This is a genomic window from Cellulomonas xylanilytica, from assembly GCF_007989805.1.
Lineage (GTDB): Bacteria > Actinomycetota > Actinomycetes > Actinomycetales > Cellulomonadaceae > Cellulomonas > Cellulomonas xylanilytica.
Map to the genome: position 1 here is coordinate 57672 of NZ_BJUB01000006.1, position 115343 is coordinate 173014.

102 protein-coding genes, 3 tRNA genes and 1 pseudogene (1 of these 106 only partly in view) are annotated in these 115343 nt (G+C 74.0%); 42 read left to right on the forward strand and 64 right to left on the reverse strand.

Going from position 1 to position 115343, the window contains the following annotated elements; translation table 11 throughout:
- The 4 genes and pseudogenes from CXY01_RS10345 to CXY01_RS10360 form a co-directional block, all read right to left on the reverse strand.
- Positions 1-878, reverse strand: partial view of an FAD-dependent monooxygenase gene (locus tag CXY01_RS10345; protein WP_146927356.1) — the 5' portion only. It extends 283 nt beyond the left edge of the window; the window shows 878 of its 1161 coding nt (coding positions 1-878); its start codon is at positions 876-878; its stop codon lies off the left edge, out of view.
- A gap of 68 nt (positions 879-946) precedes the next feature.
- Positions 947-1042, reverse strand: a pseudogene (locus CXY01_RS10350) (dihydrofolate reductase); the annotation flags it as partial.
- A 197-nt stretch (positions 1043-1239) separates the two neighbouring features.
- Positions 1240-1470, reverse strand: coding sequence for a hypothetical protein (locus CXY01_RS10355; protein ID WP_146927357.1), 231 nt, complete (start codon positions 1468-1470; stop codon positions 1240-1242).
- Positions 1471-1520: 50 nt separating this feature from the next.
- The gene (locus CXY01_RS10360) at positions 1521-1916 is read right to left on the reverse strand and encodes an iron chaperone (protein WP_307724392.1); all 396 of its coding nucleotides are present in this window, start codon (positions 1914-1916) and stop codon (positions 1521-1523) included.
- 198 nt (positions 1917-2114) lie between these two features.
- On the opposite strand from CXY01_RS10360, the gene CXY01_RS10365 reads away from it, so the two are divergent.
- Complete coding sequence (locus tag CXY01_RS10365; protein WP_146927358.1) at positions 2115-2705, forward strand: TetR/AcrR family transcriptional regulator; 591 nt, start codon at positions 2115-2117, stop codon at positions 2703-2705.
- 354 nt (positions 2706-3059) lie between these two features.
- Here CXY01_RS10365 and CXY01_RS10370 read toward each other — a convergent pair.
- The 12 genes from CXY01_RS10370 to CXY01_RS10420 form a co-directional block, all read right to left on the reverse strand.
- Positions 3060-3132 (reverse strand) — tRNA-Ala (locus tag CXY01_RS10370).
- A 71-nt stretch (positions 3133-3203) separates the two neighbouring features.
- On the reverse strand, positions 3204-3902 hold the full coding sequence (locus tag CXY01_RS10375; RefSeq protein ID WP_146927359.1) for a histidine phosphatase family protein: 699 nt from the start codon (positions 3900-3902) through the stop codon (positions 3204-3206).
- Positions 3899-4288, reverse strand: a complete 390-nt coding sequence (rsfS, locus tag CXY01_RS10380) for a ribosome silencing factor (protein ID WP_146927360.1) — start codon at positions 4286-4288, stop codon at positions 3899-3901. The genes CXY01_RS10375 and rsfS overlap by 4 nt, the downstream gene beginning before the upstream one ends.
- 27 nt (positions 4289-4315) lie before the next feature.
- Positions 4316-5647, reverse strand: a complete 1332-nt coding sequence (locus tag CXY01_RS10385; RefSeq protein WP_146927361.1) for a hypothetical protein — start codon at positions 5645-5647, stop codon at positions 4316-4318.
- Positions 5644-6249: a nicotinate-nucleotide adenylyltransferase gene (gene nadD, locus CXY01_RS10390; protein ID WP_146927362.1), complete on the reverse strand. Its 606-nt coding sequence runs from the start codon at positions 6247-6249 to the stop codon at positions 5644-5646. Before nadD ends, CXY01_RS10385 begins: the two co-directional genes overlap by 4 nt.
- Before the next feature lie 26 nt (positions 6250-6275).
- Positions 6276-6428, reverse strand: a complete 153-nt coding sequence (locus tag CXY01_RS20840) for a hypothetical protein (protein ID WP_186813369.1) — start codon at positions 6426-6428, stop codon at positions 6276-6278.
- 56 nt (positions 6429-6484) lie between these two features.
- A complete protein-coding gene (locus CXY01_RS10395; protein ID WP_146927363.1) occupies positions 6485-7792 on the reverse strand; it encodes a glutamate-5-semialdehyde dehydrogenase in 1308 nt (435 codons plus the stop codon).
- 80 nt (positions 7793-7872) lie between these two features.
- Complete coding sequence (gene proB / locus CXY01_RS10400) at positions 7873-9021, reverse strand: glutamate 5-kinase (RefSeq protein ID WP_146927364.1); 1149 nt, start codon at positions 9019-9021, stop codon at positions 7873-7875.
- Positions 9022-9069: 48 nt separating this feature from the next.
- Positions 9070-10593 (reverse strand): GTPase ObgE, encoded by a 1524-nt coding sequence (obgE, locus tag CXY01_RS10405; protein ID WP_146927365.1) that lies wholly within the window; start codon positions 10591-10593, stop codon positions 9070-9072.
- A gap of 209 nt (positions 10594-10802) precedes the next feature.
- Entirely contained in the window at positions 10803-11063 is a 261-nt protein-coding gene (gene rpmA / locus CXY01_RS10410) for a 50S ribosomal protein L27 (RefSeq protein ID WP_055913072.1), read from the reverse strand.
- A gap of 70 nt (positions 11064-11133) precedes the next feature.
- Positions 11134-11442 carry a 50S ribosomal protein L21 gene (rplU, locus tag CXY01_RS10415; protein WP_186813379.1) on the reverse strand — a complete coding sequence of 103 codons (309 nt, stop codon included), beginning with the start codon at positions 11440-11442 and terminating at the stop codon, positions 11134-11136.
- Between the two features lie 330 nt (positions 11443-11772).
- Complete coding sequence (locus CXY01_RS10420) at positions 11773-14865, reverse strand: Rne/Rng family ribonuclease (RefSeq protein WP_146927367.1); 3093 nt, start codon at positions 14863-14865, stop codon at positions 11773-11775.
- Between the two features lie 480 nt (positions 14866-15345).
- Between CXY01_RS10420 and CXY01_RS10425 the strand changes: the two genes are divergently transcribed.
- The 5 genes from CXY01_RS10425 (at position 15346) to CXY01_RS10445 (ending at position 22301) form a co-directional block, all read left to right on the forward strand.
- Positions 15346-16848, forward strand: a complete 1503-nt coding sequence (locus tag CXY01_RS10425; protein ID WP_146927368.1) for a cytochrome ubiquinol oxidase subunit I — start codon at positions 15346-15348, stop codon at positions 16846-16848.
- Between the two features lie 15 nt (positions 16849-16863).
- Entirely contained in the window at positions 16864-17931 is a 1068-nt protein-coding gene (cydB, locus tag CXY01_RS10430; RefSeq protein ID WP_146927369.1) for a cytochrome d ubiquinol oxidase subunit II, read from the forward strand.
- On the forward strand, positions 17928-19565 hold the full coding sequence (cydD, locus tag CXY01_RS10435) for a thiol reductant ABC exporter subunit CydD (protein ID WP_146927370.1): 1638 nt from the start codon (positions 17928-17930) through the stop codon (positions 19563-19565). Before cydB ends, cydD begins: the two co-directional genes overlap by 4 nt.
- Positions 19562-21280 carry a thiol reductant ABC exporter subunit CydC gene (gene cydC, locus CXY01_RS10440; RefSeq protein WP_146927371.1) on the forward strand — a complete coding sequence of 573 codons (1719 nt, stop codon included), beginning with the start codon at positions 19562-19564 and terminating at the stop codon, positions 21278-21280. Before cydD ends, cydC begins: the two co-directional genes overlap by 4 nt.
- Positions 21281-21383: 103 nt before the next feature.
- Positions 21384-22301: an NAD(P)-dependent oxidoreductase gene (locus tag CXY01_RS10445; RefSeq protein ID WP_146927536.1), complete on the forward strand. Its 918-nt coding sequence runs from the start codon at positions 21384-21386 to the stop codon at positions 22299-22301.
- Here the strand turns inward: CXY01_RS10445 and mutM are convergent.
- From mutM to coaD, 6 genes are all read right to left on the reverse strand, one after another.
- Positions 22298-23200, reverse strand: a complete 903-nt coding sequence (mutM, locus tag CXY01_RS10450) for a bifunctional DNA-formamidopyrimidine glycosylase/DNA-(apurinic or apyrimidinic site) lyase (protein ID WP_146927372.1) — start codon at positions 23198-23200, stop codon at positions 22298-22300. The two genes, CXY01_RS10445 and mutM, sit on opposite strands and share 4 nt — an antisense overlap.
- Before the next feature lies 1 nt (position 23201).
- Positions 23202-23894 (reverse strand): ribonuclease III, encoded by a 693-nt coding sequence (gene rnc, locus CXY01_RS10455; RefSeq protein WP_146927373.1) that lies wholly within the window; start codon positions 23892-23894, stop codon positions 23202-23204.
- A 46-nt stretch (positions 23895-23940) separates the two neighbouring features.
- Positions 23941-24138 carry a 50S ribosomal protein L32 gene (gene rpmF, locus CXY01_RS10460; protein WP_055913037.1) on the reverse strand — a complete coding sequence of 66 codons (198 nt, stop codon included), beginning with the start codon at positions 24136-24138 and terminating at the stop codon, positions 23941-23943.
- A 2-nt stretch (positions 24139-24140) separates the two neighbouring features.
- Entirely contained in the window at positions 24141-24722 is a 582-nt protein-coding gene (locus CXY01_RS10465; protein WP_146927374.1) for a YceD family protein, read from the reverse strand.
- A 110-nt stretch (positions 24723-24832) separates the two neighbouring features.
- Positions 24833-25324 (reverse strand): hypothetical protein, encoded by a 492-nt coding sequence (locus CXY01_RS10470; protein ID WP_146927375.1) that lies wholly within the window; start codon positions 25322-25324, stop codon positions 24833-24835.
- Positions 25321-25809 (reverse strand): pantetheine-phosphate adenylyltransferase, encoded by a 489-nt coding sequence (coaD, locus tag CXY01_RS10475; protein WP_146927376.1) that lies wholly within the window; start codon positions 25807-25809, stop codon positions 25321-25323. Before coaD ends, CXY01_RS10470 begins: the two co-directional genes overlap by 4 nt.
- A gap of 62 nt (positions 25810-25871) precedes the next feature.
- On the opposite strand from coaD, the gene CXY01_RS10480 reads away from it, so the two are divergent.
- Positions 25872-26516: a GNAT family N-acetyltransferase gene (locus CXY01_RS10480; RefSeq protein WP_146927377.1), complete on the forward strand. Its 645-nt coding sequence runs from the start codon at positions 25872-25874 to the stop codon at positions 26514-26516.
- On the opposite strand, the gene rsmD is transcribed toward CXY01_RS10480, so the two are convergent.
- Genes rsmD through CXY01_RS10505 form a run of 5 tightly spaced genes read right to left on the reverse strand, consistent with a single transcriptional unit; the run spans position 26471 to position 33179 of the window.
- On the reverse strand, positions 26471-27028 hold the full coding sequence (gene rsmD, locus CXY01_RS10485; protein ID WP_146927378.1) for a 16S rRNA (guanine(966)-N(2))-methyltransferase RsmD: 558 nt from the start codon (positions 27026-27028) through the stop codon (positions 26471-26473). The genes CXY01_RS10480 and rsmD overlap by 46 nt on opposite strands.
- Complete coding sequence (locus CXY01_RS10490; protein WP_146927379.1) at positions 27025-28638, reverse strand: DUF6297 family protein; 1614 nt, start codon at positions 28636-28638, stop codon at positions 27025-27027. The genes rsmD and CXY01_RS10490 overlap by 4 nt, the downstream gene beginning before the upstream one ends.
- Positions 28635-29327 (reverse strand): ABC transporter ATP-binding protein, encoded by a 693-nt coding sequence (locus tag CXY01_RS10495; protein WP_146927380.1) that lies wholly within the window; start codon positions 29325-29327, stop codon positions 28635-28637. Before CXY01_RS10495 ends, CXY01_RS10490 begins: the two co-directional genes overlap by 4 nt.
- Positions 29328-29379: 52 nt before the next feature.
- Positions 29380-31620 (reverse strand): ATP-dependent DNA helicase RecG, encoded by a 2241-nt coding sequence (locus CXY01_RS10500; protein ID WP_146927381.1) that lies wholly within the window; start codon positions 31618-31620, stop codon positions 29380-29382.
- 35 nt (positions 31621-31655) lie between these two features.
- A complete protein-coding gene (locus CXY01_RS10505) occupies positions 31656-33179 on the reverse strand; it encodes a DAK2 domain-containing protein (protein WP_186813370.1) in 1524 nt (507 codons plus the stop codon).
- Positions 33180-33455: 276 nt separating this feature from the next.
- Between CXY01_RS10505 and rpmB the strand changes: the two genes are divergently transcribed.
- The gene (rpmB, locus tag CXY01_RS10510; RefSeq protein WP_029289091.1) at positions 33456-33647 is read left to right on the forward strand and encodes a 50S ribosomal protein L28; all 192 of its coding nucleotides are present in this window, start codon (positions 33456-33458) and stop codon (positions 33645-33647) included.
- A gap of 84 nt (positions 33648-33731) precedes the next feature.
- On the forward strand, positions 33732-34256 hold the full coding sequence (locus CXY01_RS10515; RefSeq protein ID WP_146927383.1) for a GNAT family N-acetyltransferase: 525 nt from the start codon (positions 33732-33734) through the stop codon (positions 34254-34256).
- Between the two features lie 3 nt (positions 34257-34259).
- On the opposite strand, the gene CXY01_RS10520 is transcribed toward CXY01_RS10515, so the two are convergent.
- Entirely contained in the window at positions 34260-35240 is a 981-nt protein-coding gene (locus CXY01_RS10520) for a thiamine-phosphate kinase (protein WP_146927384.1), read from the reverse strand.
- A gap of 47 nt (positions 35241-35287) precedes the next feature.
- On the opposite strand from CXY01_RS10520, the gene CXY01_RS10525 reads away from it, so the two are divergent.
- Positions 35288-35764: a DUF3515 family protein gene (locus CXY01_RS10525; RefSeq protein WP_307724394.1), complete on the forward strand. Its 477-nt coding sequence runs from the start codon at positions 35288-35290 to the stop codon at positions 35762-35764.
- A 4-nt stretch (positions 35765-35768) separates the two neighbouring features.
- On the opposite strand, the gene CXY01_RS10530 is transcribed toward CXY01_RS10525, so the two are convergent.
- Positions 35769-36854: a fatty acid desaturase family protein gene (locus CXY01_RS10530; protein WP_146927385.1), complete on the reverse strand. Its 1086-nt coding sequence runs from the start codon at positions 36852-36854 to the stop codon at positions 35769-35771.
- A gap of 261 nt (positions 36855-37115) precedes the next feature.
- Positions 37116-38285 carry a D-alanine--D-alanine ligase family protein gene (locus CXY01_RS10535; protein WP_281285308.1) on the reverse strand — a complete coding sequence of 390 codons (1170 nt, stop codon included), beginning with the start codon at positions 38283-38285 and terminating at the stop codon, positions 37116-37118.
- A gap of 73 nt (positions 38286-38358) precedes the next feature.
- Between CXY01_RS10535 and CXY01_RS10540 the strand changes: the two genes are divergently transcribed.
- Positions 38359-39510 carry a trans-sulfuration enzyme family protein gene (locus CXY01_RS10540; RefSeq protein ID WP_146927386.1) on the forward strand — a complete coding sequence of 384 codons (1152 nt, stop codon included), beginning with the start codon at positions 38359-38361 and terminating at the stop codon, positions 39508-39510.
- On the opposite strand, the gene CXY01_RS10545 is transcribed toward CXY01_RS10540, so the two are convergent.
- From CXY01_RS10545 to leuC, 6 genes are all read right to left on the reverse strand, one after another.
- Positions 39507-40559, reverse strand: a complete 1053-nt coding sequence (locus CXY01_RS10545; protein WP_371862766.1) for an NAD(P)H-dependent glycerol-3-phosphate dehydrogenase — start codon at positions 40557-40559, stop codon at positions 39507-39509. The genes CXY01_RS10540 and CXY01_RS10545 overlap by 4 nt on opposite strands.
- The gene (locus tag CXY01_RS10550; RefSeq protein ID WP_146927387.1) at positions 40556-41320 is read right to left on the reverse strand and encodes a lysophospholipid acyltransferase family protein; all 765 of its coding nucleotides are present in this window, start codon (positions 41318-41320) and stop codon (positions 40556-40558) included. The genes CXY01_RS10545 and CXY01_RS10550 overlap by 4 nt, the downstream gene beginning before the upstream one ends.
- Before the next feature lie 18 nt (positions 41321-41338).
- The gene (gene murA / locus CXY01_RS10555) at positions 41339-42655 is read right to left on the reverse strand and encodes a UDP-N-acetylglucosamine 1-carboxyvinyltransferase (protein WP_146927388.1); all 1317 of its coding nucleotides are present in this window, start codon (positions 42653-42655) and stop codon (positions 41339-41341) included.
- A 94-nt stretch (positions 42656-42749) separates the two neighbouring features.
- On the reverse strand, positions 42750-43340 hold the full coding sequence (locus CXY01_RS10560) for an HU family DNA-binding protein (RefSeq protein WP_146927389.1): 591 nt from the start codon (positions 43338-43340) through the stop codon (positions 42750-42752).
- 105 nt (positions 43341-43445) lie between these two features.
- Positions 43446-44111 (reverse strand): 3-isopropylmalate dehydratase small subunit, encoded by a 666-nt coding sequence (leuD, locus tag CXY01_RS10565; RefSeq protein ID WP_146927390.1) that lies wholly within the window; start codon positions 44109-44111, stop codon positions 43446-43448.
- Positions 44112-44133: 22 nt separating this feature from the next.
- Positions 44134-45588: a 3-isopropylmalate dehydratase large subunit gene (gene leuC, locus CXY01_RS10570; RefSeq protein ID WP_146927391.1), complete on the reverse strand. Its 1455-nt coding sequence runs from the start codon at positions 45586-45588 to the stop codon at positions 44134-44136.
- Between the two features lie 106 nt (positions 45589-45694).
- Here leuC and CXY01_RS10575 point away from each other — a divergent pair, with 106 nt between their 5' ends.
- Positions 45695-46414, forward strand: a complete 720-nt coding sequence (locus CXY01_RS10575; RefSeq protein ID WP_146927392.1) for an IclR family transcriptional regulator — start codon at positions 45695-45697, stop codon at positions 46412-46414.
- Between the two features lies 1 nt (position 46415).
- The gene (locus CXY01_RS10580) at positions 46416-46646 is read left to right on the forward strand and encodes a hypothetical protein (RefSeq protein WP_146927393.1); all 231 of its coding nucleotides are present in this window, start codon (positions 46416-46418) and stop codon (positions 46644-46646) included.
- 80 nt (positions 46647-46726) lie between these two features.
- On the opposite strand, the gene CXY01_RS10585 is transcribed toward CXY01_RS10580, so the two are convergent.
- From CXY01_RS10585 to CXY01_RS10605, 5 genes are all read right to left on the reverse strand, one after another.
- Positions 46727-46799: transfer RNA gene (locus CXY01_RS10585), tRNA-Glu, on the reverse strand.
- Positions 46800-46923: 124 nt separating this feature from the next.
- Positions 46924-46995: transfer RNA gene (locus CXY01_RS10590), tRNA-Gln, on the reverse strand.
- A gap of 164 nt (positions 46996-47159) precedes the next feature.
- Positions 47160-47615, reverse strand: a complete 456-nt coding sequence (locus tag CXY01_RS10595) for a DUF6912 family protein (RefSeq protein ID WP_146927394.1) — start codon at positions 47613-47615, stop codon at positions 47160-47162.
- A gap of 48 nt (positions 47616-47663) precedes the next feature.
- Complete coding sequence (locus tag CXY01_RS10600; protein ID WP_146927395.1) at positions 47664-48944, reverse strand: CpaE/TadZ family protein; 1281 nt, start codon at positions 48942-48944, stop codon at positions 47664-47666.
- Between the two features lies 1 nt (position 48945).
- Positions 48946-49608, reverse strand: a complete 663-nt coding sequence (locus CXY01_RS10605; RefSeq protein WP_146927396.1) for a CpaB family protein — start codon at positions 49606-49608, stop codon at positions 48946-48948.
- 118 nt (positions 49609-49726) lie between these two features.
- Between CXY01_RS10605 and CXY01_RS10610 the strand changes: the two genes are divergently transcribed.
- The gene (locus CXY01_RS10610) at positions 49727-49957 is read left to right on the forward strand and encodes a helix-turn-helix domain-containing protein (protein ID WP_146927397.1); all 231 of its coding nucleotides are present in this window, start codon (positions 49727-49729) and stop codon (positions 49955-49957) included.
- 7 nt (positions 49958-49964) lie between these two features.
- On the opposite strand, the gene CXY01_RS10615 is transcribed toward CXY01_RS10610, so the two are convergent.
- Both CXY01_RS10615 and CXY01_RS10620 read right to left on the reverse strand, forming a co-directional pair.
- A complete protein-coding gene (locus tag CXY01_RS10615) occupies positions 49965-50486 on the reverse strand; it encodes a hypothetical protein (protein WP_146927398.1) in 522 nt (173 codons plus the stop codon).
- Positions 50487-50570: 84 nt separating this feature from the next.
- Positions 50571-51878: an APC family permease gene (locus CXY01_RS10620; RefSeq protein ID WP_146927399.1), complete on the reverse strand. Its 1308-nt coding sequence runs from the start codon at positions 51876-51878 to the stop codon at positions 50571-50573.
- 206 nt (positions 51879-52084) lie between these two features.
- On the opposite strand from CXY01_RS10620, the gene CXY01_RS10625 reads away from it, so the two are divergent.
- Positions 52085-53062: a LysM peptidoglycan-binding domain-containing protein gene (locus tag CXY01_RS10625; protein ID WP_146927400.1), complete on the forward strand. Its 978-nt coding sequence runs from the start codon at positions 52085-52087 to the stop codon at positions 53060-53062.
- Entirely contained in the window at positions 53059-53700 is a 642-nt protein-coding gene (locus CXY01_RS10630; protein ID WP_146927401.1) for an Rv3235 family protein, read from the forward strand. The genes CXY01_RS10625 and CXY01_RS10630 overlap by 4 nt, the downstream gene beginning before the upstream one ends.
- Positions 53701-53752: 52 nt before the next feature.
- On the opposite strand, the gene secA is transcribed toward CXY01_RS10630, so the two are convergent.
- From secA to mtrA, 8 genes are all read right to left on the reverse strand, one after another.
- Complete coding sequence (gene secA / locus CXY01_RS10635) at positions 53753-56560, reverse strand: preprotein translocase subunit SecA (protein ID WP_146927402.1); 2808 nt, start codon at positions 56558-56560, stop codon at positions 53753-53755.
- Complete coding sequence (locus CXY01_RS10640) at positions 56523-57545, reverse strand: DMT family transporter (protein WP_146927403.1); 1023 nt, start codon at positions 57543-57545, stop codon at positions 56523-56525. The genes secA and CXY01_RS10640 overlap by 38 nt, the downstream gene beginning before the upstream one ends.
- A complete protein-coding gene (locus CXY01_RS10645; protein ID WP_146927404.1) occupies positions 57542-58807 on the reverse strand; it encodes a winged helix-turn-helix domain-containing protein in 1266 nt (421 codons plus the stop codon). The genes CXY01_RS10640 and CXY01_RS10645 overlap by 4 nt, the downstream gene beginning before the upstream one ends.
- 84 nt (positions 58808-58891) lie before the next feature.
- Positions 58892-59521, reverse strand: a complete 630-nt coding sequence (hpf, locus tag CXY01_RS10650; protein ID WP_146927405.1) for a ribosome hibernation-promoting factor, HPF/YfiA family — start codon at positions 59519-59521, stop codon at positions 58892-58894.
- A gap of 204 nt (positions 59522-59725) precedes the next feature.
- Positions 59726-60463, reverse strand: coding sequence for a ComF family protein (locus CXY01_RS10655; protein ID WP_146927406.1), 738 nt, complete (start codon positions 60461-60463; stop codon positions 59726-59728).
- An 81-nt stretch (positions 60464-60544) separates the two neighbouring features.
- Positions 60545-62197: an LpqB family beta-propeller domain-containing protein gene (locus CXY01_RS10660; RefSeq protein ID WP_146927407.1), complete on the reverse strand. Its 1653-nt coding sequence runs from the start codon at positions 62195-62197 to the stop codon at positions 60545-60547.
- Positions 62194-63900, reverse strand: a complete 1707-nt coding sequence (gene mtrB, locus CXY01_RS10665) for an MtrAB system histidine kinase MtrB (protein WP_246125237.1) — start codon at positions 63898-63900, stop codon at positions 62194-62196. The genes CXY01_RS10660 and mtrB overlap by 4 nt, the downstream gene beginning before the upstream one ends.
- 22 nt (positions 63901-63922) lie before the next feature.
- Positions 63923-64606: an MtrAB system response regulator MtrA gene (mtrA, locus tag CXY01_RS10670; RefSeq protein WP_055912929.1), complete on the reverse strand. Its 684-nt coding sequence runs from the start codon at positions 64604-64606 to the stop codon at positions 63923-63925.
- A 188-nt stretch (positions 64607-64794) separates the two neighbouring features.
- Between mtrA and CXY01_RS10675 the strand changes: the two genes are divergently transcribed.
- From CXY01_RS10675 to CXY01_RS10700, 6 genes are read left to right on the forward strand one after another with little or no spacing between them, the layout of a single operon-like run.
- Entirely contained in the window at positions 64795-65934 is a 1140-nt protein-coding gene (locus CXY01_RS10675) for a glycerophosphoryl diester phosphodiesterase membrane domain-containing protein (RefSeq protein WP_146927408.1), read from the forward strand.
- Positions 65931-66599: a DUF4129 domain-containing protein gene (locus CXY01_RS10680; protein WP_146927409.1), complete on the forward strand. Its 669-nt coding sequence runs from the start codon at positions 65931-65933 to the stop codon at positions 66597-66599. The genes CXY01_RS10675 and CXY01_RS10680 overlap by 4 nt, the downstream gene beginning before the upstream one ends.
- Complete coding sequence (locus tag CXY01_RS10685) at positions 66596-67798, forward strand: DUF4350 domain-containing protein (RefSeq protein ID WP_146927410.1); 1203 nt, start codon at positions 66596-66598, stop codon at positions 67796-67798. Before CXY01_RS10680 ends, CXY01_RS10685 begins: the two co-directional genes overlap by 4 nt.
- Positions 67795-68805, forward strand: a complete 1011-nt coding sequence (locus tag CXY01_RS10690; RefSeq protein WP_146927411.1) for an AAA family ATPase — start codon at positions 67795-67797, stop codon at positions 68803-68805. The genes CXY01_RS10685 and CXY01_RS10690 overlap by 4 nt, the downstream gene beginning before the upstream one ends.
- Before the next feature lies 1 nt (position 68806).
- Positions 68807-70099, forward strand: a complete 1293-nt coding sequence (locus CXY01_RS10695) for a DUF58 domain-containing protein (RefSeq protein WP_146927412.1) — start codon at positions 68807-68809, stop codon at positions 70097-70099.
- 31 nt (positions 70100-70130) lie between these two features.
- Positions 70131-71294 carry a winged helix DNA-binding domain-containing protein gene (locus tag CXY01_RS10700; protein ID WP_146927413.1) on the forward strand — a complete coding sequence of 388 codons (1164 nt, stop codon included), beginning with the start codon at positions 70131-70133 and terminating at the stop codon, positions 71292-71294.
- On the opposite strand, the gene CXY01_RS10705 is transcribed toward CXY01_RS10700, so the two are convergent.
- On the reverse strand, positions 71295-72284 hold the full coding sequence (locus CXY01_RS10705) for a stage II sporulation protein M (RefSeq protein ID WP_146927414.1): 990 nt from the start codon (positions 72282-72284) through the stop codon (positions 71295-71297). It abuts the gene before it with no gap.
- Positions 72285-72334: 50 nt separating this feature from the next.
- Between CXY01_RS10705 and CXY01_RS10710 the strand changes: the two genes are divergently transcribed.
- Positions 72335-73150, forward strand: a complete 816-nt coding sequence (locus CXY01_RS10710) for an RDD family protein (RefSeq protein WP_146927415.1) — start codon at positions 72335-72337, stop codon at positions 73148-73150.
- A 6-nt stretch (positions 73151-73156) separates the two neighbouring features.
- Here the strand turns inward: CXY01_RS10710 and ahcY are convergent, their stop codons facing one another.
- From ahcY to CXY01_RS10735, 5 genes are all read right to left on the reverse strand, one after another.
- Positions 73157-74656 carry an adenosylhomocysteinase gene (gene ahcY, locus CXY01_RS10715; protein WP_146927416.1) on the reverse strand — a complete coding sequence of 500 codons (1500 nt, stop codon included), beginning with the start codon at positions 74654-74656 and terminating at the stop codon, positions 73157-73159.
- 153 nt (positions 74657-74809) lie between these two features.
- Positions 74810-75022 carry a Trm112 family protein gene (locus tag CXY01_RS10720; RefSeq protein ID WP_146927417.1) on the reverse strand — a complete coding sequence of 71 codons (213 nt, stop codon included), beginning with the start codon at positions 75020-75022 and terminating at the stop codon, positions 74810-74812.
- Entirely contained in the window at positions 75022-76485 is a 1464-nt protein-coding gene (locus tag CXY01_RS10725) for a phosphomannomutase/phosphoglucomutase (RefSeq protein WP_146927418.1), read from the reverse strand. Before CXY01_RS10725 ends, CXY01_RS10720 begins: the two co-directional genes overlap by 1 nt.
- Positions 76486-76543: 58 nt before the next feature.
- Positions 76544-76819, reverse strand: coding sequence for a hypothetical protein (locus tag CXY01_RS10730; RefSeq protein WP_146927419.1), 276 nt, complete (start codon positions 76817-76819; stop codon positions 76544-76546).
- Between the two features lies 1 nt (position 76820).
- Positions 76821-77192, reverse strand: coding sequence for a DUF3499 domain-containing protein (locus CXY01_RS10735; protein ID WP_146927420.1), 372 nt, complete (start codon positions 77190-77192; stop codon positions 76821-76823).
- Between the two features lie 75 nt (positions 77193-77267).
- On the opposite strand from CXY01_RS10735, the gene CXY01_RS10740 reads away from it, so the two are divergent.
- Both CXY01_RS10740 and CXY01_RS10745 read left to right on the forward strand, forming a co-directional pair.
- Positions 77268-77765, forward strand: coding sequence for a metallopeptidase family protein (locus CXY01_RS10740; RefSeq protein ID WP_246125239.1), 498 nt, complete (start codon positions 77268-77270; stop codon positions 77763-77765).
- Between the two features lie 21 nt (positions 77766-77786).
- Entirely contained in the window at positions 77787-78662 is an 876-nt protein-coding gene (locus tag CXY01_RS10745; RefSeq protein WP_146927421.1) for a glycosyltransferase family 2 protein, read from the forward strand.
- Between the two features lies 1 nt (position 78663).
- On the opposite strand, the gene CXY01_RS10750 is transcribed toward CXY01_RS10745, so the two are convergent.
- From CXY01_RS10750 to CXY01_RS10760, 3 genes are all read right to left on the reverse strand, one after another.
- On the reverse strand, positions 78664-80310 hold the full coding sequence (locus tag CXY01_RS10750; protein WP_146927422.1) for a DUF5719 family protein: 1647 nt from the start codon (positions 80308-80310) through the stop codon (positions 78664-78666).
- On the reverse strand, positions 80307-83849 hold the full coding sequence (locus CXY01_RS10755; RefSeq protein ID WP_146927423.1) for a glycosyltransferase: 3543 nt from the start codon (positions 83847-83849) through the stop codon (positions 80307-80309). The genes CXY01_RS10750 and CXY01_RS10755 overlap by 4 nt, the downstream gene beginning before the upstream one ends.
- 66 nt (positions 83850-83915) lie before the next feature.
- Positions 83916-84245 carry a WhiB family transcriptional regulator gene (locus tag CXY01_RS10760; protein ID WP_055912877.1) on the reverse strand — a complete coding sequence of 110 codons (330 nt, stop codon included), beginning with the start codon at positions 84243-84245 and terminating at the stop codon, positions 83916-83918.
- A 221-nt stretch (positions 84246-84466) separates the two neighbouring features.
- Here CXY01_RS10760 and CXY01_RS10765 point away from each other — a divergent pair, with 221 nt between their 5' ends.
- From CXY01_RS10765 to rfbA, 4 genes are all read left to right on the forward strand, one after another.
- A complete protein-coding gene (locus CXY01_RS10765; RefSeq protein ID WP_246125240.1) occupies positions 84467-85180 on the forward strand; it encodes a TIGR03089 family protein in 714 nt (237 codons plus the stop codon).
- 131 nt (positions 85181-85311) lie between these two features.
- Positions 85312-88284 (forward strand): N-acetylmuramoyl-L-alanine amidase, encoded by a 2973-nt coding sequence (locus CXY01_RS10770; protein WP_146927424.1) that lies wholly within the window; start codon positions 85312-85314, stop codon positions 88282-88284.
- A gap of 115 nt (positions 88285-88399) precedes the next feature.
- On the forward strand, positions 88400-89626 hold the full coding sequence (locus CXY01_RS10775) for an acyltransferase family protein (protein WP_222594530.1): 1227 nt from the start codon (positions 88400-88402) through the stop codon (positions 89624-89626).
- A 71-nt stretch (positions 89627-89697) separates the two neighbouring features.
- Positions 89698-90567: a glucose-1-phosphate thymidylyltransferase RfbA gene (rfbA, locus tag CXY01_RS10780; protein ID WP_146927425.1), complete on the forward strand. Its 870-nt coding sequence runs from the start codon at positions 89698-89700 to the stop codon at positions 90565-90567.
- Positions 90568-90579: 12 nt separating this feature from the next.
- On the opposite strand, the gene CXY01_RS10785 is transcribed toward rfbA, so the two are convergent.
- Complete coding sequence (locus tag CXY01_RS10785) at positions 90580-91596, reverse strand: glycosyltransferase family 2 protein (protein WP_146927426.1); 1017 nt, start codon at positions 91594-91596, stop codon at positions 90580-90582.
- 242 nt (positions 91597-91838) lie between these two features.
- Between CXY01_RS10785 and CXY01_RS10790 the strand changes: the two genes are divergently transcribed.
- The 9 genes from CXY01_RS10790 (at position 91839) to CXY01_RS10820 (ending at position 107926) form a co-directional block, all read left to right on the forward strand.
- Positions 91839-92873, forward strand: a complete 1035-nt coding sequence (locus CXY01_RS10790; protein ID WP_146927427.1) for a hypothetical protein — start codon at positions 91839-91841, stop codon at positions 92871-92873.
- Positions 92860-94155, forward strand: a complete 1296-nt coding sequence (locus CXY01_RS10795; RefSeq protein WP_146927428.1) for a glycosyltransferase — start codon at positions 92860-92862, stop codon at positions 94153-94155. The genes CXY01_RS10790 and CXY01_RS10795 overlap by 14 nt, the downstream gene beginning before the upstream one ends.
- On the forward strand, positions 94152-95153 hold the full coding sequence (locus CXY01_RS10800) for a lysylphosphatidylglycerol synthase domain-containing protein (protein WP_146927429.1): 1002 nt from the start codon (positions 94152-94154) through the stop codon (positions 95151-95153). Before CXY01_RS10795 ends, CXY01_RS10800 begins: the two co-directional genes overlap by 4 nt.
- A complete protein-coding gene (locus tag CXY01_RS10805) occupies positions 95150-96928 on the forward strand; it encodes an ArnT family glycosyltransferase (protein WP_146927430.1) in 1779 nt (592 codons plus the stop codon). Before CXY01_RS10800 ends, CXY01_RS10805 begins: the two co-directional genes overlap by 4 nt.
- Entirely contained in the window at positions 96918-99776 is a 2859-nt protein-coding gene (locus CXY01_RS10810) for a DUF6044 family protein (RefSeq protein WP_146927431.1), read from the forward strand. The genes CXY01_RS10805 and CXY01_RS10810 overlap by 11 nt, the downstream gene beginning before the upstream one ends.
- 143 nt (positions 99777-99919) lie before the next feature.
- Positions 99920-100849 carry an NAD-dependent epimerase/dehydratase family protein gene (locus CXY01_RS21190; RefSeq protein WP_186813371.1) on the forward strand — a complete coding sequence of 310 codons (930 nt, stop codon included), beginning with the start codon at positions 99920-99922 and terminating at the stop codon, positions 100847-100849.
- Positions 100846-105468: a rhamnan synthesis F family protein gene (locus tag CXY01_RS10815; protein WP_186813372.1), complete on the forward strand. Its 4623-nt coding sequence runs from the start codon at positions 100846-100848 to the stop codon at positions 105466-105468. Before CXY01_RS21190 ends, CXY01_RS10815 begins: the two co-directional genes overlap by 4 nt.
- Before the next feature lie 162 nt (positions 105469-105630).
- The gene (locus CXY01_RS20850; RefSeq protein WP_186813373.1) at positions 105631-106698 is read left to right on the forward strand and encodes a hypothetical protein; all 1068 of its coding nucleotides are present in this window, start codon (positions 105631-105633) and stop codon (positions 106696-106698) included.
- 154 nt (positions 106699-106852) lie between these two features.
- Positions 106853-107926 carry an acyltransferase family protein gene (locus CXY01_RS10820; protein ID WP_186813374.1) on the forward strand — a complete coding sequence of 358 codons (1074 nt, stop codon included), beginning with the start codon at positions 106853-106855 and terminating at the stop codon, positions 107924-107926.
- 12 nt (positions 107927-107938) lie between these two features.
- Here the strand turns inward: CXY01_RS10820 and CXY01_RS10825 are convergent, their stop codons facing one another.
- On the reverse strand, positions 107939-108838 hold the full coding sequence (locus tag CXY01_RS10825; protein WP_146927434.1) for a glycosyltransferase: 900 nt from the start codon (positions 108836-108838) through the stop codon (positions 107939-107941).
- Positions 108839-108960: 122 nt separating this feature from the next.
- Between CXY01_RS10825 and CXY01_RS10830 the strand changes: the two genes are divergently transcribed.
- Genes CXY01_RS10830 through CXY01_RS10845 form a run of 4 tightly spaced genes read left to right on the forward strand, consistent with a single transcriptional unit; the run spans position 108961 to position 112460 of the window.
- Complete coding sequence (locus tag CXY01_RS10830) at positions 108961-110055, forward strand: glycosyltransferase family 4 protein (protein ID WP_146927435.1); 1095 nt, start codon at positions 108961-108963, stop codon at positions 110053-110055.
- On the forward strand, positions 110052-111317 hold the full coding sequence (locus CXY01_RS10835) for a polysaccharide biosynthesis protein (RefSeq protein ID WP_146927436.1): 1266 nt from the start codon (positions 110052-110054) through the stop codon (positions 111315-111317). The genes CXY01_RS10830 and CXY01_RS10835 overlap by 4 nt, the downstream gene beginning before the upstream one ends.
- Positions 111318-111327: 10 nt before the next feature.
- Positions 111328-112071 carry a glycosyltransferase family 2 protein gene (locus CXY01_RS10840; RefSeq protein WP_146927437.1) on the forward strand — a complete coding sequence of 248 codons (744 nt, stop codon included), beginning with the start codon at positions 111328-111330 and terminating at the stop codon, positions 112069-112071.
- The gene (locus CXY01_RS10845) at positions 112068-112460 is read left to right on the forward strand and encodes a DUF2304 domain-containing protein (protein WP_146927438.1); all 393 of its coding nucleotides are present in this window, start codon (positions 112068-112070) and stop codon (positions 112458-112460) included. Before CXY01_RS10840 ends, CXY01_RS10845 begins: the two co-directional genes overlap by 4 nt.
- On the opposite strand, the gene CXY01_RS10850 is transcribed toward CXY01_RS10845, so the two are convergent.
- Complete coding sequence (locus tag CXY01_RS10850) at positions 112433-114415, reverse strand: DUF7657 domain-containing protein (protein ID WP_146927439.1); 1983 nt, start codon at positions 114413-114415, stop codon at positions 112433-112435. The genes CXY01_RS10845 and CXY01_RS10850 overlap by 28 nt on opposite strands.
- Positions 114412-115287, reverse strand: a complete 876-nt coding sequence (locus CXY01_RS10855; protein WP_146927440.1) for an NAD-dependent epimerase/dehydratase family protein — start codon at positions 115285-115287, stop codon at positions 114412-114414. The genes CXY01_RS10850 and CXY01_RS10855 overlap by 4 nt, the downstream gene beginning before the upstream one ends.
- Positions 115288-115343: the final 56 nt, after the last annotated feature.

The window sequence follows — 115343 nt, forward strand, 5'->3', positions numbered from 1 at the left end:
TTGGGCGGCATCGCGTGGGCCGCGTCGCCGAGGAGGGCGACGCGGCCGACGTCGAACCGAGGCAGGGGCGTCGCGAGCCACCGCAGGTCGTGGTGCAGCACCGCGGCCGGGTCCAGGTCCGCGAGCAGGTCCGGGAGCGGCGCGTGCCAGCCGCCGAACCGGCGCCGCAGCTCATCGGGCTCGTCGTCGAACCGGGTGCCCTCGGGCAGCACGGCCGTCAGGTAGCAGTAGACCCGGCCGTCCGCGAGCGGCGTCAGGCCGACGATCGACCCGCGGCCCCACGTCTCCGCCGGCGCGACACCACCCGGCGGTGCGTCCGCGACGAACCTCCAGGCCGTCACCCCCGTGTACGTCGGCGCGGGGTGGGCGGGGAACAGAGCCCGGCGGGTGGGCGAGTCGATGCCGTCGGCGGCCACGACGAGGTCGGCGGTCAGCTCCTCAGCGAGCCCGGCCACCGTGACCACCGCGCTCGCGCCGCCCGGCGCACCCGGTGAGACCGACGTGACGTCCGCCCCGAGCCGGAGCGCCCCCGCGGGCAGGGCGGCGGCGAGCAGGTCGACGAGCTGCGCGCGGTGCAGCACGACAGCGGTGTCTCCGAGCCGCTCCCCCGTCGCGGTGACGTCGGCCCGCACCAGCCAGTGCCCGTCGGGCGTGCGCAGTCCCACCTCGCCCCCCAGCCGCGCCATCCCCCGCACGGCGTCCCCGACCCCGAGCGCGTCCAGCGCCCGGAGCGCATTCGGTGCGAGCGCGATCCCGGCCCCGACCGGCTCGAGCGACGAGGCGCGTTCGAGCACCGTCACCGACCAGCCACGCCCCGCGAGGGCCACCCCCGCCGCGAGGCCTCCGATCCCAGCACCGAGCACCGCGGCCGACGTCATGCAGCACAGTGTGCCGCGGGCCCTCGGCCCCGTCGCTCCTCAGGCCGGCCAGGGCTCCCGGGCGGTGGTCACGGACGGCGCACCCGATAGCGCAGGTGCAGCACCCGGTGGCCCTGCACGACGACGTCCGGGCCCTCCAGCAGGTGCTGGGCGTCGACCGAGCCACAGCCTCGATGCCGTGGACGACGGGCGCTGCTCCTCGATGTCGTCGTGACGCGCGGGCACCAAGATGTCCGAGGCGACGTCTCCTCTCCAGTCAGGACGTCGAAGGCCGGTGAGTTCAGACCGGCCCGGCCGCGCCGGCTGGTTCGGTTCGTCGTCATGGTGTGCCTCGTGGCGGCTGGGCACGCTCCAGGAGGTGTCACGAGAGTTCTGCGAAGGCCGTCTTGGTGGAGCGATACCAGGCCATCGCCTTCACGGGCCTTCTCCACCGCGCTCTCATCTCCTCGTGCGCGGGAACGTGGTCTGCGTCGCCGCCGCGGGCTGCCTCACGCAGATGACGGTCCTGTGCCTTGATGATCTCGTCGGCGGTCTCTCCGTGCAGCGAGAGCTGGCACGGGCCTCCGAGCTGCTGGCAGGTCATGCTCTTCATCGGGGTCCTCCTCGTCGGGGTTCGGCTCGCGTCTCGTGCGCTGCGGGAAGTCAGCCGACGGCCTTCGTCACCAGGTGCTCGATCCGCCTCTCCACGTCGGCCGACACCTCGGTGATGGCAAAACCCGCGGCCCACATCGCGCCGTCGTCGAGCCTTGCCTGGTCACTGAAACCCAGGGTCGCGTACCGCGCCTTGAACTTCGCTGCGCTCTGGAAGAAGCAGACGACCGTGCCGTCGAGCGCGTAGGCGGGCATCCCGTACCAGAGTCGCGGCTCGAGCCTCGGTGCGCTGGCCGTGATGACGGCGTGCACCCGCTCCGCGATAGCCCGGTCCGCCTCGTTCATCTCAGCGATCTTCTCGAGCACTCCTCGCTCGGCCTCGGCGGCCTTCTGCACCGTCGAACCGCGCCGGGTGGCCGCCTGCACCTCTTTCGCGCGCTCCTTCACGGCGGCGCGCTCCTCGGCCGTGAACGAGCCCTGCGCTGGTGTCGTCGTCGTGCCCATGTCGATGTTTCCTCTCGGGTCCGTGGGGCGAAGGGGGTGCCCCAACCAGTTGCATCGACACGGTGCGTGCCGATGCCGGGAATCCTGCACCGCCGCCACCGCTCCTGTCAACGGCACGCTGCGTGCCGGTAGGGTGGGGGTATGGATGGTGAGTCGACCGCACCCCGGCGTCGCGGTGCAGAGCGCACGAGAGAGCTGCTCGACGTGATCCTCGCGCTGGCCGAGGAATCCGGATACAAGGGCATGACCATCGAAGCCGTCGCGCGTCGTGCCGGCGTGGGGAAGCACACCATCTACCGGCGCTGGTCGAGCATCGCCGAGCTGCTGCTCGACGCGCTCAGTCATGTCTGGGTCAGCGACCTGGACTATCGCTCTGATGGGCCGGTTCGCGAGGACCTGCGCGAACAGTTCCTGCGGTCCAGTCGGGCGCTGTCCACCCCGCCGATCGGCCCGGTCTACCGGGCGGTCATCGCCGAGGCGCAGTCGGATCCGGCGGTGCGAGATGCGCTCTACAACCGATTCCTGGTCACCGTCGAGCAGAGAACGCTCGAACGGGTCCAGCGGGCGCAGCGCACCGGTGAGCTGGACGCCGAGGCGGACCTGCAGTTCGCCGCGGAGATGCTGAGTGGGACCTTGTACTACCGCGCCCTGCTGACGCCGCGCCCCGTCGACGACGCCGCCATCGACGGTCTTCTTGACATGTTCATGGCCGCCTACGCGACAGAGCCGTGACCTGCCGACCGGGTGTGTGAACGACAGGCTGACGATCCTGGCCGTGGACGCCTGGCTGAACGAGATCGACATCGACCCCCGGGCGGCGGCCCTGGGAGCGCAGGTCGTCCAGCGCCTGGCTGACGGACAGGTAGGCGGCGAGCTCGGACAGGGTCATCGCCGGCTCGGTGGCCGACGTCACGTTGGACCCCCATGCCAGCGGGTGTGCGGCGTTCGGCCCACCACGCGGCAGGAAACCCGAGATCCGATCCACCGGGGTCGAGTCTGGACCGACACGTGTCCATGAGATGTCCAGAGGCCACGTCAGGCTCCTGGGTTCAGGATCCCGGCGTGGCCTCTGACCAGCACGTTCGGTGGAGCTGAGGGGATTCGAACCCCTGACCCCCTGCATGCCATGCAGGTGCGCTACCAGCTGCGCCACAGCCCCGCGGCCCCCCGAGGGGAACCACTTACGCCCGTAGGCGCTCGGAGAGTCTAGGACGAACGCACGCCCAAATGCTAATCGGGGTCCCGGGTCTCGGCGTCGGCGTCCGAGTCGCGCGCGGTGTCGGGTCCGGCGTTCCAGTCCGTCGACGCGTCCGTGGGGCCCAGGTTGTACCCGACCATGCGCCAGGACGGCGAGAAGTCGCCGCGGGTGGCCACGAGCTCCGTCCAGTGCGCGTTCAGCATGCCGGCGAAGCCGTGCCAGTCGGTGGGCATGCCGAGCAGGTCGCCGACGGCGCAGCTGATGGCGGAACCGTGCGAGACCACCACCAGGGTGTCGTCGGGACCGAGCGCCGACGCGTGCTCGAGGACGCCCTCCCGCACGCGCTGGGCGACCTCGGCGCGGGTCTCCGCGCCGACGCCCTCGGGCTGCCCGCCTGCTCGCCAGACGGCGAACTCCTCGGGCCAGTCGCGGCGCAGCTCGTCACCGGTCAGCCCTTCCCACCGGCCGAACGCCCGCTCGCGCAGCCGGGCGTCCACGGTGAGGTCGAGGCCTGCCGCCATGGCGAGGAAGCGTGCCGTCTCGTGGGCGCGGCTGAGGTCGGAGACGACGATCGCCGTCGGTTCGTGCCGGGTCAGCAGCCGGGCGGCCGCCGTGCGGGCCTGCCAGCGGCCGACCGCGTCGAGCGGGATGTCGACCTGGCCCTGGAGACGCGCCTCGGAGTTGTACGCGGTCCGGCCGTGCCGGACCAGGAGCAGACGCCCTGCCGTCACGCGTCGGCGCCCTCGTCGGTCCCCCGCGCGTCAGCGGGGAGCTCGATCAGAGGGCAGTCCTTCCACAGCCGCTCGAGGGCGTAGTACACCCGGTCCTCCGCGTGCTGCACGTGCACCACGACGTCCCCGAAGTCGACGAGGACCCACCGACCCGCGGCCTTGCCCTCGCGACGGATGGGCTTGGCACCGAGCTTGAACAGGGCCTCCTCGACGGCGTCGACGATGGCGCCGACCTGCCGCTCGTTGGAGCCCGAGGCGATGAGGAAGACGTCCGTGAGGACCAGCTGCTCGCTGACGTCGAGAGCGATGATCTCCTCGGCCTTGATGTCGGAGGCGGCGCGAGCGGCCGCCACGGCCAGCTCGATCGCTCGTTCGGTCGCAGCCACAGGTCTCCTTGGTTCGGGTGAGGAAGGTCAGGCAGGTCCGGCCGGCAGGCCGGTCACGAGATGCGCAGCGGCCGGCGCCGCGGCGGTGGAGCCGGGGTCCTCGTCCGAGCCGTTGCTCAGCAGCAGGACGATGAGGAAGCCGAGCACGAACGCGACGAGAGCGAGCACGATCAGGTGCAGCCACGTGTACGGGTGGCGCGGGCGCTCGTCGTCGTCATCGTCGTCGTCGTCGTCGAAGTCGTCGACCTCGTCGTGGGCGCCGAAGCCGACGCGGTCCGGGCGACCGGTGGCGGCGGACGCGGCGAACGCCGGCGCCGCGGGCTCCCCGCCGTCGCGAGGGGCGGGCACGGTGCCCGACGGCGAGAGCCCGGTCGGCGCCCACGCGGCGGGCGCTGACGCTGCCTCGGCCGCCGGGGCCGTCGGCGCCTGTGTCCCGGACCAGCCGGGCTGGCCGGTGGGCTGGGCGGCGGGGCGGCTCGTCGCCGGTGCCGTGGGTGCACGGGCGGCCGACGGGGTCGGCTGCCAGGCGGCCGGCGGGGCGGCGGGAGCGGGAGCCGACGCGGGCTGCTGCTGCTGCCACGGAGCCTGCTGCGGCGCGGGAGCCTGCGGCGCGGCCGGCGGCTGCGTCGCCCACGACCCCGCGGTCCCTGCTGCCGCACCGGCACCGGCGGCGGTCCAGCCGGAGCTCTCACGACGGACGGGCGCCGCGGCGGTGCCGCCCTGCGCGGGGTTCGGGGTGCGCGACGGTGCCTGTGCGGACGACCAGCCGGCGCCGGGTGCGCCCGGAGCGGCGGACGTGGCACCGCGCTGACCCCACTGCGCCGGAGCGTCCGCGGCGGGCGCCGGGCGCGAGGTCGGGGGACCTGCCGGGGCGGCGGAGGCAGGTCGGGACGTCGGAGGGGACGTCGGCGCTGCCGGTCGCGACGTGGCCGGGGGCGCCGCGGCGGCGGGGCGCTGGGCGGCCGGCGGGCGGGAGATCGCCGGAGACGTGCTGGCGGGGGCCGGGCGGGGCGCCGACGCCGGGGGTGCGGTCGGGCGGCTGGGCGGCGCGGCAGCGGGCGCCGGCGCGGACCACGTCGGGGTGCCGGAGCCCGGCTGGGCGGGGCGCGAGCTCGTCGGGTCCAGCGACGTGTCACGGATGGACCGGCGGGACCGGCCGGAGTCCCCTGCGGTGCCGCGCGCAGGAGTGTCCTCGCCGCTCGGCCCACGCATCGCACGACGGGAGACCGGGGCGTCCGGCCGCGGCGGGGCGGGGGGCGCTGCCGCGGACCCGGGGTCGGGTGCGACGCCCTGGACGTCACCCGTCTCGGGGTTGCGATGGAGCTCGCGACGACGGCGCCGCTCTCCCGGTTCACTCATGACTGACCTCGATACAACCTGTGCTTGGCGATGTACTGGACCACCCCGTCGGGGACGAGATACCAGACTGGCTGCCCGGCGTGTGCCCGTGCGCGGACGTCGGTCGAGGAGATCGCCAGGGCGGGGACCTCCAGGACGTGCACACGATCACCGGGGAGCCCGTCGACCGACAGCGCGTGCCCGGGGCGGGTGACCGCCACGAACTGCGCCATCGAGAAGAGCTCGTCGGCATCCTTCCACGTCAGGATCTGTGCGATGGCGTCCGCACCCGTGATGAAGAGGAGTTCGGCGTCGGGGCGCGCGGTCTTGAGGTCGCGGAGGGTATCCACGGTGTATGTCACACCGGAACGGTCCACGTCGACGCGGCTCACGGTGAACCGCGGGTTCGACGCGGTGGCGATCACCGTCATCAGGTAGCGGTGCTCGGCGGCGGTGACGTCCTGGTCGAGCTTGAACGTCGGCTGGCCCGTCGGGACGAAGACGACCTCGTCGAGGTCGAACCGTGCGGCGACCTCGCTGGCGGCGACCAGGTGACCGTGGTGGACGGGGTCGAACGTGCCACCCATCACCCCCAGACGCGTCCTGCGCGGCCGCTCCGTCATCTGTTCGGTGCCCTCCGGTCGGTCGGTCAGTGGCGCGTCCCGACGCTCCGGAAGGCGAAGGTGATGAGCAGCATGGCGACGAGACCGATGAACGCGCCGATGCCGAACACGACCGGCGGGAACGGCAGCTCGTTGGTGTGCTCGGCGGCCTCGGCAGCGGCGATCAGGGCAGCGTGCACGTCAATCCTCCAAGGTGGGCGTGAGAGCCCTCAGTGTCGCACGACCGGCTGTGCGATCACGGCCGGACGTGCCCGTCGCCGTGCACGATCCACTTGGTCGTCGTGAGCTCGCCCAGGCCCATCGGCCCCCGGGCGTGCAGCTTCTGCGTGGAGATGCCGATCTCGGCGCCCAGGCCCAGCTGGCCCCCGTCCGTGAACCGGGTCGACGCGTTGACCATGACCGCGGCGGAGTCCACCTCGGCGACGAACCGCTCGGACGCGGCCAGGTCGCGCGTGACGATGGCCTCCGTGTGCCCCGAGCTCCACGCGCGGATGTGGTCCAGCGCCTCGTCGAGCGAGTCCACGACGCGGACGGCGAGGTCGAGCGAGAGGTACTCGCGTGCCCAGTCGTCGTCCGTGGCCGCCACGCACGCGACCTCGTCGGGGGCGAGCGCGAGGGTCGTCTCGTCGCCGTGGATCGTCACACCCGCGTCGGCCAGCATCGCGAGGGCGACCGGGAGGAACTCGTCGGCGACCGCCTCGTGCACCAGCAGCGTCTCGGCGGCGTTGCACACGCCGACGCGCTGTGTCTTGGAGTTCAGGAGGATCGGGATCGCGACCGCGAGGTCGGCCGTCTCGTCGACGTACACGTGCACGTTGCCGACGCCGGTCTCCACCACGGGCACCGTCGACTCCCGCACGACCGTCTGGATGAGGTCCGCACCGCCGCGCGGGACGAGCACGTCCACCAGGCCGCGGGCGTGCATGAGCGCCACGGCGCCCTCCCGGCCCCACGCGTCGATCGACTGCACCAGGTCACCGGGCAGGCGCTGCGAGACGAGCGCCTGCGACAGCACGCCGACGATGACCTCGTTGCTCGCCGCCGCGGCCGAGCCGCCACGCAGGATCACGGCGTTCCCGCTCTTCAGCGCCAGCCCGGCGGCGTCGACGGTGACGTTCGGGCGTGCCTCGTAGATCATGCCGACGACGCCCATCGGCACCCGCACCTGGCGCATCCGCAGACCGTTCGGCAGGGTCTGGCCGCGCACCACCTCCCCCACCGGGTCCGGCAGGACGGCGAGCTCGCGCAGGGCGTCCGCGATGGCCACGATGCGCTCGGGTGTCAGGGCGAGGCGGTCCAGCAGCCCCGCGGACGTGCCGTTGTCCCGACCGCGCTCCAGGTCCACCGCGTTGGCGGCGACGATCTGCGGGGTAGCCTCGACGAGCGCGTCCGCCATCGCCCGCAGCGCCGCGTCCTTGGTCGCACGGTTCGCGGTGGCGAGCCTCCGGGACGCGACCTTGGCGCGCTGCGCGACCGCGCGGACCTGCGCGGCCACGTCCGTCCCGGCGGTCGTGTGCACCTGCTGCTCGAGCGACGTGGTCATCGCACCAGGGTAGTCCGGGCGGCCGGCCCCCCGCGGCGGGCTGTCGACGGCACCTCGGCGTCGTCCCACGCCGGGCGGCGTCAGCGCCGCTTGCGAACCAGGACGAGGTCGTCGCGGTGGACCAGCTCGCGGTCGTAGCCGGGGCCCAGCGACGCGCGCAGCTCGGACGTGGAACGACCCAGCAGGGCCGGCACCTCGTCGGCGTCGTAGGAGACCAGCCCCCGCGCCACCAGGTGACCGTCGGGCCCGACGAGCTCGACGGGGTCACCGGCCTCGAACGTGCCCTCGACCCCGGTCACCCCGGCGGGCAGCAACGAGGTCCCCCGCTCCCGGACCGCGCGGACCGCGCCGTCGTCGAGCACGAGCCGGCCGCGGGTGTTCGCGGCGTGCGCGAGCCACAGCCGACGGATCGACGTGCGCCGCCCGGTCGCGGTGAACCACGTGCCGACGTCGTGCCCGGCCAGCGCCTGCGCCGCCTGGGCCGCCGAGGTCAGGACGACCGGGACCCCCGACTGCGTCGCGATCGCGACGGACTCGAGCTTGGTCACCATCCCGCCGGTGCCGACGGCGCTCCCCCGCGACGCGATGTCGATGCCCTCGAGGTCCTGCGCGTGGACGACGGACGCGATCCGCCGGGACCCGTCGCGCGACGGCGGACCCGTGTAGAGCGAGTCGACGTCGCTCAGCAGCAGGAGGGCGTCGGCGTGCACCAGGTGCGAGACGAGGGCGGCCAGGCGGTCGTTGTCCCCGAACCGGATCTCGTCGGTGGCCACCGCGTCGTTCTCGTTGATCACGGGCACGATGCCGAGGTCGAGCAGCCGGGTCAGCGCCCGGTGGGCGTTGCGGTAGTGCACGCGCCGGACCGTGTCGTCGGCGGTCAGCAGCACCTGCCCGACCTGCAGGCCGAACCGCGCGAACGCCGCGGTGTAGTGCGCGACGAGGAGCCCCTGCCCGACGGACGCGGCGGCCTGCTGCGTCGCCAGGTCCCTCGGACGGGTGGCGAGGCCGAGCGGACCGAGGCCCGCGGCGATCGCGCCCGAGGACACCAGCACCACCTGCCCGCCGGCCGCTCGACGCGCGGCGAGCACGTCCACCAGCGCGTTCAGCCGCTCGGGGGCGAGCCGGCCGTCCGGTCCGGTCAGCGACGACGAGCCGATCTTGACGACCACGCGGGACGCCGTGACCAGCTGCTGGCGGTCCTGCAGGGCGTCGACGGTCACGCGCCGCATTCTGCCGCGCGCCGGCCGCGGGTCACACGCTTATCCGGGGACCGGACGTCACTTGTCGGCCGCGTCGGTCCAGACACCGGCCTCGCGCTCGGTCCAGAGCTCCTCGCGCGCCTCGGTCTTGGCGTCCATGCGCTCCTTGTACTCCTGGCGCTTCTCGCCACGCGTGGGGCGCGAGTGGTCCTCGAGCCGGAGGTCGACGCCGCGCGGACCACCGAGGAACTCGGAGCCGGTCATGAGCGTCGGCTCCCAGTCGAACACCACGGCGTTGTGCTCGGGCCCGATGCGCACCTCGTCGCCCGCGACCGCGCCGGCGGCGAACAGCTTCTCCTCGACGCCCAGGCGGGCCAGCCGGTCCGCCAGGTAGCCCACGGCCTCGTCGTTGGAGAAGTCGGTCTGGCGCACCCAGCGCTCGGGCTTCTCGCCGCGCACCCAGAAGTACACGCCCTGGCCGTCGACCTCGCGACGCGTCACCGTGAAGCCCGCGTCGTCGACCGCCTTCGGACGCAGCACCACCCGGGTGTTCTCCGGCGCCGGCGCGTCGCGACGCGCCTTCTCGACGATCTCCCCGAGCGCGAACGTCAACGGGCGCAGACCCTCGTGGCTGGCGGTCGACACGTCGAAGACGCGGAACCCGCGGGCCTCCAGGTCCGGCCGGACCAGCTCGGCGAGCTCGCGCGCCTCGGGGACGTCGATCTTGTTGAGCACGACGATCTGGGGACGCTCCAGCAGCGGCACGCGACCACCCTCGATGCTCAGGTCCCCCGCGTAGGTGCGCAGCTCGGCCTCGATGTCCTCCAGGTCCGACATCGGGTCCCGGTCGGGCTCGAGCGTCGCGCAGTCGAGCACGTGCACGATGACCGCGCACCGCTCGATGTGCCGCAGGAACTCCAGGCCCAGCCCGCGCCCCTCGGACGCGCCGGGGATGAGCCCGGGGACGTCGGCGACGGTGTACCGCGCACCGCCCGCCTGCACCACGCCCAGGTTGGGCACGAGCGTCGTGAACGGGTAGTCCGCGATCTTCGGCCGCGCGGCCGAGATGGCGGCCACGAGGCTGGACTTGCCGGCGCTCGGGTAGCCGACGAGCGCGACGTCGGCGATCGTCTTGAGCTCCAGGACGATGTCCTGCTCCGTGCCGGGCTCGCCGAGCAGCGCGAAGCCGGGGGCCTTGCGCCGCTGCGAGGCGAGGGCGGCGTTCCCGAGCCCCCCGCGACCGCCCGCGGCGGCGACGTACTGCGCGCCGACACCGACGAGGTCCGCGAGGACGGTGCCGTCGGGGGCCTTGACCACGGTGCCGTCGGGGACGCCGAGCACCAGGTCGGCGCCCGTCGAGCCGGAGCGGTGGTCGCCCATGCCCTGCGTGCCCGACGGAGCGTGCCGGTGCGGCGAGTGGTGGTAGTCGAGCAGCGTGGTGACCTGCGGGTCGACCTCGATGACCACCGAGCCGCCGTTGCCGCCGTTGCCCCCGTCAGGGCCGGCGAGCGGCTTGAACTTCTCCCGGTGGATGGACGCACAACCGTGCCCACCGTCACCGCCGGTCGCGTGCAGCACGACCCGGTCGACGAATGTCACCACGGCTGGACCTCCCTTGCATTGCTACTTCTCGATACTCACACGCAGAAGGGGCGCACCGCACCGGTGCGCCCCTTCCACGAAAGACCCGACGCGGACCGATGCCGCGTCGTCATGACGAACTCAGACCGCTGATCCACGGTCGGTCATCGCCTTCGTTCCACGTCCGGCGCGTGCCGCTCCGCGACCCGCACCGTCCGTTGCACTACGTCTCAGACCTCGGCCGCCACGACGATGTCGATGACCTTGCGGCCACGGCGCGTCCCGAAGGTCACGGCGCCGGGGGCGAGGGCGAACAGCGTGTCGTCGCCACCACGGCCGACGTTCACGCCGGGGTGGAAGTGCGTGCCGCGCTGGCGGACGATGATCTCGCCGGCCTTGACGACCTGGCCACCGAAGCGCTTGACGCCCAGGCGCTGGGCGTTGGAGTCGCGACCGTTGCGCGAGGAGCTCGCGCCCTTCTTGTGTGCCATGACGAACCTGCTTTCGTGCTCAGAGAATGGGGGCTGCGCGTGCCGGTGGCCGAAGGCCGACGGCGCGGGATCAGGAGATGCCGGTGACCTTGAGGCGGGTCAGCTTCTGGCGGTGACCCTGGCGCTTGCGGTAGCCGGTCTTGTTCTTGTACTTGAGGATGTCGATCTTGGGACCCTTCTCGTCCCGCACGACCTCCGCCGTCACCTTCACCTTGGCCAGGGCCTTCGCGTCGGTGGTGACCTGCTCACCGTCGACGAGCAGCAGGGCGGTCAGCTCGATGGTCGACCCGGCCTGCGCGGCGAGGCGGTCGACGACGACGACGTCGCCCACCGCGACCTTCTCCTGGCGGCCGCCAGCCTTCACGATCGCGTACACCACGTTGCTGCTCATCTCTGCTCGTCGAACTGCTTGTCAACTGCTCGGTGAAACCTCGGGGCGTGCCCTGCCTGCGCCCGCGCACATCCCGCTGCCACCGGTTCTCGCCGGTTCCCGTGGGGGTTCGCGTCAGCGCCGCTACGGCGGCACACCTGACCAGCGCGCACACGACGCGCCGACGTTCTAGGGTACGGACCCCTGGCCGCAGGGTCAAACCTGACCGACCCCGGCCGGCCCGACGTGACGGATCGCACGTCGAGCCGGGTGCCGGTCAGGAGACCTCGACCACCGCTCGGCGCTCGTGCCGGTCGGCTGACCGGCACGAGCCCGTCGTCAGTCCTGCCGGGTGGTGTCCGCGTCGGCGGCGTCGTCGGCGGGCTCGTCGTCCGCCTCGAACACGTCCGCCGGGACCGCCGTGAGCTCCAGCTCCTCGACCGGCCCGTCGGACTCCGGCTCCGTGGACCTCGCACCGGCGAACTCGGCGAGCACGTCGAGGGCGGGAGCGCTCGGCGCCGCGGCCTCGGTCGGCTCGGCCACCTCGGCCGGTGCGTGGTGCTCGTGGTCGTGCTCGTGCGCGTGCGCCGCGGCCGCGGCGATCGTCGCCAGGGTCGCCTTGACGGCCTCGCGGGCCTCCGGCAGGACCGGCACACCCGCGTGCGGGAGGTGCGCGACCGGCTCCTTGGCACCGCCGCGCTTGCGGCGCGACCGCTTCGCCTCGCCGTCGACGGTCGCGGCGGGCTGCTGCTGGGCACCGGCGTCGGGACGCTGGTTGTTCTTCTCGATCGGGTCCTCGTGCACGATGAAGCCGCGCCCGTGGCAGTGCTCGCACGTCTCGCTGAACGCCTCGACCAGGCCCTGACCGACCCGCTTGCGCGTCATCTGCACCAGGCCGAGCGAGGTGACCTCGGCGACCTGGTGCTTGGTCCGGTCGCGGCCGAGGCACTCCACCAGGCGGCGCAGCACCAGGTCGCGGTTGGACTCGAGCACCATGTCGATGAAGTCGATGACGATGATGCCGCCGATGTCGCGCAGCCGGAGCTGGCGGACGATCTCCTCGGCGGCCTCGAGGTTGTTGCGCGTCACCGTCTCCTCGAGCGTGCCGCCCGAACCCGTGAACTTGCCGGTGTTGACGTCGACCACCGTCATGGCCTCGGTGCGGTCGATGACCAGCGAGCCACCCGACGGCAGCCAGACCTTGCGGTCCATGCCCTTGGCCAGCTGCTCGTCGATGCGGTGCTCCGCGAACACGTCAGCGTCGGACTCCCAGCGGGAGACCTTCTGCGCGAGGTCGGGGGCGAGCTCGTCGATGTACGACGAGATCGTCGACCAGGCGTCGGCACCCTCGACCACGAGCGAGGAGAAGTCGTCGTTGAAGATGTCGCGGACCACGCGGATCGCCATGTCCGGCTCACCCTGGAGCAGGGCCGGCGCGGACGCGGTCTTCGACTTCTTCTCGATGGCCTCCCACTGCCCCTGCAGCCGGGCGATGTCGGCGCGCAGCTCGTCCTCGCTGGCGCCCTCGGCGGCCGTCCGGACGATGACGCCCGCGGAGTCCGGGACGATCTCGCGCAGGATCTTCTTGAGGCGGTTGCGCTCGGTGTCGGGCAGCTTGCGGCTGATGCCTGTCATGCCGCCGCCGGGCACGTACACCAGGTAGCGGCCGGCGAGCGTGACCTGCGAGGTCAGGCGGGCGCCCTTGTGGCCGATCGGGTCCTTGGTCACCTGCACCAGCACCGGGTCGCCGGACTTCAGCGCCTGCTCGATGCGGCGCGCGGACCCACCCTCCAGGCCGGCGGCGTCCCAGTTCACCTCGCCGGCGTACAGCACGGCGTTGCGGCCCTTGCCGACGTCGACGAACGCGGCCTCCATGCTCGGCAGCACGTTCTGCACGCGGCCGAGGTAGACGTTGCCGACCATCGACGACTGGGCCTGGTTGGAGACGTAGTGCTCGACGAGCACACCGTCCTCGAGCACGGCGATCTGCGTGCGGGCGTTCTTCTCGCGCACGATCATCGAGCGGTCCACCGACTCGCGGCGGGCGAGGAACTCGGACTCCGTGATGATCTGGCGGCGACGGCCGGCGTCACGGCCGTCCCGGCGGCGCTGACGCTTGGCCTCGAGACGGGTGGAGCCGCGCAGCGCGGTGACCTCGTCGCTCGCCGCCCGCGTGCGGGCGGGGCGGGGCTCGCCCTGGTCGCCGGAGTCACCCCGCGACGAGCCACGACGGCGGCGACGACGACGGCGGCTCGAGCCGTCGCCCTCTCCCGCGGCGTCGTCGGCGTCGGCCTCGGTGTCGGCGTCGGTGCCCTCGTCGGACTCGTCCTCGGCCTCGTCGGCGTCCTCGGTCGCGCCGGCCTCGGGACGGCTGCGCCGGCCCCGGCCGCCACGACGACGGCGGCGACGGGGTGCACCCGGGGCCCCCTCGTCGGTCGCCTCGGCCTCGTCGTCCTCGTCGGTCTCGACCTGGTCGTCGGACGCCTCGTCGGTGCTCTGCTCGTCGGCCGCCTGCTCCCCCACCTCGGCGGCGGGCAGCTCCTCGTCGGCCTCGACGTCCTCGACGACCGCGTCCTCGACGGGTGCGGCGTCACCGCTGCGACCACGACGGCCCCGGCGACGCGACCCGCGCGACGACGGCGCAGCAGCCTGCTCGGTGGCCTCGACCTGCTCGGCCGTGCCGGTACCGGTCGCGTCCTGCGCGGCGTCGCGCTCGGCGCGGTGGGCGGCCTCGGAGATCTCCTCCGGCGAGCCGGTGCTGGCCTGCGCGCGGCGGCGGCGGGGCCGGGCCGTGCTCGGGTCCGGGGCCTGGAAGAGCAGCGCCGTCGTGGCGAAGCGCGAGCCGGTGGAGGTGGTGCTCGTCGTGGCGTTCGCGGGCTCGACCGGCTCGGCGACGTCGGCCTGCTCCGCCGCGGCGGCGAGCTCGGCCAGGACGTCGAGCGTCGCGGCGCCCTCGGCCTCCTCCTCCTCGACCTCGTCGACCGGCGCGGGAGCCGGCTCCGGAGCGGCGGCGGCACGGGTGCCGGCGCGACGACGGCGCGGCGCGGCCTTGGTGGGCTCCGGCTCGACGACCTCGGGCGCGACGTCGACGACGGGCTCCGTGCCGGCGTCCGCCTCGGCGGGGGCGACCGGCGCCTCGTCCACCGGCGTGGCGACCACGGTCCGCGTGACGCGGCGCGACTTCTTCTTGGGCGGTGCGGCCGGTGCTGCCGGTGCGTCCGCGGCCGGCGTCTCGACGACCGGCGCGGGAACCGCTGCGGGCTCGGCGGCGGGCGGCTCGACCGGCGCCTGGACGGTGACCACGGCGTCGACCGGGGCGTCGTTGCCCGGAGCGGCGGTCACACGGGTGGCACGGCGGCGGCGCGGAGGTGCGGGCGGTGCCTCACCCCCGGCGGTCGTCACGTCTGGGGTGGGGGTGTTCTCGTCGGTCACGCGAAGTGCTCCTGGGTACCGGGCATCGCCACCCACACGCGGCGGTGCTCGGTCGGTCGGTCGTCGCACGCGTGCTGCGCGGCGACGGAAAGTCGGCGGTCGTGGCTGCTGCACCCGGTCGGCGCCATCGCCTGCGGGGCCGGAGCCGCCGGTCCCGATCGGGGACCAGCGGGTGGCGAAGCGGCGGCTGGCGCGCACGACATGCTGGTGCTGCGAGCTCAAGGGTCCCGGGGCGGTGTGGTCGTCCTAGGAGCCGGGGTCAGTATCGCACAGGGGTCTTCGCACGGCGTGCCGCCCGCTCCCCGCGGCGAGTCGGGGTGTGACGTACTTCCCCGTCCGGTGGCTTGGAGCACCGAGACGGCAGGGGCAGACTGGACCCGGTCCCCGCGTTCTCGGCCAGGCGTCTGACCTGGCCGGTCGTCTTGTCCGTCAGCCGCCCGGACCTCCGACCCGACGGACGCCTCGCACCTCGGAGCACAGGTGGACACGCTCGACGTGGCACGGTGGCAGTTCGGCATCACGACGGTCTACCACTTCATCTTCGTCCCGCTGACGATCGGCCTCGCGCCCCTCGTCGCGATCATGCAGACGGCGTGGGTGCGCACCGGCAACGAGCGCTGGCTGCGGCTGACCAAGTTCTTCGGCAAGCTCCTGCTCATCAACTTCGCGATCGGTGTGGCCACCGGGATCGTGCAGGAGTTCCAGTTCGGGATGGCCTGGAGCGAGTACTCCCGCTTCGTCGGTGACGTGTTCGGAGCACCGCTGGCCATGGAGGCGCTCGCCGCCTTCTTCGTCGAGTCGACGTTCCTGGGCCTGTGGATCTTCGGCTGGGACAAGCTCCCGAAGAAGATCCACCTCGCGTGCATCTGGGCCGTCGCGATCGCTACCAACCTGTCGGCGTACTTCATCCTCGCGGCGAACTCCTGGATGCAGCACCCCGTCGGCGCCACGTTCAACGCCGAGCGCGGCCGCGCCGAGATGACGGACATCGGCGCCATCCTGTCGAACAACACGCTCCTGGCCGCGTTCCCGCACACGATCTCCGCCGCGTTCCTCACCGCCGGGACGTTCGTCGCCGGCATCGCCGCGTGGTGGATGGTGCGCCTGGTGCGCGCCGGCCAGGCGGAGAAGGCGCGAGACGTGTACCGGCCCGCCGTCGTCCTCGGCGTGATCGTCATGGTGATCTCGGGCGTCGGCGTCGCGCTGAGCGGCGACCAGCAGGCCAAGCTGATGTTCGAGCAGCAGCCGACCAAGATGGCGGCCGCCGAGGCGCTGTGCCAGACCAGCTCGAACGTGCCCTTCTCGCTGCTCGCGATCGGGCCGCTCGGCACCGGTGACGACTGCGACAAGGTCACGCACCTGCTCGAGATCCCGGGCGCGCTGTCGTTCCTGGCCACGGGCGACTTCTCGGCGACCCTGCAGGGCACCGACCAGCTGCAGCAGGAGTACACCGACCGGTTCGGGTACACCGACGCCGACGGCGAGCCGATCAGCTACATCCCGAACCTGGCCGTCACCTACTGGGGCTTCCGGCTGATGATCGGGTTCGCCCTCGGGTCGGCCGCGCTGGCCGTGGTGGCGTTCTGGGTGACCCGCAAGGGTCGCGTGAGCGGCAACGTGTGGGTCGGCCGCCTGGGCATCGCCGCGATCGCGACCCCGTTCCTGGCGTCGTCGTTCGGCTGGATCTTCACCGAGATGGGCCGCCAGCCGTGGGTCGTCGCGCCCAACCCGAACCCCGGCGGAGTGGACGGCGTCTGGCTGCTCACGGCGCGCGGCGTGTCCACGGTGACCAGCACCGGGACGATCCTGACGAGCCTGATCGCCTTCACGCTCCTGTACGGGATCCTCGCCGTCTTCTGGTTCCGACTCATGCACCGGTACGCCATCCAGGGCGTCGCCGACAGCGAGCACGACCACAGCCCGGACAACCCCGACAACGACCCGGACACGGCGCACGAGCGCCCGCTGTCGTTCGCGTACTGAGCGGAGCAGACGACCATGGAGCTCACGACCGTCTGGTTCCTCCTCATCGCCGTCCTGTGGACCGGCTACCTCGTGCTGGAGGGGTTCGACTTCGGGGTCGGCATGCTGCTCGGCCTGCTGTCGCGCGGCGACCGCGCGGCCAAGGACCGGGACCGCCGCGTCATGATCAACACGATCGGCCCCGTGTGGGACGGCAACGAGGTGTGGCTGCTCACTGCGGGCGGCGCCACGTTCGCGGCGTTCCCCGAGTGGTACGCGACCATGTTCTCCGGGTTCTACCTGCCGCTCCTGCTGATCTTGCTCGCGCTCATCGTGCGCGTGGTGGCCTTCGAGTGGCGCGGCAAGATCGACGACGACCGGTGGCGGGCGCTGGCCGACCGGTGCCTGATGGTCGGTTCGTGGGTGCCCGCGGTGCTCTGGGGCGTGGCGTTCGGCAACCTGGTCCGCGGTGTGGAGCTCGACGCGGACCACCAGTACGTCGGCGGCTTCTGGGCGCTGCTCAACCCGTTCGCGCTGCTCGGCGGCGCCACGACGGCACTCCTCTTCCTCACCCACGGCGCGGTGTTCCTCGCGCTGAAGTCGGACGGGGAGATCCGGGCGCGCGCCGGGGCGTTCGCCGCGCGGTCGTCCGTCGTGACCCTGGTCGTGGCGGGCGTCTGGGCCGTGTGGGCGCAGATCGCCTACTCGGTGCTGTGGACCTGGGCGGCCGTCGTCGTCGCGGCCGCGGCGCTGATCGTGCTCGTCGTCGCCGCGCAGCGCCGCAGGGAGGGCCTCGCGTTCACCGCGTCCGCCGTCGCGATCGTCGGGGCCGTCGTCCTGATCTTCGGCTCGATGTACCCGGACGTCATGCCGGCGTTCGACCCGGCCAACTCGCTGACCGTCACCAACGCGTCGTCCACCGACTACACCCTGACGGTCATGACGTGGGTGGCCGCGTTCCTCACCCCGCTCGTCCTGCTGTACCAGGGCTGGACGTACTGGGTGTTCCGCAAGCGGATCTCCGCCGACCGGATCCCCGACCACATCGGCCTGACGTTCGACAAGCTTCCCGCCCTGACCACGCAGGCACCCGTCGAGAAGTGAGGCCGCTGGACCCGCGTCTCCTCAGGCACGCCCGGGCCGCGCGCGGGTACGTCGCCCTGACCGCCGCGCTCGGCGTCGTCACGGCGGCGCTGGTGGTGGCGCAGGCGCTGCTGCTCGCGCATGCGCTCGGCGCCGCCGTCTCGGACGGCGCCACCCTGGAGGTGCTCGCGCCGACGATCGGGTGGCTCGCGGCCGTCGTCGCGGTCCGGGCGCTGGTCACGGCGGTGCAGGAACGCTTTGCGCACCGCGCGGCCACCCGGACGGTCGCCGAGCTGCGCGAGCAGGTGGTGGCGCACGCCGTGGCACTGGGCCCGCGCTGGCTGGCCACCGGCGAGGGGCCCTCGGTGGTCACCCTGGCCACACGCGGTCTCGACGCGCTCGAGCCGTACTTCGTGCGGTACCTGCCGCAGCTGCTGCTGGCGGCGACCGTGACCCCCGGCGTCCTGCTCGTCGTGCTGGGGCTCGACTGGATCTCCGCGGGGATCCTCGTCGTCGTGCTGCCGCTGGTGCCGATCTTCATGGTGCTGGTCGGACGGCTGACCCAGGGACGCTCCGAGCAGGGTCTGGCCGCGATGCAGAGGCTCGGCGCACAGGTCCTCGACCTGCTGGCGGGCCTGCCGACGCTGCGCGCGCACGGGCGCGAGCGCGGCCCCGGCGCCCGGGTGCGCACGCTCGGCGACGCGCACCGCCAGGCGACCATGGGGACGCTGCGCATCGCGTTCCTGTCCGGCATGGTGCTCGAGCTGCTCACCACGCTGTCGGTGGCGCTGGTCGCCGTCGGCATCGGCCTGCGGCTGGTGGAGGGGCACCTGGACCTGGTCACCGGGATCGCGGTCCTGGTCCTCGCGCCGGAGGTCTTCCTCCCGCTGCGCCAGGTCGGGGTCCAGTTCCACGCCGCCGCCGACGGCGTCGCGGCCGCAGGACGGGCGTTCGAGGTGCTGGAGACCCCCGTGCCGGCAGCCGGCACCCGGACCGCGCCGGACCTGCGGACGGCGACCCTGCGGCTCGAGGGCGTGGGCGTGCGGACCTCGGGCGGCAGCACACCGCACGGCCTCGACGTGGTCGTGCGGCCCGGCACGGTCGTCGCACTGACCGGACCGAGCGGCGTCGGCAAGACCACGGCCGTCGAGGTCGCGCTGGGGCTGCTGGGCCCCGACGAGGGTCGCGCCTCGATCGACGGCGTCGACCTGGTCGACGTCGATCCCGCGACCCTCTGGGCGCAGGTGTCGTGGCTGCCGCAGCGGCCCGTCCTCGAGCCCGGGACGGTGGCCGAGCTCGTCGGCGGCGACGACGGGACGCGCTCGGCCGCCGCCGCGCTCACCGGCCTCGACGGGGTGGTCGCGACCCTGCCCGACGGCTGGGCCACCCCGCTCGGCCGGGGCGGTGCGGGACTGAGCCTCGGCCAGCGCCAGCGCGTCGCCCTGACCCGCACCCTGCTGTCGCGGACACCGCTGGTGGTCCTCGACGAGCCGACGGCCCACCTGGACGCGGCGGGCGAGCAGGTGGTCCTCGAGACGGTCCGGGCCCTGCGGGACGCGGGGCGCACCGTGCTGCTCGTGGCGCACCGCCCGTCGCTGGTCGCGCTCGCCGACGAGGTCGTCCACGTCCGGTCTGCCGCGGCGGTGCTCGCATGACGCACGGGACGCTGCGCCGCGCGGTCCGGCTGCTCGACCTCGATCCCCGCCGGTTCGCGCTCGCCCTGCTGCTCGGGACGCTCGCGCTCGGCTGCGGGGTCGCCCTCGCCGCGGTCTCCGCCTGGCTGATCGCGCGCGCCTCGCAGATGCCGCCCGTGCTCCAGCTGTCGGTCGCGACCGTCGCGGTGCGCGCGTTCGGCATCGGCCGCGGCGTCCTGCGCTACCTCGAGCGCCTGGTCTCCCACGACGTCGCGCTGCGCGGCATGACCCAGCTGCGCACCACCCTGTACGAGCGGCTCGCGGTCGCCCGGCCCGAGACGCTCCTGGCGGTCCGACGCGGTGACCTGCTCGCCCGGGTCGGGGCGGACGTGGACACGGTCGGTGACGTGGTCGTGCGTGGGCTGCTCCCGGCGGGGGTCGCAGCCGTCCTCGGGGCCGGGACGGTGCTGGCCATGTGCGCCCTGTGGCCCCCGGCCGGTCTGGCGCTCGGCGCGTGCCTGGTGCTGGCCGGCGTCGTCGCGCCCGCGATCGCGGCCCGGGCCGCACGCAGCACCGAGCAGCGCGCCCTGCAGAGCCGCGCCGACATGACGGCGACCGCGCTCGGCCTGCTCGACGACGCCGGTCCCCTGCGGGTCGCCGGCCGGGCGGAGGCCGAGCTGGCCGCCCTGCGCGAGTCCGACCGGCGACTGGCCGCCGCCGCGGACGCCGGGGCCGGTCCCGCCGCGATCGCCGCCGGGCTCGGCCAGCTCGCGGTCGGCATCGCGATGCTCGCTGCCCTGCTCACCGGCGTCCCGGCGGTCGGTGCGGGACTGCTCTCCCCCGTCGAGCTCGCCGTCGTCGTGCTCACCCCGCTCGCGGCGTTCGAGGCGACGTCGCTGCTGCCCGCCGCCGCGATCCAGGTGCAGCGCTCGCGCGCCGCCGCCGTCCGGGTCCTCGCCCTCCTCGACGCCCCCACCGACTCTCCGGCCACCGACGACGCCGCCGCCGGGCGGCCCCCGCTCGTCGCGTCGGACCTCGCGTGCGGCTGGCCGGGCGCCCCCGCGGTGGTCACCCGCCTGAGCCTCGACCTGCGCCCGGGCCGGTCCGTCGCCCTCGTGGGACCGTCTGGCACGGGCAAGACGACCGCCCTGCTCACGCTCGCCGGGCTCCTCCCCCGGCAGTCCGGCTCGCTGACGCTCGACGGGCACGACGTGGGCCACCTCGACCGGCACGCCGTCGCCGCCGCGGTCGTCGTGGGGACCGAGGACGCGCACGTCTTCGGCACCACCGTGCTGGAGAACCTGCGCGTCGCGCGCGGTGACCTCACGGCCACGGAGGCGACCGGCATCCTGGCCCGGGTCGGGCTGACCGACTGGCTCGCCGGGCTGCCCGACGGCCTCGACACCGTCCTCGGCCCCGACGCCCGCACGGTCTCGGGTGGCGAGCGCCGACGGCTGCTCGTCGCACGGGCGCTGGCGTCGTCCGCGCCCCTCCTGCTCGTGGACGAGCCGGCCGAGCACCTCGACCCGGACCGTGCCGACGCCCTGGTCACCGACCTGCTGGCGGACCCGCGCGGCGTCGTCGTGGTGACCCACCGGCTCAGCCCGCTGGCCGCAGCGGACGAGGTCGTCCTGCTGGACGGCGGACGCGTCCGGGCCCGCGGGTCCCACGCCACCCTCGTGGCAACGGTCCCCGACTACCGTGACGCGTACGAGCGAGAGCGCGCGAACGACTGACGGAGTCCGCCCGGTGGCCGACGAGACCCCGACCACCGGAGGCGGTAGGTGAGGCGGCGGTGGCATCGTAGCGACGGTGACGACGATCCTGCTGCCGACCACGATGACCGACGACCCGACGCTGCCCGCCGACGTCCGGGTGGTCCGCTACGACGTGGCGGAGCCGGTCCCCGACGACGCCCTCGACGCCGAGGTGCTCGTGCTGTGGGGCAACGGACCCGAGCAGACGGCCGACGCCGCCCGACGCCTCACCGCGCTGCGCTGGGTGCAGACCCTGGCGGCGGGACCCGACGCCGCGCTCGCGGCGGGGTTCGCCGACGACGTCGTCGTGACGTCGGGGCGCGGCCTGCACGACGGACCGGTCGCGGAGCACACCCTCGCCCTGGTCCTCGCCGCGGCCCGACGCCTGCCCGACCTGGTCCGCGCGCAGGCGGAGCACCGGTGGGCCGACGAGCTCGGCGGCATGCAGGACCTGCGGCCCGGGCCGACGTTCCGGACGCTCGACGGTGCGCAGGTGCTGATCTGGGGCTTCGGCTCGATCGCCGCGCGGCTGGCGCCGCTGCTGCGGGCTCTGGGTGCGCAGGTCACCGGCGTCGCGACCGCCGCCGGCGACCGCCACGGCTTCCCGGTGATCTCCGCGTTCGACCTGCCCGACCACCTGCCGCGCACCGACGTGCTCGTCTCGCTGCTGCCCGCCACCGAGCAGACCCGGCACGCGATCGACGCCGACGTCCTGTCGCTCCTGCCCGCACGCGCGTGGGTGGTGAACGTCGGCCGGGGGACGACGCTCGACGAGGCGGCCCTGCTCGAGGCGATCAGGTCCGACCGGCTGGCGGGCGCCGCGCTCGACGTGTTCGAGACGGAGCCGCTCCCGGCCGACTCCCCGCTGTGGGACGAACCCCGGGTGCTGATCAGCCCGCACGCCGCGGGCGGTCGGCCGCGGGGCGCCGGCGAGCTGGTCACCGAGAACCTCACGGCGTTCCTGGCCGGCCGCACCCTGCGCAACGTGGTCGCGCGCTAGAAGCGGCCTCGGCGCGGGCGCGGCTGGCACCGCGGGCAGCTGTAGGAGGAGCGGACCATGAACTCGTCGCGCCGCACCGGGGTCCCGCAGCGGGGGCACGGCCGGCCCTCCTGCCCGTACACGGCGAGCGACCGGTCGAAGTACCCGGAGGCGCCGTTCACGTTGACGTACAGCGCGTCGAAGCTGGTCCCGCCCTGCACCAGCGCCTCGGTCATCACCTCGGCCGCGCCGTCGAGCGCCCGCTCCACCTCGGACCGCCGCAGCGTCTCGGTGGGCCGCGCGTAGTGCAGCTGCGCCCGCCACAGGCCCTCGTCGGCGTAGATGTTGCCCACCCCGGACACGACGGTCTGGTCCAGCAGCGCACGCTTGATGCCCGTCCTGCGCCGGCGTACCGCCGCCACCAGCGCCGCACGGTCGAGCACCGGGTCGAGCAGGTCCCGCGCGATGTGGGCGACGGGCTCCGGCACGACCGCCAGGGCCGAGCCGAACCCGCCCGGCGCACCGTCGGGGGTTGGGACGAGGTCGGGGACGCTCAGGTGCCCGAACGTGCGCTGGTCGACGAAGTCGAGCGCCGAGCCGTCGTCGAGGTCGAGCCGCACGCGCAGGTGCGGGTGCTCCGGACGCTCCTGGCCCGGCTCGCGCACCAGCAGCTGCCCGCTCATGCCGAGGTGCGCCATCAGGGCGTCGTCGTCCTGGTCCAGCAGCAGCCAGAGGAACTTGCCGCGGCGGACCGCCGCATCCAGCCGGCGGCCACGGAGCCGTCCCGCGAAGTCCAGGGGGCCGTCGACGTGGCGCCGGACGCTGTAGTCGCGCCGCACCTCGACACCCGTGACGGTGCGGCCCAGCACGTGCCGGGCCAGCCCGTCGCGGACCGTCTCGACCTCGGGCAGCTCGGGCACGTCAGGGCCGCTGCTGCGCCGCGAGCACCCGGTACGCGTCCGCCGCGGCGTCCTGCTCGGCGAGCTTCTTGGCCGGGCCGACGCCGACCCCGCGCGGCTCGCCGGCGACGATGGCGCGCGCCGTGAAGGTGCGGGAGTGGTCCGGGCCCTCGCCCGTGACGTCGTAGCTGGGCGCGCCGAGCCCTAAGGAGGCGGACAGCTCCTGCAGCGACGTCTTCCAGTCGAGACCGGCACCGAGGTCGGCCGCGGCGACGAGCGACGGCCCGACGAGGCGCTCGACGACCGCGCGGGCGGTCTCGACGCCGTGGTTCAGGTAGACGGCCCCGAAGACCGCCTCGAGCGTGTCCGACAGGATCGAGTCCTTGTCCCGCCCGCCCGTCGACAGCTCACCCTTGCCCAGCAGCACGTAGTCGCCGAGGTCGAGGTCGCGGGCGACCAGCGCGAGCGCACGCTGCGACACGGTCGCGGCCCGCATCTTCGCGAGCGCGCCCTCCGGCAGGTCGGGGTGCGCGCGGTACAGCGACTCCGTGACCACGAGCCCGAGCACCGCGTCCCCGAGGAACTCGAGCCGTTCGTTGGTGGGGATGCCGCCCGCCTCGTGCGCGAACGACCGGTGCGTCAGGGCAAGCACAAGAAGCTCGGGGTCCAGATGGACCCCGAGCTTCTCGTGCAAGAGCTCTGCCGCGGCACTCACGCCGGTCCTCCGGTCATCGAATGCTCCACGGCGGACGAGCGAACCCTCAGCGAACCTCGAACTCGGTCCGCACGGCCTCGGCGTAGGCGCGGTCCTTGTAGGTACCGCACGACGGGCACGCCGTGTGCGGCATCTTGTTCGCCTTGCACTGCGGGCAGGTGTGGAGCGTCGTGGCAGTGGTCTTCCACTGCGACCGACGCGCACGGGTGTTGCTGCGCGACATCTTGCGCTTCGGAACAGCCACGGCTAGCTCTCTTTCGTCTCGTCGTTCGAACCCAGCAGGCCGCTCAGGGCGGACCAGCGGGGGTCAAGCGTCTCATGCGAGTGGTCAGGGTCGTCCGCCAGCCGCGCGCCACACTCGGAGCACAGACCGGGGCAGTCGGGACGGCACAGCGGCTGGAACGGCAGAGCCGGCACGACCGTGTCCCGCAACGCGGGTTCGAGATCGACCAGGTCGTCGTCCCCGAGCTCACGCACGTCTTCTTCCTCGTCGCCGTCCTCCACCGCGACGGCCGCACGCTCGGGGTAGACGTAGAGCTCCGTGAGCGGGACGTCGACATCCTCGACGACCTCACCCAGGCAGCGCACGCACTCCCCGATCGCCCGACCACGGACGGATCCGGTGACCAGGACCCCCTCCATGACCGCCTCGAGCCGAAGATCCAGCTCGACGTCGGTCCCGGTGGGGATGCCGATCACGTCGGTACCGAGATCCTCCGGGGCGGCCACGGTGCGCTGCACGGTCCTCGTCGATCCCGGACGTCGGCCGAGCTCGTGAGTATCGAGCACGAGCGGCGAACGGGGATCGAGGCGAACAGGGCGCGACACGGCCAGAAGTCCCCTCGTTGATCTCGGTCCCGCCATGAGCGGCAGAACCAACGGATAACTCTACGGCACAGGTCAGGGGCCACCCAAATCGTTCGGGAGTGGCGGAGGTCTCACGACTCGTCGCCCCCGAGCCGCCCGGCCAGCTTCGCCCGGCCCGCCTGGACCTGGCTCAGGACCTTGCCCAGGTCGATCTCGAAGTCCGCCAGCCGGCGGTCGCAGTAGTCGTCCGCGTCCCGCCGGAGCCCCTCGGCCACCTGCTCGGCCTCCGCGACCAGCGCCGCGGCGCGCTCCTGCGCCGCCACGACCACGGCCTCCCGGTCGACGAGGGCGGCCGCCTGGGCCCGCGCCTGGGCGAGCAGCGCATCGGCGTCCGCCTGCGCGGCCGAGCGGGCGGTGTCCGCGTCGGCCAGCACCTCGTCGGCGCGCGAGAGCTGGCTGGGCAGGACGTCACGGGCCTGGTCCACCAGGTCCAGCAGCTCGGCGCGGTTCACCAGCACCGACGACGACATCGGCATCGCCCGGGCGTTCGCGACCGCGGACGCGATGGCGTCCAGCACGCCGGTGAGGCCCTCGGGCCTCGTGGTCGGGTCCTCGTCGGTCATCCTGCGTCCCCTCCTCGTAGTGCCGCCCGCACCGCCTCCGCGACTCCCGCCGGCACCAGGTCGTCGATCGGGCCGCCGTAGCGGGCCACGTCCTTGACCAGCGACGACGCGATGTGCGCGAGCGCATGGTCCCCGACGACGAACACGGTCTCGACACCCGACAGGTGCCGGTTCATCAGCGCCATCGGCAGCTCGGCGTCGAAGTCGGCGCCGCCGCGCAGGCCCTTCACCACCGCGACCGCCCCCACCGTACGGACGAAGTCGGCGAGCAGCCCGTCGACGGCCTCCACCCGGACACCGTCCACGTCCGCGAGCGCCGCACGCGCGAGCGCGACCCGCTGCTCGACGGACAGCAGCGACGCCTTGGACGAGTTGCGGGCGACCCCGACGACGACCTCGTCGAACATCGTGCTCGCTCGCCGGACGACATCCACGTGCCCGAGCGTGAGGGGGTCGAACGACCCGGGGCAGACGGCAGTGGTCACCTCGCCAGGGTAGGCCAGCGGCCCGGCCCGACCACCCGGACGCGGCCGTCCTACCCTCGGGCATGGCCTCCGACGTCGTCCTGGACCACGCGTCCGCCGCCGACTCCCCCGCGATCCGCACGGTGCTGGCCCGCGCGTACCGGACGAACCCCCTGATGGTGTGGGCGCTCCCGGACGACGGCACGCGCCAGGACGCCTGCGCCGCCTGGCTCGGGCCGTCCGTCGACCGCTACCTGGCCGTGGGTCGGGTGCACGTCGCCCGGGTCGCAGGCCGCGTCGTGGGCGTGGCGGCCTGGCGGCTGCCGGGCGCCGCCACCCCGCCGGAGTCGCTGCCCACGCCCGCCGGGGTGCTCGCCGCGCTCGTGGGCCGTGCGCGGGCCGACGGGATCCTGTCCGCGCTCGGCTCCGCGGCCCCGCTCGCACCCGGCAGCCCGGCTGCGTACCTCAACTACCTCGCGGTCGACCCCGACCTGCAGGGCCGGGCGATCGGGCGCTCGCTCGCCGAGGCGGGGATCGGTGCCGCCGACGCCGACGGCCTCGGTACCTACCTGGGCACGACAGACCCGCGCAACCTGCCGTTCTACCGCCGGCTGGGGTACGTCGACGCGGGTGCGGTGCCCCTCGGCCCGGACGGTCCGGTGCTCGTCGTGCTGCACCGGGCTCAGGCTGCGGCGAGCTCCGCGAACCACATGACCGTGTCCCCGTAGGCGCGCCGGTCGAACCGCACGAGCCCGGTCGGCCACGTCGGCTCGGGGGTGCGTGCTGCCCGCTCGACGACGACGACCGCGTGGGGCGTCAGGGCCGCCTCGACGCCCTGCAGGACCTCCGCCAGGTCGGTCTCCGGGAGGTCGTAGGGCGGGTCGGCCAGCACGAGGTCCCAGGGTGTGACCGTCGGCCGCGCCGCGAACCGCTCGGCCCTCTCGGCGACCACCTGCACCGTGGCCGCCAGCTCGAGCGCGGCGACGTTGCGGCGGCAGACGTCGGCCGCGTCGCGCGCCGACTCGACCAGCGTCACGTGCGCGGCCCCCCGGCTCGCGGCCTCGATCCCGAGCGCCCCGGAACCCGCGTACAGGTCCAGAACCCTTGCTCCCTCGACCACGTCGAGGTGCTCCAGGCGCGAGAACAGCGCCTCGCGGACGCGTTCGCTCGTCGGCCGGGTCCCGGCGCGCGGCACGGCGAGCGTGCGCCCGCCGACCGTCCCCGCCACGATCCGGGTCACCGGCGGGCTCCCGCCCCCTGCTGCTCCTGCGCGTCCATGAGGGTCTCCATGAGCGAGCGCGTCCGGATGGACGAGGCGATGGCCACCGCGATGACCGACAGGACGAGCTGCGCGTAGAGCAGGGGTGCGTTCACGGTCCGCAGCAGCACCGCGATCCACACCGGCAGCAGGCACAGGATGACGAGGTCCGGACCCCGCGCGAGCACGGTCGCGACACCGGTGGGCAGGGCGCCCATCGGCGTGGACACCAGGGCACCGCCCCAGTCGGGCGCCGGTCGGTAGGACCCGCGCACGGCGGCTGCCGCCCACACGGGGGTCGACGCGACGCCGAGCGCGATCCACCCCGGCACGTCGGACGCCCACCGGCCGACGGCGGCGAACGCGACGACGGACCACAGCAGCATCGCCGCCGCGGGCACGACCATGCGCAGCCGCCGGACCGTCTTGGCGTCCAGCGGCAGCAGCCGGTCCAGGATGGGCGCCATCTCGGCGCGCCGTGCCCCCTCCCCCGTGGCGCTCATGGCGACGGAGCCCGCGATCAGCAGGGCGAAGAGAACACCGATCGGGCTGGCGAGCTGCGGCACGGTGCTCACCAGGACGGGCACCAGCGCCGCGACGACGAGCTGGACCACGTGCCGCGCGGAGCGGCGCAGCACCACCAGGTCCGCCGTGATGAGGGCGGACACCGGACCGCGCGCCGTGAGCAGGGGCGAGATCCACCGCCGCACCGGTGCAGCCGCCCCGTCCGTCAGCGCGCGACCGAGCTCGCGGGAGTCCATCGACACGACCGCACCGACCGCCTGCGTGGCCACCGAGCCGCTTTCCCGCAGGGTCCGGGACGGGATCCGGCCGAGCCGCCGGTCGACGACCACCGCGAGCAGGACGATCACGGGCACGAGCCCGACCACGAACCACCACGGCGCGCTCGGCAGCTCGTCGACGGACCAGCCGACCCGCGCGAGCACCACGGCGGCGACCGGCGCGAGGAAGAGCAGGACGTCACCGGCGAGCGCGAGCGAGCGCCGCGACACCCCGGCCGACTGGCCCACGCCCGCGAGCAGGACGATCCCGGCGGCGACCAGCGCCGCGGTCGCCGCCACCCGCGCCACGCGCAGGCCCGGGTCGGCGAGCAGCCCGGCGTCCAGGAGGGCGACGAGGACGGCGCCGACGAAACCGGCCAGCAGCGGCAGCCGACGTGCCGCCGGGCGCAGGAGCCCGCGACGGTCGACCGGCAGCGCGAGCCACCAGGCCGCCTCCGCTCCCCCGGCGCCCACCGGCCCGAGCCGACCCGCGAGCGACAGGAGAGCGCCGGCGAGCGCCACGACGATGACCACGACGAGGGTCGCCAGGCTCAGGGTCAGGGGTGCCTCGACGTCGGGCGTCGGCGGCAGGGACGCGCGCATCGCCTGCGCGGCGCCGAGCGCGATGCCGATGCTGATCGCGATGCTGATGACCGCGTAGTAGACGCCTCCCAGGAGCGAGCCGATGCTGGCGCCGCCGCGGGAGTTGGCCGCCTGGGACGTGAAGCGGCGGATGCTCTTCGCCGACGGCACCGCCCCCAGCTCGAACGGCTGGACCTCGGGCTCGTCGTCGTGGTGGGTCGCGGTCACGGGTTCTCCCGCGAGATCAGGTCGGCCGCCTGGTCCGTGGGCAGCAGGCGGGTGACGTCGTCCGCGACGTGCACGGCCCGGTCGGCGACGGCTCGCAGGAGGTCGGGGTCGTGCGTGGCCAGGAGCACGGAGCCGCCCGCGGCCTTCTCGGCGACGATGCGCGCGGCGAGCCGGTCCCGCATCGCGCGGTCGAGCCGCTGCTCGGGCTCGTCGAGGACCAGCAGGGAGCGCGGCCGGACGAAGCCCGCGGCGAGCAGGAGCCGGCGCCGCTGACCCGACGAGAGCGCGACCGGCAGCGAGCGCGCGTGGTCGGTCAGCCCGAACTCGGCGAGCAGCCCGGCGACGACCTCCTGCGCACCGTGCACGCCGTGCCCGCGAGCGGTGAGGTACAGGTGCTCGGAGACCGTCAGGGCCGGGAAGTACGCGTCGTCGTCGAGGACGCTGGCCACCTTCGTGCGGAAGGCGACGTCCCGCTCGTCGACCGGGTTGTCGAACACGCGCAGCGTCCCGCCCGCCGGCTCGAGCAGCCCGATGACGGCCCGCAGGACCGTCGACTTGCCGGAGCCGTTGGCGCCGACCAGCGCGAGGACCTTGCCAGAGGCGAGCGTGAAGGTCACGGGTGCGCACACGGGCGCCCCGCCGTAGCCGACGATCAGGTCCTGGGCGCGGATGACGGGCTTCTTGGGCACGTGCGTCAGGGTATGCGAGGTCGTCGCTCCCCCGACGCACCCGGCTGCAGCCTCAGCTCTGGCCCAGGAACTCCTCGCGCCCGTCCGCCAGCTGCAGGTCGATCGCCGCGCGCAGGGCCGGCCACGCGGCCAGCTCGGGGTCCGCCTCGACCAGCGCGCGGGCGTCGTCGCGCGCCCGGTCGATGACCGCGCCGTCGCTGACGATGCGTAGGAACCGCAGCGCGCCGCGCTTCCCGGACTGCGCGGAGCCCAGCACGTCGCCCTCCTTGCGCAGCTCGAGGTCGACGCGCGCCAGCTCGAACCCGTCGGTCGTCGCCGCGAGCGCACCCAGTCGTTGCGCGGCGACCGTGCCCTCGGGGGCGTCCGCGACGAGCAGGCACAGACCCGGGGCGCTTCCCCGCCCGACCCGGCCGCGCAGCTGGTGGAGCTGCGAGAGCCCGAACACCTGGGCGTCGAGGATCACCATGGCGGTGGCGGCGGGGACGTCGACACCGACCTCGATGACCGTCGTCGACACGAGCACGGGGGTGCGGCCGGACGCGAAGTCCGCGATCGCCCGGTCCTTCTCCTCGCTCGTCATGCGCCCGTGCAGCAGACCCACGGCCACCCCGCCCAGTCTCGGGTCCTCCCGCAGCGTCTCGACGACCTCGAGGACCGCACGCAGCGGCCGCTTCGGTGCGCGCTGGGCCGCCGCCTGGGCCTCCCCGACGGTGACCGGCTCGTCGTCGAACACCTCGGCACCGTCCGTGCCGTCGTCGTCCTCGTCGGGGTCGATCCGCGCGCACACGACGAACGCGCGGCCGCCACCCTCGACCTCCTCGCGGACGCGGCTCCACGTCCGGTCCATCCACGCCCGGTTGTCGGCGGGCACCACGTGGGTGGTGATGCCGCTGCGGCCCGCCGGCACGTGCCGCAGCTCCGAGATCTCGAGCTCCCCGAACACCGTCATGGCCACCGTGCGCGGGATCGGGGTCGCGGTGGTCACCAGCAGGTGCGGGGCGTTCGCGGCCTTGGCCTGCAGGCGCCCCCGCTGCTCGACGCCGAACTTGTGCTGCTCGTCGACGACGACGAGCCCGAGGTCCGCGAACTGCACGGGATCGGACAGCAGCGCGTGCGTGCCGACGACGATCCCGGCCTGACCGCTCGCCGCCTCCAGCAGGTTGCTGCGCCGCTCGGCCGTGCTCTGCGCCCCGGTGAGCAGCGCGACGCGGGTACCGATCTCGGAGCCACCCAGCAGACCGCCCTCGGCGAGGTCCCCCAGCAGCGCGCGCAGCGTGCGGACGTGCTGCGCCGCGAGCACCGACGTCGGGGCCAGCAGCGCCGCCTGGCCGCCCGCGTCGACCACCTGCAGCATCGCCCGCAGCGCCACCACGGTCTTGCCCGAGCCGACCTCGCCCTGGAGCAGCCGCTGCATCGGGTGCGCCCGCTCGAGGTCGGCGGCGATCTGCTCGCCCGCGGCGACCTGCCCCTCGGTGAGGACGAACGGCAGCCGCGCGTCGAAGGCCTCCAGCAGCCCACCGGCGCGGGCCGGCCGCGCGGTCGACTCCTCGCGCTGCGCCCGGGCTCGCCGGCGGGCCAGCTCGGCCTGCAGGACGAACGCCTCCTCGTACCGCAGCCGCGCCTGCCCCTTGCGCCAGTCCTCCTCGGTCTGCGGCACGTGCACGCCACGCAGGGCGCTCCAGCGGGACGCGAGCTTGCGCTCCGCACGCACGGGACCCGGCACCGGGTCCGGCACGTCCTGCTCCGTCAGCCGGTCGAGCGCCGCGCGGACCGCCGCGCGGATCTTGTCCGACTCGAGCCCGGCGGTCGCGGGGTAGATCGGGATGGGCCACTCGGCCTCCTCGAGCGCGACCGCCTCGTCGACCTCGTGCCCGAAGATCGCGTACGTGGGGTTCGCCAGCTGCAGGCGACCGTTGAAGATGTTGATCTGCCCCGAGAACAGCCCCAGCGATCCCGGCACCAGACGCTTGACGTGGAAGTCGGCAGCGCCGCGGTGGGGCATGAAGATCACCAGGTCGAGCGTGCGCGCGCCGTCGGTGACCTTCGCCTCGACGCGCGGCTTGCCGGTCTTCTGCGCCAGCCGGACCTCGGCGCTGCGCACCTGGGCCACGAGCGAGACGTTGCGCCCCACCGCGAGGCTCGCGATGTCGGTGACCTCGCGCGAGTCGGCGTACCGCCACGGGTAGTGGGCGAGCAGGTCACCGACGGTCTCGATGCCGAGCGCCGCGAACTTCTTCAGCTCGGCAGGCTTGCCGGGCACCCGCTCGTCGAGCGGGTCCACGTTCGTGGCCACGCTGTCGTGGTACGTCAGGCCCTTGTCCGCCACGGTCAGTCCAGCCCGAGGACGAGGGCCGGGCCGTGCCCCGTCGGTCCGACCATGGTCGCCTCCACGCCGGGATGGTGCTGCGCCAGGTGGGCCACGAGGACGTCGAGGAGCTCGTCGTCCGAGGCGTCGCGCGCGAGCACGGTGAGGCTCTCGGCCGGGACCTCCCGCGGGTTCCCCACGAGGGCGTCGACGGCCGCCGTCAGCGCGCTCGCGTCGGCGACCTCGACGGCGTGCACGCCGAGGCGGGCCAGGGCGGCCTGCGCCGTCGAGCAGCCCTGAGCGGTCGGCCCCTCGCCGGCGAGGGCCAGCGCGCCGACGACGGAGCGGACCTCGTCGACCGCCGGGAGCACCTCGACCACCACCCCGGCCACCGGCACCGACGACACCTCGGCACCGGTGCCCGGCAGCAGCACCACGTGCGCCGCGCCCGTGTCCGTGACGGCCCGCTCGAGGTGCTCCGACCGGACCGGCGCCTCCGGGCAGCGGACCAGCACGACCGCTCCCGAGGCGGCGTACCAGGCAGCCAGGTCCGCCGCGGCGGTGCACACGACCACGCCCCAGCGCTCCCGGCCGTCCGCGCGGTGGTCCAGGGCCGACCCTCCCGCGTGCGCGCCGGCCAGGAGCCGGACGAGGACCTGCTCGCGCCGGCCCAGGGCGGCCGCGGCGATCGCGGCGGCCGGCTCGTCGGTGTGCACGTGCACGTGCCACCAGCCATCCCCGCCGACGACCGCCACCGAGTCGCCCAGCCCGCTCATGCGTCGCCGGAGCTCGGCCCCCGTGTCCACGACCGCGCCGTCGCCTGCGTCACCCTCGTCGCTGACCAGCAGCATGACCTCGTACGCGCCCCCGGTCGGCTCAGCGGACCGGTGGTCGGCGCCGGCCGTGGGCAGCCAGTCGAGCGGGACGACCACCGGCCGCTCGTCGCCCACCGCGCGGGCGAGCGCGTCCAGGACGACGAGCAGCGCGCACGCCCCCGCGTCCAGCACGTGGGCGGCCCGCAGCACCGGGTGCACGGCACTGATCCGCCCGAGGGCACGCAGACCCTCCGCGACCGCCTCCGCGAGCATCGTCGGCAGGTCGGCGCCGGCGTCGAGCGCGGTCCACGCCGCGGTGGAGACGACGTCGGCCAGCGTGAGGACCGTGCCCTCCTGCGGCTCGACCGTCGCCTCGCGGGCCGCCCTGGCCGCCGCGGACAGCGCACGAGCGACCTCGCCAGCACCCGCGCGCGGGGGCAGCGCACGCGCGAAGCCCGTCAGGTACTGGCTGACGATGACGCCCGAGTTGCCCCGCGCGGCCAGCAGGGCCCCTCGCCCGAACGCGCTCGCCACGTGCGTCGCGTCGGCGTCCGCCGCCAGCAGGGTAACCGCGTCCGCTCCCCCCACCACCGTCAGCAGGACGTTGGTGCCCGTGTCGGAGTCGGCGACGGGGAACACGTTGACCGCGTCGATCCGGTCCGCGGCCGACTCGAGCGCCGTCCGCGCCGCCGTCGCCCAGGCGCGCACCGCCGCTGCCTCCAGCAGGTCCACCGCACCTCCGCCGTCTCGTCCCGCGTCCTCACCCGCCGTCACCACAGCGCCGGGAGGAGGCACCACCCTGCCTCATCCCACCCACATTTGGGCCGACGTGCCCGATGGGCTAGTCTTGACCGGTTGCCCGGCCATGCTGGGCACTGGTGGTGCCCGGTGGCGGCCCCCGAATCCTTGTCCGGAAACGGTACGGAGACGGTGTCGCTCGTGCGCCCCGACCCATGACTTCGCCGCACACGCGGCTCATGATCCGCAAAAGAGCAACAGGAGAAGACCGTGGCTGCCAACTGCGACGTCTGCGCCAAGGGCCCGAGCTTCGGGCACAGCATCTCGCACTCGCACGTGCGCACGAAGCGGCGCTGGAACCCGAACATCCAGCGCGTCCGTGCCGTCGTCGCGGGGACGCCCAAGCGTCTCAACGTGTGCACGTCGTGCCTCAAGGCCGGCAAGGTGCAGCGCGCCGTCTGACGTCGACCCGACGCATCGAGGGCCCACGAGGTTGTCGCCTCGTGGGCCTTCGTCATGTCCGGTCCGTGTGGCAGGGTGACGTCCATGGTCGAGCAGCTGGACGAGGTGACGATCCGGATCGCCACCGAGGGGGACGCCGCAGGAATCGCTCGGGTGCACGTGCGGTCCTGGCAGGAGGCGTACGCGGGCATCGTGCCGGACGTGTACCTCGCCTCCCTGGACGCGGACGAACGCACCGCTCAGTGGCGCAGGTACCTGCGCGAAGGGCCTGGCGAGGACATCCACACCTGGGTAGCCCTGTCGGGTGACCGGGTGGTCGGCTTCATCACCGTCGGGCCCAGCCGCGACGAGGACGCGCGCCGCGGCGACCGGGAGATCTTCTCCATCTACCTCGACCCGGGCACCTGGGGCCACGGCGTCGCGCGCGACCTCATGCGCACGGTGATCGCGGACGTCGGCGACAAGACGACCGTGACGCTGTGGGTCCTCGCGGACAACGAGCGGGCACGGCACTTCTACCGTCGGCACGGCTTCCAGGCGGACGGCATCGACCGGTACGACGACATCGGTGGCGCCAGCCTCCTCGAGGTCCGGTACCGCCGGAACTGAGCCTCACCCGCCGAAGTGGTCCCACCCGGACCGCGCCGGTGCGGCCACGCCGTCGACCGTGACGCCCGCGCCCTCCCCCACCCGACCGACGGCCCGGAACGGCACCGGCAGCGTGGAGCCCGCAGGGAACGTCGCCAGCAGGCCGTGGTCCTCGCCGCCGTCCAGCACCCAGCGCTCCGCCACGGCGCCGAGCTCGTCCGCGACGGACCGCAGCCGGTCGCGGTCCACGGTGAACGCGTCGGCGTCCAGGTCGATCCGCACCCCGCTCGCGCGCGCGATCCGGCCCGCGTCGCGCAGCAGCCCGTCGGACACGTCCAGCATCGCGGTGGCGCCCGCATCGGCGGCGGCCGGTCCGGCGTCCAACGGCGAGACGGGCCGCAGATGTGCGTCGACGAGGACCGTGTCCAGCTCGCGCCGGCCAGCCTCCAGCAAAGCCAGCCCCGCCGCCGACCGGCCGGCCACCCCGGCGTGCGCCACGACGTCCCCGGGCCGGGCGCCGGAGCGCAGGACCGGCGCGCGCCCCGCGAGGTCGCCGTGCGCGGTGACGGAGACGACGACGACCGGCCCGCCGGACAGGTCCCCACCGACGACGCCCACCTGCAGCTGGGCGCACTCGGCGGCCAGCCCACGCGCCAGGCCCTCCACCCAGGACACCGGAAGGTCGGCGGGGACGACCAGCGCGACGACCAGACTGGTGGGCCGCGCGCCCATCGCGGCGACGTCGGCCAGGTTCTGCACCGCGGCACGGCGGCCCACGTCCTCGCCCGAGGACCAGGCCCGGCGGAAGTGCCGGTCCTCGACCAGCACGTCCGTCGTGACCACGAACCGGCCGTCCGGCGCGGCGACGACCGCGGCGTCGTCGCCGGGCGGCACGTGCGTGCCGGCACCCACCGGCAGGAGCGGGAAGATGCGGGCGAGCAGAGCGTCCTCGGACAGCTCGGCGACGAGAGGCCCGTCGGACGAGGCGGGGGTGTCGGCGGTCACCCGGACACGGTAGAGGTTCGGGCCGGGCCACGGGTTACGGTGACCGGGTGCCCCGGATCCGCCGACGACTGCTCCTGATCGCCCCCGTCGCCGGCGTGGTGGCCCTCAGCGGCTGTGCGGTCACCGTGCCCGTCGACGTGGCCCCGGACGCGACCGACCCGGTGTGCGCGAGCGTCGTCCTGGCGATGCCCGACTCCCTCGGCGACGGGCTGCCGCAGCGGGACACGACCGCCCAGGCATCCACCGCGTGGGGCGACCCGGCGGCACCCGTGGTCCTGCGGTGCGGCGTCGAGCCCCTCGGTCCGACGACGGAACGCTGCCAGACCGTCGAGACCCCGGGCGGCGCGAGCATCGACTGGGTCATCGTCGAGGGCGACGACGGCTGGACCTTCACCACGTACGGACGCGAGCCGGCTGTCGAGCTGCACGTGCCGACGGAGGTCGCGTCGGAGCGCTCCACGGCGTTCGTGGACCAGCTGGGCGCCGGGGTCGCGCTGACCGAGCAGGTCCGCTCCTGCGTGTGAGCGCTCAGCGCCCGTACTGGGCGGCCACGGGGCAGTCGAACGCCGCCCGGTCGGCCAGACCGACGCGGTTGAGGTACGCCACGATGATCTTGTACGACCGGAAGAACCCCACCTCGGTGTACTTCACGCCGAGCTGCTCGCAGTAGTCCCGCACGACGGGCTGCACCTTCTTCAGGTTCGGCCGCGGCATGCTCGGGAAGAGGTGGTGCTCGACCTGGTAGTTCAGGCCGCCCATCACGAAGTCGACGGCCACCCCGCCCTTGATGTTCCGCGACGTGATGACCTGGCGACGCAGGAAGTCGACCTTCATCCCCGCCGGGATGATCGGCATGCCCTTGTGGTTCGGCGCGAACGAGCCGCCGAGCATGACGCCGAACAGGGCCATCTGCACCCCGATGAACGCGAAGGCCTTGCTCGGCGGGAGCAGGTAGAAGAGCACCCCGACGTAGAGGGCCAGCCGGGTGATGACGATCGGCGCCTCGACCCAGCGGTGCGGCACGGTCCCCTTGGCCAGCAGCAGGCGGACGCTCGAGATGTGCAGGCTCAGGCCCTCGAGCATGAGGAGGGGGAAGAAGAACCAGCCCTGGTTGCGGCCGAACCAGCCCTTGAGCCCGGTACGGGTGTCCAGGACGTCGGCCGTCCAGACGACCACCCCGGGCGCGATGTCGGGGTCCGTCCCCTGCTGGTTGGGCGAGGCGTGGTGCCGGTTGTGCTTGTTGCGCCACCAGGTGTGGCTGAGGCCGGCGAACGCCCCGGCCAGGATCCGCGAGGTCCAGTCGTTCCAGGGACCGGAGTTGAAGATCTGCCGGTGCGCGCTGTCGTGGCCGAGGAAGGCGATCTGCGTGAGCACGACCGCGAGCCCGGCGGCGAGGGCGAGCTGCCACCACGAGTTGCCGACGAGCACCACGCCGACCCAGATGCCCGCGAACGCCAGGACGGCGGCGATCAGCCGGGTCCAGTAGTACCCGTAGCGGCGCTTGAGCAGGCCCGACTCACGGACGTACGCCGCGAGCGCCGTGTAGTCCTGGGCGTTCGCGTTCTTCCCGACCCGAGCCGCAGCGGCAGGGGGCGGCGAGACAGCGGCGCTCACGCGAGGCGGCCGGGAGTGGTGTCGACGAGCTGGCGACGCCGTGAGGCGGCGTGGGGAACACCCATGACGGTCACAACCGATCTGCGGAGAGCCGTCACTGCGTGTCGGCCAGGCGGCGCACTCCCGGCCCGGGGTGCGGTGGGACGCCTCGAGGACGACCCGGTCGTGCTGGGGGCGGCTGACGGCCACCGGGGTGACCTCGTCGTCCGATCCATCACGACCTACGGAAGCGTAACCTGCGCGGCTCGGATCGGCCCACAGTCAGCGCAGCCCGGTGGGACGCGCCAGTGCGAGCCGCAGGAGCTCGTCGACCAGCGCGGCGTACCCGACGCCGGACGCCTCCCACAGCCGGGGGTACATCGAGTACGGCGTGAACCCCGGCATGGTGTTGATCTCGTTGACGACGACGTCACCCTCCGGAGTCACGAAGACGTCCACGCGGGCCAGCCCCTCGCACCCGACGGCCTCGAACGTCCGCACCGCCACGTCCTGCACGGCCTCGACGATCCCGTCGGGCAGCTCGGCCGGGCACGCCAGCGTCACGCCCGCCTCGTCGAGGTACTTGGCCTCGAAGTCGTAGAAGGTGTGCCGCGGGTCGGTCACCACGATCTCGCCCGGCAGCGACGCCCGCGCCCGGTCGCCGTCGTGGCCACCGAGCACGCCGCACTCGATCTCGCGCCCGACGATCGCGGCCTCGACGATGACCTTCGGGTCGTGCACCTGCGCCGCGGCGATGGCACCGGGCAGGTCCGCCAGGTCCGTGACGCGGGAGATGCCCAGGCTGGAACCGGCACGCGCGGGCTTGACGAACACCGGCAGCCCGAGCTCGGCGACCCGTGCCGTGACGCCCTCGGGGTCACGGTCGAGCTCGCCCGGCAGCACCACGCGGAACGGGCCGACCGGCAGGCCGTGGCCCGCGAGGACGAGCTTCATCATGTGCTTGTCCATGCCGACGGCCGAGGCGAGCACCCCGGCGCCCACGTAGCGCACGTCGGCGAGCTCGAGCAGGCCCTGCAGCGTGCCGTCCTCGCCGAACGGGCCGTGCAGCAGCGGGAAGACCACGTCGACCTCACCCAGGACACGGGGCAGCTGCCCCGCCTCGAGCACCTGCACGTCGCGGTCGTCGACCGCCTGCGGCAGCAGCACGTGGGCAGCGGTGTCCTCCACCTGCGGGAGGTGCCCGTCGGCGATCGCCCAGCGCTCGGGGTCGTCGTCGGCGAGCACCCAGCGGCCCGCGGGCGTGATCCCGACGGCGAGGACGTCGTAGCGGTCGCGGTCGATGGCGCGCAGCACGCCACCCGCGGTCGCGCAGCTGATCGCGTGCTCGCCGGAACGCCCGCCGAACAGGACCATCACGCGGGGGCGCGAGCCGTTCCCGGGCGTCGGTGCGGAGGTCTGGTCGTGGCCCGAGGGCTCGGAGGTGGCGTCCATCGCGCCCGACCCTACCTGGCAGCGCGGCCCGTCCGGGCCGTCCTCGGCTCGGCCTGGAGGTAACGTGCGGCGCGTGACCTCCGACCACACCGACGACCTCTCCCCCGCGACGCTCGTCGTCGCCGCCGGCCGACCCGAGCGCGTCCAGGGAGCGCCGGTGAACCCGCCGGTCGAGCTCTCGTCGACCTTCGTCTCCCAGGGCGTGCCGACAGCCGGCGAGCCGCTCTACGGCCGCATCGACGCCGCCACGTGGCACCCGTTCGAGGAGGCCCTCGGCACGCTCGAGGGCTCGACGCACCCCGCCCTCGTGTTCGGCTCCGGCATGGCGGCCATCGCGGCGGCGCTCTCGCTGGTGCCCCCCGGCGGGCGGCTGGTCCTCCCGCGGCACGCCTACCAGGTGACGCTCGGGTTCGCGCGTGACCTGCAGGAGCGGCTCGGCGTCCACGTGACCGTGGTCGACATCGACGACACCGCCGCGGTGGTCGCGGCCCTGACCGAGCCGCGCACCGCGTCGCTGCTCTGGGTCGAGACCCCGACCAACCCCATGCTCGAGGTCGCCGACCTCCCGGCGCTGGTCGAGGCGGCCCATGCGGTCGGCGCGCTGGTCGGCGTCGACAACACGTTCGCGACGCCGCTGGTCCAGCGCCCGTTCGACCACGGGGCGGACGTCGTCGTGCACTCCGTGACCAAGTACCTCGCCGGCCACACCGACGTCGTGCTCGGTGCGGCGCTGGCCGACGATCCCGACCTGCACGCGCGGCTGCACGCGTACCGCACGCTGCACGGGTCGATCGCGGGGCCGTTCGAGGTGTGGCTCGCCCTGCGTGGGCTGCGCACGCTGGCGCTGCGGGTCGAACGCGCCCAGGCCAACGCCGCCGAGCTGGCCCGTCGGCTCAGCGAGCACCCCTCCGTGGCGGAGGTCCGGCACCCGAGCCTGCCCTCCGACCCGGGCCACGAGCGAGCCGCGCGGCTCATGCGCGGCTTCGGAGCGATCATCGGGCTGCGCCCGCACGGTGGGCCCGAGGCGGCCGACGCGGTCGTCGCTGCCCTGCGGCTGTGGGTGCCCGCCACGAGCCTGGGCGGGGTGGAGTCGACGCTGGAGCGTCGCCGCCGCTTCGCCACCGAGTCGCTCACCGTGCCCGAGGACCTGCTGCGGATGTCGGTCGGGATCGAGGAGGTCGAGGACCTCTGGAAGGACCTCGCGCAGGCCCTGGACGCGCTCTAGGCGCCTTCGGCCTTGTGCGGGCGGGCGAGCAGCAGCGCGGCCAGCTGGTCGACGGGCAGCCCCTCGTGGAGCACCTTCACGACGGCCGACGTGATGGGCATCTCGACGCCGAGGGTCGTGGCCAGCTCGAGGACCGACCGGCTCGACTTCACGCCCTCCGCGGTACCCCCGGTGGCCGCGATCGCCTCGTCGAGGGTCATCCCGCGGCCGATGTGGCCGCCGAGCGTGTGGTTGCGCGAGTCGGGAGACGCGCACGTCGCCATCAGGTCACCGAGGCCCGCGAGGCCGGGGAACGTGTCCGCGTCCGCACCGAGGGCCAGCCCGAGCCGGGTGATCTCGACGAGGCCCCGCGTGATGACGGTGGCCATCGTGTTGTAGCCCAGGCCGCGGCCCTGGGAGATGCCGACCGCGAGCGCGATGACGTTCTTCACGGCCCCGCACAGCTCCACGCCGACCACGTCGTCGTTGGTGTACGGGCGGAAGTAGGCCGACGCGCACGCGCGCGCGACCAGCTGGGCGGTCGCCTCGCTCGTCGAGGCCACGACCGTCGCCGTCGGCTGGCGGTGCGCGATCTCCAGCGCCAGGTTCGGGCCGGAGACGACCGCGATCCGGTCCGCCGGGATGCCGAGCGACTCGGCCACGACCTCGCTCATCCGGCGGTCGGTGGACAGCTCGACGCCCTTCATCAGCGAGACCGCCACGGCGTGGCTCGCGACGGCGTCCGCGAGCGGCGTCATCGTGGCGCGCGCGCTCTGCGACGGGATGGCCACCGCGACCACGTCCGCGCCGGCCAGGACGGCCCGGGCGTCGGGCGAGGCCGTGACGCGTGCGGGCAGCTGAACGCCGGGCAGGTACGCCTCGTTGCGGTGCTCGTCGGCGATCTGGCGGCAGACCGCCTCGTCGCGTCCCCAGACCGTCACGTCGCACCCGGCGTCCGCCATCACCGCCGCGAACGTGGTGCCCCAGGCACCGGCGCCGAGCACGGCGGCCCGCAGTCGCGGGGCACCAGGGGTGTGCGGCCGGTCGTGCGTGACCTGGTCCGCCGTCACGGCAGCTCGGGGTGGGTCGCGTGGTCGCCGCCGACCCTCTTCTCGCCCTGCGCGAGCGGCTTGCGCATGTCGTAGCGGACCGCGGGCGGCTGCTCGTCGCGCACCTGGGCGAGCAGGGCCGTGATCGCGTCCATGACGCGCTCCGTGGCCTCCCGCAGCGTCGCGGTGTCCTGCGGGCGGCCGTACAGGTCGTCCAGCACCACCGGCGGGCCGGCGACGACGGTGACCAGCTTGCGGGGGAACGGCTTGAGCAGCTTGCCGTAGCGCGCCAGCAGGTTCTGCGGGCCCCACTGGGCGACGGGGATGACCGGCGCCTGGGTTGTGAGGGCGAGGCGCGCGATGCCCGTCTTGCCGACCATCGGCCACAGCTCCGGGTCCCGCGTGAGCGTGCCCTCGGGGAACACCGCCACCACGTCACCGTCGCCGATCGCGGTGACCGCCGCCGTCAGGGACTCCCCCGCCGACGCGGTGTTCCGGTACACGGGGATCTGGCCGGTGGCGCGCAGCACGCCCGCCAGCACCGGCACCTTGAACAGCGGCGCCTTCGCCAGGATCTTCGGGGCGACCCCGTTGTCCCACAGGAAGTGCGCGAACGTCAGCGGGTCGATGTTCGTCATGTGGTTCGACGCGACGATGAACCCGCCCTCACGGGGGAAGTTCTCGGTCCCGCTCCAGTCGTGACGCGTCATCGCGCGCAGGAGAGGCCGCACGATGCGGGCGACGTTGCGGTAGGCGCGATTGGATCTGACCGGCGGATGCACGGGAGCCGATGCTACCTGTCAGTCCCGGCTGAACTCGGCGCCGAGCGCCTCGAGCTTCGCCGTGAACCGCTCGTACCCGCGGTCGATGAGGCTGATGCCCCGCACCGACGATGTCCCCTTGGCGGTCAGCGCCGCGATGAGGTGGCTGAAGCCGCCGCGCAGGTCCGGCACCTCGATGTCGGCGGCCGCGAGCGGCGTCGGGCCCGAGATCACGGCCGAGTGGTAGAAGTTGCGCTGCCCGAACCGGCAGGGCCGCCCACCGAGGCACTCCTTGTAGACCTGGATGGTCGCGCCCATGCCGACGAGGGCCTCGGTGAACCCGAACCGGTTCTCGTAGACCGTCTCGTGGACGATGGACAGGCCCTTGGCCTGCGTGAGGGCGACGACGAGCGGCTGCTGCCAGTCCGTCATGAACCCCGGGTGCACGTCCGTCTCGAGGGTGATCGAGCGCAGGTCGCCGCCGGGGTGGAAGAACCGGATGCCCGCGTCGTCGATGGCGAACTCGCCGCCGACCTTGCGGAACGTGTTGAGGAACGTCGTCATCTCCGGCTGCGTCGCGCCGCGGACGTAGATGTCGCCGCCGGTGGCCAGCGCGGCCGACGCCCAGGACGCCGCCTCGATCCGGTCGGACAGCGCCGTGTGCTGGAACCCGACGAGACGGTCGACGCCCTCGATCCGGATCACGCGGTCCGTGTCGACCGAGATGATGGCGCCCATCTTCTGGAGCACGTTGATGAGGTCCAGGATCTCGGGCTCGATCGCCGCGTTGGCCAGCTCCGTGACGCCCTCCGCCCGGACGGCCGTGAGCAGCAGCTGCTCGGTGGCGCCGACGCTCGGGTACGGCAGCGCGATCTTGGTGCCCTGCAGGCGCCGGGGAGCGCGGATGTGGATGCCGTTGTCCGTCTTGTCCACGACCGCGCCGAACTGCCGCAGGATGTCGAGGTGGTAGTTGATCGGCCGGTCGCCGATCCGGCAGCCGCCCAGGTCCGGGATGAACGCCTCACCGAGCCGGTGCAGCAGCGGGCCGCAGAACAGGATCGGGATGCGGCTCGACCCCGCGTGGGTGTCGATGTCCGCGACGTGCGCCGACTCGACGTCCGTGGGGTCGAGGTGCAGGACGCCCGCCTCGGTGTCGGCGTCGACCGTGACGCCGTGGAGCTCCAGCAGCCCGGTGACGACGGCGACGTCGCGGATCTGCGGGACGTTGCGCAGGACGCTCGGCGTCTCGCCGAGCAGCGCCGCGACCATCGCCTTGGAGACGAAGTTCTTGGCACCGCGGACGGTGATCTCCCCCGAGAGCGGGTTGCCACCGTTGACGTACAGCAGATCGGTCATCGAACCATCGTCTCCCACGCGCAGGCGTGCTCCTGACCGCACGCCCACGGCACGCCGGTGCTGGTGCGGATCCTTCACATGGTGGGGCGGACCGTCACTTCTTCTTGGTGCGCCCCTTGCCGGACTTCTTCGTGGCCTTGGTGTCCGCCTTCTTCGCGGCGGCTCGCTTCTTGGCGTCGGCCTTCTTCGTCGCGTCGGCACGCTTCTTGACGTCGGCCTTCTTGGCCTTCGCCTTGGCCTTGGCCTTCGGCCCCGCCTTGACCGTCTCCTTGGCGCCCGGCTTCGGCGTGGCCGTCCGTGCGACCTTCTGCGCCGGGCGGGCGGGTGCCGGCTCGGCCTCGGTCTGGACGGGCGCGCTCAGCCCCTGCAGCGACGCGAGGTCCGCGACGGCCCCGAGCTCTCCGCCCGGACCGGCGGCGACCCGTGCACGCAGCGTGGCTCCGGGGTGGAACCGGGCGACCGTCGTCGCCGCCACCTCCAGGGCCTCGCCGGTGCGAGGGTTGCGGCCCGTGCGCGCCGCACGGCCCGCCGCCTCGAACGTCCCGAACCCCGTGAGGGTCACCCGCTCGCCGGCGGCGAGAGCGCTCGTGATCTCGTCGAGCACGGCGTCGACGGCCGCGACCGCAGCGGCACGCGACGCGCCTCGGGCGGCGATCCGGTCAGCGATCTGAGACTTGCCCGGCATGGTGGTCCTCCCTCGGCCGGCGCGCACTGCACCGTGGCCCAGCGCACACGCTAGTCACTGCCGCGGCCCGGCGGGTCGCTTCGTCGGCGACCCGCCGGACCGGCGTCAGGGTCGGCGGCCGATCTCGACGGGCACGCCGCTCGGTCGTGCCGCGACGATCTCGACCGGCGGCAGGTGCTTGGCCGGCAGGGTGGCGGGGCGCCACGGCTCGCGACGGGCCTCGAACGCGGAGATCTCGTCGGCGTGCTCGAGCGTCAGCCCGATGTCGTCGAGGCCCTCCATCAGGCGCCACCGCGTGTAGTCGTCCACCTGGAACGGGACGACGACGTCGTCGCAGGTGATCGTCTTGGACTCGAGGTCGACCGTCACCTCCGTGCCCGGACGCGTCTCGAGGATCTTCCAGATCAGCTCGATGTCCTCCTGCGCCGCCTGCGCGGCGAGCAGGCCCTGCTTGCCGGAGTTGCCGCGGAAGATGTCCGCGAAGCGGTTCGAGATGACGACCTTGAACCCGTAGTCCTTGAGCGCCCAGACGGCGTGCTCACGCGACGAGCCCGTGCCGAAGTCGGGACCGGCGACGAGCACCGAGCCGGAGGCGTACGCCTCCTGGTTGAGGACGAACGACGGGTCGCCGCGCCAGGCGGCGAAGAGCGCGTCCTCGAACCCGGTGCGGGTGACCCGCTTGAGGTACACGGCCGGGATGATCTGGTCGGTGTCGACGTTGCTGCGACGCAGCGGGACCCCGACGCCGGTGTGCTGGCTGAACTTCTCCATGACGTTCTCTCGCTCTCTTCCGTCAGACCGTCTGGAGGTCGTTGAGGGGGCTTCCGTCCGGCGCGGGCGCACCGGTGCCGAGGTCGGCGTACGACGACAGCGTGCCGCGGATGGCGGTCGCCGCGGCGACCAGCGGCGACACGAGGTGCGTCCGCCCGCCCTTGCCCTGGCGGCCCTCGAAGTTGCGGTTCGACGTCGACGCCGAGCGCTCCCCCGGCGCCAGCTGGTCCGGGTTCATGCCCAGACACATCGAGCAGCCGGCGTTGCGCCACTCCGCGCCGAAGTCGAGGAAGATCTTGTCGAGCCCCTCGGCCTCCGCCTGGAGCCGCACGCGGGCCGACGCGGGCACCACGAGCACGCGCACGTCGTCCGACTTGTGCTTGCCGCGGATGACCTTGGCCACCGAGCGCAGGTCCTCGATGCGGCCGTTGGTGCACGAGCCGATGAAGACCGTGTCGACCTTGATGTCACGCAGCGGCTGCCCCGGGGTCAGGCCCATGTACTCGATGGCGCGCTCGGCGGCGACGCGCTCGTTGGCGTCGGCGATCTCCTCGGGCACCGGCACGGAGCCCGACAGCGGCAGGCCCTGGCCCGGGTTGGTGCCCCACGTGACGAACGGCTCGAGGTCCTCCGCCTTGAGCACCACCTCGACGTCGAACTCGGCGTCGTCGTCGGTCCGCAGCGTGCTCCAGTACTCGACGGCGGCGTCCCAGTCGGCGCCCTCCGGCGCGTGCGGGCGTCCCTTGAGGTAGTCGAACGTCGTCTGGTCGGGGGCGATCATGCCCGCCCGGGCGCCGGCCTCGATCGACATGTTGCACACCGTCATGCGGGCTTCCATGGACAGCGCGCGGATGGCCTCGCCGCGGTACTCGAGCACGTAGCCCTGACCGCCGCCGGTCCCGATCTTGGCGATGATCGCCAGGATGATGTCCTTGCTCGTCGCGCCCGGGGGCAGCTCGCCGTCGACGGTGATCGCCATCGTCTTGAACGGCGCCAGCGGCAGCGTCTGGGTGGCCAGCACGTGCTCGACCTCGCTGGTGCCGATGCCGAACGCCAGCGCACCGAACGCGCCGTGCGTGGAGGTGTGCGAGTCACCGCAGACCACCGTCAGGCCGGGCTGGGTGAGCCCGAGCTGCGGTCCCACCTGGTGGACGATCCCCTGGTCCGCGTCGCCCAGGGAGTGGATGCGGACGCCGAACTCCGCGGCGTTGTTGCGCAGCGTCTGGATCTGGGTGCGGCTCGTCTCGTCGGCGATGGGCCGGTCGATGTCGAGCGTCGGGGTGTTGTGGTCCTCGGTCGCCAGGGTGAGGTCCGGGCGGCGCACGGGGCGACCCGCGAGACGCAGGCCCTCGAACGCCTGCGGGCTCGTCACCTCGTGGACCAGGTGGAGGTCGATGTAGAGGAGGTCGGGCGCCCCGTCGGTGCCCCGTCGCACGACGTGCGCGTCCCAGACCTTCTCTGCCAACGTGCCGGCCATCTTCTCGGTCCGTTCTCTCGTTCGTTCTGTCGGCCGGGAGTGTGGTTTTCCCGGCTCGTCTGCCGTCGTACTTGCATCTCAGCCTGCGAGACGCCAATATCGACCTATGGACAACTCTAGCGGAGTCGGCGTGCTGGACAAGGCCGCGTCCGTTCTCAGCGCCCTCGAGGCAGGCCCGGCCACGCTCGCGCAGCTCGTCACCGCCACCCATCTTGCTCGACCCACGGCCCACCGGCTGGCAGTGGCGCTCGAGCACCACCGTCTCGTGGCGCGCGACATGCAGGGCCGGTTCGTGCTGGGTCCCCGCCTGTCCGAGCTCTCGACGGCAGCCGGCGAGGACCGGCTGCTCGCCGCCGCCGGCCCCGTGCTGGCGGCGCTGCGCGACCACACCGGCGAGAGCGCCCAGCTCTACCGCCGCCAGGGCGACCAGCGCATCTGCGTCGCCGCGGCCGAGCGCCCGATCGGTCTGCGCGACTCGATCCCCGTCGGTGCCACCCTGACCATGCACGCGGGCTCCGCGGCCCAGATCCTGCTCGCCTGGGAGGAGCCGGACCGCCTGCACCGCGGTCTGCAGGGCGCGAAGTTCACCGCGACCATCCTGTCCGGGGTCCGTCGCCGCGGCTGGGCGCAGTCCGTCTCCGAGCGTGAGGTCGGGGTCGCCTCCGTGTCCGCCCCCGTGCGCGGGCCGTCGGGCCGGATCGTCGCCGCCGTGTCGGTCTCGGGGCCGCTCGAGCGGCTCTCCCGGCAGCCGGGCCGGCTGCACGCCGCCGCCGTCGTCTCGGCGGCCAACCGGCTGACCGAGGTCCTGCGACGGACGGCGGACTGAGATGGCCGTCCGCGGCGCCGCCGCCTCGCGGCGGCGCCTGCGCAGACGCGTCGCGATCCTCGCCGGCGGCATCGGGCTCGCCCTCGGCGTAGTCCTCGCCCTGCTCGGCGGCGGGAGTGCCGTCGACGCGGTGGTCACCGGCGTCCTCGTCGGGGCGATCGCGGCGGTGATCGGCTGGGGCGTCGTCGTCCTCCTGCCCACCTCGTCCCACGGCCCGCCCGGCCAGCACTGACCCTGTCCCGTGGCCGCACGGCCGGGGACACCCAGCAACGCGAAAGGCCCGGTCACCGTGGTGACCGGGCCTTCTCGACGTACCCCCGACCGGATTCGAACCGGCGCTACCGCCGTGAGAGGGCGGCGTGCTAGGCCGCTACACAACGGGGGCCTATACGCTGCTCGGCCCGTGGGCCTCGCTTGCGAGTGAACACTCTACCCGATGCTCCGAGGAGATCCGGCCAGCGGTGCTCGTGCTGGTCACGCTCGTGCTGATGAAGCTGCTGGTGGAACCGCTGGGGTACCAGGACTCGAACCTAGACTAACTGAACCAGAATCAGTCGTGCTGCCAATTACACCATACCCCATGGGGGTATAACGCCCGGAGCGCGGAGGTCGCCTGGCGGGGCGGACCAACGTGCATCCGGACGTCGTACCGGCGGTGAACACTACCCGAGCGCCGAGGCCGGGTCCAACTGGCCACCCGCCACGTGACGAAGCCCACGCCCGGGTGCCCGAGCCGGCGGACGTGTCAGCGAGGGACGTCCGGCAGCTCCGACGCGTCGTACCAGAGCAGGTCCCGCTCGTCGAGACGCTCCCCCGCCGCCTCGTCCCCTGCGGCGGCCAGCGTTACGTCGGCCGCCGCACCGGGCTCGTCGACGTGCGCGCAGATCACGTCGGACTGCGGAACCGCCCGGGTCAGCTCGACCGCGCTGGGCACGTCGTCGTCGCCCGACACCACGGCGACTGCGGCGTCGGCGACGTCCACCGACACCACGCACCGCAGCTGCGGCGCCTCCGGCGCGTCGGCGAGCAGCGCGAGCGAGTCGTCGGCGGCTGCGAGCTGCGCGGCGTACTCCAGGCCTTCGTCGTCCTCGTCGGGGAACATCGCCCGCAGCGCCGGGGTCACCGCATGGGCACGGCGTGGCGTCAGCGGTCCGGACGCGGGCTCGAGCTGGTCCAGGGAGGCGGGGAGGTAGATGCGCACGAGGTCAGTGTGCCGCCTCGGGACTCGTCGGGGTGCGGCGCCGCCCGCTCAGGCGCGCGCGGGCTCCTCGGCGAGCTCCTCGACAGGCTGCTCCGTCGGGGCGGCGACGAGCAGCGCGTCGACCCGTGCGGCGACCCCGGCCAACGCCCTGCGCACGGGCGACCCCGGTGCCGCCTCCCGCAGGGTCTGCGCCTCGAGCAGTGCCGTGTCGAGCGCCGGGCGGTCGTCCGGCACCAGGTGCGCGTCCGTGACGCCTGCGTACCGCGCGAGCGCCTGTCCGACGGCGTCCGCGGCGTGCGGTCCGGCGACGGAGGCACGCACCCGGTTGACCAGCACGAACCGCGTGCCGCCCAGCCCCAGGTCGGTCAGCTCACCCAGGCCCCGGACCAGGCGCTGGATGCCGACCGGGTCCCCTGCGCCCACCACGAGGACGACGTCGGCGGCCTCCAGGGCACTGAGCGTGGCGGCGTTCCGGCGCGGTGCGCGGGTGTCGTAGCTGAGGGCCTCGTCCTGCTCCAGGCAGAACCCGCAGTCGATCACCGTCCACTCCGCGATCCCCCGCGCCACGGCCCACACGGCGTCCAGCGACGAGGACGGCAGCTCCGGCCAGCGGTCCGCGCGCGAGATGCCCGACAGGACCCGCAGGCCCGGCGCGATCGTCGGCGTGAGCCGCGCGAGCATCATCAGGTCGAGCGTCCCCTGCCCGGCAGCGCGTGCCGCAGCCGCGAGCCCCGGCGCCTCGTCGAGCATGCCGACGACCTGCGCGACGCTCGCGCCGTACGTGTCGGCGTCCACCAGCAGCGTCCGGCGACCGCCGGCGGCGAGCTCCGCGGCGACGTTGACCGCCACCGTCGTCCGGCCGGGGGCGCCGGTCGGACCCCAGACGGCCACGACGAGACCGCGCGCCGGACGCCGGACGGTGTGCTCGTCCGGCCACGACGGCTCGGCCACCTCCTCCGGTGCGGCCCCGAGGATCGCGAGCGCCTCCCGGACCACGTCGCTCGCGGACGCCTCGTCGTGCGGCGCGACCGCCACCAGGTCCGCCCCGAGCGCCACGAGGCGCTCCCCCAGCCACGGGCGCGTGGCATCGCCGATGCCGACGACCCGCACGCCCGCCCGGTGCAGCAGCTCGATCGCCTCGCGGTCGAGCAGGTCGAGGTCACCCGAGACGACGGCGAGCCGGCCGAGACCCGCCTCGGCCGCCGCGAGCAGCTCCGTGAGGTCGGCGCACCGCCTCGTCACGCTGAGCCGTCCGCCCGTCTGCTCGACGGCCTGCACGATGATCGCCTCGGCCGACCCCTGGACGGCGCAGAGCACCCCGACGGCCACGTCAGCCCCCCGTGCCCAGGACCGGCACGACGTCGACCGTGCCCTCCGCCGCCAGCGCGGTGAGGATCACCGGCAGCAGCGAGCTGGGGACCAGCACCTGCACCGAGCTGCCGCCCGACGCGCCGAAGGCTCCGGACGGCGTGCTCACCTCGGCGACCGTCAGGGCACCGGCCAGCTGGTTCGGCTCCGCCGGTTCGGCGTCGTCCTCCGGGGCGGGCGGGGTGAACCACAGGTCCACCAGCGCGCCGGGCACCACGTCGCTCGACGGGGCTCGCACGAGAGTGACGGAGACCGGCCGCAGATCGAGCTCGTCCGAGGAGCCCACGGCCGACGCGGGCACCAGCTCGCCGCGGCCGACGGCACGGACCGCGACGCCGTCGGTCGCGACCGGGCGGTCGGCACGCAGGTAGTGGTCCAGGTCGACCGTGCCGAGGCGGACGTCGACGACGGCGAGGTCCTCGGCCGCGACGCGGTCCCCCGGCACCAGAGCGCCACGCGTCACGTAGACGGGCACCGTGGCCTGGGCGGTGCGCACGGCCCACGAGCCGAGCAGCACCGACGCGGCGACCATCGCGAGGCCGGCCAGGAGTCGCGGGTCACGCCAGCCGGGCCGTCGCAACCGCGCCGCCACCGGTGCGGGCAGGTCCATCACGCTCGTGTCCATCGGCTCCCCTGGTTCGTGGTGCGTCGCTGCCGACGGCCATCCTGCCGTCTGCGGACCGGCGCGAACGGAGCATTGTGGACAACCCGGTCCGGGCGCCACCGCGTGCCACACTGCGGTCATGTCTTCGCGGTTCCTGACCCTCGCGGACGTCACCGAGGTGCTGAACATCTCGGCGCCGCAGGCCTACGCGCTCGTGCGCTCCGGCGAGCTGCCCGCCATCCAGATCGGCGGTCGGCTGCAGTGGCGCGTCGAGTCGACCGAGCTGGAGAAGTACATCCAGCGCATGTACGAGCAGACGCGCGCGCGCATCTCGAGCGACGGCAGCACGGTCGACGACGGCACGGACTGACCGGTACTCAGCCGGTCTGGACGGCTCGCAGCGTCGCGAACGCGACGGACCACCCGCTGCGCGCGCCGCCGATCTCGGCGAGGTCGAGGTGGTCCGCACCGACCCGCTCGATGCGCCCGGTCAGGTCGGCGCTGCCGGCACGGACCCGGACGACGGCCCGGTCCCGTGCCAGGGCGCGCAGCACGTGCCCGAGCCCGAGCCTGGACTCCACGGCCCCGGCTGCCGGGGCGGCGTGCGCGGCGAGCCCGCCCACCGCAGCGGCCGCGGTCAGCGGTACCAGCGCGCGCCGCACCGGTGACGTGGCCACCAGCAGCCACTCCGGTGCAGCATCGATCAGCTGACCCTCGATCACGTCGGCGCTCCCGACCAGCACCCGCACAGGACGCCCCACCGATGCCCGCGCCCGCGCCCCGAGGGTGACCGAGGCACGCTCGGCGCGCGCGAGCTCGGCGACGTCCGCCCGGACGTCGGCGAGCCGGCCCGCGGCGAGCTGGGCCTCCATGTCCGCGAAGAGCGACTCCCAGCGCATGCGTGCACGGTACCGGCGCGAGGCCAGCTCGTGGTCGCCCCGTGCCTCGCCGGGCGCACCCCACGGAGAGCCTGCTCGGCGTGGTCAGGGAAGTGCGTCGGCGGCCCGACGTCGCCGCGTCCACGCCTCGTCGACGACGACGGCCAGCCCGACGAGCACGACCATCGCCCAGAACGACCGGGGGTCCGACGCGTACAGGTCCACGACGAACCACACGAGCACGAGGCCGGAGACCACGACCGCGACCGCCGTCACCCCCGGCGACGCGCCGAGCTCGGTCCGCAGCCGGAACGCTGCCACCGCCACGAGCAGGAAGACGGCGAGCGACACGGCGCTGCCGACGGAGGCGAGGGCACCGACGCTGAGCACGGTCACGAACGCGACCATGAGCGCCGCGGTGATGAGGAGCCCGCCGTGCCGGCCCAGCCGCGTCCCGGGCCCGAACGCGCGGGGGAAGGTGCCGGAGCTCGCGAGCGCCGCACCGAGCCCGGCCGAGCCGTACAGCGTCGCCGTCACCGTGGAGGCTGTCGCCAGCAGCGCCGCGCACGCCATCATCACGAAGCCGGCGTGCCCGAGCGCCGGTTCCGCCGCGACCGCCAGCGCCGTCGGACCAGCGGCCACCACCTCGTCGACGGGCAGGGTGCCGAACACCGCGAGCGCCACGGCGACGTACAGCACGGTGGTGATCGCGAGCGCGGTGTACATCGCGACCGGCAGCTCGCGCCGCGGCTCGGCCAGGTCGCCGCCGGAGAACGAGATCACCGCGAAGCCGAGGAACGCGAAGAAGGTCAGGGCGATGCTCGCCACGATCTCGTTCACGCCCGGATAGGTGCTGGGAGCGAGGAGTGCGGTGTCGACCTGCGGGAGCGTGACGACGACGAACACGGCGAAGACGACGAGGAGCAGTCCGACGACCGCCGTCTGGACCCGGTCGAGGAGTCGCGGACCCGCGACGGTGACCGCCGTCCCGAGCACGACCAGCGCCGCGGCGCACAGCTTGGACAGCCAGCCGCCCGGCGGCGCGTCGGCGAGCAGCACGGCGGCGTAGTCGCCGAACGACGCGGCGACCATCGCGCCCACCACCACGATCGCCGTCAGGTACCCGAGCCACGAGGCCACCCCGACGAGCCGGCGGCTGCGGAACCCGTGCTCGAGGTAGACGATCAGCCCGCCGGACGACGGCCACCGCATCGCGAACTTCACGAGGGTGTACCCGAGCGTCGCGGACATCGCCCCGGCCAGCAGGAACGAGATCCACACCGCGGAGCCGGCGACGGCGCCTGCCTGGCCGAGCAGGGCGAAGATCCCGGCACCGACCATGGCACCGATCCCCAGCACGACGGCGCCACGCAGGCTCAGCCGCGCCGTCGTCGACGGTGCCGGCTCGGACATCGGTGCCCCCTCGGGTGCCGCCACAGGCGCTGCGCCGGCACGCCGACCCTAGCGCCGCCTCCGGAGGACGCGGCCGAGATCACGGTGCCGGGGACGACGGACCGGCGATCATCCCCGACGAGGCTGGACATACAGAGAGCATTCAGGTACATCTATGCCCTACAAGCATCATCAAACTGCATCAAACAACATGGTCAGGGGCGAACATGGCAGTCACCGGCGAGCAGAGAGCGGGCGTGTCGATCGGTGGGCTCGTGGTGGGAGCCCTGGCCTCCGCGACGGTGGCCGCGGTGCTGGCGTCGCACGTGCGCACCGTCCTGGGTGACCAGGCCGGGCCGTGGCACGTCGACGCGGTGGTCGAGGTCGCCGTCGTCGCCGTCGGGGCCCTCATCGCCACCTGGCTGGCCGCCAGCACGCTCCTGGCGACGGCGTGCGTCGCCGTCCGCGCCGGCGGGACGACCTGGCGAGCGGGCGAGCGGCTCGTGCACCGGTGCGCGCCGCAGGTCGTGCGCAAGGCGCTCGTGCTCGCCGTCGGGGCCGGGCTCGGTCTGGGCCTGGCGACGGGCGCGTCCGCAGCAGCCGTGGAACCGTCGGCCAAGGCAGCCGTCACCACGGTCGCACCGACGCCGGACCTGGGGTGGGCGGTCACGACGCCGGGGACCGGAGCCGCAGCACCGGGCGCGACAGCGGCGGCGCAGAGCGGGGACCCGGCCGCAGGAGTGCCGGAGACAGCCGCGGTGCCGGGTGCCTCGGACACACCCACGACGGCTGCGGCGCAGCGTTCGGAGGACGCCACCGCGACCTCGGCGACCGCGTCGGCGCAGACCGGGCACGCGGCCGCCGCGGCGCCGACACCGGTGCCCGAGCAGGCTGCGGCGACCACGCCCCCCGGCGACGTCACGCCGGCGCCGGCCGTCGGGGTGACGGCCACGGGGCACCCGAGGACCTCGGCACCCGCAAGCGCCGAACCCGCACCGACCGGTACCGTCGTCGTCGCGGCTGGTGACAGCCTTTGGGCGATCGCTGCCCGGCACCTCCCGCCGGGCGCCTCCGACGCGCAGATCGCTGCCTCCTGGCCGCGCTGGTACGAGGAGAACTCCGCGGTGATCGGCGCTGACCCGGACGTCGTCCGGCCCGGACAGGTGCTCACCGTGCCCGTGACGGTCGGGGAGCCGGCGCTGTGAGCGCCACAGTCGGGGCCGTCGTGCTGGCCCACGGCCGGACCCCCGCCGAGGACGCGTTCGCCCGGGTCCGGGTCTCCGAGCACGGGCCTGTCCCGCAGCGCCCAGCCGGAGGGACGCGGCCGGGCGGCACCCGCCCACGGCGCGCGCAGGTCCGCCTGGTCCCGGCGGTGGCGCCCGCGCTCGTCGAGGAGGCGGCCGGGCCCGCCCACGCGGCACCCGAGAGCGCAGCCGGCCGCATCGCGGTCCTGCGGGCCAGTGACCGGTCGCTGGTCATCGAGGCCGACGACGACGCGCCGCGTGTGCCCCCGGACGGCGACCCGGCGACGGTCGCGCGAGCGGTGGGCCTCGCGTCGCTGGAGGTGCTGGCCGGGCGACGCTCCGTGGCCCAGCTCGCGCGCTGGTTGACCCCCGGCGTGTACGAGTCCCTCCAGGTCCGCGCCGGTCTCACCCAGCGCGTGCTGGGGACGAGCGGAGGAGCCCGTCCGCCGGTGATCCGCAGGGCCCGCGCCTGCCGCGTGGACCCGCAGGTGCTGGAGGCGAGCCTCGTGGCTGACGACGGCGTGCGGGTGCGCGCGGTCGCGCTGCGGCTGGAGGGGCATCGCGGGGCCTGGCGCGTGACCGCGCTCGAGATCGGCTGAGCCCGGACACGCAGGAGCCCGCCCCCGTACGGGAGGCGGGCTTCCGTGCGTGTCAGCGCTTGCGCTGCTGCTTGGCTGCCTTGCGGCGCGCCTCACGGTTGGACTCGCCGTCGCTCGCGGCCGGACGAGCGCCGGCCCCCTTGGCGCCGGCGTCCCCGCGGGTGACCACACCACCGTCCCCGTCGACCGACGGAGCGCTGTACTGCAGCGGTGCTCGCTGCTCCGGGCCGTCGATGCCCTTGGCCACGAGCTTGCCCGGCGTGGGGCCGTCGGACACCGAGCGCGGCAGCGCTGCCTGCGCGCCCGCGCTGGAGGCCGCCGTCACCGCGGAGTCGGCGGTCACCGCAGGGGCGTCAGGCTCGGCAACCTGGACCTCCAGGTTGTACAGGTACCCGACGGTCTCCTCCTTGATGGCGTCCGTCATCGCGTTGAAGAGCTGGTAGCCCTCACGTTGGTACTCGACGAGCGGGTCGCGCTGGGCCATCGCCCGCAGGCCGATGCCCTCCTTGAGGTAGTCCATCTCGTAGAGGTGCTCGCGCCACTTGCGGTCGAGGACCGACAGGGTCACGCGCCGCTCGAGCTGGCGCATGTTCTCCGAGCCGATCTGCTCCTCGCGCTCCGCGTAGGCGTGCTCGGCGTCGGACAGGATCTCGCGCTCGATGAGGTCCGAGGACAGCCGCGTCGGGCCGCCGGCCTGCTCGACGACCTCGTCGGGGGTGATCGAGACCGGGTAGACGCCCTTCAGGGCGGTCCACAGCGCGTCGAGGTCCCAGTCCTCCGGCCGACCCTCGGTGGTGGCGCCCGTGATGTACGCGGAGAGCACGTCGGCCCGGAAATGCCGGACCTGCTCGTGCAGGTCCTCCCCCTCCAGGACGCGACGGCGCTGCTCGTAGATGACGACGCGCTGCCGGGACATGACGTCGTCGTACTTCAGGACGTTCTTGCGGATCTCGAAGTTGCGCGACTCCACCTGCGACTGCGCCGACTGGATGCCACGCGTCACGATCTTCGACTCGAGCGGCATGTCCTCGGGGAAGCCGGCGCGGGTCATCATCGACTCGGCGAGCGAGGAGTTGAACAGGCGCATCAGGTCGTCCTGCATCGACAGGTAGAAGCGGGACTCGCCCGGGTCACCCTGACGGCCGGAGCGGCCACGCAGCTGGTTGTCGATGCGCCGCGACTCGTGGCGCTCCGTCCCGAGCACGTAGAGCCCGCCGAGCTCGACGACCTCGTCGTGCTCCGCGGCGACGGCTTCCTTGGCAGCCTCGAGCGCGGCCGGCCAGGCGGCCTCGTACTCCTCCGGCTGCTCGGCCGGCTCGAGGCCACGGGCGGCGAGGTCCGCGACGGCCATGAACTCGGCGTTGCCGCCGAGCATGATGTCGGTCCCGCGGCCGGCCATGTTGGTCGCCACCGTGACGGCACCCTTGCGGCCCGCCTGCGCGATGATCGACGCCTCACGCGCGTGCTGCTTGGCATTGAGGACCTCGTGCGGCACGCCCTGCTTCTTCAGCTTCGAGGAGAGCAGCTCGCTCTTCTCGACGCTCGTGGTGCCGACGAGCACGGGCTGACCGTGCGCGTGCCGCTCGACGATGTCGGCGACGACGGCGTCGAACTTGCCGTCCTCGCTCTTGTAGACGAAGTCGCGCTGGTCGATGCGCTGCATGTCCCGGTTGGTCGGGATGGGCACGACGCCCAGCTTGTACGTGCCCTGGAACTCGGCGGCCTCGGTCTCGGCCGTACCGGTCATCCCGGCGAGCTTGCCGTAGAGGCGGAAGTAGTTCTGCAGGGTGATCGTGGCGAGCGTCTGGTTCTCGGCCTTGATGGCCACGCCCTCCTTGGCCTCGATCGCCTGGTGCATGCCCTCGTTGTAGCGGCGGCCCGGCAGGATGCGGCCGGTGTGCTCGTCGACGATGAGCACCTCGCCGTTCATCACGACGTAGTCCTTGTCGCGCTTGAACAGCTCCTGCGCCTTGATGGCGTTGTTGAGGAAGCCGATCAGCGGCGTGTTGAGGGACTCGTAGAGGTTGTCGATGCCGAGGTAGTCCTCGACGCGCTCGATGCCGGGCTCCAGCACGCCGACGGTGCGCTTCTTCTCGTCGACCTCGTAGTCGCGCTCGGCCTGCAGGCGGCGGACCACCTTGGCGAACTCGGCGTACCAGCGGTTGGCGTCGCCGGACGCGGGGCCGGAGATGATCAGCGGGGTGCGGGCCTCGTCGATGAGGATCGAGTCGACCTCGTCGACGATCGCGAAGTTGTGGCCGCGCTGGACCAGCTCGTCGGTGCTCCACGCCATGTTGTCGCGCAGGTAGTCGAACCCGAACTCGTTGTTGGTGCCGTACGTGATGTCGCACGCGTACTGCTTGCGCCGCGTCGCGGGGTCCTGGTTGGACAGGATCACGCCGCTGGTCAGCCCGAGGAAGCGGTACACACGGCCCATGAGCTCGGCCTGGTAGCTGGCCAGGTAGTCGTTCACCGTGACGACGTGCACGCCCTTGCCCGACAGGGCGTTCAGGTACGCGGGCGCCGTCGCGACGAGCGTCTTGCCCTCGCCGGTCTTCATCTCCGCGATGTTGCCCAGGTGCAGGGCGGCACCGCCCATGAGCTGGACGTCGAAGTGGCGCTGTCCGAGCGTGCGCCGGGCGGCCTCGCGGACCGTGGCGAACGCCTCGGCGAGGATGTCGTCCAGCGACTCGCCGTCCGCGAGCCGCGCGCGGAACCGGTCGGTCTCCTCGCGCAGCTCGGCGTCGGACAGCGCGACGAAGCTGTCCTCCAGGGCGTTGACCTGCTGGGCGATGCCCGACAGCTTCTTGACGATCCGGCCTTCACCGAGGCGCAGGACCTTCTCGAGGATCGCTGGCACGCACTACTCCCGACATGTTCGCGCTCCGGGCGCGCGCGGCGTCGGAGCGGCTGAGGTGACCGGCCGCACGGCCGGGCGCGTCCATCGTAGGCGAGCCTGCGCGGCGTGGGCGAAGAACGACCACCGCAGCCGCCAGCAGCGTCGCGCCGAGCACGCCAGCGACGCCGAGCCGCTCGTCGCGCAGGACCACGGCACCGACCGTGGCGGTCAGCGGCTCGAGCAGCGCCAGCAGGGCCGCGGTCGTCGCGGGAACGTGCCGCAGACCCGTGAAGTAGGCGCTGTAGGCCGCCGCGGTGGGCACCACGGCCAGGTAGGCGAGCAGGACCCAGCCCTCGACGCCCACGGGGAGCGCGAGGCCCGGACCGGCCAGCGCAGCGACCGGCAGGAGCAGGATTCCGCCGAGCGTGAACGACGTCGCCGTCAGGGGCAACGGGCCCAGTCCGGGCACGCTGCGGCGGTTCAGGCCCGTCATCGTCGCGAACGCGGCGGCGGCCACCAGGGCGAGCAGGGCGCCCGCGGCGGTGCCCGGTCCGGCGGCCTCGGACGGGCCCACCAGCAGCACCAGCCCCGTCAGTGCGAGCCCGAGCGCGACGAGCGTGCGGGGCGACGGCAGCCGACGGGCGGACACGGCCGTGCCCACCGCGACGAGCAGCGGGGCGGCGCCCAGGGCGACCAGCGTGGCGACGGCGACACCCGCCCGCTGGACCGCGGCGAAGTAGGCGGCCTGGTAGACCGCGGCGAGCACGGCCGTCTGCACCACGCGCCGGACCACGGGGCGCGTCCGGGCCAGCCCACGCAGCGCCCCCGCCGCCGCGAGCCCCACCAGCAGCACTCCCCCGCCACCCAGCAGCCGGTAGGCCGCGACCGTCAGCGGCGGCAGGCCCGCGGTGTCCGCGAGCGCCGCCCCGGCGAGGCCGCCCGTCCCCCACAGCACGCCACCGAGCGCGACGAGGGCGAAGTCGCGCGGACGTGTCTCGGGCGTCATCCCGACCGGACGGCGAGCGCCAGGTCCGGCGCGAGGTCCCCCCGCGGCAGCCCGTCCCGGTCGCCGACCGCGATGTCCTCGAGCCCCAGCCACCCGGCCAGCTCGCGCAGCTCCGCAGCCAGCGGTTCCACCACGTCGGCGTCCGGCACGGTCGAGCCCGTCGCCCGGTGGGCGGCGAGCACGCGCAGGACGCCGGCCTGCCGGTCGGCCTTGAGGTCCACCAGCGCGGGCAGGGTCTCCCCCAGCAGGAAGGGCAGGACGTAGTAGCCCCACACCCGCTTCGGCTCGGGGACGTAGATCTCGATGCGGTACCGCAGCCCGAACAGCGCCTCCAGGCGGCGGCGCTCGAACACCAGCGGGTCGAACGGGTTGAGCAGCGCCCGGCCGGTGGCCCGCCGGGGCAGGTCGGCGTCCCGGTGCCGCCACACCGGCCCCTGGTTCCACCCCTCGACCACGACCTCCTGCAGCACGCCCTCCTCCACCAGGTCGGCGATCGCGGGCACGACGCGGGCCTCCTTGATCCGGAAGTAGTCGGCGATGCTGCGCAGCGTGCCGATGCCGTGCGCCCGCGCGCCGATCTCCGTCAGCGCCCGGACCGCGTCCTCGTCCGACGGCTCGGGCAGGGCGAGGACGGCGGGCGGGAGCACCCGGCTGGTCAGGTCGTACCGGCGCTCGAACGCGCCGTTGCGTCCCGCCGAGGTGATCTCCCCGGTGAAGAACAGGAACTCCAGCACGCGCTTGGCCACCGACCAGTTCCACCCCCACTCGCCGCGGGTGGTCGGGTGCTCGGCCTCGAAGTCCTCCTGCACCTGCCGCGCCGTGACGGGACCGCGCTCCGCGATGATCGCGCGGACCTCCTCGACCATCGGCGAGTACTTCAGCGGCACCTCCGCGATCGCCCCCCACGCCTGGTCCAGGTAGGCGCGCTGCCGCCAGCCGAGCAGGCGGAACGTCTCCGGCGGCACGTACGAGGCCATGTGCGCCCACGTCTCGACCAGCCGGCGGGGCGCGGTCCCGGACGCCCGGTCGAGCAGCGCCGTGTCGTAGGCGCCCACGCGGGAGAACACCGGCAGGAGGTGCGCCCGGGCCAGGACGTTGACGGAGTCGATCTGCAGGACCCCGAGGCGGTCCACCACCTGCTGGAACTGCCGCATGGTGGGCTCGGCCGCACGCACGGGGCGGGGCCGGTCGAGACCCTGCGCGCGCAGCGTGATGCGACGGGCCTGCGACAGGGTGAGACGTTCTGCTACCGGAGCGGTCACCCGCTCATCCTGCCGTGCGGCACCGACACGACGACGCCCGGCCGGTCGTGTCGACCAGCCGGGCGTCGTCGTCGGTGCGTCAGGTCAGCTGCTGACCGCGGCCAGGGGTGCCGGGGTCACGGCCGCGTCGAGCTTGATGACGCCGTAGCTCCACCCTCGCCGGCGGTACGCGACGGACGGCTGGGCGGTCTCCGCGTCGATGAACAGGAAGAAGTCGTGGCCGACGAGCTCCATCTCGTACAGCGCGTCGTCGACGGTCATCGGCTGCGCCTGGTGGACCTTCTCGCGGATGACGACCGGGGAGTCGCCGAGCGTGGTCTCGACCGCGGCGTCCGGGTCGACGGGGGCGGCCGCGGCCGGTTCCGGCTCGGGCGGCCGGACGTCCACAGGGGCGATCGGAGTGTGGTTGCGGTGGTCCTTGCGCCGGTCGCGCGTCCGCCGCAGTCGCTCGAGGAGCTTCCCGAGGGCCAGGTCCAGGGCCGCGTACCTGTCGTCCGCGCACGCCTCGGCGCGGATCACGGGCCCGCGGTCGACGACGGTGAGCTCGACACGCTCACTGCTGCCTGCCTGTCGGGGGTTCGTCTCGTGCGACACGACGACATCGATGCGCTGGGCGCGGGGGGCCAGCTGCTCGACTTTCGCGAGCTTCTGCTCGACGTGCGCCCGGTACTTCGGGAGCACCTCGGTGTGCCGGCCGGCAACCACGATCTCCATGTGAGCCTCCTGGGAGGGTCAGGGGCGGGTCGAGCCCGCCCGAGGGTGACAGTGCGATGGGGCTGCCCTGGGGGCAGTCGGTCGGCGTCACCTCCTCCCGCGGCCGGCCCGCGTCGACCCGGTGGGTCGGCCCGTGCACGCCGTCGGCTCAGGACCCCACGCTAACCCCGCACCCGTCCGCGAACCACCCGCTCCGCCGAAGGATCATCCTGTGGACGGTGCTGGGCGGGGCGGCAGCCGCGGAGCGCCCTGCGGCCCGGGGGTCGACGCGAGCGTCACCGCGCCGAGGACGACGGCACCGGCGCGCTCGAGCTCGGTGCGGCACGACGCGACGGTCGCCCCGGTGGTCAGCACGTCGTCCACGAGCAGCACGTGCCGGCCCGTGAGCCCGGCGACGTGCCGCGACCGCACCCGCACCTGGCCGGCGAGGTTGCGTGCGCGCGCCCGGGAGCCGAGCCCCACCTGGTCCTGACCGCGGGCGCGGACGAGCAGCGGCGCCGGACCGGCGAGGCCGCCGGCGCGCACGAGACCCTGGGCGACCCCGGCAGCGAGGGCGTCGACGAGGTTGCCGCCGCGGCGCCGGCGGGCCGCGGCCGTCGACGGGCAGGGCACGACCAGCACCGCTCCGGCACCGGCGTCGGTGCACAACCCGCCGGCCGCGCGTGCGAGGGCGGCCGCGAACGGGCGGGTCAGGTCGATCCGGCCACGGTCCTTCCACGCGACGACGGCGCGCCGGACGTGGCCCGTGCAGTCGGTGAGCGTCCACACCGGGAGCGGCCCCGACCCGTCCAGGCGGTCGAGACGCGGCGCCCGGTCCTCGCACCGCCACAGCGGACCCGCGAGGCGGTCCGCGCACGCCGCGCACCACGCCTCGTCGTCGAGCCCGCACCCCGCGCACTCGACCGGGACGAGCAGACCGAGCAGCTCCCGCGCGAACGACATGGGACCAGCGTGGGCGTCGCCGTCACCCGGCAGGGGCCGCCGGGCGAGCAGCGGTGGGCACCGTGGCCTGTGGGCGGCTCGTCAGCCGGGGAACGCCGGGTACGACACGTCCGCCACGCCCATGATCTGCGCCCAGGTGGAGCCGACGAACCGCCGCAGCTCACCGTCGGTCGTCGTGACGTAGATGACCGTGCTGCCCGCGAGGTCGGCCAGGTTCGCCACCTCGGGCAGCGCGCTCGTCGGCCCGGCGACGGGGACGAGGTGCACGGCCGCGTTCCCGCCGGACCGCCCGACGACCGCGAGCGTCGACTCCTCCGACCAGACCACCGACGTCGCGTCCACCAACGACGCGCCGGCCCGGACGGGGATGCCCAGCTGCTGCGGCACGCCCGACTCGTCGCGGGTGATCGCCGCGACGTCGACCTGGACGCCGTCGGCGCCCGTGGAGACGACCGCGACCCGGACCCCGTCGCGCGCCACCCGGACGGAGCGGACGACCCGGCCCTCGAGCCAGTCGGCACGTACCTGCACCGGCGGCTCGCCGGCGCGCGCGGCGACCAGACCGCTGGACGGCTGCGCCGTCCAGGCCCAGCCGAACCGGTCGACCGACGGCGCGACCAGCCCGGAGCCGCTCAGCAGCTCCTGCGGACCGGCGTCCGCGGTCGGCACGGTCACCAGGGTGCTGGGGCCGGACAGCATGACCCGGACGGAGGCGTCCTCGTTGCGCGCCGGGCTGCGGGCGTCCAGGCCGTCGAGCGGGTCCAGTCCGGCGACCGGCTCGATCTCCCCGTCGACGAGCGCGACGAGGCGGTCCTCCTGCACCAGCTCGATGTTGCCCGGCGGGCCGGAACCGCTCTCCAGGGTCGCCGATCCCTCGAGCGGCACGTCACGGGCGTACACCTGCACCGAGCTGATCCCCGGGACCGGACGCAGGCTCGCGTCGATCTGGGCGATGAGCAGGTCCCGGTCCGCACGCGTCACCGCGAGCGCGGGCTCCAGCCGGACCGCCGCCACGCCGTCCTCGACGAGCACGGCCTCCGGGTTCAGCTCGACGCCGTCGGGCACCGCCGTGACGACCGCGTCCTGGAGCCAGGGAGACGGTCCGGCGAGCAGCTCGCTGACGATGGAGGTGCTCAGGTTCTTCGTCGGGAACCAGCGCTCCTCGGGGACGAGGAACTCCTGGTCCGGCGACAGGAAGTACAGCGACGCGGGGCGGTACAGCCGGGAGAAGTCCTCCTGCTGGAGCAGCAGGCCGTCCGGGGCCTCGGCGATCCGCCACTCGTCGGCGTCGTTGCGGACCATCCCGAACGTCACGGTCTCGCGGCCGGCCGGCGGGGCCTCGGCGTAGACGCCCCTCGCGCCGACCCGGGCCAGGACGGTCACGTCGAGCGTGACCTCGGTCTCCGTCGTCGTGGGCGCAGGGACGACCGGCCCGGAGACGAGGACCCCGGCCGACGGGTCCCACGTCGTCTTGGCCTCGCCCGCGAGGTACTCCCGGGCGGTCCCGAAGTTGTCGGTGGAGCCCGCCGCGCCCGCGGCGAGGAAGCCGTCCACGATCTCGGCCGGGGTGTCCCCCGGCTGCGGACCCTCCGCGAGCACGTCGATCTCCGACGGCTCGGAGACCTCCGCGTCCCCCTCCTCGACGGGTCCTGACGTCGGGATGGCGGTGCACGCCGCGAGGACGACGACCGTCCCGAGCGCTACGAGAGACCGGCGCAGGCGACGCGCGATCATCGGACCTCCTGCCGCTCGTCGTCGGACAGCGTGGTGTCGAGGTGGTCGGACCCGATGTCCGGGAGCGCCGCGGGGTCGTTGTGCGGACGCGCGACGATCCGCAGGGACCCGGTGATCGGCGACTCGACGGGCTGCAGGGGCAGCGGGGACGTGCTGAGGCGGATGCCGGCCCTGCGCGGCAGCGTGAGCCGGAAGCTGGCGCCGCGACCCGGTCGACCCCAGGCCTCCAGCCAGCCGCCGTGCAGGTGCGCGTCCTCCAGCGAGATCGCCAGCCCGAGACCGGTCCCACCGGTCGTGCGGGCCCGGGCGGGGTCGGCGCGCCAGAACCGGTCGAACACGTGCGCGGCCTCGTCGGGGGTCATCCCGACGCCCCGGTCCCGCACGGTGACCGCGACCGCGTGCGCGTCCGCGCCGACCGTGACCTCCACCGTGCTGCCCTCGGCGTGCTCGACGGCGTTGACCAGCAGGTTGCGCAGGATCCGCTCGACGCGCCGGGGGTCGATGTCCGCGACGCAGCGCTCCTCGGGCACGTCGACGTGCAGCCACGCGTGCCGCCGCTCCGCGAGCGGGGAGGCGTGGTCGACGGCCTGGATCACCACGTCGCGGACGTCGCGCCCCTCGGCGTCGAGCACGGCCGCCCCGGCGTCGAACCGGCTGATCTCCAGCAGGTCCGCCAGCAGGTCCTCGAACCGGTCGAGCTGCGTCTGCAGGAGCTCCGCCGAGCGCTTGGCGGCGGGGTCGAAGTCCGCACGGGACGCGTGGATGACCTCGCCCGCCATGCGGATGGTGGTCAGCGGCGTCCGCAGCTCGTGCGACACGTCGGAGACGAACCGCCGTTGCAGCGTCGACAGCTCCTCCATGCGGTGGATCTGGTCCTGGAGGCTGTCCGCCATCTCGTTGAAGGAGCGGGCGAGGGTGGCCATCTCGTCCTCGCCCTTCTCGGGCATGCGCTCCGACAGGTGACCGTCGGCCAGCCGCTCGGCGACCTCGGCGGCACGGCGCACCGGCCGGACCGTCTGCCGGGTCACCAGCCACGTCATGCTGCCCAGCAGCACCACCAGGGCCACCGCGGCGAGGCCGAGGGTGCGCTGCAGGAAGTCGAGCTGGTTCTGCTCGGACTGGAAGCTGTACAGGAAGAACAGCTGGTAGGTGCCGTCGACCGGCACGGTGACGTCCTGCCCCACCATGACGCCCGGCGACACGCCCCCGTTGTCCCGCGGGATGGCCACGGACTGCCAGTGCTGACCCCCTTCCGCCGTCGCCAGCCGGAGCTCACGGCTGACGAGCGGCACGAGCGCCTGGTCCGACGCGGCTCCGGGGATGAACATGTCACCGCCCTGCTGACCGGGGGCGCGCAGCAGGAACACCTCGCGACGGTCGGAGCCGCCGGTGCGCTGGGCGCTCGCGACGTCCTCCCGGAGCCGCTGCACGTCGGGCCCGGTGGTGGCCGTCGAGGAGTCGAACGTGGTCTGGGCCTGCTGGGTGGAGCGGGCGCTCTCCTGCAGCACCTGCTTCAGGCGGGCCTCGAAGAGCCCGTCGGCCATGCGGCCGCTGACGTACGCGCCGATCACCGTCAGCGCCACCAGGCCGATCACCAACGTCGACGAGATGACGCGGACCTGCAGCGACGACCGCCAGGCCCGCGTCCACGACCGAGCCCGCCGTCTGGATCGTGCCCGGAGCAGCCGCCAGGCGCCGCTCACCCGCACGAGCGTGCTCCGGACCTCACGTCGAGGCCACGCCCGCCTTGTAGCCGACGCCGCGGACGGTGACGACGATCTCGGGCTGCTCGGGGTCGTTCTCGATCTTCGAGCGCAGCCGCTGCACGTGGACGTTCACCAGGCGGGTGTCGGCGGCGTGCCGGTAGCCCCAGACCTTCTCCAGCAGCACCTCGCGCGTGAACACCTGCCACGGCTTGCGGGCGAGCGCCACGAGGAGGTCGAACTCGAGCGGCGTCAGCGAGACGGGCCGGCCGGCCCGCGCGACCCGGTGGCCGGGCACGTCGATCGTGACGTCGCCGATGGTCAGGTGCTCCGGCGCCGGCTCGTCGCTGCGGCGCAGCCGGGCCCGGACGCGCGCGACGAGCTCCTTGGGCTTGAACGGCTTCGAGATGTAGTCGTCGGCCCCGGACTCCAGCCCGAGCACCACGTCGACGGTGTCGCTCTTGGCCGTGAGCATCACGATGGGCACGCCCGACTCGGCGCGGATCTGCCGGCAGACCTCGTTGCCGTCCTTGCCGGGCAGCATGAGGTCGAGCAGGACGAGGTCTGGCTGCGTGGCGCGGAACACCCCGATCGCCTCGTCGCCGTCCTCGCAGAACACCGGGTCGAAACCCTCCGACCGCAGCACGATGCCGATCATCTCGGCCAGCGCGGTGTCGTCGTCGACCACCAGCACGCGTCCCTTCATGGCGGCATTGTCGCACCGTGCGGCCCCGGACCCGGGCCACCTGGCGCTGCGAGGTGACCCGACATCGACAGATCACCCGGTCGCGCGTCGTGGGGCCTGGTCTCCGTGGCACGATGAATCCTCCGTGGGGGGCCCGACGACGGCGCCCCGGACCGCCCGCTCGACGACAGCCAAGGAGCCGCGCTCGCATGACGAGCCCGCACGACGACGCGCCGCGACCGCCCAGCTGGGCGGCTCCCTCCGGCACCGGAGCACCGCCGCCGGAGACCGTCCCGCAGCCCGGCCCGCCCGCCGCACCGCCTCCCCCGCCGTCGGGCTGGGGCGGCCAGCCGCCCGGGGGGTCCGGGTCCTGGGGACCTGCGGCGCCGCCGCCCCCGGGGATCTCCTGGCGGCCCCAGGCGCTCCAGCCGGGGATCATCCCGCTCCGGCCGCTGGGGATGGGCGAGATCTACGACGGCGCCTTCCGCGCCGTGCGGGCCAACCCGCGCGTCATGTTCGGGCTCGCGGCGCTGGTCGTCACGGTGGCCGTCATCCTGCAGTCCGTCATCCAGTGGTACGTGAAGGGCATCCTCGCGCCGCAGCTGACGGACCTCTCGGCCGACCTGGACCCCTCCGGCCAGATGGGCTTCGCCGAGCAGCTGGGCTCGTCCATCGGGCTGCTCATCGCGGCGCCGGTCACCTCGATCGCGACGACGATCCTCACGGGTCTGCTCATCGTGTCGGTGAGCCGCTCCGTCCTGGGCCAGGTGGCGACCGTCGGCGAGGTCCTCCGGTCCTGGCGCGTCTGGCTCGTCGTCGGCTTCACGTTCCTGTCCGGGATCGTGATCCTGACCGTGATCGCGGTCCTCGTCACGGGCGTCACCCTGCTGGCGGTCAACGACCAGGTCGCGCTCGCGGTGCTGGTCGGCCTCGGCGGCTCGCTCGCGTTCCTCGTCGCCGCCGTCTGGTTCACCACCCGGACGCTGCTGGTCCCGCCCGCGCTCATGCTCGAGGGCAAGAAGTTCTGGCCGACCATCACGCGGGCGTGGCGGCTCACGCGGGGCGCCTTCTGGCGGCTGTTCGGGATCTACCTGCTCACCACGATCCTGGCCGGCATCATCGCGCAGATCATCGTGTTCCCGGCCACGCTCATCGCCCAGATCGCCCTGCGCGACCCCACCGCGACGTCGTTCGGCTCGGTCGTCGTGATCGGCATCGCCACGATCATCGCGTCCACCCTGTCCACCACCTTCGTGTCCTCGGTGGTCGCCCTCCTCTACATCGACGTGCGGATGCGTCGCGAAGGGCTGGACGTCGAGCTGGCCCGCGCGGCAGAGACGGCCGCGTGAGCGTGCTCGCCCTGGTGGTCGGCGGGGTTCCCGTCGACCCCGACGCCGCGACGGCCCGGCGCTGGGCCACCGAGGAGCTGCTCGACCCCGTCTACCACCAGCAGCGGTCGTTGCTGGCCCAGCTGGTGGACTGGGTCGCCGAGCTGCTGGCCGGCCTGCGGACGCCCGCGGCGTTCGACCCGATCGCCGTCCTCGTGGTGGTCGCGGTGATCGTGGCCGTCGTCGTGGTCGCCTTCCTGGTGGCAGGTCCCGTGCGGCTGTCCCGCCGCGGCGGTGCGGACCGCAGCGTCCTGGCGGACGACGACGCGCGGACCTCCGCCGAGATCCGGGCCGCTGCCGACGCCGCTGCCGACGCCGGCGACTGGGCGACGGCCGTGCTCGAACGGTTCCGTGCGATCGTGCGCGGCCTCGAGGAGCGGACGGTGCTCGACGAGCGGGCCGCCCGGACAGCGCACGAGGCCGCCCTGGCTGCCGCAGCCCGGCTCCCCGCGCTCGCGTCCGAGCTGGTCGCGGCCGGCCGTACGTTCGACGACGTCGCGTACGGCGACGCGCCCGCGACCGCGCAGGACGACGCGCAGCTGCGCGGGCTCGACGCCCGGGTGCAGGCCGCGCGCACCACGACCGGCTCACAGGTCGCCGACCTGACCGGGGCGGTGCCGCGATGAGCACGCCCGTCGTCACGGTGCACGAGGCGGTCGTCGGCGACGGCACCTCCGCCCGCAGCCGGACCGCCCGGCGCTGGCGGCGCGCGCGCTGGCCGCTCGGTCTGCTCGCCCTCGTCGTCGCCGCCGGCGTCCTCTCCGCGCTGCCCGAGCCGCGTACCTCGACCCTCACGCTCGCTCCCGACAACCCCGGCGACCTCGGTGCCCGCGCGGCCGCGCAGATCCTCGGCCGGCAGGGCGTGGACGTCCGCTACGTGCGGCACATCGCCGACGTCGAGACGCTCGCCGGCCCCGGCTCGACCGTCCTCGTCGTCGGGGACTACCTGCTCACCGACGACCAGGTCGACGCCCTGGGCGCCACGGACGCGGACCTGGTGCTCGTCGACGCAGGCTGGGCGCTCGGCGCGCTCACCCCCTCGCTCGCGTCCAGCGGTGGCGGCAGCGACGCACCCGAGGTCCGCACCGCGCAGTGCGAGGACCCGGACGCCGTGGCAGCCGGCGCGATCACCGCCGGCGGCAGCCTGCTGGCGACGGGCCCGGGCGCGGTCGTCTGCTTCCCGGAGCCGGGCTCCTCCACCGACGCGGGCGGCGCCTACGCGGTGGCCGAGTCGGACGGGCGCCGGATCGTCGCCGTGGCCGACATGGCGCCGTTCACCAACGAGCGGCTCGCCGAGCAGGGCAACGCGGCGCTCGTCCTGCGCGCCCTCGGCCGGCACGAACGGCTCGTCTGGTACATCCCGTCCCTCGACGACGTGGGTGCGGCCGGCGGGTCCGAGCCCGCACCCGGCGAGCTGCTGCCGCCGGTGGTCCCGATCCTCGCGCTGCAGCTCCTGCTCGTCGTGGTCGTCGCGGCATTCTGGCGTGGCCGTCGTCTGGGTCGTCTCGTCACCGAGCGGCTGCCGGTCGTGGTCCGCGCGGGCGAGACCACCCGGGGCCGCGGGCGCCTGTACCGGCGCGGACGGTCCTACGGGCACGCCGCCGCGGCCCTGCGCGCCGGGACCGCAGCGCGCAGCGCGGCCCGCCTCGGACTGCCCCGCTCGGCCCCCGCGCCACTCGTCGTCGACGCGATCTCCCGTGCGGCCGGGCGCCGGCCGGCGGACGTCGAGGCGCTGCTGTACGGACCACCACCGACCGACGACCGCGGGCTGGCCCGGCTGGCCCGTGACCTGGACCATCTCGAGAGCGAGGTTCACCGAACGTGAGCGACCAGAGCCCCCCGTGGGGCGCGACTGCACCCACCGCCCCGCCGCACCAGCCCTCCGAGGAGCTCCGCACGGCTCTCGGTGCCGTGCGCACCGAGGTCGCCAAGGCGGTCGTCGGGCAGGACGCCGCCGTCAGCGGCCTGGTCATCGCGCTGCTGTGCCGTGGGCACGTGCTGCTCGAGGGTGTCCCCGGCGTCGCCAAGACGCTGCTGGTCCGGGCGCTGTCCGCCGCGCTCGACCTGGAGACGAAGCGGGTGCAGTTCACGCCCGACCTGATGCCCGGCGACGTCACCGGCTCCCTCGTGTACGACGCCCGGACGGCGGAGTTCTCGTTCCGCGCAGGACCGGTGTTCACCAACCTCCTGCTGGCCGACGAGATCAACCGCACGCCCCCGAAGACCCAGGCGTCGCTGCTGGAGGCGATGGAGGAGCGTCAGGTGTCTATCGACGGCACCCCCCGCCCGCTGCCCGACCCGTTCCTGGTCATCGCGACGCAGAACCCGGTCGAGTACGAGGGCACGTACACCCTCCCGGAGGCACAGCTCGACCGGTTCCTGCTCAAGCTGGTGCTGCCGATGCCGGAGCGCCACGAGGAGATCGAGGTGCTGACCCGGCACGCCGCCGGCTTCGACCCGCGCGACCTCGCCGGTGCCGGTCTGCGCCCGGTGGCCACCCCCGAGATGCTGGCGCGCGCCCGGGCCGAGGTGGGGCACGTGCAGATCGCGCCCGAGGTCGTCGGCTACGCCGTGGACGTGTGCCGCGCCACCCGCCAGTCGCCGTCCCTCTCGCTCGGCGTGTCCCCGCGCGGCGCCACCGCGCTGCTCGCGACGTCCCGCGCGTGGGCGTGGCTGTCCGGGCGCGGCTACGTGACGCCGGACGACGTCAAGGCGCTGGCGCACCCCACGCTGCGCCACCGCGTTCAGCTGCGCCCGGAGGCCGAGCTCGAGGGCGTCAGCACGGAGAGCGTCCTGGACACGGTGCTCGCGTCCGTCGCCGTCCCGCGCTGACATGGCGGTGACGTGGCGCGCGGTCGTCCTGGCCGCGCTCGGCCTGCCGGTGGTGCTCGTCGTGCCCGCCGCGGGGACGGTGCTGCTGTGGACGCTGCTCGTCGTGGTGGCGTGCGCCGTGGACGTGGCGCTCGCCGCATCACCCCGGCAGGTCGCGATCCGCCGCGAGGTGCCCGCGTCGGTCCGGCTCACGGAGCCGGCGACGTCGACGCTCACCCTCACCAACCTGGGCCCGCGTCGGCTCCGGGCGCTCGTGCGGGACGCCTGGCCCCCGTCGACCGCCGCGCAGACGGACCGGCACGACGTCGACGTGCGGCCCGGTGACGGGACGCGGGTCCGGACCGTCCTGGTGCCCACCCGGCGCGGCGACGCGCACGCGGACCGGGTGACCATCCGCACGCTCGGGCCGCTGCGGCTCGCGGGCCGCCAGGCCTCGCTGGAGACGCCGGGGCGGCTGCGGGTGCTGCCCGAGTTCGCCTCGCGGCGGCACCTGCCGAGCCGGCTCGCCCGGCTCCGGGAGCTGGACGGCCGCGCGTCGGTGCAGGTCCGCGGTCCGGGCACCGAGTTCGACTCGCTGCGGGAGTACGTCATCGGCGACGACGTGCGCGCGATCGACTGGCGTGCGACGGCCCGGCGATCCGACGTCGTGGTGCGCACGTGGCGGCCGGAGCGGGACCGCCGGGTGCTGATCGTGCTCGACAGCGGCCGCACGTCCGCCGTGCGCGTGCTGGACGCCCCCCGGCTCGACGCGTCCATCGAGGCGGCGCTGCTGCTCGCCGCGCTCGCCACGAAGGCGGGCGACCGGGTCGAGCTGCTCGTCTTCGACCGCAAGGTGCGCGGCCGGGTGGCCAGCGCGACGGGCGCCCGGGTCATGGCGGCCTTCGCGGACTCGCTCGCCGTGGTCGAGCCGGAGCTGGTGGAGACCGACTGGCCGGGCATCGTGGCGCAGGTCCGGCAGCGGCTGAGCCAGCGCGCCCTGGTCGTGCTGCTGACCGCGCTGGACCCCTCCGTCGTCGAGCAGGGGCTGCTCGGCGTCGCCGGGCAGCTCACCGAGCGGCACCAGGTCGTCCTGGCCTCGGTGTCCGACCCGGAGGTCGACGCGCTGCGTACCGCCCGGGCGGGCGCGGCTGAGGTGTTCGACGCGGCAGCCGCCGAGCGGGTCGGGCTGGAGCGCGCGGCCGTCGCCGTCCGGCTGCGTCAACGCGGGGCCGAGGTGGTCGACGCGCTCCCCGACGACCTGGCGCCCCGGCTCGCCGACACGTACATCGCCCTGAAGGCGGCCGGTCGGCTCTGACGGCGTGGGCGGGCGCCGGTAGGTTCCGGCTGTGCCCGAGCTGCTCACCCGTGCCCACCTCAACCGCGCGCTGCTCGCCCGCCAGCACCTGCTGGAGCGCCGGCCCGGTCCGGCCCTCGCGCTGGTCGACCACCTGGTCGGGCTGCAGGCGCAGAACGCCTGGTCGCCCTACGTCGGGCTCTGGAGCCGCGTCGCCGGGTTCCGCACCGACGAGATCGCCCAGGCGTTCTGGGACCGTGCGGTCACCCGGGTCGCGGTGATGCGCAGCACGATCCACCTCGTCAGCGCGGCCGACGCCCTGCTGCTGCCCGGGCTCATCGCCCCGCTGCACGCCAAGGACCTCCTGGTCAACACCCAGCACAGCGCCGCCCTGCGCACGCTCGACGTCGCCGAGCTCACCGCCGAGGCCCGTGGTCTCGTCGAGGCGGAGCCCCGGGTGACCACGGAGCTGGGTCGCCTCCTGGCGCAGCGGTGGCCGGACGTCGCGCCGAGCACCCTCACCTACGCCGCCCGGGCGACGCTCCCCCTGGTGCAGGTCCCGCCGCGGGGCGTGTGGGGGCGGTCCGGCGCGACGACGTGGACCACGGCCGGGGCGTGGTTCGGTGCGGACCTCTCGACGGCGGCCCCCGACCTGTCCGACCCGGCGGTGCTCGCCGCCGAGCAGGAACGGTTCGTCCAGCGGTACCTCGGGGCGTTCGGCCCGGCATCCGTCGCCGACCTGCAGAGCTGGTCGGGCCTGACGGGGATGCGGTCGGTGGTGGACCGTCTCGACCTCGTCCGGTACCGCGCCGAGCCGTCCCCGGGCGCGGTCCGCGAGCGCGAGGTCCTCGACCTGCCGGGGGCGGCGCTGCCCGACCCGGACGTCCCGGCACCGGTGCGCTTCCTGCCCGACTACGACAACGTGCTGCTCGGCCACGCGGACCGCACGCGCATCCTGCGCCCCGAGCACCGCCCGCACCTGGCCAGCCCCAACGGCGTCGTCCCGGCCACCTTCCTGCTGGACGGCCGGGTGGCCGGCACGTGGGACGTCCCCCGTGGCCCGAAGGTGCGCGGACCGGTCACGCTCACCGTGCGGCCGTTCGTGCGACCGACCGCCGGGCAGCGCGACGAGCTCCAGGCCGAGGCGGAGGCCCTGGTCGAGCTCATGGCGGCGCGCGCCGACGAGCGCCGGGTCCTGGTGGTGGACCCCGACTGATCAGCCGGCGGTCGCCAGCACGTAGCCCGCGCGGTCCGCCTCGAGGTCCCCGGTGTGCCCGGCGCGGACGGCCCGACGACCGAGCACCAGCGTGTACGCCCAGAACGCTGCGAGCGCGATCACCCCGATGCCGACCTTGACGGGCCACGGCAGGTCCGACCCGGTGACGAACCCCTCGATGAGGCCGGACACCGCGAGCACGCCCACGAGCCCGATCGCCACGGTGAACAGCGCACGCGCCTCCTGCGCGAGGGCCTTGCCGCGCGTGCGGGGGCCGGGGTCGACCCAGGTCCAGAAGATCCGCAGCCCCGCGGCGCCGGCGACGAACACCGCGGTCAGCTCGAGCAGCCCGTGCGGGGCGATGAGCTGCAGGAACACGTCCAGGTGCCCGTGCCACGCCATCATGCCGCCCGTCGCCCCGACGCTGATCGCGTTGGTGGCCAGGAAGTACACGGGACCGATCCCGGTGATGCCGGTGGCGATGCAGACCGCCGTGAGGAACGCGTTGTTGGTCCACACCATCGTCGCGAAGCCCGCGCCGGGCGTGTAGTACTCGGCGAAGGACCTCTCGACGTACTCCTCCTGCTGGCTCGGCGTGCCCATCAGCGCGAGCGCCTCGGGCTGTGTCGCCACCCACACGCCCGCCGTCACACCGAGCAGCAGGAAGGCGGCCGTGACGCCGACGGTCCACCACCGGATCCGGTAGAGCGCCGCGGGCAGGGCCACCGCGACGAAGGCGGTGACGTCGCGCCAGCTGGGCTCGTGCGTCCCGGCGATCGCAGCCCGGGCCCGCCCGACGAGCATCGACAGCCGGGTCACCATCTCGGGGTCCGGGGCGGCGGAGCGGACGCTGGACAGGTCCGTGGCGACGCTCTGGTAAAGACACACGAGCTCGTCGGCCTCGGCCCCGTTGCGGCGGCGCTGCCGTACGAGCTCGTCGAGGCGCGCCCAGTCGGTGGCGCGTGCCCGTTCGAAGGCGTCCAGGTCCATGACGCACAGCCTGCCATCCCTGCACCACGCCACCGGCTAACCTGCCGGGCATGGACGGCATCCTCACCGGCGAAGGCGTGCTCCTCGACGCGCGCCCCACCTCCGCGGCGACCCGGCTGCTCGCCGCGCTCCTCGACCTGCTGGTCCTCGGGGTCGGTGTGCTCGTGCTGTTCGTCGCCCTGGGTGCGCTGGTCCCCGACGCCTCCGAGGAGGTGGGCCGGATCCTCGGGGTGGTCCTCGTCGTCACGATCACCGTGGCGCTGCCCACGACCGTCGACACGCTGACCCGGGGTCGGTCGCTCGGCAAGCTGGCCACCGGCATCCGCGTCGTGCGGGACGACGGCGGGCCGCTGGTCTTCCGGCAGTCGCTCATCCGGGCCCTCGTGGGCCTCGTGGAGCTGTGGCTCACGCTCGGCACGGTCGCGCTCATCTGCTCGATCGTGCACCCGCAGGGCAAACGTGTGGGCGACATCCTGGCCGGCACCTATGCGGTCCGCGTGCGCGGCGCCGCCAAGGTGCGCACGCCGGTCACGATGCCCCCGCAGCTCGCCGGCTGGGCGCACTCCGCGGACCTCGCCCGCCTCCCCGACGGCCTCGCGCTGTCCGTGCGGCAGTTCCTCGGCCGGGTCGCCTCGCTGCACCCCGCCTCACGCGTGCAGCTGGGCTCCCAGCTGACCACCGAGGTGCAGCGCTACGTCAACCCGCTGCCCCCGCTGGGCACCCACCCCGAGGCGTTCCTGGCCGCGGTGCTGGCCGAGCGCAGGGAACGTGAGGTCACGGCACGGCTGCGCGCCGGGCAGCGGGACGCCGCAGAGTCGTCGCAGCTGCACCGACTCCCCCACGGCGTCCCCGACCCGGCGAACTGACGCGGCTCAGTACCGGTAGTGCTCGGGCTTGTACGGCCCGGCCACGTCGACGCCCAGGTACTCCGCCTGCGACTTGGTCAGCTCCGTCAGCTGGACGCCGAGCGCGTCCAGGTGCAGCCGAGCCACCTTCTCGTCCAGCACCTTGGGCAGCCGGTACACCTCGCGGGCGTAGTCGTCCGGCTTGGTGAACAGCTCGATCTGGCCGATCACCTGGTTGGAGAACGAGTTGCTCATCACGAAGGACGGGTGCCCGGTCGCGTTGCCCAGGTTCAGCAGGCGACCCTCCGAGAGCACGATGATCGACCGCTCGGGGGCCGCCTCGTCCCCCGTGCCCGCCGGGAACGTCCACTCGTGCACCTGCGGCTTGATCTCGGTGCGCGTGATGCCGGGGACGGCCGCCAGCCCTGCCATGTCGATCTCGTTGTCGAAGTGCCCGATGTTGCCGACGACGGCCTTGTCCTTCATCCGGGCCATCTGCGCCGCCGACACCACGTCCTTGTTGCCGGTGGTGGTGATGACGAAGTCGGCCTGGTCGATCACGTCGTCGAGGCGTGCGACCTGGTAGCCGTCCATCGCCGCCTGCAGCGCGCAGATCGGGTCGACCTCGGACACGATCACCCGGGCCCCCTGACCGCGGAGCGCCTCCGCGGCACCCTTGCCGACGTCCCCGTAGCCCGCGACGAACGCGACCTTGCCGCCCATGAGCACGTCCGTGGCGCGGTTGATGCCGTCGGGCAGCGAGTGCCGGATGCCGTACTTGTTGTCGAACTTCGACTTGGTGACCGAGTCGTTGACGTTGATGGCGGGGAACAGCAGCTGCCCGGCCTCCGCCAGCTGGTAGAGGCGGTGCACGCCCGTGGTCGTCTCCTCGGTCACGCCCATGATCCCGGCGGCGACCGTCGTCCAGCGCTGCGGGTCCGCGGCGAGCGAGCGACGCAGCGTGCCGAGGATGACGAGGTACTCCTCGGAGTAGCCCGCCTCGCCCGGCTGCGGGTCGGACGGGACCGCGCCGGCGGCCTCGTACTCGACGCCCTTGTGCACCAGCAGCGTCGCGTCACCGCCGTCGTCGAGGATCATGTTGGGCCCGGTGCCACCGGGCCAGACGAGGATCTCCTCGGTGCACTGCCAGTACTCGTCGAGGGACTCGCCCTTCCACGCGAACACCGGCACCCCGGCCGGCTCGTCGACCGAGCCGTGCGGGCCGACCACCACGGCGGCGGCTGCCTCGTCCTGCGTCGAGAAGATGTTGCACGACGCCCAGCGGACCTCGGCGCCGAGCGCGACGAGCGTCTCGATGAGCACGGCCGTCTGCACGGTCATGTGCAGGGACCCGGCGATGCGGGCGCCCGCGAGGGGCTGCGTCGGGCCGAACTCGGTGCGCAGGGCCATGAGCCCCGGCATCTCGTGCTCGGCGAGGCGGATCTGGTGCCGACCGGCCTCGGCCGAGGCCAGGCTTCGAACCTTGTACCGGCCGGGGAGCTCATCGAACGACGACGACACAGACATGTCACTCCTGGGGTGCGCGTGCGGATGCGGGCGCGACGCATCAGGGCTCTCGCCCTGGTCGTCCGCGCCGGCGCGACCCCTCTCGGTCTGCGGGCATCACCCACGCCGTCCGGGCCATGCTAGCCCGGAGTGAGCGACGTCACAGAGCGTTCGTCATCCCCGCGGGACCGGGACGCCCTCGTCGACCAGCAGGACCGGGATCCCGTCGCGCACCGGGTACGCCAGCGGGTTGTCCGGGTCCGTCGAGACCAGCGTCGGCTCGCCGTCCGGCCCCACGCCGTCGACCAGCGTCGCGCCCGTCACCGGGCAGCGCAGGAGCTCACGCGCCCAGGGCTCCAGCGCACGCCCCGACGTCGACCCGGTCATCAGCCCTCCCCGTCCTGTCGCACCAGCGCGAGCACGTCGTCGCGGACCTTCTCCATGATGTCCTCGTCGGCGGCCTCGACGTTCAGCCGCAGCAGCGGCTCCGTGTTCGAGGCGCGCAGGTTGAACCACCACTGCGGGTGGCCGTCCCAGTGCGACACCGTCAGACCATCCAGCTCGTCGACCTGGACCGGGCCGGCGCCCTGTTGCGTCACGTACGCCTCGACGACGCGGGCGCGGGCGGCGGCCACGTCGGTGACCCGCGAGTTGATCTCCCCGCTCGCCGAGTACGGCTGGTACTGCTCCGCCAGCGCGGACAGCGGGTGCGGCTGACCACCGAGGGCCGCGAGCACGTGCATCGCGGCGAGCATCCCGGTGTCCGCGAAGAAGAAGTCACGGAAGTAGTAGTGCGCGCTGTGCTCGCCACCGAAGACCGCGTCGTTCTGCGCCATCTCGGCCTTGATGAACGAGTGCCCCACCCGGGTGCGGACCGTGGTGGCGCCCGCGGCCGTCAGCAGGTCCGGCACCACCTGCGACGTGATGAGGTTGTGGATCACGGTCGGCGTGCGGCCCGCAGCGCGCTCGCGCTCGACCTCCCGCAGCCCGACGAGGGCCGTGATCGCCGACGGGCTGACCGGGTCACCGTTCTCGTCGATGACGAAGCAGCGGTCCGCGTCGCCGTCGAACGCGAGGCCGAGGTCCGCGCCGTGCTCGACGACCGCCGCCTGCAGGTCCCGGAGGTTCTCGGGCTCCAGCGGGTTGGCCTCGTGGTTCGGGAACGTGCCGTCCAGCTCGAAGTACAGCGGCACGACGTCGAGGGGCAGCTCCGGCAGCCCGGCGCCCGTGCCCAGCACGGCCGGCGCGGTGAAGCCGCCCATGCCGTTGCCGGCGTCGACGACGACCTTCAGTCGACGGATACCCGCCAGGTCCACCAGGGAGCGCAGGAACGAGGCGTACTCCGCGAGCAGGTCGCCGTCCTCGACGCGGCCGCGCTGCGCGGCCCCGACCTCGGGCACGGAGCCGGCGAGGTAGTCGCCGGCCAGCTCGCGCACCGTCGTCAGCCCGCTGTCCTGACCCACGGGACGCGCGCCGGCGCGGCACAGCTTGATCCCGTTGTACTGCGCCGGGTTGTGGCTCGCCGTGAACATCGCACCGGGGATGCCGAGCGAGCCGGAGGCGAAGTACAGCCCGTCGGTCGACGCCAGGCCGATGCGCAGGACGTCCACCCCGCGGGCGGCGAGCCCGTCGGCGAAGGCCGCCACCAGCTCGGGGCCCGAGGGCCGCATGTCGTTGGCGATGACCACCCGCGGGCGGTCCGTGGCCTCGGGGACCACGACGACGTCGGCGAACGCGGCACCGATCGCGCGGGCGACCGACGGGTTCAGCTCGCCGGGGACGAGGCCCCGGACGTCGTAGGCCTTGATGAGGGCACTCAGATCGACACGGTCCGCTACAGGGGAGGTCACGCGGCCATGCTACCGGCGCGGCCGGACGCCGAGACCGGGGTCTCAGCGACTCAGCGGGTCACGCGTCAGGCCCGACCACGTCGCCGCGGTCCAGCGGGACGCCGTTGCCGTCGAGGGGGAACCAGTTGCGCTGCTCGCAGGCCGGGCACGACACGAAGACCACCTGGCGGCCGTCCGCCAGGGCCATCCGGATGCGCGTCAGGTCGGTCTCGCCGCACCGCAGGCACGTCGCCGTACCGGGCACGCCGGGACCGCTCGGCTGGCTGATCGAGCCCAGCGGCTCCCCCGCGCGCTCGGCGCGGGCGCGGGCGGCCTCTCCCTTGCGGCGGGCCACGTCAGCCCTCTCCCCGCAGGACGCGCAGGTGCCCCCGGCGCGGTGCGTCGTTCAGCACGGCGCCGACGGCCTCGGGCAGCGGTGCGGGCTCCGGCTCGGTGCGGCGGCCCGCCTCGCGGACGGCGTCGGCCAGCGCGAGCAGGTCGTCACGGCTGGGCGGCGCGGGCGTGAACTCGGGCGTGAGCCGGACGACCTCCCACCCGCGCGGTGCCGTGAGCCGCTCCGCGTGCTCGACGCACAGGTCGTACGAGTGCGGCTCGGCGTGCTGCGCCAACGGGCCCAGCACCGCGGTCGAGTCGGCGTACACATAGGTCAGCGTGGCCACGGCCGCACGGCCACAGGCCGTGCGCGAGCACTGCCTCACGGATCTCACGCGCTGACCGTACCCCCGAGCGGCGACAGGCCGTGTCCCCCACGCCGTCGCCCGCCCGCGATCTACAGTGCAGGGGTGAGCTCAGCACCTCCTCCGCCCGCCCGCCGGCCACCCGGCGTCGGTCGTCGCCCGGTCGCGGTGCCCGCCGCGGCGGTGGTCCCGGTGCGCCGTCGCGACCGCCGTGGCCGTGGTCCGCGCGGGCCCCTCATGCCGAGCACCATGCCCGCGTACCGGACCAGGGCGGAGCGGTTCGACGACCTCGTCCTCGACGCCGTCGAGCGGATCGAGCGGACGTGGGCGCGCCAGCTGCAGGGCACCGAGTTCGCCGTCGAGGACGTGCCGCCGTCGAACCCGGCGCCGTGGGAGCACGGCGGTGTCCCGCTGGGCCGGTACTTCCCGCCGGACGCCGGGCTGCCGGCGCGGGTCGTCATCTACCGGCGGCCGGTCGAGTCCCGCGCGACCGACCCCCTCGACATGGCCGACCTCGTGCGGGACGTCGTCGTCGAGCAGGTCGCGCACCTGCTGGGCCGCTCGCCCGAGGACGTGGACCCCCGGTACGGCGACGCGGGCTGACGCCACTAGCCTGTCCGCACGATGACCGACTCCTTCCCCGACCCGGCCACCACCCGCCCCGACGTCCGCGTGGTGTGCGTCGTCTACCACCCCGGCGACGAGCTGGCGACCTTCGCCCGCACCCTGGCGACCGCCTCGACGGCGACCGTCGAGCTCGTCATCGTCGACAACGGGACCGACCCGACCGTCGCGCGAGCGGTGGCGGACCAGTTCGGGGCGCGTCTGGTCACCCCGGGAGCGAACCTCGGCTACGGCGGCGCGGCCAACCTGGGCGCGGCCGGCACGGAGGCCCCGTGGATCGTCGTCGCCAACTCCGACATCGAGTGGCAGCCCGGCTCGCTCGACGCCCTCGTGGAGGCCGGCCGGTCCGAGCCGCGTGCAGGGTCCGTCGGACCCGCCCTGCTCAACACGGACGGGACCGTCTACCCGTCGGCGCGCGCGCTGCCGTCCCTCACGCAGGGTGCCGGGCACGCGCTGTTCGTGCGGGTCTGGCCCGGCAACCCGTGGACCCGCCGGTACCGGGCGCACGAGCAGGACACCGGGACGCGACGCGCGGCCGGGTGGCTCTCGGGCGCGTGCCTGGTGCTGCGACGCGAGGCCTTCGAGGCGGTCGGCGGGTTCGACGACGAGTACTTCATGTTCTTCGAGGACGTCGACCTCGGCGAGCGGCTCGGTCGCGCCGGCTGGACGAACCTCTACGTGCCGCAGGTCCAGGTCACGCACGTGGGCGGGACGTCCTGGAAGGCCAGGCCGGCCCCCATGATCTCCGCGCACCACGCGAGCGCCGCCCGCTACGTCGGCCGCCGGTACCCGCACTGGTACCAGTGGCCGGTGCGGCGTGCCGCGGCCCTCGGGCTCCGCCTGCGCGAACGGGCGGAGCTGCGCGCCGCGGCGTGACTCAGCGGGTGCCGAGCCGCGGGTCCTCCCGCACGGCGACGTCCGGCGTGGTGGGCGCCACCGGGACCGGGTCGAGCACCGAGACCAGGACGCCGTCGTCCTCGTTGGACTCGGCGACGAGGGCCCAGACGACGGCCACGTCGGCGCCCTCGTCGGTCACCAGGTCCATGCCGACGACGCCCGCGGGGGCGCCTCGGCCCGTCGACGCCCCCGGCTCGGGCAGGACGACGTCCCCGGTGCCGGTCGCGAGCTTGTCCAGGGACCAGGTCCCGGTCGTCCCGGCGTCCAGCGTGAGCCGTCGCTCGGCCAGCACCGACCCGTCGGCGCCGAGGAGCCGCAGGGTCGCCGTCGCCGCCCCCGTCGCGGCCGGGTCCTCACCCGACGCCACGGCGCCGGCGACGAGCTTGCCGCGGGTGCCGGTCGGGACCGCGACGACACCGCTGCGACCCACGGCGGTCGACGCCGCCCACGCGCGCTCGACGCTCGGCACGTCGTCCAGCTCACCGACGGAGCCGGGCCGCGTCACCACGGCGGAGGCCAGGACGGGCTGGTCCGCGTCGACCACCGCGGTGTACGAGCCGGCGGGCAGGCCGCCGAGCGGGACGTCCGTCACCTCGCCGGGCGCCAGCGCGACGGACTCGGCCCCGGGGAGCACGGTCACGCCCTCCGGTCCGAGCAGCGTGACGCGCGCGGTCGTGCCGGTGTCGCCAGGAGCCACGAGCCGGAGCGCGGGCGCGGACGCGTCACCGACGTTCGAGTCGACCACCGAGATCCCCGGCACCACCTGACGCCGGGCGGGAGCCTCGCCGGGGACGACGAGCTCGGTGCCCGCCGGCGTGAAGCCGTCGATGGCCGAGTCCTGCAGGTGCACGCCGACCCGGCCGCCCGTCGCGGAGACGTGCACCGCCAGCCGCCGCTGCTCGGCCGCGATGCCACCGAGGACCACGACGCGCTGCGCGCCGGGCGCCACCAGGAACCGTTCGCCGGTCAGGTCCGCGGGACCCGACGGGCCCCAGATCGCGAGGGTGACCTCGGCCGGCGTGGAGCCGGCATTGCTGAGCACGAGCTGCGCGGTGCTGGACAGGTCGGTGGCGCCACCGAGCAGCCACGCGTCCGCGGTCGGCTCCTGGCAGGAGGCGGCCGCCAGGCCGCGCAGGTCGCCGGCCGTGACCAGCCCCGCGCTCGAGGCGGCGACGCGCGCAGGTGCGGTCCCCGGCTCGGCACGGACCACCTGAGCACCGGTCACGTCGGGCACGACCGCCGCGGTGCCCCCGGGGGCCAGCGTCGCGGTGACGGCGGACCGGTCGAGCGGAGCGACCGTGCCGGCGGAGCTGCCGTCCTTGTCCGGGACCGACGTCACGACGGTGACGGCCGTGACCGGTTCCACGGGGGTCGGGTCGAAGGCCGAGTCGCCCCGGCCGGTGTCGTCGGGCTGGATCAACGGGCCGGCGCAGACCAGCGTCGACGCGGTCGGCGGGACCGGCACCACGGTGGTGGCCACCGTCTCGTCCGTCCCGGGGGCGCGCGCGCCTGCGACCACCACGACGACCGTCAGGCCCAGCACCGCCAGCCCGGACAGCGCCCGCCCGGTCCTGGCGAGCCACACCTGCGACCGCGTCGGGCCCGCGGTCGTGCCTGTCTCGCTCATGCGCGGATCCCCCGACGCCGACGCACCGGGACCGCCAGGAGGACCGTGACCAGCGCGACGAACCCCTGCAGCGCGAGCCACAGCCCACGGTTCGGGTCCTCGTACCGGACGACGAGCTCGCCGGCCTCCGAGCCGAGGGCGAACGTCTGCCGCCACCCACCGTCGACCGACCGCAGCGACCGGCCGTCGAGGGAGGCATGCCAGTGCGGGTCCGCACGCTCGGCCAGCACGAGCAGCCGCTCCCCGTCGCCTGCGGGGACCACCGTGTCGACCGCACGGCCGGCCGACGCCACCGCCACCGCGGCGGCGGAGGGGTCCGCCACGTCGGCGGTCGTCGTGAGGATCCGTGCCCAGGCGGGGACGACCGTCGGGGCGACGGCACCGGCGGCGGCGGACGTCGCCTGGACGCGCCACAGGGTGCCCGTCGCGTTCTGCGTCACGCGCTCGAGACCGGCCGTCGAGTCGAGCCGGCTCACCAGCTCCTCGCGCTGCGCGGTGGCGACCTGCGGCGACACGCCGCCGAGGTCCTGCGGCAGCGGCGGGACGACCACGTCGGCCACGGCGAGCGCGGCCAGCTCCCCGGCGACGTCACCGGTCGCCGCGGACGCCAGGCGCGCCACCAGCTCGTCGACCTCACGCGTCGCCGCGTCGTCCGCGGTCACGTCGGGGGTGAGGAGGTCGCCGTCCAGGGTCCGGGTCGTCGCCGCGGCCGCCTGGTCCACCAGCTGGGGACCGTCGGCGCGCATCAGCTGCCACGTCACCGTCGAGCGGTCGGCGGTGCCGGCGTCACCCCCGGACGGCTCGATGCTCATCGCGAGCACCCGGGACGACATCGTCGACGCCTGCGCCTGCTGACCCACCGCCGGCACGATCGGGCGGTCGACCGCGCGCAGGGCGACGGCGTCCCCGCTGCGCGCCTGCCACGTCCACGAGCCCAGCCAGACCGCGGGCACCACGACGGCCACGGCGGTCAGCAGCGCCACGACGGGTTGCCGCCAGCCGAAGGTGTACCCGGCGAGGCGCTCGCGCAGCCGGTCCGCGCCGAGGACCGCGGCCGCGAGCAGCCCCACGCCGGCGAGGGACAGCGCGGGGCCGGCCCAGCCGTACGCGACCACCTCGTCCGAGACCGCGACGGGGATCGCGACGACGACCGTCGCGGTCGCCACACCGAGGACCGCGACGAGCCAGGCACCCCGGACCGCGCGCGCCACGGGTGAACCGCGCAGGAGCGCCAGCACGGCCAGCACCAGCACGAGCGCGCCGAGGGCGAACGGCCAGGCCGTGGCGAGAGCGGACGGCAGGGCGTCGGGGACCAGCGACGACGCGTCCGTCGGGACGCCGAGCAGCCTGCTCACCGGACCCGCGACGGGCGACGCGCTGGGCAGTCCCGGGTCGGCGACCAGGAGCCGCCAGCCGGCCAGGCCGCGCCCGGCCGCCTCGACGAGCGTGGGACCCAGCAGGGTGAGCGCCGGCACCGCGACGAGCAGGACCCGGCCGCGGCGCCGGGGGGCGCACAGCGCCACGACGCACAGCGCGAGCAGCCCGGGGACGAGCAGGCCGGGCGCACCGGCGACCACGAGCGCGAACGCGAGCGCTGCTGCGGCGGCCGCGGCGACCGACCCCGTGGGGTCGGGCGAGCCGACCAGGTCCGGGACCGGCTCGGCCTCGTCGTCCTCGGACGCGTTCGACGTCGGCACGTCGCCGGACACGCGGGGAGTCGGCACGGTCGGCGTACCGCGGACCGGTGTCTCGATCGCACCCTGGTCGACGTCGTCTGCGCGCCGCGCGGTCGCGATGCCCGACAGGACCTGGTCCACGCGCTGCACGCCGATCGCCCGGACGACGCCGAGGGCGACCCACGGCAGGGTGACGTGGGCGACGACGGCGCCGAGCCGCCCGTCACCGAGGCCCAGGAGCAGCGCGGGCGCACCCGCCCACACGACCGCCGCCCAGGCACGCACGCCGACCGACCGCGTCGCGGCCCCCGCGGCCGCCCACGCCCCGAGCCCGGCCAGCAGGACCGAGCCGAGCAGCAGCAGGGCCACGGCTGCCGACGAGGAGCCGCCGGCCAGGATCGTCGGGACGGTCATGACGGTGAGCAGCGCATCAGCCGGCCCGGGACCGCCCAGCCCGTCGAGGACCCAGCCCGACGTCGCCGCGGACCACAGGTCGCCCAGGCGCGCGCTGCTGGTCAGCAGCGCGCTGCCGACCAGACCCGCTCCGCCGAACGCCGCCGCGACGAGCGGTCCCAGCCCGACGCCCGCCACCGCGACGAGGGCGGTCACCACGGCGGCCAGGGCGATGCGGCGGCGCGTCGCGAGCGCGGCGAGCTCCCGCAGCTCGAGCTCGCTCGGCGCCTGCGTGACACGCCGTGCCTCGGCCCGCGCGAGGCGGCGGTCCCGCGACTGCGACCACACGTCGCGCCAGTCGGCCTGCAGCGGTCGCAGCGCACGCCGGGGCAGGCGGCGGCTGTGCGTGGACCGGAGCCGGGACCGGACGATGCCGTCCGGCCGGGCCAGCGCGACGAGCGCGGCCCGGACCTCGTCGACGGCGAGACCGGGCTGCTTGGCCGCGAGCTGTCCGCACGCACGCAGCACGGCACCGAGCAGTGCCGCGACGGCGACGAGGGGCACCAGGGGCAGCGGTGCCGACACCAGCCGGCTGTGCACCAGCGCGCGGCGACGGGCGGCGAAGGACCGGCGCGGGTCGGCGCGGTCGTCCTCGCCGTCGCCGTCCCGGTCGACGGGTCGGCTGCCGGGAGCGATCGCGTCGGAGCGCAGACCGAGGTAGCCGGCCTGGGCGTGCCGGACCACGGCCGAGGGCACGACGATCACCCGGTGGCCCGCCAGGCGCGCGCGCCGGGAGAGGTCGAACCCGTCACCGAAGGGACCGAGGAGCGGGTCCGGGCCACCGAGGTCCGTCCAGACGTCCCGCCGGACCAGGGCACCGGCGATCCCGACGCCGAGCACGTCCTCCCGGCCGTCGTGCTGGCCCTGGTCGAGCTCTCCCGGCTCCACGTCCGTCATCCGCCGGCCGGAGCGCGACGAGCGCACCCCGACCTCGAGCAGACGTTCCGGGTCGGTCCAGGTGCGCTGCTTGACGCCGGCCACGGCGACCGACGGGGCGTGGCTCACGGCGCGCACCAGCTCGGCGAGCGCGGTGGGTGCCGGCGCGCTGTCGTCGTGCAGCAGCCAGAGCCAGGTGGTCGCCGGTGCGTCGTCGGCCTCGAGGGCACGACGGACGGCGTGCCCGAACGTCCGCGCGCCGGGCGTGCGCACGACCCGCAGCATGGGCATCGCGGAGCCGCCCGCAGCGGTGAACGCGCTCTGCAGGAGCTGCTCGACCGCCTCGTCGCCCGTGTCGGAGACGTCGACGAGCAGGACCCGCACGGGGCGACGGGTCTGCGCGGCGAGCGCGGCGACGGTGGTGGCGAGGTACGGGGTCCGGCCGCGGGTGACGACGACCGCGGACACCGGCGTCGTCACCGGTGTGGAGGAGGTCGCGGTGGGCAGGTCCACCGGCAGGAGGGTGTCAGTCATGCTCGGGACATCATGCCGTCGCACGGGACAGGACCCGCGCGCGACACTCCCCGCCGGCGACGACCGTCAGACGACACGCCGCTTGAGCTTGCGCCGCTCGCGCTCCGACAGCCCGCCCCAGATGCCGAAGCGCTCGTCGTTCTGCAGGGCGTAGTCGAGGCACTCGGAGCGCACGTCGCAGCCCGTGCACACCTTCTTGGCCTCGCGGGTCGAGCCGCCCTTCTCGGGGAAGAACGCCTCAGGGTCGGTCTGCGCGCACAGCGCGCGCTCCTGCCACCCCATCGGCCCTTCGTCCTCGAGGGCGCCGAAGATGGGCAGGACGTTGGAAGCGTGCGTCTGTGCGCTCTTCCGTGCGTCCGACGGGAAGATCTCGTCGTTGTCGAGCAGATTCCACATGCGTGCCTCCGTGCGTTTTTCCTGCTGGTTCACTGCTCGTTCCAAGGCTCGGCGTGCGACGCTCTTCCGGGCGCCGCGGGTGGTGCTCGCTCATGAATCCGTTCTAAGGAATTACACGCGTGTCGTTCGCGTTGGTCAAGCGGAGACGTGGTAACTGTCCGGTTTTGTCGGGTGAACTTGCCCCGGACGGGTGAGACGGGCGTGTCGATCTAGGGTGGAGCGTGCCCCTGACGACGACTGCCGACCTCCTGCGACTGCTCACCCGCGAGCCCGGCCGACCCCGGCTCACCTGGTACGGGGACGGCGGGGAGCGGGTCGAGCTGTCCGGCGCGGTCCTCGAGAACTGGGTCAGCAAGACCGCCAACCTGCTGCTCGAGGAGTTCGACGCCGAACCGGGGACGCGGGTACGGCTCGACCTGCCGGGGCACTGGCGGACCGTCGTGTGGGCCCTGGCGGCGTGGCACGTGGGCGCGACGGTCGTGGTCGGCGCCGACGGTGCCGCGGACGACGTCGTCGTCACGGACCGGCCCGACGAGCACCCGGGGGCACCGACGCTCGTCGCCGTCGCGCTCCCGGCGCTGGCGCGGACCTTCGGCGCCCCGCTGCCGGGCGGGGCCATCGACGCGGCGTCCGCCGTGATGACCTACGGCGACGCCTTCGGCGGGGACCCGCGCACGGGCGCGCAGGCTCGCCTGGACACCGCCGCCGACGGGAGCCGCACGATCGGTCAGGTGCTGGAGCCGGACGCGTCGGCGACCGCCGGCGCACGCGAGCTGCTGACGGCCGACCCGCGCGGAGCGGCAGCGACCCTGGTGCGCGCCTGCACGGTCCTCGCCGGGGCGGGCTCGGTCGTGCTCGTGAGCGCCGAGGTCGCCGGCGACCCCGGCCGCCTGGCACGCCTGCGGCACACCGAGCGGGTCTCGCCGCCGTCGTGACACGCGCGGACGAGCGTCCGACGGCCACCGCACCGGGGCTGGGACGATGGCGCCTCGCACACTGGTCCGCCGGTCGCGGCACGCTCGGGTCTCCCCCGGTCGAGCCCGCGGCCGTCGTCGGGGGGAAGACGATGTCTCGACAGCTCACCACCGCCCTGCTCGTGACAGCGCTCCTCGCCGTCCCGCTCGTCGCCGTGCCGGCGTCCGCGGCCACCGCCGCGGAGCCGACCCGGGCCGCGTCCGTGGACGAGCTCGACCTCGACGGCGTCGACGGGTCGGCGGCCGCGGAGCTGCCCGCGACCCCGCCGGTGCCCGCCGAGACGCTGGACGGCGCGTCCGGCAGCGTCGCTCTCGACCAGGCCGACGAGCCCACGGCCGAGGAGCCCACGGCCGAGGAGCCGGCCCCGGACGTGCTGACGGCGGAGCTCGACACCGCGCTCTTCAGCGTGCTCGGCGTCACCTGGGACGCCGGGCCGCAGGACGCCGTGATCCGGTACCGGGTGCGGCAGGCAGGCGAGTGGACCGCGTGGGAGGCGGTCGCCGCCGGTGACGTCGCCCCGGACACCGGCCTCGCCGACGACTCCCCCACCGGCGCCCGCGCCGCGGCCGACCCCATCGTCGCGATCGACGCGGACGGCCTGCAGCTCTGGGCGGAGTCGGCGAGCGGAGAGGTCACCGGCCTGAAGGCCGTGCTGGTCGACCCCGGGGTCCAGGCCGGTGACGACGCGGCCGCGGTCGCCGCCGCGGCCGTCCCCGTGCCGGGGCAGCCCGCGATCGTCAGCCGCGCCGGCTGGGGCGCGGACGAGTCGCTGCGCAGCTGCCCCCCGGAGTACTCCACGCAGATGGTCTCGGCGGCCGTGCACCACACCGCGTCCACCAACAGCTACGGTCCCGACGACGTCCCGGCGCTCCTGCGCGGGTTCTACGCGTACCACACCCGCCCGGAGGCCGAGGGTGGCCGCGGCTGGTGCGACATCGGCTACAACTTCCTCGTCGACCGCTACGGCCGGGTGTTCGAGGGGCGTGCCGGCGGCATCACGGCGACCGTCGTCGGCGTCCACACGGGCGGCTTCAACAGCCGGACCATCGGCATCGCGGCCATCGGCGACTTCAGCAGCGTGGCCGTCCCGGACGTGCTCACCGAGGCGCTCGCGTCGCTCATCGCGTGGAAGTTCTCGATCCACGGCATCTCGGCCGGCACGGACGTCACGATGATCTCGGGCGGGGGCGCGTCCAAGTTCCCGGCGGGGACGGCGGTGACGTTCTCGACGATCTACGGCCACCGCGACGCCCAGCTCACGTCCTGTCCGGGACAGAACCTCTACAACCTGCTGCCCTACCTGCGCACCCGGGTCGCCGAGCTGGCCAACGCCTCGGTCGGCGCCTCGCCGCGCGGCGTGTGGGACTCCGTGACCACCACCGCCACGTCCCTGACGGTGGCCGGCTGGGCCTTCGACCCCGAGACCGCCGACCCCATCGTGGTGGAGGTCCGCGTCGACGGCGCCCTCAGCACGGTGCTGGCGGACAGGAACCGCCCCGACATCGGCGCCCTCTACCCGGCGGTCGGGCCCCGGCACGGGTTCTCGCTGACGGTCCCGCGCGCGGGCGGGACGTACGTCGTGTGCCTCGCCGCCGCGAACGTGCTCAACGGCACGACCGTCTCGCTCGGCTGCCGCACCGTGACGGTCCGCAACCAGGCGCCGATCGGGGCGGTCGACTCCGTCGTGGTGACGCGCACAGGAGTGACGGTCGCCGGGTGGGTCCTGGACCCGGACACGTCCGCCTCGACGCAGGCGCACGTCTACATCGACGGGGTCGGCATCGCGGTCACGGCCGACCGGCCGCGCCCCGACATCGGCGCCGCGTTCGGCAAGGGCAGCGCCCACGGCTTCACCGTCACGCGGGCGCTCGCGGCCGGCGACCACTCGATGTGCGCCTACAGCATCGACAGCGCGGGCGGCGCCCACACGCTGCTACTGTGCCAGGCGTTCACCGTCCGTGCGCGCCCTGCGAGCGGGCTGTGGCCGATGCTCGACGTCGTGCACGCCGTACCCGGTGGCGGCATGAACCTGTGGGAGGTCTCGCTGGCCTCCGCCGACCCCGCCCGGGGCAAGCCCCTGCTGACCGGCACGCTCGGCGCCGGCGGCTTCCGGTACGGCGACTCGCGCACCACCACCGGCAGGTTCGGCAACGTGACCGGGCGGGACGACGGCAGCCCGGACCGCCTCGTGGCGCACAACCAGCCGGGCGGCGGGATCCTGCTGTGGGTCGTCGGCGGCGGACCCGACACCGGACCGCGCATCTGGGCGGACCTCCGTGGCGGCGGCTGGAGCTGGGCGGACTCGGAGCAGCTCGTGGGGGATGTCAACGGCGACAAGCTCGACGACGTCGTCAGCGTCCACCGCTCGCGGGTCGGCGCGGGCGTGGGCACGAACGTCTGGGCCCACCTCAACACCGGCGCGGGCTTCGCGGCCCCCGCCCTGTGGGCCACCATCGCGCCCACCGGTGCACCCGGTGGGGACGTGCCCGCGTCGTCGGTCCCGTTCCGCGACTCGCGGTACCTGCTCGGCGACACCGACGGTGACGGTCGGGCCGACCTCGTGACGGTCCACCGGAGCCGGGCGGGCGCGTCGGCGATCACGTACGCCGTCTGGCGCAGCACCGGGTCGGGCCTGGCGACCCCCGCCAGCACCACCTCGGCGGACGCCGGCGGCGGCTGGCGGTTCGACCTCAGCCGGGACGTGCTGGCGAATGTCGACGGTCGCGGCGGCAAGGAGCTCGTCACCGTGCACCACCAGCCGGGCGACGGCGTCCTGCTGTGGTCGCGGACCCTCGGCTCCGGCCGGTTCGGCGCTCCCACCATCCGCGCCGACCTGCGCACGGGCGGCTGGAGCTGGACCGGGTCGAGGCAGTCGGCCGCCGACGTGGACGGCGACGGGGACGACGAGGTCGTCACCGTGCACGCGCAGCCGGGCGGCGGCGAGCTCGTCTGGGTCCACCCCTCCGGGGCGTCGGGCCCGCAGGCACCGGTGCTGGTCGCCGACCTGCGGGGCGGCGGCTGGAGCTACTCCGCGAGCCGGGAGAGCATCGGGCTGCTGCGCTGACGGCCGCACACGAGTCCGCCGGGGGCGCGGCCTCGGCGTTCCTGGACGGCGGCACCGGTGCGGCACACTGTCGTCCCATGCGCACCACCGTCCCGTCGCCGTCCGGAGCCCTCCGGTGAGCGCGGCGTCCCCGCTGGACGCACCGGGCGCGGTGCTGCCGCAGGGCACCTCCCGCAGCAGGAGCCACACGCTCGTGCACTGGGGCGAGGCTCGGTTCGACCCTCGGCACAACAGCCTGAACCTGCTGCGTCTCGTCTTCGCGTACGCGGTCCTGGTCGCGCACGGCTGGTACCTGGCGGGCGCGGGCACCGGGCCGCAGCTGCGCGGGGAGAACATCGGTGGCTGGGCGGTCTTCGGGTTCTTCGCCATCTCCGGGTACCTCATCACCGGCAGCCGGTGGACCAAGCCGATCGGCGAGTACCTGGTGCACCGGGTCGCCCGCATCTTCCCGGCGTTCCTCGTCTGCCTCGTGGTCACCGCCTTCGTGTTCGCGCCGGTCAACTGGCTGTGGACGCACGGCTCGCTCGACGGCTTCTTCAGCACCCCGACGACCCCCGTCGGCTACGTGCTGTCGAACATCACGCTGCGCATGAACGCCTACGACGTCGCCGGCACGCCCACGGGCGTGCCGTACCCGGGCGCGTGGGACGGGTCGCTGTGGAGCCTGTACTACGAGTTCGCGTGCTACCTGGTCGTCGCCGTGCTGGGCAGCGTCGCGATCTTCCGCCGCTCCGCCTGGCCGCTGGCCGCGGCGTTCGTCGTGAGCGTGGCGCTCCAGGCGCAGAGCGCACGGGTGCTCGGCTATGCCGGCAACCACGCCGACGTCCCGTTCATGCTCAAGCTGCTGCCCTTCTTCCTGGCAGGTGGCCTGCTCTACGTCCTACGCGAGCGGGTCGTCCTCACCTGGCCGCTCGCGGTGCTGAGCACCCTGCTCGGGGCGGCCCTGGTGCTCGGCGTGCCGGGGTTCGGCGTCCAGCTCGCGGCGCCACTCGTCGCGTACGTCGTGCTGTGGCTCGGCGCCGTCCTGCCGATGCCGGGTCTGCTGCGCCGGCACGACGTGTCGTACGGCATCTACATCTACGCGTTCCCCGTCCAGCAGCTCCTCGCGATGGCCGGTGCGCACCATCTCGGGCTGGTCGCGTACGACCTGCTGGCAGCCGTGGCGACCGTCCCGCTCGCCGTCGCGAGCTGGTTGCTGGTCGAGCGGCCGATCATGCGTCGGGCGCGAGGACGCGTCGCACCGCGGGCCGTGCCCGCCGCCGTCGTCGCCCCCGAGGTGCCCGCGGCGACCGGCAGCGGCACCCCCGACGGTGCCCGCGTGCAGGCGACCCAGTCGGCCTGAGGCGTGAGCTCCGGTCGCACCGGAGCACGCGGTGTCCGATCCACCGCCCCGGGTGCGGCAGACTGTCGCACATGCGTGGGATTATTCTGGCCGGCGGCTCCGGCACCCGGCTCAACCCGATCACCCTCGGCGTCAGCAAGCAGCTCGTCCCGGTGTACGACAAGCCGATGATCTACTACCCGCTGTCGACGCTGATCCTCGCGGGCATCCGCGACGTGCTGGTCATCACGACCCCGCACGACGCGGAGCAGTTCCAGCGGCTGCTGGGCGACGGATCGCAGTTCGGCATCTCGATCTCGTACACGGTGCAGGCCGAGCCGAACGGGCTCGCGCAGGCGTTCGTGCTCGGTGCCGACTTCGTGGGCACGGAGCCCGCCGCCCTGGTCCTCGGCGACAACATCTTCTACGGGCCGGGCCTCGGCGCCCGGCTGCAGCGGTTCGAGCACCTCGACGGCGGTGCCGTCTTCGCCTACCGGGTCGCGGACCCGACGGCGTACGGCGTGGTCGAGTTCGACGAGTCGGGCCGCGCGCTGTCCCTCGAGGAGAAGCCCGCGCACCCCCGCTCCAACTACGCGGTCCCCGGGCTGTACTTCTACGACAACGACGTCGTCGCCATCGCCCGGGACCTCGAGCCCTCCGCGCGCGGGGAGTACGAGATCACCGACGTCAACCGGATCTACCTCGAGCAGGGCCGCCTGCAGGTCGAGGTCCTGCCCCGCGGCACGGCGTGGCTGGACACCGGCACCTTCGACTCGCTGCTCGAGGCCTCCGACTACGTGCGGACCATCGAGCACCGCCAGGGCCTCAAGATCGGTTCCCCGGAGGAGGTCGCGTGGCGCCGGGGGTTCCTCTCGGACGACGAGCTCCGGGAGCGCGCGGACAAGCTGGTCAAGTCCGGGTACGGCACCTACCTGCTGGGCCTGCTCGAGTCCGAGGACTGAGCCCGGAGGCCGCTACACGTGGTCGATCTCCTCGATCTCGCGAGCGGCCTCCGTCGACCAGCTCTCCCACGAGGGCGTGGCGCTGGGGTCCCGGCGGTACTGCAGCTCCTTGATCCGCTCGAGCTGCTCCTCGAGCAGGATGCGGTTGGTGCGCTGCAGCTCCGACAGCACGCCGAGCGCGAGCGCGAGCAGTGCGGCGACGGACATGATCGCGCCGAAGATCAGCGACTGGACGTTGCCTGCGGCCTCGCCGTTCGCGGCCCACAGGATGAGGAACCGCACCATCGGCACCAGCGCGAGGACGGCGAACAGCGCCGTCAACGAGGCGAAGACGGCCTGCGGCTTGAACATGAGGTAGCTGCGCGTGATGGCGGCGGCCGACTTGCGCATGTGCTGCGCGTTGCTGGTGAACAGCCGTGACTCGCGCGTCTTCGCGTTGGTCGTGACGGGGATGCTGGCGATCTTGAGGCGCTTGTGCCCCGCCTGGATGATCGTCTCCATGCAGTAGCTGAACTCCGTGACGACGTTCAGCCGGATGAGCGCCGGGCGCGAGTAGGCACGGAAGCCGCTGGCCGCGTCCGGGAGGTCGGTGTCCGCCGCGCCGTTGACGACGGCGCTGCCGACGCGCTGCATCAGCTTCTTGAACGCGGAGAACTCGGCGATCGTCGCGGTCTGCCGGTCCGCGATCACGATGTCGGCCTCGCCTGCGAGGATCGGGGCGACCAGGTCCGGGATCCGGTCCTGCGGGTACTGGTTGTCCCCGTCGGTGTTGACGACGACGTCGGCGCCGTGCGCGAGCGCGTAGTGCACACCGTCGCGGAACGACCGGGCCAGACCCATCGTGCGGGTGTGCCGCACGAAGTGGTGCACGCCGTGCGCGCGGGCGACCTCGACGGTCGCGTCGGTCGAGCCGTCGTCGATCACGAGGATCTCGGTCTCCACCCCCGCGATGCTGCGCGGCACGGAGCTCAGCACCGCGGGCAGCGTCGTCTCCTCGTTGAGACACGGAATCTGGATGAAGACCTTCACGTCACGTCCTGGGCTGGAGGGGGGGTTCCGCAATTCTACGAGAGCGCCTACCCTCTCCGGCCCACGCGTGCTGGGCGCAAAAGTCTCGCTGCTAAACTCCGCAGCATATCGCCGGGAGACCACGCCAGAACGGAAGGCGCGTTCGACGTCCTGCGCCCACCGCACGCCACCGGCGTGGGTCCGGGACGGGTCGGGCCGGCGGTGGCCTCCACGTACCGCACTGAACAGGTGGGAAGATCGTCGTGACCTCGTACAACTTCTACGGCTTCCTGACCGTGGAGCTGGTCACCGACCACCGCGGGTGGAAGAGGTACTTCGACAACGAGTACGTGCGCATCGCCCGTGCGGGGAGCTCGGCGCCGCGCGCCACGATCCGCACCGAGATCGTCGACCGCCTGCCGCAGCAGCGCCCGGACGACATCGTGCACGAGACCCGGTTCAAGGGCCTGTTCCTCTACCGCACCCTCGTGCGCGGCATCGACACCGACGACGTCACCATCTACTTCGCGCGGCACTGGATCGACCGCGTCTACATGAACGCCATCGGCGTCTACCTGCAGGCGCAGGTGCTCGAGCCGGTCATGTACTACAAGCTGCTGCAGCAGGGCGTCCTGCTCATGCACGCCGCGGGCGTCACCAAGGACGGCGAGGCGACGCTGCTGCCGGCGTACGGCGGGACGGGCAAGACGACCCTCAGCATCGCCCTGCTCGACAAGGGCTTCCGCTTCCTGGGCGACGACCTGCTGCTGGTCGACACGGCGGACCTGACGGTGCACCCGTACCCGCGGCCGCTGCACATCTTCACCTACAACGTCCGCTCGCTCACGGGCGCCCGCATCCCGCTGCGGTACCGCGTCGCGGTCTACGCCAAGAACGTGCTGCGCTTCGTCCTCGAGCGCGTGATGCGTACCGAGTTCCTCATCTCGACGCGCATCCACGCCGACGAGATCTTCGAGGACGGCGTCTTCGGCGAGACGGCCCCCGTCGGCGGCATCGCGTTCCTCCGCAAGGAGGGTCCTGCCTTCGCCACGGTCGACGTGACCGACGACAACGCGCGCAGCCTGGCGGCGTCGATCGCCGAGTCGGCGGACCTCAACGACAGCCTGCGCGACCTCGTCGACCACGACGCCCGGTTCGTCGCTGCGTTCACCGAGCTCGAGCTCGACGTGATCGAGACGCTGCTGCGCGGCACGGGCCGGCTCACCCACGTCAACTCGCGCGCACTGACGGACACGGACAGGTCCCTCTTCGCCGAGCGGACCCGTGGCGCAGCCTGAGGACGGCCGCACCCAGCGGCCCTGCGTGCTCGTCCTCGCCTCCACCTTCCCCGCCTCGGACGACGACCCCGTCCCCGGGTTCGTCCGCGACCAGGTCCGTGCGCTGGCGAGCGAGTTCCCCGAGCTCGACGTGTGCGTCCTCGCACCGCACGACCGCCGCTCGCGCACCCGGTCGCTCACCCGCCACGCCGGGTACGACGAGGTGCGGTTCCACTACGCGCTCCCGCGGCGGGCCGAGGTGCTGGCTGGCCGCGGCATCATGCCGGCGCTCCGGGGCAACCCCTGGCTGTACCTGGTGGTGCCGATGCTGTTCGCCGGCGAGCTCGTGGCCACGTTGCGGCTCACGCGTCGCCGGCGGCCGTCCGTCATCTACGCCCACTGGTTCACCCCGCAGGCCGTCGTCGCCGCGTGGGTCTCGCGGCTCACGGGCGTGCCGTTCGTCTTCACCACGCACGCGTCCGACGTCGACGTCTGGCGCCGGGTGCCCCTCGCGGGTCCGCTGGTGGTGCGCCCGACGCTGCGCCGTGCCCGGGCCGTCTCGGCGGTGAGCACCCGGACGCTGGCGCGGCTGCGGCACTTCGACCCCGCCGGCCGCGTCGGTCCGCCCGTGCACGTCATCCCGATGGGCACCGACCTGCCGGACCGGCCGCAGGACGCCCGGGCGCGCAAGGAGGCGCGGACCTCGCTCGGGATCGGCGACGAGCTGGTGCTCCTGTTCGTCGGACGCCTGGTGGAGAAGAAGGGGCTGCGCCACCTGCTCGACGCCCTGCGCCTCGTGTCCGACGACCTCGGACCGTGGCGCCTCGTCGTCGCGGGCGACGGGCCGCTGCGCGAGGAGCTCGTCGGCCACGCACGCGCCCTGGGTCTCGCCGACCGGGTGACGTTCGCCGGCTACGCGTCCGGCCGGCACAAGGAGCGCTGCTTCCGGGCGGCGGACGCGCTGGTCGTCCCGTCGGTGGTCGCCTCCGACGGTGACGTCGAGGGTCTGCCCGTCGTCCTCATCGAGGGCCTGTCCTACGGCCTGCCGTGCGTCGCCACCCGGCAGAGCGGTGCGGACGACGTCCTCGACGACGGCCGCACGGGTCTGCTCGTCGACGAGCGCGACGCGGAGCAGCTCGGCGCGGCGCTCGTGCGCGTGGCCCGCATGGGCGACGACGAGCGCGACCAGCTCGCCGGCCGTGCCATCGAGCTCGCGCAGGACTTCGCCTGGGACCGGCTCGCCCGCCGCCACCACGCGGCCCTCCTCGCGCCGTTCGTGGCGCCGGCGCGGGAGCGGTCGTGAGTGCCGCACGGCCGGGTGGGCGGACCGCTCGCTGGGTGCAGGTGGGCTTCACCGTCCTGGTGACGGCGTTCATGGCGCTGTACCTGGTCCGGATCGACTGGTCGCAGCTGCAGGGGCTGCGCTTCGCCGTCCTGCCGATGGTCGGTGCCACCGTGCTCGGGCTCGGCTACCGGTTCTGGGGTGCCGGCGTGTGGCTGCACCTGCTGCGCCGGCTCGGGGCGCACGGCGTGCGGCGGGACTGGCGCGAGCTGTGCCACGTGTACGCCAAGGCGTGGCTGGGGCGGTACATCCTCGGCGCCGGGACCTGGATCCTCGGCAAGGTGTACTTCGCGGCGCAGCACGGGGTGGCGCGCTCGAAGCTCGCCGTGTCCGGTGTCCTCGAGGGCGCGCTGCAGCTCATCTCCACCCTGCTCGTGGGGCTCGCGCTGCTCGTCGTCGACCCGCGCCTCGACGCGATCGGCCCGCGGGCCACCCAGCTGACGGTCGTCGCGGCCGTGCTGTGCCTCGTCGCGCTCGCTCCCCCGGTGCTGAGCCGCCTGCTCAACCTGGCCCACCGCCTCGTGCTCAAGCGGCCCATGCCCCCGGGCGACAGGCCCACGTGGTCGATGGTGCTCAGCGGCGGGAGCCTGTACATCCTCGGCACCCTGCTCACCGGGGCGTCGTACTTCCTGGTCGCCCGCTCGGTCTACGCCGACCTGCCGTGGTCCGACCTCGCGTACGTGGTGGGTGCCGCGAGCATCGCCTCGGCGGTCAGCCTCCTCGCGTTCTTCGCCCCCGGAGGGATCGGTGTGCGCGAGGGCATCCAGGTGCTGTTCCTCAGCGCGCTCATGCCCGTCGAGACGGCCGTGGTGATCACGGTGCTCACCCGGCTGTGGAGCATCGCGGTGGACGTGCTGTTCCTCGGGGTGACCACCCTGCTGCGCCGGGGCGCCCCGCGCCGGGACGAGCCGGTGCCTGCGACCGTGCAGACCGCACCGCAGGCAGGACCCCCGTCGTGACCGCCCCCGCTGTCGTCGACGAGGCCCACGCGCCCGCCGACGACGCCCGTCCGGACGCGCCCGCCCGCGGGCGGCTGTGGCCCACCGTCGTGGTGTGCGTCGTCGGCTGCGTGCTGTTCGCGCTCGCGGTCGCACGCTCGGCGCACGACCTCAACAACATCGACGGCATCTCCTACATCTCGATCGCCCGCCAGTACGCGGGCGGCCACCTGCACGACGCCGTCAACGCGTACTGGTCGCCCCTCATCAGCTGGCTCGCCGCTCCGCTGCTGCTCGCCGGCGTCGGCGACCTCACCGCGGTCACCGTGGTGTCGGCCGTGGCCGCGGTCCTCGGCACCGTGGTCGGTGCGGCGTTCGTCTGGCGGGTCACCCGGCGGCACACCGTGGCGACGGCCCTGTTCGCCCTCGTCGCCACCGTCTTCTACGCCGGGAGCGTCCACTCCTTGACGCCGGACGTCCTCGTCGTCTCCTGGACCACCTGCTTCGTCTACGCGCTCCACCGGCTCGACGACGCGCTCACCGCGGGCCGGGGGGTCCGGCTCGCCGCCGCGGTGCTCGGCGCGGTGTGCGCGGCCGGGTACGTCACGAAGCTGTTCCTCGTCCCGGTCATCCTCGCCACCGTCGGGATCTGCCTGGTGGTCCGGCTGCTGGCGGGACCCGACGCGGCGGCCCGTCGGCGCGTGCTCGCGGCGACGGGCGTCGCGCTCGTCGTCGCCCTGGCCCTGTCCGCGCCGTGGGTCGCGGCCCTGACCTGGAAGTACGGCGAGCCGACGATCGGCTCGTCGTTCTCCGTGAACATGACGGCCAAGTTCGACCCGGCACAGGCAGGTGCACCCGCCGTCGTCGACGCTCCCCTGTGGGCGCCGCCCAACGACCGCGCGGTCTCCTTCGGTGAGGACCGGACGTTCCAGGTCGGCGGTGACAGGGACGAGGTCGACGAGCCGCTCGCCTCCCGGGTGCGCTACTACGCGGAGCAGCGCCTCCTCGCGATGCCGCACTACCTGGAGAAGATCCGCTCGATCGCGCCGTGGGCCGTCGTAACGATGCTCGCGTGCACCGCGACGCTCGTCCTGCGGCGCGGGGGCGGGTCGCTGCGCCCGCCACTCGTGGTGCTGACCGTCACCTTCTGGGTGTACTTCCTCGGGTACGCCGGGGTCACCACGGCGGCACGGGCCGGCGGCAACGCCCGCTACTACTGGCCGCTGCTCACGCTCTCGGCTCTCGCCGCGTGCGTCGCGCTGCCCTACCTGTGGACCCGCTTCGTGGGGACGGGCAGCCGGTGGCGACGCGTGGTCGCCGGGGCCGTCGTCGCGGTCCTGCCGCTGACCGTGCTGTGGCAGCACGGCGCTGGTCGCAGCGAGCCGTTCAGCGTCGCGGACACCACGGCGGGTCTCGGGTACCTCGCCCAGGAGGCACGCCCGCCCGCGCTCGAGGAGGTGGCCGACGACCTCGCGGGGATCGTCGAGCCGGGCAGCCGGATCGTGGGCAGCAACTACCGCGCGACGCTCCGCCTCGCGTTCTACCTGCACGGGCAGGTGTACGGGCGCGCCGAGCAGGGCTACGACGTCGCCGACCCGTCGTTCCGCGCGCGGCTGGACGACGCGGAGATCGACTACTACGTCATGTTCAGCCCCGCCGGCGTGGAGCCACCGGACCTGACGGCCCTCGGCGAGACGGTCTGGTCGACGACGTCGGACGTCACCTGCTCGGACACCCTGGGCGCCGTCGTGGAGAGCTGTCGCCTCGACCTGGTCGACCTGCGCGATGACGCCTGAGCCGGGACGCACCGCCGGGCCGGCCGTCGGTGCGTTCCAGCGCGCGCGCGCGACCGGACGCCGGCGCGCGCGCTCGCTGCTCGCCGCCGCGCACACCGTGTCCCCGACGACGGCCGTCGCGTGGGCCGCCGTGGTGGCCTTCGCGCTGCTCGGCGTCGGGCCGGCCCTGCTCGGCACCGCCGTCTTCAGCGGCACCGACCTGGTCAACGAGCTGGCCCCGTGGAAGTCGTACGACTACGGCGACGGGACGGTGCGCAACCCGTGGCCGGGCGACACGGTCGACTCCGTCACCCCCCGCATCCTGCTGCTCAAGCACACCCTCCTGTCGGGCCACATCCTGTGGTGGAACCCCTACGTGGCCGGCGGCAGCCCGCTCGGGGCCCTGCCGGACTCCTCGTTCTTCTCCCCCATGGCGTGGCCGTGGCTGGTGCTGCCCGACACGTACGCACCCGGGGTGGTCAAGCTCGTCGAGATCGCCGTCGCGGCGACCGGGATGGCGCTGCTGCTGCGCCGCCTGGGCCTCAGCCCCGCCGCCCGCGCCGTCGGCGCGCTCGCCTTCGTCTCCTCCGGCTTCATGATCGCGTGGACCGGGTGGCCGCAGACGCGCGTCGCCGCGCTCGTCCCGCTCCTCCTGTGGGCGGTCGAGCGCGTGGTGGCCGACCGTCGCTGGCGGGACGCGCTGCTCGTCGCCGTGATCCTGGCCTCGATGCTGCTCGGTGGGTTCCCGGCGGTCGTGGCCTACGCCGCCTACACGGCGGTCGGGTACGCGGTGGTCCGGTTGTGGCGGGCGCGGGCGACCGCGCGGGAGTGGCTGACGTCCGTGGCGATCGGGGCCAGCGGGGCGCTGCTGGGCGTCGGCCTGGCCGCGTGGCAGCTGGTCCCCTTCGCGCTCAACGCCACGTCGTCCATCAGCCTCGAGCGGCGCTCCCAGTCGCCCACCATGCACCTGGACTGGTCCGCGCTGGCGACCGCGTTCGCCCCGGGGATCCTCGGGGAGGTCGACTCCCCCTTCTGGGGAGGGTCCCGCAACCCGGTGGAGCGGTTCTCGTTCGTCGGCGCGACCGTGCTCGTGCTCGTCGTCGCGGCGTTCGCGCGTCGCGGCCGCCGGGTGACGCCCGTGCTCGTCTTCTCGGTCGTGGGCGCCGCGCTCTGCGTGGCGGTCGTCTACGGCGGCGTGCTCCTCGGTCTCGTCCAGAGGCTGCCGGGGTTCGACATCAGCTACGTCGGCCGGCTCCGCCTCGTCGTCGGCCTGCTGCTGGCCATCGCGGCGGCGTACGGCTTCGACCAGGTGCGGGACAGGCTGTCGGCCACGCGGGTCGACGCCGCGTCCGCGCCGGCCACCGCGACCCGCCGGCCCTCGCCCGGCACGGTGGTCCTGGCCACCGTCGGCCTGGTGGTGACCGTGGCGCTGGTCGTGGCGGTCGTGCGGGCCCTCGACAGCGCACCCAGCGCCTCCCTGCCCGACGCGCGCGAGGACCTCGTCGTGGGTGTCGTCCTGGTCGCCCTCAGCGTCCTGGTCGTGGTCGTCGCACGGACCGCCCGGCACCGCCGCGTCGCGACCGCCGGCGTCCTGCTCGTGCCCGTCCTGCTGGCCGGTCAGGCGATCGCCGTCGCCGGGTCCTGGTGGCCGCGGTCCCCCGTCGAGTCGTTCTACCCCGCGACCGCCACGCACGCCTTCCTCGCCGAGAACCTGCACGGGGACCGCTTCACGAGCACGGGGTTCACGATGCTCCCCGGCAGCAGCACCGCCTACGAGCTGCGCTCGACGACGGGGCACGCGTTCCACACCGAGCAGTGGCGGGACCTGCTGGAGGCGGCCGACCCCGAGGCCATGCGCACCTACACGTACTCCACGATGAGCCTGGCCGCCCTGGCCTCGCCCGTCCTGGACCGGACCGCCACCCGGTTCATGGTCGTCGCCCCCGACGAGCCGGTCGCCGGCCGGTACGTCCCCACGGGCAGCCTGAGCTCGCTGGCGACGACCCGGGCCGGGTCGCGCGCGACGGCCGCACCCGTCGCCGGTGTCGTGCGCGGCGCCCGCATCGACCTCCCCGAGGGCATCGACGCGCCGGGCACCGTGCACCTGCGGGTCTCGCTGCTCGACGCGTCGGGGCAGGTGGTGTCGTCGACGGTCGGCGAGGTCGCCGGGACGCCCGAGCCGGTCAGCGTGTGGGTCGCCCTGACGACCCCCGCCGGGGACGGCCCCTTCCGGCTCCGGGTCGAAGCCCTCGAGGACGTCGACCTCGTCCTGCCGACGGACGAGGAGGGCCGATGGGTCGTGGTGGCCGTCGTCGCGGACGACGGCGCGACCGTCGTGCACACCGGCGACGCGACCGTCTACCAGCGCGACACGGCGATGCCACGGTTCCGCTGGGCGTCGCGCGCCCAGGTCGTCCCCGACGCGGACCGGCGCGTCGCGCTGCTCGCCGGCGGGTCGGTGGCACCGGACACGGTGCTGCTCGACGACCGCGCCGACCTGCGGGAGACCGATCCGGCAGCCACCGGGAGCATCACCGTGGAGGGCGACGACGGCGACACCATCGCCCTGCGGGTCACGTCGGACGGACCGGGCTACGCGGTGGTCGCCGACGCCCTGCGGCCCGGCTGGGTGGTGGCGGTCGACGGCGTGCGGGTCACCCCCGTCCGTGCCGACCACGCGATGTGGGCGGTCCCCCTCGGCGGCGGGGACCACCGCGTGGTCCTGACCTACGTGCCCCCCGGCCTGCGCGTCGGTGCCCTCGTCACGACCGCATCCCTGCTGGTCGTCGCCGTGTCCGCCGCCGGGCTCGTGGTCCGGCGAACCCGGCGCCGGCGAGCGGGCCGCCCCGACGACGAGGCTGCACGATGAACGCAGGACGGCCGAGTCATGGCCGACGATGCGGCATGATGACAGCCGTGCAGACGCGACGACTCGATCCGATCCCGCTGACGCCATCCCCTGGGGGGGCGTCCGCACCGGCAACGGTTGCTCCGCGCACCCGTCAGCTCGACGTGAGCGTCATCGGGGCGCGCGGGTTCATCGGGTCCCACGTCGCGCGCGCGCTCGCTCAGCGCGGTCACACCGTGCACACCTTCGACCGCTCCTGCCCGGCAATGGGACCACAGGGCGTCGACGAGCGCATCCTGACCTCGGACCACGTCGTCTGGGCCGCGTCGAGCATCAACCCGATGATCGCCGAGCACGACCCCGACCGCGTCGCGCTGGACATCGACGCCTTCACCAGCTTCCTCGGGCTCCTCGCCCAGGCTCCCTCGCGCCCCCGCATGGTCCTGCTCAGCTCGGGCGGCACCGTGTACGACCAGAGCGTCGAGCCGCCGTACGCGGAGTCGTCGCCGGTCGGACCGGACAGCGCCTACGGCCAGGCCAAGCTGCTCCTCGAGCAGGAGCTCGTCCGCACCGCACCCGGCTCGATCGTGCTGCGGGTGGCCAACGCGTACGGACCCGGCCAGCCGGTGGCCCCGGGCCAGGGCGTCATCAGCCACTGGCTGCACGCCACCGCTGCGGGCCAGCCGCTGCACGTCTTCGGCGACCTGCGCGCGGCTCGCGACTACGTGCACGTCGACGACGTGGCGGACGCCGTCGTCCGTGCGGTCGAGGTCACCGACCCCGCCCACGACGTCCTCAACGTGGGCTCGGGACGGCCGACCAGCCTCGGCGCGCTGCTCGACGTGATCCGCGACGTCGTCGGTCCCGACGCCGTCGAGGTCCGCCACCACCCGGTGCGCGAGTTCGACGGTCGATCCACCTGGCTCGATTGCACGGCGTCCGAGCTGACGCTCGGGTGGGTGGCCGGCACCTCGCTGCACGACGGCATCCGCCAGACGTGGACGTCGGTCACCGCGGACCCGATCGCGAGCGCCGGCGGCGACGCGCCCGGGGCGCCCCTGCGGTCCGCGCCCACGCTCGGAGGCGCATCGTGACTCTCGATCTCGCAGCTCTCGGGTACCAGCGCACCGCCCGCTCCGGCCTGTGGGCACCGACCGGCGCCTCCGACTTCGCGTACAACGACGGCGACGAGCACGAGACCTGGGTCGCCGACGTCGTGCGGTCCGCGACGGACACCAGCAGCGGCTCGCGCGAGCTGGAGGCCGGGATCCGGGACTGGCCGTCGCTGTACCACCTGAGCCACCAGCGCGGGAACCTCGTGCGTCCCCTGCTGGACACCCTGCGCGGACCGGTGCTCGAGCTCGGCGCCGGGACGGGCGCGATCACACGGGTGCTCGGTGAGCGCGGCCTGGAGGTCGTCGCCGTCGAGGGCTCGCCCCGCCGGGCGGCGGTGGCCGCCGACCGGTGCCGGGACCTGCCGAACGTGCAGGTCGTCGCCGACACCGTCCAGAGCTTCGGCCACCCGGCACGCTTCGCGACCGTGGTCATGGTCGGCGTGCTGGAGTACGCCCGCAGCTTCGGGTTCGACGCCACGGACCAGGACCCCGTCGACGTCATGCTCGAGCACGTCGCCCAGCTGCTCCTGCCCGACGGCGAGCTCGTCGTGGCGATCGAGAACCAGCTCGGGCTGAAGTACTTCGCCGGCTTCCCCGAGGACCACCTCGGGCAGGCCATGGTGGGGGTCGAGGACCGGTACGGACCGACGACGGCCGTGACGTTCGGCCGCACCGAGCTCGGCGCTCGGCTGCGGGCCGCCGGCCTCGAGGAGCAGCAGTGGCTGTTCCCCTTCCCCGACTACAAGCTGCCCACGACGGTGGTCTCGGAGGGCGCGCTCGACCCGGCCTCCGGCTTCGACGCGACGCCGCTGATCGTCGCGACGGGAGGCGGTGACCACCAGGAGCCCGAGACGACCTCGTTCGACCTGCGTCGTGCGTGGGGGCCCGTCCACCGCAACGACCTCGTCGCCGACCTGTCCAACTCGTTCCTCGTGCGCGCCTCGGCGGCGCCCGTCGCCGAGCCCACGGCGCTCGTCTGGTACTACGGGTCGGGCGCGCGACGGCCGGAGTTCCGCAAGGTCACCGAGTTCGTCAGCACCGACGGCCGGATCGACGTGGTGCGCCGGCGCGCGGACCCGGACCTCGTCGACACGGTCGGCGACGTGCAGATCGTGTTCGAGGACGAGCCGTACGCACCGGCCCCGCCCTGGACCGCCGACCTGGCCGACCTGGTGGCCCGTCCGGGCTGGACGTCGGCCCAGGTCGGCGAGTGGTTCGGACGTTGGCTCGACGCGTTCCGGACGCACGCCGGGCTCCCCGGGACGACGACCGACCTCGACGCCGTGGTGCCGGGCGAGCTGCTCGACGCGCTGCCGCGCAACCTGCTGCGCGGGACGGACCGGTTCATCGATCTCGAGTGGCGCGTCCTGACGCCCCTGACCTTCGGTCAGGTGCTGTTCCGCGCCCTCTACGACAGCATCGCGGCGCTCGGCCCGGTCGCTCCGCCCCTCGGAGCCGTACCGACCGTCGGGGAGCTGATCCGCGACGTCGCGGCGGCGCAGGGGTACCCGCTCGACCAGCCGCGGCTCGCGGAGTACTGGCAGCGCGAGCTGTCCTTCCAGTCCGACGTGCAGGGCGCCGCCGTCCGGGCGGACGTCGACGAGGCCCTGGGGGCGCCGCTGCAGGTGGCGTCACCGCAGGACGTGCACGGTGCACGGCTGGCGCCGGGCGTCGAGGCCGAGCTGCGCGCGGAGATCGAGGTGCGCGGGACGGAGCTCGACAGGCTCCGCGGTCTCGCCGAGGTGACGGCGACCGAGCTCGCGCACGCCCACGAGGTGCGGGCGAACCTCGCGAACGTCAACGGGCAGCTGGAACGGGACGCCGAGATCCTGCGTGACGAGGTCGCCGACGCCCGTGGCGACGTCGAGGCGCTCCGGGCGGAGCTCGCCGTCGCCGGCCGGGACGTCGCGCTCGCCCGCGGCGACTCCGAGGCGCTCCGGGCCGAGCTCGACGCGTACGTCCACACCGTCTCGTGGCGCGTCACGCGCCCGCTGCGGGCGGCACGCGGGCGCGCCGGACGGGTGCGCCGGGCCCTGAAGCGGCTGGGGCCCTCCCCGGCCGCCCCGTCGGGCACCGAGTCGGCGGGTGTCGTCGGTGGGCAGCCGTCCGAACGCCAGTCCAGGCCGGGTGCAACCGACCGCCGGCCGCGTCCCCGCGGCGCCGGCCCGTCGACCACCGTCCCGGACGCAGCGGCGCACGAGCCGGACGTCGCCTACTACCGTCGCCGCAACGACGACCTCCAGCACCTCGACGACGCCGAGCTGCGCAGCCACTTCGCGGCGTTCGGACGCGCGGAGGGACGCCGGGGCCGCTCGCTCCTCGACGGCGCTCGGGTGACCGAGAACGGCTTCGTGCCGGGGCGCGAGCGGATGCTGCTCCTCCTGCACGAGGCGACGCGCACCGGCGCCCCGGTGCTGGGCTGGAACCTGGTGAACTCGTTCTCCGAGCAGCACGACGTCATCGTGGTGCTGCTGCAGGGCGGGGACCTGTCCCACGAGCTCGAGCGCGCCGCCGCGGCGACCGTGACGCTCGTCGACTCGGACCCGTGGCACCCGACGGAGGCGCGGATCCTGGCCGAGCAGCTGGCCGAGCGGTTCGCGCCGGCCTGGGCGCTGGCGAACTCCGCCGCGACGCACCCGCTCTCGCCCGCGCTCGAGGCCACCGGCGTCCCCGTCGTGGCCCTGGTGCACGAGTTCCCCTCGAGCATGCGACCGGAGGGCGTGCTGGCGGGGCTGTTCGCCAGCGTGTCCGAGGTCGTGTTCTCCGCGCCGATCGTCGCCGAGTCGATGCGGCGCGAGTACGCCGACCTGCTGGCCCGGCCGCACCACGTCATCCCGCAGGGGCAGTCGATCCTCCCCGCCGGGAGCGACACCGAACGCGCCCCCCGGGCGCTGCGCCTCGGGTCCGACGGCGCCGAGACCGAGCTGCCGGAGCACGCGCTGAGCGACCTGCTGGCGACGCTCGAGCCCGACACCGTCCTCGTGGTCGGTGCCGGCACGATCTCGCCCCGCAAGGGGGTCGAGTTCTTCGTCCAGGCCGCCGACCAGGTCCGCCGCGCCCCGGGTGCACGTGAGGTGCACTTCGCGTGGATCGGTGACCGCATCCCGTCGCTGAACTGGTACGTCGACGAGCTGCACGAGCAGGTCCGGCGCAGCGGCGCGGGCGACGTCGTGACCTTCCTCGCGCCGACGTCGGACCTGACGCCCCTGTACGAGCGCGCCGACCTGTTCTTCCTGTCCTCGCGCCTCGACCCGCTCCCGAACGTGACGATCGACGCCGCGCTCTCGGGCACCCCGATCGTCGCCTTCGACGGCGCCAGCGGCTTCGCGGAGTGGCTCAGCCGGGACGACGCGCTGCGCGAGCTCGTCGTCCCCCACCTCGACACGGCCTCGGCCGCGGCGACGATCCGTCGGCTCGCGGACGACCCGGCGAGCAGGCTGACCTACGGGGACCAGCTGCGGCAGGCCGCCGTCCCGGCGTTCGACATGGCCGGCTACACCGCCCGCCTGGCGGAGCTCGGCCACGCCGCTCGCGCGGCGCACGAGCAGGAGGAGAGCGACATCGCCGCGCTCACCGCCTCGGGTGCGTTCGACGCGCAGCTCTACGGTGGCGCGCGGCACGACGACGAGCCGCAGGCGCTCCTGCGCGAGTACGTGCACCGCTCGCGGCTCACCGCACCGCGCGCACGGCCCCGCACCGGCCTGCTCGTCCGGCGTCCGGCGGAGGGCTTCCACCCGCTCGTGTACGCCGAGCAGTCCCCCGAGTACGTCGAGGAGCGCGACGGCGACCCGTTCGTCGACTTCCTGCGCCGTGGGCGGCCCGAGGGTCCGTGGTCCCGGCAGGTCATCCGGCCCGCCACGTCGCCGGCCCCCACGGACCTGAAGGTGCTCGTGCACGGGCACTTCCACTACCCGGAGCTGGTGGACGAGCTCCTTGCACGCCTGGGCACCAACCGCCAGCAGGTCGACCTCCGGCTGAGCACGACGTCCGAGCACAAGGAGATCGACCTCCGGCGCAGGCTCGAGCGGGCCGGCGTGAGCCGGTGGCAGGTCGACCTCGTCGAGAACCGGGGGCGTGACCTGGCGCCCCTGTTCACCGGCCTGGGCCACGAGGTCCTCGACGACTACGACGTGGTGCTCCACGTGCACGGCAAGCGCAGCCCGCACGTCGCGGGAGACGTCGCCGACCGCTGGCGGAACTTCCTGTGGGAGAACCTCATCGGCGGCCGCGCACCGATGATGGACACCATCTGCGAGGCCTTCGCGACCGACGACCAGCTGGGACTCGTGGCCCCCGAGGACCCGCACCTGAACGACTGGGACCTCAACCGCGAGGACGGCGAGCGGCTGGCGAAGCGCCTCGGCATGACCCAGGCGCTCACCACCCACCTGGACTTCCCGATGGGCGGCATGTTCTGGGCGCGCACCAGCGCGCTGCGGCACCTCCTGGACGCGCGGCTGCAGTGGGACGAGTACCCCCCGGAGCCGCTGCCCATCGACGGGACGATGCTCCACGCGCTCGAGCGGATCATCCCGTTCGCGGTCGAGGAGGCCGGCTTCCGGTTCGCCAAGTCGTCCGTCCCCGGCGTCCGCCGCTGAGCCGTCGGGCCCGCTGACCGGGCGGGCCCGACGACCGGGTGAAATCAGGACACGGAACTTCGGACGTATCACCGAAAATCGCCTGGTCACACCCGCTGTGACCTCTACGGTTAGCACGCCGTGGGCTCACGTCGCGGCACCGCCACCGTAGGAGGAAGACCCGTGCGCGCTCGCACCACCCTGATCAGGCCTGCCCTGGTCCTCGCCCTCGTCGTCAGTCTCGCCGGCGCCACCGCCGGTTCGACCGCCGCCGCCCCCGTCGACGGCCCCGACACGAGCTCCTTCCAGAAGCTCAGCGCGCCCATCGCGCCGGTGCCGGCCACCGAGGGCGCCGACGCCCCCGCCGACGAGTCCGTCGCGCGGGCCACGGCGCTCAGCAGCCCGGCCTTCCCGGACACCGAGTGGGCCACGTTCCGTGACCTGAACCTCACGCGGATCAACTACGCCGGTGTCAACCCGGTCATCCGCCACGGAGCCCTGGACAGCCTGGCCACCACGTGGGTGAACAGCCAGTCGAACAGCACGGACCCCCAGCTCGACGACAACATCGAGTCGAAGGTGCCCGCCGGCAGCCTCGGCGGCGTGCAGCTCATGTACTCCTACGTGGGTGGCACCACCGCCGAGATGCAGGAGTTCCTCGACTGGATCACGGTCGAGAACCTGCGGTACGACGCCATCGACCCGGAGCTGACCGACTCCGGCATCGGCATCGCCGCGACGGCGACCGGGCTGTACGCGTACTACATCATCGTCGGCTACACCCACAGCACCCCCGCCTCCGACGAGCTCCCCCTCTACCGCTTCTACAAGCCGAGCGCGGGGACGCACTTCTACTCCACCTCCGCCGGTGAGCGGAACACGGTCATCGGGTTCCCCGAGTACCGCTACGAGGGTCTGGTCGCGTACATCAAGGGCCCGCAGGCGACGTCCACGACGGTGCCGCTGCAGGACCTGAACCGCTTCTTCCTCGCCTCCGCGGGCACGCACTTCTACACCTCGGCGCCCGCCGAGTACCAGGCCGTCCTGACCTACCCGCAGTACTCGCTCGACGGGGTCGCCGGACGCGTCGCCGCCGCGCCGGGCACGGGCCTGTCTGCCATGCACCGGTTCTTCCGCCCCGCCTCCGGGACGCACTTCTACTCGGCGAACCCCGCCGAGGTCGAGGCCGTCAAGGGGCTCCCGGGCTACACGTACGAGGGCACCGCGTTCTTCCTGCGCGTCGCCAGCTGACGATCTGACACCACCCGTGGGACCCGGTCCCGGCCTCTGGCCGGCACCGGGTCCCACGGCCGTTCACGGCCCGTCCGGCGGTGAACTACGGTTCTGCTTGGCAACAGACCGGCGGCCCGGCATCGCGTCGTCCCAGGATGAAGGAGCACGCGCGGTGGCGGGGTCAGCCGGTCGTATCAACAGCCTGCAGTGGCTGCGCTTCGCTGCCGCGTTCGCCGTCCTGCTGTACCACGGTGCCGCCTACCTGAGCATCATGCGGGGCGACCAGTGGGCCGTCAGCGTCGTCCCGTCGTGGCTCGGGGCCGTGGGCGTCGCGGTCTTCTTCGCGCTGTCGGGCTACCTCATGAGCGTCATGATGATGCGCTACGACGCGAGCAGGTTCCTGCTGCACCGCGTGGTGCGGCTCTACCCCATCTACTTCGTCATCGTCGGCCTGGTCGTCCTCGCCGGGGTCTGGTCCCCGATCAAGCCCCCGCTCGACGTCAACGCCCTGCTGCTCCTGCCCTACGGTGGCTCGAGCTACGCGCTCGGGGTCGAGTGGACGCTCGTCCTCGAGATCGTCTTCTACATCTTCGTCGCGGTCCTCATCGCGTTGAAGCTGCAGAAGTCCGCCGCGTCCGCGCTCATCGGCTGGCTCGGGCTGATCCTGATCCACAACGTCCTGCGGCCCGACAACCCCGCGGTCAACGTGTTCCCGGCGCACCAGCTGCCGTTCATCGCGCTCAACACCGCGTTCGCGTTCGGCATGCTGCTGCCGCTCGTCGTCACACGCTGGTCACCGCACCCGGTCCTCGCGCTGATCCTCGGCACGGCCACGTGGCAGCTGGGCTCGAGCATCAACGTCACCTGGAGCCGGTGGGGTCTGGGGTTCGGCGCCGCCCTCGTGGTGCTGAGCCTCGTGCGGTTCACGGGGTGGCGGACGCTGTTCGGGGACACCACCCTGGGCCGCCTGGGCAACCACCTGGGCAACTACAGCTATGCCCTGTACCTGGTCCACGTCCCGGTGATCCGGACCGTGTACGCGGTCTTCCCGCTGCTCAGTCCCCGCCGCTCGTTCCTCCTCGCGGTCGTGGTGGCCCTGCTGCTGTCGATGCCGCTCGGCTGGCTCGACATGCGCATGTACCGGACCCTGCGGGCGCGGGTCGACGCCGGCACGCCGCGCGTCCTGGCGATCTGCGCCTCGGTGTTCGTCGCCCTGTTCGCCGTGCAGCTCGTGCGCTTCTTCTGACGGACGGCGGGGTCAGGCCTGCCGCAGCGGCACGACCGCGTGGCGCACGAGCGGGCCGACGCCCGAGAGCCCGCGTGCCCGCACCGCGGCGGGTGCCAGCGTGAGCGCGTGCAAGCGCGACGTGACGTGCCAGCGGGCTGCTCGAGCCGCCCGGTGCCAGCCCTGCGCGTCCGCGAGCCCCGCTGCGAGCGCGAAGTAGTCCCGCTCCCCCGCGAACCGTGAGCCGTCGAACGCCTTCGCCGACGACGCGCTGGACGCGTGCCGCCGGTACTGGAAGCAGGTGCGTGGCTCGACGAGCACGGAACCGCCCGCGAGCACGAGGTCCACGATGATCGCCAGGTCCTGGATGATCGGCATCCCGTCGCGGAACGGCACGCTGGTGAGGGCGTCGCGGCGGAACGACAGGGACGGCCAGTAGAGCCAGTCGGCCTGCAGGAGGCTCGCCGCGAGCGCCTCGCCCCGCAGCAGGCGCCCGTGCCGGGTCGCCCGGGCGCGCAGCCGGTCCTTCACGACGTCGCCCAGCGGGCGCACGACCGTGCCGTCGGCGTCGATGACCTGGACCCCCGGCTGCACCACGGAGGCCTCGGGGACCCGGGCGTGCGCCGCCAGGACGGTGCGCACGTAGCTCGGCAGCAGGACGTCGTCGCAGCCCAGCAGGACGACGTGCTCCTCGGTGGCCATCGCGACGCACGACCGGTAGTTCTCGGTGATGCCGACGTTCGACTCGTGCCGCACGTACCGGACGCGCTCGTCGGCGATCCCCTCGACGAAGGCCTGCGGCCGCGGGTCGGGGTAGGCGTCGTCGACGACCGTCAGCAGCCAGTCGTCGCTGTCCTGCGCGAGGACGCTGTGGACGGTGGTCTCGAGGAGGTCGGGGTCGCCCCAGTACGGGATGAAGATGTCGAGCGGCACAGCGGCGAGCCTAGTGGTTGTGCGGGTCACACCCGACGACGGCGTCGGGCTGCACCGGCGTGCACCAAGATGGTGCCCTGTCGGGCCGGCGGGTCCGACGCGGACCCACCAGAAGGAGCCTCATGTCGCAGGGCCAGACCCGGCTGCGGGTCGCGGTGTCGATGCCGACGCTCGTCCCGGGAGGCATGGGCGGCACCGAGACGTACACCCGCGAGCTCCTCACCGCGCTCGCGCGTCGGGACAACGTCGCGGTCCACGCGTTCGTCCCCGCGTCGGCGCGGGGCACCAGCGGGGACGTGCCGGAGACCGTCCTGCCGGGCGTCGGACGACGCAGCGGGACCCTCGGCCGGCTCGACACGCTCCTGCAGGCGGGCGTCCTGCAGCGGAGCCGGATCCGTCGCCTGCTGCAGCCGGCGGACGTGGTGCACCTGCCCTTCACGGTCAACCTCCCCGCCCCTCGCGGACCGGCCGTCGCCGTCACGCTGCACGACGTGCAGCACCTGGACCTGCCGCACCTGTTCACCCGCGTCGACCACGCCTACCGGCGCGTGTTCTACGAGAACGTCTCCCGGCACGCGGACGTGGTCATCACGATCAGCGAGTTCTCCCGGGAGCGGATCGTGGAGCACCTCGGGCTTGCCGACGACCGCGTCGTGGTGGCGCCGCTCGGGGTGGACACCGAGGGCTTCACCGTCGCCGGCCCGGAGCAGCGGGAGAACTTCGTGCTCTTCCCCGCCCGCAGCTGGCCGCACAAGAACCACGCCCGGCTGGTCGAGGCGGTCGCCCGCCTGCGCGAGGACGACCCCGAGCTGCGCCTGGTGCTGACCGGTGGCGCGCTCGACAGGCTCGGCCCGCTGCCGGAGTGGGTCGACGTCCGTGGCCTGGTCCCGCTCGCGGAGCTGCGTGACCTCATGCGCCGGGCCCGCGTGCTGGCGTTCCCGAGCCTGTACGAGGGCTTCGGGCTCCCCCCGCTGGAGGCGATGGCGTCCGGGCTCCCGGTCGCGTCGTCGAACGCCGGCGCCCTGCCCGAGGTGTGCGGGGACGCGGCCGTGCTGTTCGACCCGACGGACGTCGACGCGATCGCCGACGGGATCACCCGGGCGTCGGCCGACCACGAGCGCCTGCGGGCGGCGGGTCTCGAGCGTGTCCGTCAGTTCACGTGGGACCGCAGCGCAGCGCTGCACGAGGAGGCGTATCTCGCCGCGGCACGGTCGTGAGCGCCCCCGCCGGTGACCGCTCGGCCGCCGACGCGCGGCCGCCGTCCGCGATCGGCCGCGGGCAGGCCACCCGGGTCGCGGTGGCGTCGGTCGTCGCCGCTGCCGGTGGGTACGTCGTGCTGGTGCTCGCGTCCCGCACGCTGACGCCGGCCGCGAACGCCGACTTCCTCGCCTTCTGGGCGCTCATGTTCGCGATGTTCGGCGTCCTCGCGGGGGTGCAGACCGAGACGACCCGGGGCGTGCGCCGCGCCGCCCAGGACGGCGTCCACGGTGCGCGGGCCCTGCCCGTCGGGCTCGCCGTCGGGGCGGTGCTCGCCGTCGTGATCGCCGGGACGTCACCGGTGTGGGCGCGCCGCGTGCTCGGCGAGAGCCACGTCGCCGACCTCGTCGTCGTGGTCGTGGCCGTCCTGCTGTTCGCCGGGCACAGCACGCAGGCCGGCGCGCTGTCGGGGGCGGGGGCCTGGAACCGGTTCGCCGACCTCGTCGGGCTGGAGGCCCTCGTCCGCGTCGCCGCCACCGCCGTCGCCGCCGGGGCGGGCGCGGCCGTCGCGGGCTTCGAGGCGGCGGCAGCGGCCGGCGCGTGCACGTGGCTCCTGCTCCTGCTGGTGCCGCCCTACCGCCGGACGCTGGGCGCCCGGGTCGACGTGCCGTGGCGCGGCTTCGTCCGCGGCCTGTCCCACGCGATGGCGGCGGCCGCGGCGAGCGCGGTCCTGCTCGTCGGGTTCCCGGTGCTCCTGCGGCTCACGTCGGCGCCGGCGGAGTTCGCGACCGCCGCTCCCCTGATCCTCGCGGTCTCCCTGACGCGCGCACCCCTGCTCATCCCCCTCGGTGCGTTCCAGGGCGTCGTCATCACGCACGTGCTGGAGCACCGGGACGAGGGGCTCCGGGCGCTGCGGCCGGTCGTCCTGGCGCTCGTCGCCGCCGGGCTCGTCGGCTCGGCGCTCGCCTTCCTCGTCGGCCCCGCGCTCATGACCCTCCTGTTCGGTCCGGCGTACGACGTCTCCGGTGGCGTCCTCGCCGGCCTGACCGCGGCCGCCGTCGGCCTGGCGCTGCTGACCCTGACCGGAGCGGTCACCGTCGCGCTGAACCTGCACCGGGCCTTCTCGGCGGGCTGGGTGGTCGCGACGCTCGTCACGGTCGCCCTGCTGCTCGGCCCCTGGGCCATCGAGGTCCGCACCGTGACGGCGCTGCTCGTCGGACCGCTGGTCGGCATCGTCGTGCACCTCGTGGCCCTGCGCCGAGCGCGCACCGCGCGCCGGTAGAGTGCGCGCCATGCAGCACCAGCCGTCCCGCCGGTTGCTCGCCATCATCCCCGCGTGGAACGAGCAGGCCACGATCGCTGCCGTCGTCTCGGAGATCCGCGACGCCCTCCCGGACGCCGACGTCCTCGTCGTCAACGACGGGTCGACCGACAGCACGAGCAGCCTCGCGCGGCGCGCCGGCGCGGCCGTCCTGGACCTCCCGGTCAACCTCGGCGTCGGCGGCGCCATGCGCGCCGGCTACACGTACGCGTTCCGCGCCGGGTACGAGCGCACCGTCCAGCTCGACGCGGACGGCCAGCACGACCCGCGGGGCGTCGCCGAGCTGGCGCGCGTCATGGACGCGGAGGGCGCCGACATCGTCATCGGTGCGCGGTTCGCCGGCGTCGGCGGGTACGAGGTCCGCGGCCCGCGGCGGTGGACCATGCGCCTGCTGTCGGTCGTCCTGTCCCGGGTGACGGGGACGCGGCTGACGGACACGACCTCGGGTCTCAAGCTGTGCGCGCGCCCCGCGATCCGCCTGTTCACCTCGAACTACCCCGCCGAGTACCTCGGCGACACGATCGAGTCCATCGTGATCGCGTCACGGGCCGGGCTGCGCATCCGGCAGGTCGGCATCGAGATGCGGCCCCGGGCCGGCGGCAAGCCGTCGCACAGCCCCATCAAGGCGGCCGTCTTCCTCAGCCGCGCCCTGCTGGCCCTCGTCGTCGCCCTCAGCCGTCCTCGTGAACCGGTACCCGGAGGTCCCGACGCATGACCGCGTACCCCTTCGCGCTCGCGATCAGCGCGGTCGTCGTCCTGCTCCTGCTCTGGCTGCTGCGCAGCCGGCGGCTCAAGGAGAAGTACGCGGGCCTGTGGATCGTGCTGGCGCTCGCCGTCGTCGTCCTCGGCGTGTTCCCCGACCTCGCGGGCTGGCTCGCCCGGCTCGTCGGGGTGCAGACCCCGATCAACCTCGTGTTCCTGCTCGGGTTCGTCGCGGTCCTCGCCGTGTGCATCCAGCTCAGCGCGGAGCTGTCACGGGCGGAGGAGTCCAGCCGCACCCTCGCGGAGGAGATCGCGCTCCTCGGCCTGCGGGTCGAGCGCGTCGAGCAGGCGCCGGCTCGTGCGTCCGACGGAGCTCAGGACGCGGACGACACGACCTCGTAGACGCGGTAGGTCGCGTCCGGGGTCGTCGTGCTGGCGATCTCCTGGACGCAGTCCTGGTCGAGGGGCTCCGACGTCGCGACGTAGTCGACGTGCTGCTGCGCGAAGGCCTCGCACGAGTCGAACCGCAGGGTCAGCGCGTCCGCGGCCGGGAGCGCGATCGGCGCGGCCGCCGGGTCGGCGGTCCAGCCGACGTACGCGTAGCGGTTCCAGGCGGACTCGTGCTGGCCCGTCGGGTCGATCAGGTCCCACATCTCGTCGGACGGCCAGCCCTGGACCCCGCTGAACGAGGGCACGCCGGACTCCCGCAGGACGGCGACGACCGCACCGTCGTCGAGACCGACCCAGGTCCCGGGGTCCTCGGTCTGCACCTCCTCGACGAGCTGGCCGAACTGCGTCTCGCGCAGGTCGAGCACGCCCCGGTAGAGCGGGACGACCCCGGCCACCATCGCGAGCGCCACGACCGCGACGACAACCGACGGCAGGGTCGCCCGACCGCGCGCGTAGAACCAGATCGCTGCCGCGAACGCCAGCACCAGCACGGGCCACGCCCAGAACTCCGCGAGGATCTGCGGCGCGTCCGCGCTCAGGTGCAGGGCGACCAGCGCGTGCGCGCCCAGCACCAGGGCCACGGAGACCGCCGCCACCCACCGGGCCGGCGGGCCCTCCTGGGACACGCGGTCCACGACGACGACGAGCAGGAGCAGGGCGACGAGCCCAAACCCGACGATGAGCCGCGGGAGGCTGGTCAGGTCGAGCAGGAGCAGCGACGCGACGGCGTCCCACCCGGGCACGTACACGAAGGCCACCAGCACGACCAGGACGGCGAGGAGCGCGGCCAGCGTGCCGTCGACGCGGCCCGGCCGTCGCCGGGGCCGGAGCAGCACGAGCGCGACCGGCAGCAGGTAGAGCCCGGTGAGCAGGAAGCTCGACCCCTCGCTCGCGTTGATCGCGAAGCCCTCCGGGGTGGACGCCCGCAGCCCGATGCCGAAGACGCCGGCGAACATGGGCGCCCAGGGGAACTGCGTGGAGTCGCCGGCGGGCCAGCGACGGTCGCCGGGGTACTCGGTCGACGTGATGTCGTCGAGCGTCGCCGCGTGCGAGGTGAGGAACAGGACCAGGAGCACACCGGCGACCGCCCCGCCGACGAGCAGCGGCACGAGCCGGAGCAGGCGCGTCCGCCAGGCGAGGTGACGGGCGTCGACCAGCGTGCCGAGGACGAACGCCGCCGCTACCAGGGCGGCGGGCACGAGGAACGGTGGGTACATCGTCATCGCCGCGACGACGGCGACGTAGGCCGTGAGCCCGGCCGTGACCCAGTGCACCCACGGACGCGCCACGCGGACGGCGACGACGACGCTCAGGCAGACCATCACCGCGAACGTCAGGGGCCAGAACGTACCGGCGCCGAACCACCACTGCGTGAAGGGCGAGAAGGCGAACGCGACCGAGACCGCCAGGGCCGCCAGCGGCTTGCGCCACACGACGACGACCAGGGTGTGCACCGCGATGCCGAGCGCGACCAGCGGGAGCCACCAGCGCAGGGCGAACGCGTTGTCGAGCGGGAGGACGCCGAACCCGAGGTTCTGCGGCCGGAAGACCGCCCAGACGTCGCGGTAGGGGACGTCGAAGAGGACGGAGACGTCGAGACCGCCCGGGATCACGCGGCTGAACCGGGGCATCCCCTGCTCGATCTGCCCGATGAGCAGCGGCGTGGTCACCATCCACTCGTCGCTGCGCAGGCCACGTGGACCGCCGAGCAGCAGCCGCGGGTCCTGACCGCCGTAGAAGTCGCGGTAGAACGCACCGGACGAGGAGCCGTTGATCGTGGTGACGACGAGCACCGCGAGCGCCAGGAGGTACGCCGCGACGCCGATCAGCACCTGCCAGCGCAGGCGCAGGCCGTTGAGCGTCCGCAGAGGGCTCAGCGCGCGGTCGAGGGCGTGCCGGGCCTTCACCGCGGTGCTGCCGCGTCGCGGGCGGCCGCCTCGCGCTCGAGGACGTCGCGCACGAGGGTGGCGTCCCCCCAGATGCCGGGCGAGTCGTACGGCCGGTCCGGGAACCGGCCGTAGTCCAGCTCGATGTCCAGCCCGCGGTCGCGGATGAACTGCTCGGCACGCTCACCCAGCGACATCGGCACCCCGGAGCAGCAGTTGATGATCCCGGTGACCTCGTCCTGGAGCGTCACGGCGGCGATCTGCTGCGCCAGCTCACCGACGTCGAGGAAGTCGTAGAGGTTGCGGCCGCTGGTGAACGGGAACGTCCGCTCGCCGCGCGCCGCCGCCGCGGCGATCTTGGAGAAGACCGACGCGTTGCCCTCGTCGTCGCCCGTCACGTAGAAGCAGCGGAGCCACTGCAGCACGGTGCCCGAGCCGGCGAGCTCGATCTCGAGCGCCTGCCGGAGCGCGTTCTTGGCCACCCCGTACAGCGAGAGCGGGCTGGTCGGCGTGCTCGCGACCACGGGGCCCTCGTGATACCCGACCTCGTGCATCGACCCGATGACGGCGAGGCGGCCCACCCCGCTGCGCGCCAGCTCCCGCAGGAGGTCCAGGTGCTGGGGCAGACGCTCCACGTGGACCGGGGCGTTGTGCACGAACCCGGCCTCCCAGGCCAGGTGCAGGCACACGTCCGGTGATCCCAGCCGCTCGAACCGGTCGCCGGGGTCGGCGAAGATGTCGGCGTCGATGCGCCGGACCCCGGGCGGCGGCGGTGCGTCCGCGGGGTTGCGCTCGACGGTGACGACGTCGGCGTCGCGCTCGACCAGTGCCTGCACCACGTGGCGGCCGATGTAGCCGCCCGCCCCGGTGACGAGGACGACGGGGCGCGTCATTCCGGCCGCGCCATCGTCGGGCGACTCACGACTCGCATCCAGACTCTCCACCTGCC

Bases quoted from the DNA above. Each gene is read 5' to 3' on its own strand.
- CXY01_RS10355 (WP_146927357.1), bottom strand. From the start codon at position 1,470: ATGAAGAGCATGACCTGCCAGCAGCTCGGAGGCCCGTGCCAGCTCTCG.
- CXY01_RS10365 (WP_146927358.1), top strand. From the start codon at position 2,115: ATGGATGGTGAGTCGACCGCACCCCGGCGTCGCGGTGCAGAGCGCACG.
- CXY01_RS10385 (WP_146927361.1), bottom strand. From the start codon at position 5,647: ATGAGTGAACCGGGAGAGCGGCGCCGTCGTCGCGAGCTCCATCGCAAC.
- nadD (WP_146927362.1), bottom strand. From the start codon at position 6,249: ATGACGGAGCGGCCGCGCAGGACGCGTCTGGGGGTGATGGGTGGCACG.
- CXY01_RS10395 (WP_146927363.1), bottom strand. From the start codon at position 7,792: ATGACCACGTCGCTCGAGCAGCAGGTGCACACGACCGCCGGGACGGAC.
- proB (WP_146927364.1), bottom strand. From the start codon at position 9,021: ATGCGGCGCGTGACCGTCGACGCCCTGCAGGACCGCCAGCAGCTGGTC.
- rpmA (WP_055913072.1), bottom strand. From the start codon at position 11,063: ATGGCACACAAGAAGGGCGCGAGCTCCTCGCGCAACGGTCGCGACTCC.
- cydB (WP_146927369.1), top strand. From the start codon at position 16,864: ATGGAGCTCACGACCGTCTGGTTCCTCCTCATCGCCGTCCTGTGGACC.
- cydC (WP_146927371.1), top strand. From the start codon at position 19,562: ATGACGCACGGGACGCTGCGCCGCGCGGTCCGGCTGCTCGACCTCGAT.
- CXY01_RS10445 (WP_146927536.1), top strand. From the start codon at position 21,384: ATGACCGACGACCCGACGCTGCCCGCCGACGTCCGGGTGGTCCGCTAC.
- CXY01_RS10470 (WP_146927375.1), bottom strand. From the start codon at position 25,324: ATGACCGACGAGGACCCGACCACGAGGCCCGAGGGCCTCACCGGCGTG.
- CXY01_RS10480 (WP_146927377.1), top strand. From the start codon at position 25,872: ATGGCCTCCGACGTCGTCCTGGACCACGCGTCCGCCGCCGACTCCCCC.
- CXY01_RS10515 (WP_146927383.1), top strand. From the start codon at position 33,732: ATGGTCGAGCAGCTGGACGAGGTGACGATCCGGATCGCCACCGAGGGG.
- CXY01_RS10535 (WP_281285308.1), bottom strand. From the start codon at position 38,285: ATGGACGCCACCTCCGAGCCCTCGGGCCACGACCAGACCTCCGCACCG.
- murA (WP_146927388.1), bottom strand. From the start codon at position 42,655: ATGACCGATCTGCTGTACGTCAACGGTGGCAACCCGCTCTCGGGGGAG.
- CXY01_RS10560 (WP_146927389.1), bottom strand. From the start codon at position 43,340: ATGCCGGGCAAGTCTCAGATCGCTGACCGGATCGCCGCCCGAGGCGCG.
- leuD (WP_146927390.1), bottom strand. From the start codon at position 44,111: ATGGAGAAGTTCAGCCAGCACACCGGCGTCGGGGTCCCGCTGCGTCGC.
- leuC (WP_146927391.1), bottom strand. From the start codon at position 45,588: ATGGCCGGCACGTTGGCAGAGAAGGTCTGGGACGCGCACGTCGTGCGA.
- CXY01_RS10575 (WP_146927392.1), top strand. From the start codon at position 45,695: ATGGACAACTCTAGCGGAGTCGGCGTGCTGGACAAGGCCGCGTCCGTT.
- CXY01_RS10580 (WP_146927393.1), top strand. From the start codon at position 46,416: ATGGCCGTCCGCGGCGCCGCCGCCTCGCGGCGGCGCCTGCGCAGACGC.
- CXY01_RS10605 (WP_146927396.1), bottom strand. From the start codon at position 49,608: ATGGACACGAGCGTGATGGACCTGCCCGCACCGGTGGCGGCGCGGTTG.
- CXY01_RS10610 (WP_146927397.1), top strand. From the start codon at position 49,727: ATGTCTTCGCGGTTCCTGACCCTCGCGGACGTCACCGAGGTGCTGAAC.
- CXY01_RS10615 (WP_146927398.1), bottom strand. From the start codon at position 50,486: ATGCGCTGGGAGTCGCTCTTCGCGGACATGGAGGCCCAGCTCGCCGCG.
- CXY01_RS10620 (WP_146927399.1), bottom strand. From the start codon at position 51,878: ATGTCCGAGCCGGCACCGTCGACGACGGCGCGGCTGAGCCTGCGTGGC.
- CXY01_RS10625 (WP_146927400.1), top strand. From the start codon at position 52,085: ATGGCAGTCACCGGCGAGCAGAGAGCGGGCGTGTCGATCGGTGGGCTC.
- CXY01_RS10640 (WP_146927403.1), bottom strand. From the start codon at position 57,545: ATGACGCCCGAGACACGTCCGCGCGACTTCGCCCTCGTCGCGCTCGGT.
- hpf (WP_146927405.1), bottom strand. From the start codon at position 59,521: ATGGAGATCGTGGTTGCCGGCCGGCACACCGAGGTGCTCCCGAAGTAC.
- CXY01_RS10655 (WP_146927406.1), bottom strand. From the start codon at position 60,463: ATGTCGTTCGCGCGGGAGCTGCTCGGTCTGCTCGTCCCGGTCGAGTGC.
- CXY01_RS10660 (WP_146927407.1), bottom strand. From the start codon at position 62,197: ATGATCGCGCGTCGCCTGCGCCGGTCTCTCGTAGCGCTCGGGACGGTC.
- mtrA (WP_055912929.1), bottom strand. From the start codon at position 64,606: ATGAAGGGACGCGTGCTGGTGGTCGACGACGACACCGCGCTGGCCGAG.
- CXY01_RS10675 (WP_146927408.1), top strand. From the start codon at position 64,795: ATGACGAGCCCGCACGACGACGCGCCGCGACCGCCCAGCTGGGCGGCT.
- CXY01_RS10685 (WP_146927410.1), top strand. From the start codon at position 66,596: ATGAGCACGCCCGTCGTCACGGTGCACGAGGCGGTCGTCGGCGACGGC.
- CXY01_RS10695 (WP_146927412.1), top strand. From the start codon at position 68,807: ATGGCGGTGACGTGGCGCGCGGTCGTCCTGGCCGCGCTCGGCCTGCCG.
- CXY01_RS10705 (WP_146927414.1), bottom strand. From the start codon at position 72,284: ATGGACCTGGACGCCTTCGAACGGGCACGCGCCACCGACTGGGCGCGC.
- CXY01_RS10710 (WP_146927415.1), top strand. From the start codon at position 72,335: ATGGACGGCATCCTCACCGGCGAAGGCGTGCTCCTCGACGCGCGCCCC.
- ahcY (WP_146927416.1), bottom strand. From the start codon at position 74,656: ATGTCTGTGTCGTCGTCGTTCGATGAGCTCCCCGGCCGGTACAAGGTT.
- CXY01_RS10720 (WP_146927417.1), bottom strand. From the start codon at position 75,022: ATGACCGGGTCGACGTCGGGGCGTGCGCTGGAGCCCTGGGCGCGTGAG.
- CXY01_RS10745 (WP_146927421.1), top strand. From the start codon at position 77,787: ATGACCGACTCCTTCCCCGACCCGGCCACCACCCGCCCCGACGTCCGC.
- CXY01_RS10750 (WP_146927422.1), bottom strand. From the start codon at position 80,310: ATGAGCGAGACAGGCACGACCGCGGGCCCGACGCGGTCGCAGGTGTGG.
- CXY01_RS10755 (WP_146927423.1), bottom strand. From the start codon at position 83,849: ATGACTGACACCCTCCTGCCGGTGGACCTGCCCACCGCGACCTCCTCC.
- CXY01_RS10760 (WP_055912877.1), bottom strand. From the start codon at position 84,245: ATGTGGAATCTGCTCGACAACGACGAGATCTTCCCGTCGGACGCACGG.
- CXY01_RS10770 (WP_146927424.1), top strand. From the start codon at position 85,312: ATGTCTCGACAGCTCACCACCGCCCTGCTCGTGACAGCGCTCCTCGCC.
- rfbA (WP_146927425.1), top strand. From the start codon at position 89,698: ATGCGTGGGATTATTCTGGCCGGCGGCTCCGGCACCCGGCTCAACCCG.
- CXY01_RS10810 (WP_146927431.1), top strand. From the start codon at position 96,918: ATGACGCCTGAGCCGGGACGCACCGCCGGGCCGGCCGTCGGTGCGTTC.
- CXY01_RS10830 (WP_146927435.1), top strand. From the start codon at position 108,961: ATGTCGCAGGGCCAGACCCGGCTGCGGGTCGCGGTGTCGATGCCGACG.
- CXY01_RS10840 (WP_146927437.1), top strand. From the start codon at position 111,328: ATGCAGCACCAGCCGTCCCGCCGGTTGCTCGCCATCATCCCCGCGTGG.
- CXY01_RS10845 (WP_146927438.1), top strand. From the start codon at position 112,068: ATGACCGCGTACCCCTTCGCGCTCGCGATCAGCGCGGTCGTCGTCCTG.
- CXY01_RS10855 (WP_146927440.1), bottom strand. From the start codon at position 115,287: ATGACGCGCCCCGTCGTCCTCGTCACCGGGGCGGGCGGCTACATCGGC.